Source organism: Hymenobacter fodinae, assembly GCF_004745825.1.
In the GTDB taxonomy this organism is placed as follows: Bacteria; Bacteroidota; Bacteroidia; order Cytophagales; family Hymenobacteraceae; genus Hymenobacter; species Hymenobacter fodinae.
Window position 1 is genome coordinate 1 of sequence record NZ_SRLA01000004.1, and the last position, 115,343, is coordinate 115,343.

At 53.9% G+C, this 115,343-nt stretch carries 100 protein-coding genes and 1 tRNA gene (1 of these 101 running past the window's edge); 49 read left to right on the forward strand and 52 right to left on the reverse strand.

The features are described 5' to 3' along the window. Nucleotides 1-502: 502 nt before the first annotated feature. The 10 genes from EU556_RS17800 to rpmH all read right to left on the reverse strand — a co-directional run bounded on the left by EU556_RS17800 (nucleotide 503) and on the right by rpmH (nucleotide 9,860). On the reverse strand, nucleotides 503-1,900 hold the full coding sequence (locus EU556_RS17800; RefSeq protein ID WP_135435499.1) for a serine hydrolase: 1,398 nt from the start codon (nucleotides 1,898-1,900) through the stop codon (nucleotides 503-505). A gap of 42 nt (nucleotides 1,901-1,942) precedes the next feature. Further along, complete coding sequence (locus EU556_RS17805) at nucleotides 1,943-3,226, reverse strand: hypothetical protein (RefSeq protein ID WP_135435500.1); 1,284 nt, start codon at nucleotides 3,224-3,226, stop codon at nucleotides 1,943-1,945. Nucleotides 3,227-3,294: 68 nt separating this feature from the next. Continuing rightward, nucleotides 3,295-4,125 (reverse strand): ion transporter, encoded by an 831-nt coding sequence (locus tag EU556_RS17810; RefSeq protein ID WP_135435501.1) that lies wholly within the window; start codon nucleotides 4,123-4,125, stop codon nucleotides 3,295-3,297. An 18-nt stretch (nucleotides 4,126-4,143) separates the two neighbouring features. Further along, nucleotides 4,144-5,481, reverse strand: coding sequence for an APC family permease (locus EU556_RS17815; RefSeq protein WP_135435502.1), 1,338 nt, complete (start codon nucleotides 5,479-5,481; stop codon nucleotides 4,144-4,146). A 95-nt stretch (nucleotides 5,482-5,576) separates the two neighbouring features. Further along, on the reverse strand, nucleotides 5,577-6,089 hold the full coding sequence (locus EU556_RS17820; RefSeq protein ID WP_135435503.1) for a DUF2480 family protein: 513 nt from the start codon (nucleotides 6,087-6,089) through the stop codon (nucleotides 5,577-5,579). Between the two features lie 74 nt (nucleotides 6,090-6,163). Then, on the reverse strand, nucleotides 6,164-6,862 hold the full coding sequence (gene tsaB, locus EU556_RS17825; protein ID WP_135435504.1) for a tRNA (adenosine(37)-N6)-threonylcarbamoyltransferase complex dimerization subunit type 1 TsaB: 699 nt from the start codon (nucleotides 6,860-6,862) through the stop codon (nucleotides 6,164-6,166). A 31-nt stretch (nucleotides 6,863-6,893) separates the two neighbouring features. Beyond that, complete coding sequence (locus EU556_RS17830) at nucleotides 6,894-7,433, reverse strand: hypothetical protein (RefSeq protein WP_135435505.1); 540 nt, start codon at nucleotides 7,431-7,433, stop codon at nucleotides 6,894-6,896. A 75-nt stretch (nucleotides 7,434-7,508) separates the two neighbouring features. Beyond that, nucleotides 7,509-9,218, reverse strand: a complete 1,710-nt coding sequence (locus EU556_RS17835) for a S41 family peptidase (protein ID WP_135435506.1) — start codon at nucleotides 9,216-9,218, stop codon at nucleotides 7,509-7,511. A gap of 23 nt (nucleotides 9,219-9,241) precedes the next feature. Continuing rightward, nucleotides 9,242-9,667, reverse strand: a complete 426-nt coding sequence (locus tag EU556_RS17840; protein WP_135435507.1) for a ribonuclease P protein component — start codon at nucleotides 9,665-9,667, stop codon at nucleotides 9,242-9,244. A 34-nt stretch (nucleotides 9,668-9,701) separates the two neighbouring features. Then, nucleotides 9,702-9,860 (reverse strand): 50S ribosomal protein L34, encoded by a 159-nt coding sequence (gene rpmH / locus EU556_RS17845; RefSeq protein WP_045689549.1) that lies wholly within the window; start codon nucleotides 9,858-9,860, stop codon nucleotides 9,702-9,704. Between the two features lie 231 nt (nucleotides 9,861-10,091). On the opposite strand from rpmH, the gene EU556_RS17850 reads away from it, so the two are divergent. Then, on the forward strand, nucleotides 10,092-11,825 hold the full coding sequence (locus EU556_RS17850; RefSeq protein ID WP_135435508.1) for a M61 family metallopeptidase: 1,734 nt from the start codon (nucleotides 10,092-10,094) through the stop codon (nucleotides 11,823-11,825). A 238-nt stretch (nucleotides 11,826-12,063) separates the two neighbouring features. Further along, on the forward strand, nucleotides 12,064-12,768 hold the full coding sequence (locus tag EU556_RS17855) for a hypothetical protein (protein WP_135435509.1): 705 nt from the start codon (nucleotides 12,064-12,066) through the stop codon (nucleotides 12,766-12,768). Between the two features lie 66 nt (nucleotides 12,769-12,834). Here the strand turns inward: EU556_RS17855 and EU556_RS17860 are convergent, their stop codons facing one another. The 3 genes from EU556_RS17860 to EU556_RS17870 form a co-directional block, all read right to left on the reverse strand. Next, on the reverse strand, nucleotides 12,835-13,110 hold the full coding sequence (locus tag EU556_RS17860) for a hypothetical protein (RefSeq protein WP_135435510.1): 276 nt from the start codon (nucleotides 13,108-13,110) through the stop codon (nucleotides 12,835-12,837). A gap of 135 nt (nucleotides 13,111-13,245) precedes the next feature. Then, nucleotides 13,246-14,181, reverse strand: coding sequence for a PfkB family carbohydrate kinase (locus tag EU556_RS17865; protein ID WP_135435511.1), 936 nt, complete (start codon nucleotides 14,179-14,181; stop codon nucleotides 13,246-13,248). Between the two features lie 155 nt (nucleotides 14,182-14,336). Further along, nucleotides 14,337-14,412, reverse strand: a tRNA-His gene (locus tag EU556_RS17870). Nucleotides 14,413-14,700: 288 nt separating this feature from the next. On the opposite strand from EU556_RS17870, the gene EU556_RS17875 reads away from it, so the two are divergent. Then, a complete protein-coding gene (locus EU556_RS17875; RefSeq protein WP_135435512.1) occupies nucleotides 14,701-16,131 on the forward strand; it encodes a DEAD/DEAH box helicase in 1,431 nt (476 codons plus the stop codon). A gap of 162 nt (nucleotides 16,132-16,293) precedes the next feature. Here the strand turns inward: EU556_RS17875 and EU556_RS17880 are convergent, their stop codons facing one another. The 3 genes from EU556_RS17880 to EU556_RS17890 all read right to left on the reverse strand — a co-directional run bounded on the left by EU556_RS17880 (nucleotide 16,294) and on the right by EU556_RS17890 (nucleotide 18,586). Next, nucleotides 16,294-16,695, reverse strand: coding sequence for a hypothetical protein (locus EU556_RS17880; RefSeq protein ID WP_210116324.1), 402 nt, complete (start codon nucleotides 16,693-16,695; stop codon nucleotides 16,294-16,296). 251 nt (nucleotides 16,696-16,946) lie between these two features. Next, on the reverse strand, nucleotides 16,947-17,654 hold the full coding sequence (upp, locus tag EU556_RS17885; RefSeq protein ID WP_135435513.1) for a uracil phosphoribosyltransferase: 708 nt from the start codon (nucleotides 17,652-17,654) through the stop codon (nucleotides 16,947-16,949). Next, nucleotides 17,642-18,586 (reverse strand): GNAT family N-acetyltransferase, encoded by a 945-nt coding sequence (locus tag EU556_RS17890; protein ID WP_135435514.1) that lies wholly within the window; start codon nucleotides 18,584-18,586, stop codon nucleotides 17,642-17,644. The genes upp and EU556_RS17890 overlap by 13 nt, the downstream gene beginning before the upstream one ends. Before the next feature lie 154 nt (nucleotides 18,587-18,740). On the opposite strand from EU556_RS17890, the gene EU556_RS17895 reads away from it, so the two are divergent. The 8 genes from EU556_RS17895 to EU556_RS17930 all read left to right on the forward strand — a co-directional run bounded on the left by EU556_RS17895 (nucleotide 18,741) and on the right by EU556_RS17930 (nucleotide 27,469). Continuing rightward, nucleotides 18,741-20,606, forward strand: a complete 1,866-nt coding sequence (locus EU556_RS17895; protein ID WP_135435515.1) for a hypothetical protein — start codon at nucleotides 18,741-18,743, stop codon at nucleotides 20,604-20,606. 225 nt (nucleotides 20,607-20,831) lie between these two features. Beyond that, nucleotides 20,832-21,200 (forward strand): ADP-ribosylation/crystallin J1, encoded by a 369-nt coding sequence (locus EU556_RS17900; RefSeq protein WP_135435516.1) that lies wholly within the window; start codon nucleotides 20,832-20,834, stop codon nucleotides 21,198-21,200. Nucleotides 21,201-21,256: 56 nt separating this feature from the next. Then, nucleotides 21,257-23,104 carry an ABC transporter ATP-binding protein gene (locus EU556_RS17905; protein WP_135435517.1) on the forward strand — a complete coding sequence of 616 codons (1,848 nt, stop codon included), beginning with the start codon at nucleotides 21,257-21,259 and terminating at the stop codon, nucleotides 23,102-23,104. 117 nt (nucleotides 23,105-23,221) lie between these two features. Continuing rightward, on the forward strand, nucleotides 23,222-23,632 hold the full coding sequence (locus tag EU556_RS17910) for a hypothetical protein (RefSeq protein WP_135435518.1): 411 nt from the start codon (nucleotides 23,222-23,224) through the stop codon (nucleotides 23,630-23,632). Nucleotides 23,633-23,641: 9 nt separating this feature from the next. Continuing rightward, nucleotides 23,642-24,226 carry a D-sedoheptulose 7-phosphate isomerase gene (lpcA, locus tag EU556_RS17915; RefSeq protein WP_245327768.1) on the forward strand — a complete coding sequence of 195 codons (585 nt, stop codon included), beginning with the start codon at nucleotides 23,642-23,644 and terminating at the stop codon, nucleotides 24,224-24,226. Between the two features lie 174 nt (nucleotides 24,227-24,400). Continuing rightward, complete coding sequence (locus tag EU556_RS17920) at nucleotides 24,401-25,939, forward strand: YifB family Mg chelatase-like AAA ATPase (RefSeq protein WP_135435519.1); 1,539 nt, start codon at nucleotides 24,401-24,403, stop codon at nucleotides 25,937-25,939. A 315-nt stretch (nucleotides 25,940-26,254) separates the two neighbouring features. Continuing rightward, nucleotides 26,255-27,286, forward strand: a complete 1,032-nt coding sequence (locus EU556_RS17925) for a quinone-dependent dihydroorotate dehydrogenase (RefSeq protein ID WP_135435520.1) — start codon at nucleotides 26,255-26,257, stop codon at nucleotides 27,284-27,286. A 63-nt stretch (nucleotides 27,287-27,349) separates the two neighbouring features. Further along, complete coding sequence (locus EU556_RS17930; RefSeq protein WP_135435521.1) at nucleotides 27,350-27,469, forward strand: 30S ribosomal protein THX; 120 nt, start codon at nucleotides 27,350-27,352, stop codon at nucleotides 27,467-27,469. 63 nt (nucleotides 27,470-27,532) lie between these two features. Here EU556_RS17930 and EU556_RS17935 read toward each other — a convergent pair whose 3' ends face one another. Further along, nucleotides 27,533-28,171 carry a DUF2306 domain-containing protein gene (locus tag EU556_RS17935; protein WP_135435522.1) on the reverse strand — a complete coding sequence of 213 codons (639 nt, stop codon included), beginning with the start codon at nucleotides 28,169-28,171 and terminating at the stop codon, nucleotides 27,533-27,535. A gap of 142 nt (nucleotides 28,172-28,313) precedes the next feature. Then, complete coding sequence (locus EU556_RS17940; RefSeq protein ID WP_135435523.1) at nucleotides 28,314-29,432, reverse strand: acyloxyacyl hydrolase; 1,119 nt, start codon at nucleotides 29,430-29,432, stop codon at nucleotides 28,314-28,316. 271 nt (nucleotides 29,433-29,703) lie between these two features. On the opposite strand from EU556_RS17940, the gene EU556_RS17945 reads away from it, so the two are divergent. The 5 genes from EU556_RS17945 (at nucleotide 29,704) to EU556_RS17965 (ending at nucleotide 33,640) form a co-directional block, all read left to right on the forward strand. Beyond that, complete coding sequence (locus tag EU556_RS17945; protein ID WP_135435524.1) at nucleotides 29,704-30,447, forward strand: porin family protein; 744 nt, start codon at nucleotides 29,704-29,706, stop codon at nucleotides 30,445-30,447. A gap of 150 nt (nucleotides 30,448-30,597) precedes the next feature. Further along, a complete protein-coding gene (locus tag EU556_RS17950) occupies nucleotides 30,598-31,269 on the forward strand; it encodes a porin family protein (RefSeq protein ID WP_135435525.1) in 672 nt (223 codons plus the stop codon). Nucleotides 31,270-31,405: 136 nt separating this feature from the next. After that, complete coding sequence (locus EU556_RS17955) at nucleotides 31,406-32,107, forward strand: porin family protein (RefSeq protein ID WP_135435526.1); 702 nt, start codon at nucleotides 31,406-31,408, stop codon at nucleotides 32,105-32,107. A 142-nt stretch (nucleotides 32,108-32,249) separates the two neighbouring features. After that, nucleotides 32,250-32,948, forward strand: a complete 699-nt coding sequence (locus EU556_RS17960) for a hypothetical protein (protein ID WP_135435527.1) — start codon at nucleotides 32,250-32,252, stop codon at nucleotides 32,946-32,948. Nucleotides 32,949-33,046: 98 nt separating this feature from the next. Further along, nucleotides 33,047-33,640, forward strand: a complete 594-nt coding sequence (locus tag EU556_RS17965; RefSeq protein WP_135435528.1) for a porin family protein — start codon at nucleotides 33,047-33,049, stop codon at nucleotides 33,638-33,640. A gap of 75 nt (nucleotides 33,641-33,715) precedes the next feature. Here EU556_RS17965 and EU556_RS17970 read toward each other — a convergent pair whose 3' ends face one another. The 11 genes from EU556_RS17970 to EU556_RS18020 form a co-directional block, all read right to left on the reverse strand. Then, entirely contained in the window at nucleotides 33,716-35,077 is a 1,362-nt protein-coding gene (locus EU556_RS17970; RefSeq protein WP_135435529.1) for a dipeptidase, read from the reverse strand. A gap of 95 nt (nucleotides 35,078-35,172) precedes the next feature. Next, entirely contained in the window at nucleotides 35,173-35,682 is a 510-nt protein-coding gene (locus tag EU556_RS17975) for a hypothetical protein (protein ID WP_210116325.1), read from the reverse strand. An 82-nt stretch (nucleotides 35,683-35,764) separates the two neighbouring features. Then, nucleotides 35,765-36,406 carry a glycerol-3-phosphate 1-O-acyltransferase PlsY gene (plsY, locus tag EU556_RS17980; RefSeq protein ID WP_135435531.1) on the reverse strand — a complete coding sequence of 214 codons (642 nt, stop codon included), beginning with the start codon at nucleotides 36,404-36,406 and terminating at the stop codon, nucleotides 35,765-35,767. 411 nt (nucleotides 36,407-36,817) lie between these two features. Next, entirely contained in the window at nucleotides 36,818-41,974 is a 5,157-nt protein-coding gene (locus tag EU556_RS17985; RefSeq protein WP_135435532.1) for a hypothetical protein, read from the reverse strand. 226 nt (nucleotides 41,975-42,200) lie between these two features. After that, the gene (prmA, locus tag EU556_RS17990) at nucleotides 42,201-43,037 is read right to left on the reverse strand and encodes a 50S ribosomal protein L11 methyltransferase (protein ID WP_135435533.1); all 837 of its coding nucleotides are present in this window, start codon (nucleotides 43,035-43,037) and stop codon (nucleotides 42,201-42,203) included. A gap of 118 nt (nucleotides 43,038-43,155) precedes the next feature. Further along, nucleotides 43,156-43,533 carry a DUF6150 family protein gene (locus tag EU556_RS17995; protein WP_245327771.1) on the reverse strand — a complete coding sequence of 126 codons (378 nt, stop codon included), beginning with the start codon at nucleotides 43,531-43,533 and terminating at the stop codon, nucleotides 43,156-43,158. Between the two features lie 151 nt (nucleotides 43,534-43,684). Next, nucleotides 43,685-44,449 carry a triose-phosphate isomerase gene (tpiA, locus tag EU556_RS18000; RefSeq protein ID WP_135435534.1) on the reverse strand — a complete coding sequence of 255 codons (765 nt, stop codon included), beginning with the start codon at nucleotides 44,447-44,449 and terminating at the stop codon, nucleotides 43,685-43,687. A 111-nt stretch (nucleotides 44,450-44,560) separates the two neighbouring features. After that, the gene (locus tag EU556_RS18005) at nucleotides 44,561-45,376 is read right to left on the reverse strand and encodes a hypothetical protein (protein ID WP_135435535.1); all 816 of its coding nucleotides are present in this window, start codon (nucleotides 45,374-45,376) and stop codon (nucleotides 44,561-44,563) included. Between the two features lie 169 nt (nucleotides 45,377-45,545). Beyond that, on the reverse strand, nucleotides 45,546-46,199 hold the full coding sequence (locus EU556_RS18010; protein ID WP_135435536.1) for a response regulator: 654 nt from the start codon (nucleotides 46,197-46,199) through the stop codon (nucleotides 45,546-45,548). Between the two features lie 324 nt (nucleotides 46,200-46,523). Further along, nucleotides 46,524-48,299 (reverse strand): glycoside hydrolase family 9 protein, encoded by a 1,776-nt coding sequence (locus EU556_RS18015; RefSeq protein ID WP_135435537.1) that lies wholly within the window; start codon nucleotides 48,297-48,299, stop codon nucleotides 46,524-46,526. A 150-nt stretch (nucleotides 48,300-48,449) separates the two neighbouring features. Beyond that, the gene (locus EU556_RS18020; RefSeq protein ID WP_135435538.1) at nucleotides 48,450-49,526 is read right to left on the reverse strand and encodes a LacI family DNA-binding transcriptional regulator; all 1,077 of its coding nucleotides are present in this window, start codon (nucleotides 49,524-49,526) and stop codon (nucleotides 48,450-48,452) included. A 439-nt stretch (nucleotides 49,527-49,965) separates the two neighbouring features. Here EU556_RS18020 and EU556_RS18025 point away from each other — a divergent pair, with 439 nt between their 5' ends. From EU556_RS18025 to EU556_RS18040, 4 genes are all read left to right on the forward strand, one after another. Further along, nucleotides 49,966-52,593 (forward strand): beta-mannosidase, encoded by a 2,628-nt coding sequence (locus EU556_RS18025; RefSeq protein ID WP_135435539.1) that lies wholly within the window; start codon nucleotides 49,966-49,968, stop codon nucleotides 52,591-52,593. Between the two features lie 199 nt (nucleotides 52,594-52,792). Next, nucleotides 52,793-54,073, forward strand: a complete 1,281-nt coding sequence (locus EU556_RS18030; protein ID WP_135435540.1) for a sugar MFS transporter — start codon at nucleotides 52,793-52,795, stop codon at nucleotides 54,071-54,073. A 102-nt stretch (nucleotides 54,074-54,175) separates the two neighbouring features. Next, nucleotides 54,176-55,234: a LacI family DNA-binding transcriptional regulator gene (locus tag EU556_RS18035; protein ID WP_135435541.1), complete on the forward strand. Its 1,059-nt coding sequence runs from the start codon at nucleotides 54,176-54,178 to the stop codon at nucleotides 55,232-55,234. 80 nt (nucleotides 55,235-55,314) lie between these two features. After that, entirely contained in the window at nucleotides 55,315-55,818 is a 504-nt protein-coding gene (locus EU556_RS18040; protein WP_135435542.1) for a cupin domain-containing protein, read from the forward strand. 81 nt (nucleotides 55,819-55,899) lie between these two features. Here the strand turns inward: EU556_RS18040 and uvrA are convergent, their stop codons facing one another. Continuing rightward, nucleotides 55,900-58,737 carry an excinuclease ABC subunit UvrA gene (uvrA, locus tag EU556_RS18045; RefSeq protein WP_135435543.1) on the reverse strand — a complete coding sequence of 946 codons (2,838 nt, stop codon included), beginning with the start codon at nucleotides 58,735-58,737 and terminating at the stop codon, nucleotides 55,900-55,902. A gap of 194 nt (nucleotides 58,738-58,931) precedes the next feature. On the opposite strand from uvrA, the gene EU556_RS18050 reads away from it, so the two are divergent. Further along, nucleotides 58,932-59,870, forward strand: a complete 939-nt coding sequence (locus EU556_RS18050; RefSeq protein WP_135435544.1) for an ADP-ribosylglycohydrolase family protein — start codon at nucleotides 58,932-58,934, stop codon at nucleotides 59,868-59,870. Between the two features lie 19 nt (nucleotides 59,871-59,889). On the opposite strand, the gene EU556_RS18055 is transcribed toward EU556_RS18050, so the two are convergent. Then, on the reverse strand, nucleotides 59,890-60,588 hold the full coding sequence (locus tag EU556_RS18055) for an SGNH/GDSL hydrolase family protein (RefSeq protein ID WP_135435545.1): 699 nt from the start codon (nucleotides 60,586-60,588) through the stop codon (nucleotides 59,890-59,892). A 348-nt stretch (nucleotides 60,589-60,936) separates the two neighbouring features. Here EU556_RS18055 and EU556_RS18060 point away from each other — a divergent pair, with 348 nt between their 5' ends. Further along, a complete protein-coding gene (locus EU556_RS18060; protein WP_135435546.1) occupies nucleotides 60,937-62,436 on the forward strand; it encodes an alpha/beta hydrolase family protein in 1,500 nt (499 codons plus the stop codon). Between the two features lie 275 nt (nucleotides 62,437-62,711). Here EU556_RS18060 and EU556_RS18065 read toward each other — a convergent pair whose 3' ends face one another. Beyond that, entirely contained in the window at nucleotides 62,712-63,995 is a 1,284-nt protein-coding gene (locus EU556_RS18065; RefSeq protein ID WP_135435547.1) for an MFS transporter, read from the reverse strand. A 186-nt stretch (nucleotides 63,996-64,181) separates the two neighbouring features. Between EU556_RS18065 and EU556_RS18070 the strand changes: the two genes are divergently transcribed. From EU556_RS18070 to nth, 5 genes are all read left to right on the forward strand, one after another. Continuing rightward, nucleotides 64,182-64,610 carry a hypothetical protein gene (locus EU556_RS18070; RefSeq protein WP_135435548.1) on the forward strand — a complete coding sequence of 143 codons (429 nt, stop codon included), beginning with the start codon at nucleotides 64,182-64,184 and terminating at the stop codon, nucleotides 64,608-64,610. A 45-nt stretch (nucleotides 64,611-64,655) separates the two neighbouring features. Beyond that, the gene (locus EU556_RS18075) at nucleotides 64,656-65,237 is read left to right on the forward strand and encodes a DUF6799 domain-containing protein (protein WP_135435549.1); all 582 of its coding nucleotides are present in this window, start codon (nucleotides 64,656-64,658) and stop codon (nucleotides 65,235-65,237) included. Nucleotides 65,238-65,550: 313 nt separating this feature from the next. Continuing rightward, on the forward strand, nucleotides 65,551-66,186 hold the full coding sequence (locus EU556_RS18080; RefSeq protein WP_135435550.1) for an RNA polymerase sigma factor: 636 nt from the start codon (nucleotides 65,551-65,553) through the stop codon (nucleotides 66,184-66,186). After that, the gene (locus tag EU556_RS18085; RefSeq protein WP_135435551.1) at nucleotides 66,125-66,355 is read left to right on the forward strand and encodes an anti-sigma factor; all 231 of its coding nucleotides are present in this window, start codon (nucleotides 66,125-66,127) and stop codon (nucleotides 66,353-66,355) included. The genes EU556_RS18080 and EU556_RS18085 overlap by 62 nt, the downstream gene beginning before the upstream one ends. A gap of 129 nt (nucleotides 66,356-66,484) precedes the next feature. After that, a complete protein-coding gene (gene nth, locus EU556_RS18090; protein WP_135435552.1) occupies nucleotides 66,485-67,204 on the forward strand; it encodes an endonuclease III in 720 nt (239 codons plus the stop codon). 64 nt (nucleotides 67,205-67,268) lie between these two features. Here nth and EU556_RS18095 read toward each other — a convergent pair whose 3' ends face one another. Beyond that, nucleotides 67,269-68,468 carry a glycosyltransferase family 4 protein gene (locus EU556_RS18095; protein WP_135435553.1) on the reverse strand — a complete coding sequence of 400 codons (1,200 nt, stop codon included), beginning with the start codon at nucleotides 68,466-68,468 and terminating at the stop codon, nucleotides 67,269-67,271. A gap of 57 nt (nucleotides 68,469-68,525) precedes the next feature. Next, nucleotides 68,526-69,557 carry a gliding motility lipoprotein GldB gene (gldB, locus tag EU556_RS18100; RefSeq protein ID WP_449404970.1) on the reverse strand — a complete coding sequence of 344 codons (1,032 nt, stop codon included), beginning with the start codon at nucleotides 69,555-69,557 and terminating at the stop codon, nucleotides 68,526-68,528. 89 nt (nucleotides 69,558-69,646) lie between these two features. Between gldB and EU556_RS18105 the strand changes: the two genes are divergently transcribed. Continuing rightward, entirely contained in the window at nucleotides 69,647-70,318 is a 672-nt protein-coding gene (locus tag EU556_RS18105; RefSeq protein WP_135435555.1) for a porin family protein, read from the forward strand. A 197-nt stretch (nucleotides 70,319-70,515) separates the two neighbouring features. Here EU556_RS18105 and EU556_RS18110 read toward each other — a convergent pair whose 3' ends face one another. The 3 genes from EU556_RS18110 to EU556_RS18120 all read right to left on the reverse strand — a co-directional run bounded on the left by EU556_RS18110 (nucleotide 70,516) and on the right by EU556_RS18120 (nucleotide 73,822). Continuing rightward, a complete protein-coding gene (locus EU556_RS18110) occupies nucleotides 70,516-72,123 on the reverse strand; it encodes an Rne/Rng family ribonuclease (protein WP_135435556.1) in 1,608 nt (535 codons plus the stop codon). A gap of 416 nt (nucleotides 72,124-72,539) precedes the next feature. Then, nucleotides 72,540-73,436 carry a tetratricopeptide repeat protein gene (locus tag EU556_RS18115; RefSeq protein WP_167855629.1) on the reverse strand — a complete coding sequence of 299 codons (897 nt, stop codon included), beginning with the start codon at nucleotides 73,434-73,436 and terminating at the stop codon, nucleotides 72,540-72,542. 80 nt (nucleotides 73,437-73,516) lie between these two features. Continuing rightward, nucleotides 73,517-73,822 (reverse strand): HU family DNA-binding protein, encoded by a 306-nt coding sequence (locus tag EU556_RS18120; protein WP_088845445.1) that lies wholly within the window; start codon nucleotides 73,820-73,822, stop codon nucleotides 73,517-73,519. A gap of 198 nt (nucleotides 73,823-74,020) precedes the next feature. Between EU556_RS18120 and mutY the strand changes: the two genes are divergently transcribed. From mutY to EU556_RS18145, 5 genes are all read left to right on the forward strand, one after another. Then, nucleotides 74,021-75,112, forward strand: coding sequence for an A/G-specific adenine glycosylase (mutY, locus tag EU556_RS18125; RefSeq protein WP_135435558.1), 1,092 nt, complete (start codon nucleotides 74,021-74,023; stop codon nucleotides 75,110-75,112). 94 nt (nucleotides 75,113-75,206) lie between these two features. Then, nucleotides 75,207-75,638, forward strand: coding sequence for a single-stranded DNA-binding protein (locus EU556_RS18130; RefSeq protein WP_135435559.1), 432 nt, complete (start codon nucleotides 75,207-75,209; stop codon nucleotides 75,636-75,638). 190 nt (nucleotides 75,639-75,828) lie between these two features. Further along, a complete protein-coding gene (gene gldD, locus EU556_RS18135) occupies nucleotides 75,829-76,425 on the forward strand; it encodes a gliding motility lipoprotein GldD (protein ID WP_135435560.1) in 597 nt (198 codons plus the stop codon). An 88-nt stretch (nucleotides 76,426-76,513) separates the two neighbouring features. Continuing rightward, nucleotides 76,514-78,613, forward strand: coding sequence for an ATP-dependent DNA helicase RecG (recG, locus tag EU556_RS18140; RefSeq protein WP_135435561.1), 2,100 nt, complete (start codon nucleotides 76,514-76,516; stop codon nucleotides 78,611-78,613). 792 nt (nucleotides 78,614-79,405) lie between these two features. Continuing rightward, on the forward strand, nucleotides 79,406-80,857 hold the full coding sequence (locus EU556_RS18145) for a hypothetical protein (RefSeq protein ID WP_135435562.1): 1,452 nt from the start codon (nucleotides 79,406-79,408) through the stop codon (nucleotides 80,855-80,857). Nucleotides 80,858-80,954: 97 nt separating this feature from the next. Here EU556_RS18145 and EU556_RS18150 read toward each other — a convergent pair whose 3' ends face one another. From EU556_RS18150 to EU556_RS18175, 6 genes are all read right to left on the reverse strand, one after another. Further along, a complete protein-coding gene (locus EU556_RS18150; RefSeq protein ID WP_135435563.1) occupies nucleotides 80,955-82,379 on the reverse strand; it encodes a Glu/Leu/Phe/Val family dehydrogenase in 1,425 nt (474 codons plus the stop codon). A gap of 154 nt (nucleotides 82,380-82,533) precedes the next feature. Further along, nucleotides 82,534-84,321 carry an acyl-CoA dehydrogenase family protein gene (locus EU556_RS18155; RefSeq protein ID WP_135435564.1) on the reverse strand — a complete coding sequence of 596 codons (1,788 nt, stop codon included), beginning with the start codon at nucleotides 84,319-84,321 and terminating at the stop codon, nucleotides 82,534-82,536. A gap of 331 nt (nucleotides 84,322-84,652) precedes the next feature. Then, the gene (locus EU556_RS18160; RefSeq protein WP_135435565.1) at nucleotides 84,653-85,831 is read right to left on the reverse strand and encodes an acetyl-CoA C-acyltransferase; all 1,179 of its coding nucleotides are present in this window, start codon (nucleotides 85,829-85,831) and stop codon (nucleotides 84,653-84,655) included. A gap of 168 nt (nucleotides 85,832-85,999) precedes the next feature. Continuing rightward, nucleotides 86,000-88,408, reverse strand: coding sequence for a 3-hydroxyacyl-CoA dehydrogenase/enoyl-CoA hydratase family protein (locus EU556_RS18165; protein ID WP_135435566.1), 2,409 nt, complete (start codon nucleotides 88,406-88,408; stop codon nucleotides 86,000-86,002). Between the two features lie 146 nt (nucleotides 88,409-88,554). Next, the gene (locus EU556_RS18170; RefSeq protein ID WP_135435567.1) at nucleotides 88,555-89,031 is read right to left on the reverse strand and encodes a MarR family winged helix-turn-helix transcriptional regulator; all 477 of its coding nucleotides are present in this window, start codon (nucleotides 89,029-89,031) and stop codon (nucleotides 88,555-88,557) included. A gap of 137 nt (nucleotides 89,032-89,168) precedes the next feature. Then, nucleotides 89,169-90,950 (reverse strand): AMP-dependent synthetase/ligase, encoded by a 1,782-nt coding sequence (locus EU556_RS18175; protein WP_135435568.1) that lies wholly within the window; start codon nucleotides 90,948-90,950, stop codon nucleotides 89,169-89,171. Nucleotides 90,951-91,147: 197 nt separating this feature from the next. Between EU556_RS18175 and EU556_RS18180 the strand changes: the two genes are divergently transcribed. The 4 genes from EU556_RS18180 to EU556_RS18195 all read left to right on the forward strand — a co-directional run bounded on the left by EU556_RS18180 (nucleotide 91,148) and on the right by EU556_RS18195 (nucleotide 94,428). Further along, complete coding sequence (locus tag EU556_RS18180) at nucleotides 91,148-92,296, forward strand: formimidoylglutamase (RefSeq protein ID WP_135435569.1); 1,149 nt, start codon at nucleotides 91,148-91,150, stop codon at nucleotides 92,294-92,296. 57 nt (nucleotides 92,297-92,353) lie between these two features. Beyond that, nucleotides 92,354-92,617: a cytochrome b5 domain-containing protein gene (locus EU556_RS18185; protein ID WP_210116326.1), complete on the forward strand. Its 264-nt coding sequence runs from the start codon at nucleotides 92,354-92,356 to the stop codon at nucleotides 92,615-92,617. A gap of 71 nt (nucleotides 92,618-92,688) precedes the next feature. Then, a complete protein-coding gene (gene murQ, locus EU556_RS18190; protein ID WP_135435570.1) occupies nucleotides 92,689-93,495 on the forward strand; it encodes an N-acetylmuramic acid 6-phosphate etherase in 807 nt (268 codons plus the stop codon). A 366-nt stretch (nucleotides 93,496-93,861) separates the two neighbouring features. Next, nucleotides 93,862-94,428, forward strand: a complete 567-nt coding sequence (locus EU556_RS18195) for a hypothetical protein (RefSeq protein WP_135435571.1) — start codon at nucleotides 93,862-93,864, stop codon at nucleotides 94,426-94,428. Between the two features lie 79 nt (nucleotides 94,429-94,507). Here the strand turns inward: EU556_RS18195 and EU556_RS18200 are convergent, their stop codons facing one another. The 3 genes from EU556_RS18200 to era all read right to left on the reverse strand — a co-directional run bounded on the left by EU556_RS18200 (nucleotide 94,508) and on the right by era (nucleotide 97,549). Then, a complete protein-coding gene (locus EU556_RS18200) occupies nucleotides 94,508-94,777 on the reverse strand; it encodes a hypothetical protein (RefSeq protein WP_210116327.1) in 270 nt (89 codons plus the stop codon). A 211-nt stretch (nucleotides 94,778-94,988) separates the two neighbouring features. After that, nucleotides 94,989-96,311 (reverse strand): ribosome biogenesis GTPase Der, encoded by a 1,323-nt coding sequence (gene der / locus EU556_RS18205; RefSeq protein ID WP_135435572.1) that lies wholly within the window; start codon nucleotides 96,309-96,311, stop codon nucleotides 94,989-94,991. 338 nt (nucleotides 96,312-96,649) lie between these two features. Beyond that, nucleotides 96,650-97,549 (reverse strand): GTPase Era, encoded by a 900-nt coding sequence (gene era / locus EU556_RS18210; protein WP_135435573.1) that lies wholly within the window; start codon nucleotides 97,547-97,549, stop codon nucleotides 96,650-96,652. A gap of 233 nt (nucleotides 97,550-97,782) precedes the next feature. On the opposite strand from era, the gene hemH reads away from it, so the two are divergent. Further along, nucleotides 97,783-98,829 (forward strand): ferrochelatase, encoded by a 1,047-nt coding sequence (hemH, locus tag EU556_RS18215; protein ID WP_135435574.1) that lies wholly within the window; start codon nucleotides 97,783-97,785, stop codon nucleotides 98,827-98,829. Between the two features lie 48 nt (nucleotides 98,830-98,877). Here hemH and EU556_RS18220 read toward each other — a convergent pair whose 3' ends face one another. Further along, on the reverse strand, nucleotides 98,878-99,405 hold the full coding sequence (locus EU556_RS18220) for a PRC-barrel domain-containing protein (protein ID WP_135435575.1): 528 nt from the start codon (nucleotides 99,403-99,405) through the stop codon (nucleotides 98,878-98,880). A 28-nt stretch (nucleotides 99,406-99,433) separates the two neighbouring features. Continuing rightward, a complete protein-coding gene (locus tag EU556_RS18225; RefSeq protein ID WP_135435576.1) occupies nucleotides 99,434-100,084 on the reverse strand; it encodes a hypothetical protein in 651 nt (216 codons plus the stop codon). Nucleotides 100,085-100,273: 189 nt separating this feature from the next. On the opposite strand from EU556_RS18225, the gene EU556_RS18230 reads away from it, so the two are divergent. Both EU556_RS18230 and EU556_RS18235 read left to right on the forward strand, forming a co-directional pair. After that, entirely contained in the window at nucleotides 100,274-101,263 is a 990-nt protein-coding gene (locus tag EU556_RS18230) for a DUF2157 domain-containing protein (protein ID WP_135435577.1), read from the forward strand. Then, the gene (locus tag EU556_RS18235; RefSeq protein ID WP_135435578.1) at nucleotides 101,260-102,444 is read left to right on the forward strand and encodes a hypothetical protein; all 1,185 of its coding nucleotides are present in this window, start codon (nucleotides 101,260-101,262) and stop codon (nucleotides 102,442-102,444) included. The genes EU556_RS18230 and EU556_RS18235 overlap by 4 nt, the downstream gene beginning before the upstream one ends. Before the next feature lie 102 nt (nucleotides 102,445-102,546). On the opposite strand, the gene EU556_RS18240 is transcribed toward EU556_RS18235, so the two are convergent. After that, nucleotides 102,547-103,698 carry a cysteine desulfurase family protein gene (locus EU556_RS18240; protein WP_135435579.1) on the reverse strand — a complete coding sequence of 384 codons (1,152 nt, stop codon included), beginning with the start codon at nucleotides 103,696-103,698 and terminating at the stop codon, nucleotides 102,547-102,549. Nucleotides 103,699-103,877: 179 nt separating this feature from the next. Then, nucleotides 103,878-105,266 (reverse strand): phosphoglucosamine mutase, encoded by a 1,389-nt coding sequence (glmM, locus tag EU556_RS18245; protein WP_135435580.1) that lies wholly within the window; start codon nucleotides 105,264-105,266, stop codon nucleotides 103,878-103,880. A gap of 165 nt (nucleotides 105,267-105,431) precedes the next feature. Here glmM and mazG point away from each other — a divergent pair, with 165 nt between their 5' ends. From mazG to EU556_RS18290, 9 genes are all read left to right on the forward strand, one after another. Then, complete coding sequence (mazG, locus tag EU556_RS18250) at nucleotides 105,432-106,271, forward strand: nucleoside triphosphate pyrophosphohydrolase (RefSeq protein ID WP_135435581.1); 840 nt, start codon at nucleotides 105,432-105,434, stop codon at nucleotides 106,269-106,271. 284 nt (nucleotides 106,272-106,555) lie between these two features. Further along, nucleotides 106,556-107,422, forward strand: a complete 867-nt coding sequence (locus EU556_RS18255; RefSeq protein WP_210116333.1) for a MotA/TolQ/ExbB proton channel family protein — start codon at nucleotides 106,556-106,558, stop codon at nucleotides 107,420-107,422. A gap of 73 nt (nucleotides 107,423-107,495) precedes the next feature. Further along, nucleotides 107,496-108,122 carry an ExbD/TolR family protein gene (locus EU556_RS18260; RefSeq protein ID WP_135435583.1) on the forward strand — a complete coding sequence of 209 codons (627 nt, stop codon included), beginning with the start codon at nucleotides 107,496-107,498 and terminating at the stop codon, nucleotides 108,120-108,122. An 11-nt stretch (nucleotides 108,123-108,133) separates the two neighbouring features. Beyond that, complete coding sequence (locus EU556_RS18265; protein WP_135435584.1) at nucleotides 108,134-108,658, forward strand: ExbD/TolR family protein; 525 nt, start codon at nucleotides 108,134-108,136, stop codon at nucleotides 108,656-108,658. Further along, entirely contained in the window at nucleotides 108,655-109,488 is an 834-nt protein-coding gene (locus EU556_RS18270; RefSeq protein ID WP_245327781.1) for an energy transducer TonB, read from the forward strand. The genes EU556_RS18265 and EU556_RS18270 overlap by 4 nt, the downstream gene beginning before the upstream one ends. Before the next feature lie 215 nt (nucleotides 109,489-109,703). Further along, on the forward strand, nucleotides 109,704-110,534 hold the full coding sequence (locus EU556_RS18275) for an energy transducer TonB (RefSeq protein ID WP_135435585.1): 831 nt from the start codon (nucleotides 109,704-109,706) through the stop codon (nucleotides 110,532-110,534). Nucleotides 110,535-110,746: 212 nt separating this feature from the next. After that, nucleotides 110,747-111,001, forward strand: coding sequence for a hypothetical protein (locus tag EU556_RS18280; RefSeq protein ID WP_135435586.1), 255 nt, complete (start codon nucleotides 110,747-110,749; stop codon nucleotides 110,999-111,001). Beyond that, nucleotides 110,991-111,956 carry a PstS family phosphate ABC transporter substrate-binding protein gene (locus EU556_RS18285; protein WP_135435587.1) on the forward strand — a complete coding sequence of 322 codons (966 nt, stop codon included), beginning with the start codon at nucleotides 110,991-110,993 and terminating at the stop codon, nucleotides 111,954-111,956. The genes EU556_RS18280 and EU556_RS18285 overlap by 11 nt, the downstream gene beginning before the upstream one ends. Before the next feature lie 51 nt (nucleotides 111,957-112,007). Continuing rightward, complete coding sequence (locus tag EU556_RS18290; protein ID WP_135435588.1) at nucleotides 112,008-113,627, forward strand: tetratricopeptide repeat protein; 1,620 nt, start codon at nucleotides 112,008-112,010, stop codon at nucleotides 113,625-113,627. 79 nt (nucleotides 113,628-113,706) lie between these two features. Here EU556_RS18290 and EU556_RS18295 read toward each other — a convergent pair whose 3' ends face one another. Together EU556_RS18295 and EU556_RS18300 are read right to left on the reverse strand one after the other, a co-directional pair. Then, nucleotides 113,707-114,783 carry an RluA family pseudouridine synthase gene (locus tag EU556_RS18295; RefSeq protein WP_135435589.1) on the reverse strand — a complete coding sequence of 359 codons (1,077 nt, stop codon included), beginning with the start codon at nucleotides 114,781-114,783 and terminating at the stop codon, nucleotides 113,707-113,709. An 84-nt stretch (nucleotides 114,784-114,867) separates the two neighbouring features. Continuing rightward, nucleotides 114,868-115,343, reverse strand: partial view of an OmpH family outer membrane protein gene (locus tag EU556_RS18300; protein ID WP_245327783.1) — the 3' portion only. 154 nt of this gene lie beyond the right edge of the window; 476 of the gene's 630 nt are visible here — the last part of the coding sequence; its start codon lies beyond the right edge, outside the window; its stop codon occupies nucleotides 114,868-114,870.

Sequence of the window (115,343 nt, forward strand, 5' to 3'; positions counted from 1 at the left end):
GAAGCGGGCTGCAAAGATACTGCTTTGTTTTCTTCGTTTGCAACCCCGAAGACAAAAAACTTTTTCGCTTTCGGCGTTTCCCGCGCCCTAGGCCACTTTCTGGTCGGAAGCGGGGTGCAAAGGTAAGCAGCTTTTTCGAACTAGCAAGCGAGAAGCAAAAACTTTTTTTCTATCTCGGGTGCCTCGGCGCTTCCTCTTGAAGCGGGGTGCAAAGGTACGCAGAGCGTTTCTGCTTTTCCTAGTGCGCCGCGCAACTTTTTCTGCGCCCGGTTCGTAACCCGCCTCCGTTCGATTTGGGAGTGCAAAAGTCCGCCTTTCATTTCGCTTTTGCAAGCCTGCCCGAGAAAATTTTAAGCGCCGTAGAATGCGTCTAGCCCCCTCCTTCTCTCCGTAGGCTGTGGCATAACTACTTACGTAGGGAGGTTAGTTCACTGAGGAATGAAAAAACTTATCATTTCCCTCTGGTATCGTCAGCAAGTCGAGCTTCCACTTCCTTCTCCTGCTACTTTATCCCGTTATCTTGAAACCATTCGTCCAGCTTTGCGGGGTATGGGCGGATTCTTTTTGCTTCGTATTGCTGAATCTGCTGACCTAAGGCGGCGAGAAAGGGCAGGCCTACGGATTCGTATTCATACTTGCCATCATTGATAACCCCGTCTTTGTTGACATATAGTACTGCACTCAAGAGAAACTCCGTGTGCTGAGTAGAGTCGGCGAAGTAGGCTACATCGGCAAGATAGCCGTGCGACATCCCTACTATATTATATATATGTAGCCCTGACTGCGCTGTAGCTTTGGGGCTGCGTCCGTAATAGAGATACTTTTTATACGCATCAAAATAGCGTGCGGACTGATATAGGCTATACCCTGAGCCATGTGGAGTTTGGTACAAATAGTAGCGCAGAAAGGCGTAATCGAGGGGAGTTAGCTGAAAACGCTGGTTTGCGGGAGTTGCTTCTGGGAACAGAATAGCGCGAAGCATATCTGTTACATCTGCCAGAGGAAGGTAATTGGCCGTTGTGAAATCGTATGGCTGTTGGATGATGTGGCCTCCTGCTTGGTATGCTCTACCTTTTGTAATGTGGCCTAGTGGAGCAGATAGTGGTTGCCGGTTAACTACTGCTGGTTGCTGATAAACTACCTCTTTGGTTTGGGCACTGCGGAAACTAATGGGGTTGGTGTAGCGATTAGCGGCGGTATCGCAAGGGGCGAAACGCCGCACGATTCGCGCATTTGGATATCCAAGCTGCTTAAGCCGCTGATTAAGTGGACCCTGGCCTAGAAACTCGTAGAGCCGATTGTAGGCTTGGTTGTCGCTGACCAGCAGCATGCGCTTGATATAGTTGCCAACTGTGTTCACCTTGTCGGAGTCGGCTGATACTATATAAGGAGCGGCAGTTTGGCAGCTGTGGTCCGCCAGGGTGGCCATGGGAGTGCGCCGGTTGAGTCCCTGAACTTGAAGTTGGTTCAATTTCTCTAACGACAACGCGACCGTAGGTAGCTTAACCATACTGGCCGGATTGAAATACTGGCGAGCATCGAGCCGAAATTCATGCTGCACAAAGTGAGGCTGGCTTTGCGCATCACGGTTAATCTGGGTGTAGATAATTTGCAGTTCATACTCCTCGGCGCGCTGTACAACGGGCAGAAGGCGCGGGTCAGCACGCAGCAGACTATCGAGCAGGCGACTATTAGCAACCCGCACAGGAGCTTCTGGAAGTTGACTTGAGACGCTAATGGGCTGCTCACTGCGCGTGAGTGGCAGGCACAGCAGAAAGTAAAGCAGCCGTGTTGCGTAGGCCATACTGCAGTTGAATTCGCTTTGACTAATACTCAGAGAGGTTCTCTTCGTACGTTCCTCCCCTACTATAGCTGAAGATGTACCCATAAAAATAGCCACACCGAATGGTATGGCTATTCAAAAGACTGTTTGGCTACTGAATTATTCAGTTACTGGCTTTGTGCGCTGAGCTAGCAACAGGTTAGAGTCGGTTTGGCGCCAGTTGTAGCCAGTACCAAATGGAAGTGGCCTAGGCGGATGCGCAGAATCGGTGTAAGCCGCCGTGAGAGCTGGCTGATACTGCTTGGCGAATAAATTAATAGGACGCTTATACGTGCCGTAATAGGTGAACTTCCAGTTGGCAACGGGGAAATACTTCATCGCAATACCGGAATCATCTTGCAAAATGAAATTGCTGCGCTCTAATACCACGTTGCGCACTTTACTGAAGTAGCTTTTGTGCATGAGGTAAGTAGCTGACTTCACGTAAGTAGTCAATGGGCCTAGCGTGCGTACATATTTCAAGACCACTTCTTTAGTAACACCCAGCTTCCAGTCGCTGAGGTCGGCGGAGAAATAGACTACTGATTTTTCTAGGCCGTCCTTTGCCTTCAGCGTTAACTCAACGCCAGGCACAGTTTTCAAACCGGGTTTGCGAATAGTGGCAGTGTCCGCCTCCACCACCTGGCCATCAGCATTTAGCTGAATGTAGCGTACGGCGGTTACCTGATGGTCGGTGCGGGCCGCGAACAGCAGCAGCAGCGGAAGCACGCCATCGAGGGTTACTTCTTTTGCTGGCTTCACGCCCATTTGCTGTTTGCGTTTCGCAATCCAGGAGCTATCTGTTGTTTTACCGTTGAGGTCAACGGCCATATCGTTGGTGCGGAAGAAGCTGAAGTTGAGCACCGACCACAGAGAAGCTTTAAGTGCCGGAAACAGCTTCGGGTTTTGCAATGTGGTTTCCGACGGTAACGAGCCGACTGGTTCTAGCCCAATAAGAACGTAGCGGCTGCTACCAGGAAACATGGTAGTGGCATTGAGAAAGTCGGGGCCGCTGAAGGGGTAAAAAATAGTGGGGCTGGCTTTGCGCACGGAATCTAACTCTTGGGAAGCCCAGCGCTCAATTTTTACAGTACGGGTAGAGTCGTACTTAACCCAGCTTTTGTTGGCATCGGCGGAGAAAGCCTGCCAGGCGGGCTGTGCTGTTAGTGGCTGCAACTCACTTCCGGTGCTGACGGGCATCCCGGCCAAGAAAGAAGCCATGTCTTGCTCGGGGGTGACTTTTGGGGCCGGGGGCGTAACTGGTGCTGGTGGCCTAGCGGCAGAATCGGGAACTACAGCTGACTTAGCGGCGGCCTGTTCGACCTGCGTCTTAGGTTGATCGGAGCAAGCCGCTAGAGCAGCCAAGAAAACCGGCAATGCGAGCCGGACAGCGGGGAGGCGCATGAGTTGGAGGGAAAGTGCAGGGGCGAAAGTAAACAAACCTCCGTAGCTCCGCCATAGGCAGGCGGGCCCTACAACTTCTCACCACAGCGCCAGCAGTATTCAGCTTCGGGCTTATGATCGGTAGCCTGGCAGACGTGGCAAATAACCTGCTTATAGGTTGGTGAGGTACCTGATGGCGCAGCCATTTGGGCGGACACAATTCCGGTAGGAACGGCAATAATGGCGTACCCAAGTATCATAAGAATAGAAGCCAAGGTTCTGCCCAGCACGGTGACCGGAGAAATATCCCCGTAGCCCACGGTAGTCAGCGTTACGATGGCCCAGTATATACTTTGCGGGATGCTGGTGAAGCCGTTCTGCCCGCCCTCCACCACGTACATGAGCGTACCGATAATTATTACTAAGGTGAGCACGGCTGTCAGGAACACCATGATTTTGAAGCGGCTCGCTTTCAGGGCCCGCACAATGAACTCACCCTCGCCCACAAACTGGCCTAGCTTGAAAATACGGAATACCCGTAGCAGCCGTAGCGTTCGGATTACCAGTAAGTATTGGCTGCCGGCCAGCGCCAAACTAATTAGGGTAGGCACTACCGATAGAAAGTCGACGATACCTAGCAGACTCAGGGCGTACGTCAGCGGTCGACGCACAACAACCAAGCGGGCCACGTACTCTATCAGAAAAATAACTGTAAATACCCACTCCACCGCCCGGAGTATGGGGCCATAGACAGCGTTGATGCGTTGAACACTCTCCAGCATTACTGCTAGCACACTCAGCAGTATGGCCCACAACAGTATAATATCAAAGGCGCGGCCCGCGGGTGTATCCGACTCGAAGATGATGCTATAGGCCCGGAGGCGCCAGCCAGGAGTAGTGGGCTGAGGGCGAGCTTCCATGTAGATGCAGAAATAAACTCACGTACGGCCCAACTGCGCGAACCGATGCGCCGCCCACTGGCCTAGAAAATAAATAACTAGGCCTACCGCCAGTGTCAGCAAGCCGTAGCAGGTTTCGAGTGGCTTGTCATGGGCCAGAAACCAGAGCGTCCAGCCATTAAGCCCGAGGAATAGCAACGGCGTAATTGGATACCCCCACGTGCGGTAAGGCCGGAGTAATTCGGGGCGCTTAAACCGAAGCACAAACAGGCCTAGCACTGTTAGAAACGTAAATAAGCTCAGGATAAACCCGGCGTACACCAATACTGCCTCAAACGTGGCTGACACGACAAACAAGAGAGTGAGGGCTAGCTGAAGTAGCATAGCGCGCACCGGAATTCCTTGTTGACTCCTTTTGGCCAGTGGGCGCAAGGGTGCTAAGTCCTCCCCCATCACCTGCACAATGCGAGGTCCGGCGAAGATCATGGAGCTGATGGTAGAAACTAACAGCACGGCTATTACGCCGCCCATGAGCCGCCCTACTCCTATCCCGAATAAATTGGTAGCGGCCACAAAGCCCACTTCAACCTGACCAGCCAATTGAGAGATAGGGGTAGAATACAGAAATACAAAGTTGAGGCTAACGTACAGGCAAAGCACAATGGCCGTACCTATCAGCAGAATTCGGGGGAGGTTGCGCTGCGGGTCCCGCACTTCCCCAGTGAGGTATACTGCCGCGTTCCAGCCAGAATAAGCGTAGGACACATAAATTAAGGAAACGGCGAAGGCTGGGCTCAACACTTGGTGCCAATCGGAGGAAGAGTGTGGCAGAAAGACTAGTGACTGTGGAGTAGCCACTACCAAGCCTGCCCCGATGAAGGCTAGTAGCACCAGCACTTTTACAGACGTAATTACCACCTGCAAGCGGCTGCCCACCCGACGGCTCAGGGCGTGTACCAGCGTCAGGGCTACTACAACGCCGATGGATAAGGCCGTGGGCGATACGCTAGGCCACACACTTTGCGTGTACTTACCCAGCGCCATAGCGGCCAACGCGGTGGGAGCGGCAAACCCCACCGTAGCCGAAACCCACCCGGACAAAAAGCCCAGCACCGGATGATAGATCTGGGACAGGTAATGATACTCGCCCCCTGAGCGCGGCATGGCGGCGGCCAGCTCGCCGTAGCATAGGGCCCCGCAAAGCGCAATAACCCCGCCCACGGCCCATAACATGAGCAAGGCGAAGCCACTCTGGATGCCTAACACCTGAAACCCCAAACTGGTGAATACCCCCGTCCCAACCATACTAGCCACCACAATGGCAATACCTGTGAGGACACTGATTTTATAGGAGGCAACGGGGGTTTCTGATGGCATATGCGTAATAGTTTGGGTAAAGATGAATAAAAAAACACCCGTCGCCCTGTGCCAGAATGCAGGATGACGGGTGTTTGAGAAAAACGTACTTACCGCTAGGCCACTTTGGGTCGCTTATAAAGAGGTACCGTACTGCACGGCTCCCCGTACATCACACTGGCTGCCACTGGCAACAGTTTTTGCATGATAGCTACGTAGGCATATGTAGGCACCGGAATAGAGCCGCAGCCCTTCACCACCACTTTTGCGTCGCGGTATTCCTCCGCATCAATCTTGGAAATGGCTTCGTGGAATAGCTCCTGCTCTAGCGCTTCTAGGTTGCCGAACACGTAGCGGTGGGCATGTCCCTGCAGCTTGGTGGCTAGTAGCATATAGGCCCACGTGGGCACAATAGCGTCGGCGGAGCAGATGATGGCCACGTTCTTGCCATCGTACTGGCTCCAATCGTGCGTTTTAATAAACTCGCGGAAGTCTTTCTCACGCAGAATCAACCCGTGAAATAGGTTGTCTTTGATATCGTACACCACTCGCTCACCGGGATGCAGCAGCTCCTCTAGGTTGAGGGAAGTAAGCGCGCTTTGTGCTACGCGGTTGATGATTTCTTCCATGCTATAAGACCCACTGAGAGCGGGCAGCTTTTTTTAAATACTGAAGTAGAAACGCTAGGCCAGTACGGGCAGCCTTACCGAGCTTTAGGCGTGGTGGTATACACTTCCTTGAGGTAGAAAGGCTCGTAGTAGGCCACGTCCCGAAATTCCTCGCGCCGGTAGGCCTCCAGACCGAGAGTTCCTACCGCCACCGCGGAAGGCACTACCTCCGTTAAGAAACCGGCCTGCGCCGTGCTTGGGAGCAGCGACTGAAACTTCGCTGCCCCACTTCCGAAGAATAACAACCGATGGTGGGCCATTTGTTCGGACAACGTGTCGGCATCCAGCACGAGCGGCGTGGGAGCCACTATTTCTTCGCCCGTATGGGTGTACAGCGCCCCGTATACTTCCATTCGGCGAGCATCCAGCATGGGGCAGTATAGAAACTGTTCGGGCCAGGCAGTGCTAGCCGCTACTTGGTACGCTAAGCTTTGTAGGGTACTCACAGCCACCAACGGAATATCCAGCGCATAACACAAGCCCTTGCCCGCGGCAGCCCCAATGCGTAGGCCAGTATAAGACCCCGGACCATCCGACAACGCCACCGCCGCTACATCGGGTAAAGCATAGCCACTGTTTTCCAGCAGCTGGCTCACCAATACGCTCAAGTGAGAAGAGTGCGATTTCTCCAGCCGCAACTCCGACTGGCCTACGAGGCTACCATCGGCCACGCGGTGCAAGGCCACAGAACAAACGGGAGAAGAGGTTTCGAGGGAAAGCAGCAGCGTTGACATAAAGCAAAGGTACTGCTGCCACGCGGAAGCTTTACTTATCTTTTCCTAACCGATCTAAGGCCTGCCTTTGCCATTGATCTTCTTCCCAGAGGACATTTATGCGCGGTTGTATTACCCAGACGCCAATAGGCCAGCACAGAAAAAGCATGAATGTTCCAAAGTAAAATCCAAACTCTGGTTTACGCTGCTTTTCTATAGCTACAAGAGATACAGCGAGAAACCAAGGTGCATGAAGCATTGCGAAAAACACATAAATCAGTAATAGCCCTGCAAGTCCCTTTGCATGAATTGAGCGATCCTCAGTTAGAATAGCTAGCCCTCCAAAAAACACTATTATCAGTGCAATATTGATCGAGAACCATAGCAAACTATAGTCGACTTTAGGTGGCAAAAAACGAAATAATGCATTGCCTAATAAAGCAAACCAGAGAAAGTAGAAGAAATAGCCTATAGCGCCAATAATACCTGATAATTCGAGGTTCTCGTTAATTAAAATATTCGCCAGTACAATTGCTGATGAGCTGTATAGAAATACCTGCCAATGTTTTGCACGCAGTACTATATCATTCATTTCATAGAAATTAAATAAAACAGAAAAGCAGTCTCAATATGAGGCTGCTTTTCTGTTTTCCAATAACATAGGTCTTTACTTACCTCCTGCTGTGCTGCGCTTAGCTTCGGGGCGGGTCTTGGCTTCTACCGTACCGGGCTTTAGCAGGGCAGCATAACGCGCCTGGTCGTTAAGCACATTTAGGGCCATCAAAATGTTGGGGTCGTCATCGAAGGTGGCTTCTACACTGCCCTTCTGGAAGTAGTAGCGCGATACAATTTCCTGCTCCAACAACTCCTTAATTTCGGGCTTAAAGCGCATTAAGTCGTTGCTCTTGTTGGTGGACACCTTACGGCGCATGGCTTCCAGCTCCGTTTTCACATCGTCGTAGTGCTTCTCATCCTTCACCTTTTTCGTGAGGTCGGCTAAAGCTTTTTCTGCGTCGGTGCTGTAGTTGATATCCTTGTTTTTCAGGTAATCAACAAACTTCTGGTAATCGGCATCGGATAAAGAGAACTGGCGGGCGGGAACAATAGTAGCATGTTCGGCCCGGAAACGGGTGGCATAGTCAAACAGGTAGCTTTTTTGCAGCAGCACCCGCGTGATATCCGCAATTTCCCGGTCCTTCACCTCTACATCGGGCGCTACGCCGCCACCATCGTATACCGTACGGCCTGCCTGCGTTTTAAATGAAGTACGGAGGGAGTCTGGCACTTTACCCAGTGTACCATCATCGGCCCGGTGGCTGTAGTCGATTTCCTGAATGCAACGGCCGCTCGGAATGTAGTACTTGGCTGTGGTTACTTTCAACTGGGAGTTGTAGCTCAGCGGCCGCGTAGCCTGCACTAGGCCTTTACCAAACGTACGCTCTCCTATCAGTACGGCGCGGTCATAATCTTGCAACACCCCCGATACGATTTCAGACGCCGAAGCAGAGCGGTTGGATGTAATGACTACCATCGGGATTTGCGTATCCAAAGGCGCATCCAAGGCTTTGTAAGTCTTGTTCCAGTCGGTAACCTTGCCTTTAGTGCTCACAATATCGAGGCCCTTGTCCACGAATAAGTTGGCAATGTTCACCGACTCATTCAGTAGGCCACCAGGGTTGTCGCGGATATCGAAGACCAGCTTCTTGGCGCCTTGCTCCTTGAGCTTGGCTACAGCCAACCGAACTTCCTTACCCGCATCAACCGTAAAGCCCGACAGTTGAAAATACCCGATTTCCGGGGTCAGCATACCGTAATACGGCACATTTTCCACCTGAATCTTATCGCGGGTAATCACTATCTCAGCCGGAGCATCCTGCCCGTACCGCGTCACAAGCAACTTTACCTGCGAGTTAGCCTGACCTTTCAGCAGCTTGCTGATATCAGAATTGGTTTTCTTATCAACTGCCACGCCGTTGATGCTCAAAATCTCATCACCGGGCAGCAGTCCTGCTTTTTGAGCCGGATAGCCTTCGTAAGCCGCCTGCACCACCGTTTTGCCGTTGCGCTTTACCACTATTGCCCCAATGCCACCGTACTGGCCGGTCGTCATGGTACGGAAGTCCTCAATATCATCTTCCGGGATGTAGTTGGTGTAGGGGTCGAGCGACTTTAGCATCGCATCAATACCCGTTTTTACCATCTTCGCCGGCGGTATTTCGTCGACATAATACGTGTTCACCTCCCGGAACAGGGTGGCGAAAATGTCGAGGTTTTTAGCAATTTCGAAGTACCGCTCGTTCTCAGAAGCTGAGCGGAAAGATACGAGTAGGGCCGCGCCACCAAGTAGGGCAGCAGCAGCCAAGGATTTTTTACGCATAGACGGGGCAGCAGAGAACTATCCTACGAAGGAGACGCCATCCCGGATATTGGAGGGGCATCCAGCAGCAAACGCTCTAGCCCTGAAATTAATTTTTTTTCGACCAGGGTAAAAGGCTTTTTTTCCTTCCCGGTATAGATAATTGCTAACTGGCCTACCCGGTGCCCACCATCGGCTTCGAGCAGGCGGTATTTGTTGAGGCGGTAGGCCTCTCGCATGAGGCGCTTAAAGTAATTGCGGTCGACGGCGCGCTTGAAGTTGCGTTTGCTCACGCTCACCAACACCTGCGGCGGCGCCGTAGTGGGCGCGGGCGTAGGCAGCCATACCACCCGTAAGGGGTATAAACCAAAAGAAGAACCCCGACCGAAGAGCTCATCAATGAGCTTCTTGCGGCACAAGTGTTCTTCTTTCGGAAACGAATAGGAGCGCGCGCCCGGCGTAGGATTCATCGTCAGGAGCGGTGCGGCGGAGGCCGTCAGCGGCTTAGCGCTTATGACGACCTTCGTCGGATACGGTCAGGCGCTTGCGGCCCTTGGCACGACGACGGGCAATTACGCTGCGGCCGTTTGCGGTTTCCATGCGTGAGCGGAAACCGTGCTTGTTGCGGCGCTTGCGCTGCGAAGGCTGAAAAGTACGTTTCATGGTATGGTTAAGTGACTCAGTGACAGGTAAGGCCGGCAAAGGTAAGAGGATGAATCGGAAAAGACAACCGTTCCGCGTGGTTTTTCCAGTTCAGCTCCCAAAACCGCATTTAAGGTTGTAGGCGCAACTCTGCACTGGTTTCTGCCAATCCGCGTATGAAAAGCCCGACTTACCGTCCTGCAATTCGTAGCTTTACGTCAGGTTTACCGGCAGTTGCCGTTTCGCGCTTCCATGATCCATTATTACGCTTCCTTCGAGAACCCGCTTACCTTTTACCTGCAAATCCAAATGACCTTTGAAGTGGCCGCCGGAGCTACTGAGGCATTGGAACTGCAACTCCCGGCGTGGCGACCGGGGCGTTATGAGCTTCAAAATTTTGCTCAAAAGTTGCAGCATGTTGTCATTGAGGACGCAGCTTCGGGCGAACCGCTTGTTACGCGTAAAATCACGAAGGACCGGTGGCAAGTGACCAATGCGGCGGGCCATACCGTGCGGGTGCGCTACAATTTCTACGCCCACCAGATGGACGCGGGTGGCTCTTGGCTTGATGAAACGCAGCTCTACCTGAACCCCGTGCAGGCGCTGATGTACATTGAAGGTCGGCAGCAGGAAGCCTGCCAACTCACGCTGGATTTGCCGGAGGGCTGGCAATTATCCTGTGGTCTACCTCAAAGCGGACCTAACACGCTGCAGGCCCAGAACTTCGACCACCTCGCCGACTCACCCCTTATTGCCAGCCCTACTCTGCAGTACCGCAACTATGAGGTAGAGGGCATCCCGTTCTATATCTGGATTCAGGGTGAATGCCCCGTCGACTGGCCTAGGCTGGTGGCCGACTTCCGCGCTTTCTCGCAGGAGCAGCTTGCGCTATTTGGAGGCTTCCCGGCCAGCGACTATCATTTCCTGAACCAGATTCTGCCCTACAAGCACTACCACGGTGTGGAGCACCTCAACTCTACCGTTATTGTGCTAGGCCCGGCTGAGTTGTTGATGACGGAAGGCTTATATAAGGAGCTGCTGGGCGTGAGCTGCCACGAGCTATTCCATGCTTGGAATATCAAGAGTATTCGGCCCCTGGAAATGCAGCCCTATGATTATGCCCGAGAAAACTACTTCCGCACGTGCTTCATTGCGGAGGGCATCACCACCTACTACGGCGAGTATTTGCTGGCCCGTGCCGGTGTACGCACCACCGGGCAGTATTTCCAGGAACTTAACACTGTGTTGCGCAAGCACTACGATGACTATGGTCGTTACCACTTGTCAGTAGCTGATGCCAGCATGGATCTATGGCTGGATGGTTACAAGCCCGGCGTCCCCGACCGCAAGGTATCGGTGTATCATAAAGGCGCGCTAGTAGCACTACTCCTCGACTTGACCATTCGGCAGCTATCTAACCATAAGCGCAGCCTCGATGATGTGATGCGCCGCCTCTGGACGGAGTTTGGGCAAACCGGGGTGGGCTACACCGAGTATGACTACATCCGAATTGTAAAGGAAGTAGCGGGTCGCGACATGCAAGCCTACTTTGATAAGTTTATCTACGGCACGGCGGCGCTGGAAGAACCACTGAACCGGGTGCTAGGGTTTGTGGGCTGCCGCCTTCTGATGGAAGAAAACGCTTCGGCTTCAGAAGGTGTTTATGGCTTCAGGACGGTGGTAAAGAATGAGCGCACCGAAGTGACAGACATTTTGCCTGACGCCCCGGCCGCGTTGGCACTTACTGTTGATGACGAAATAGTGGCCGTGAACGGCCGCCGGGTAGCCATGAATTTGCATACTCTCCTCAGCGACGGAGCTACCCAGCATGAGGTGACCGTATTCCGGCAAAACCGTTTGCTCACGGTGCCTCTGGTGGCAGAACCCGGTCACCGGTTCTGGCAGAAGTTCACTGTTGAAAAACTATCGGTGGCTACTCCTGAACAGCAGGCCAGCTTCCGGCAGTGGCTGAAGCAAGATTTTTAAGTGGTAGAAAGAGTTTTCTCGTGTTTCATAACCCGGGGTTGCTCTTTCTACTCCTAGAAATTTTTTCCCACAGCTTAATTCCCACTATTCGATTTCTCTTTACGTACCGCCGTTTTCGTTGAAAACCGTCATGTTTCGGCTGCGCACCGTCGCGAAAGTTCTGCCCCTGGCTGTGATACTGCCGGCGTGCTCCATTAGGATGCAGCCGGCAGAGAAACAGCGGCCGGCAGTAACCCCTATGCCGCCGTTGCCCAAGTCGCCCAAGCCGCCCCGGATATACCGCCTCGATCACCTCGACACGATTGTGCAGGTACCGGGCCGGGTGCTGCGCATTTACCCCGCCGCTAGGCCAGTATACGAGAAGCTGGAGAGCCCCGCATGGCTAACGCCTAAGCCTACCTCGGCCGAGGAAGAAGAGGCTTTCCTGGATTTTACGGTGGAAGAAAAGCGCCGCCTAGCCCAGGCTGGCCCCCGTGTGCAACGCACTGGCCGGGCACTGCGGCTGCGCCCAACATCGGGCCCGGAGATAAAGCTTATTAACAACCCCGTAGAAAACGAGAACAATGTGGCCTACGAGTTTGTGGCTAGCCTCCCGGAAATAAAGCAGTGGCTTGTGTCGGTCCACCTGTACGAGGGGGGCTACTACATGCTGGTTGACCAACGTACTGGCCGCAAAACTCAACTCATGGCGCCGCCCGTCATCTCGCCCGATGGCCACCATTTTGTCTGCGGCAACTCCGATGTGCTGGCACGCTTCGAGCCGAGTGGCCTACAGCTTTGGTCGGCGGAGGGCACTAGCTTGCGTCTGCTTTGGGAACGGCAAACGGAATGGGGATGCACCAACCCGCGCTGGCTTGATAACAAGACCATCTTGTTTGAGCAGGATTTCTTCGATAAAGGGGATGTGGATACCCGCGTGGTCCGACTGAGTGTTATTCCATAGACTACTCTCATGTAAAAAGGCCCTTCCAACGAATTGGAAGGGCCTTTTTAATGGATAAAGCAAAAGCTATTTTTGGTTCTGCTGGCTTGGGTTTGGATTGTGGCGAGGCTTGTTTGCCTGCGTAGTCCGCTCCTTTTCACTGTCGCCACCACCGGGGGCGTTGTTTCTCGTGTGGTTGCCCGCTTCGTTGAGGCCGTTCTGGTTGTCGTTTTGTACTTGAGTACCGCCGGAGTTTCTGCGCGTATCAGGGTCTACCGATGGAGCATGCTGCAGGGCATCGGGACCCATTACAGAGTCGCTTTTTTGATTCGAAGCTGGATTCTCTTTTTTATGCTTAGACATGACAGTAGAGGCTAAAGGGTGAGGAATCTTGTCTCTTTTACCCCTTTAACTTCCAGAAGGTTGTTGAAAAGAAAACGCCCCTCTGCTTCTGGATAACCCAGAAGCAGAGGGGCGCACAGGCAGATAAAGCAGTGCTTAAGCGTTCTGCACAGCCGAAGCAGGTACTACGGCTACTAGGTCGGCGAACTGCTGCTCACGGGCCTCGATTTCCTCCTGGGTGAGGTTCAGCAGGCGCTCGGTGCCAAACTTCTCTACGCAGAAGGATGCCATAGCAGAACCGTGGATTACGGCGCGCTTCATGTTATCGAAGCTGATATCGTCGGTGGCGGCCAGGTAACCGATGAAACCTCCTGCGAAGGTGTCGCCGGCGCCGGTGGGGTCAAATACTTCTTCTAGGGGCAGGGCAGGCGCATAGAATACCTTGTTCTTGTGGAACAGCAAGGCACCGTGCTCCCCTTTTTTGATAATGAGATACTTCGGGCCCATGGCCTGAATGATTTTGGCAGCTTTCACCAGCGAATGCACGCCGGAAAGCTGACGGGCTTCTTCATCGTTGATGCTGAGTACGTCTACCATTTCAATAGTCGTCTTCAGATCTTCCAGCGCTACATCCATCCAGAAGTTCATCGTGTCCATCACAATGAGCTTAGGACGGTTTACTAGGCGCTGAATAACGAGGCGCTGGATCTGCGGGGTGAGGTTACCCAGCATCAGGTATTTGCAATCTTGGTACGAGTCGGGAATAACGGGGTCGAAATCGGCCAGCACGTTGAGTTCGGTAGCCAGCGTCTCGCGTGAGTTCAGGTCGTTGGAGTACTTACCCGACCAGAAGAACGACTTCTCGCCCTGCTTGATCTGCAGACCTTCGGTATCAACGCCATGCTCTTCCAACAGCAGAATATCCGATTGAGCAAAGTCGTCGCCTACTACGGCTACCACTTTCACCGGCTTCACGGAATAGCTGGCCGAAAGGCCAATGTAAGTAGCGGCACCACCAACAATCTTGTCGGTTTTGCCGAAAGGCGTTTCCAGGGCGTCAAAGGCCACAGTTCCGATAACAACCAGACTCATAGGTCAGAGGGGTAAAAGGTGATTCATGCAAGACACTTCTGCGCTGCAACACCACAACTATGCAAATCCTTCCGAAGAGACACGAAAAAGAGCCCGATGCGTGGGTGGCAGTTAAATAAAAAGGCCTCTACCGTGCAGCAGAGGCCTTTTTTGGTGGGTAAGTAATGGGGCTCGAACCCACGACCTTCGGAATCACAATCCGACGCTCTAACCAGCTGAGCTATACCTACCGTGTTGGGTATTGGAGCGACAAAAGTAGCCGGTAGCCGCTACTTTGCAAAAGAATGTGCGAGTTTTTTTAGAGTTAACTCGTAAACGCCTGTTAGTCTTCACCAAGCATTATGGGCAGCGTATAGATTGACCTGTGCTAGACCAGTGCAACTTTGGGCTAGGCCTGCCTGGGTATAGTGTCAGCTGCTCATGCCCGTTGCAGGCAGCTGCATACGCTTGTATTTAGTACGCAACCAAGTTTGCCGCCGGTATTCCCCGTACCTTTGCGCTTTGTAATACCCTTTTGTCATGTCAGATACGCCGCAGCCGCTCACGTTTGCCGATTTCAAGCTCAACAAGCAACTCCTTACGGCCGTAGCCGAGGCAGGCTTTGAGCGCCCCACCCCCGTGCAGGAGCAAACCATACCGCTGCTGCTGGCTGGCCACGACGTGCTAGGTATTGCCCAAACGGGTACGGGAAAAACCGCCGCCTTTGGTTTGCCCCTGCTGATGAAGGTAAAATATGCCCAGGGTACGCACCCACGTGCCCTCATTCTGGCCCCCACCCGGGAGCTGGCCATGCAGTTGGAAGCTCATCTGAAGAAGCTGGCTACCTACACCGACCTGCGCATTTTCGCCATCTACGGTGGCCTAGGACCTAAAACGCAAATTGAAACTATAGCCAAGGGCGTCGATATCCTGATTGCCACGCCTGGCCGCCTGATGGAGCTGTACCTCAAAGGCGACTTGGTGCTGAAGGAGCTGAAGACTTTGGTGATGGATGAAGCCGACAAGATGATGGACATGGGCTTCATGCCCCAGATCCGGCGCATTTTGGAGGTAATTCCGCGCAAGCGCCAGAACGTGCTGTTCTCGGCCACTATGCCCGATAAGGTGACCACGCTCAGCGAGGAGTTTCTGGAGTTTCCGGTGCGGATAGAGGTAACGCCCGCCGCTACCTCGGCCCAGAATGTGTCGCAGAGCCTGTATGAGGTACCCAACCTGGTCACTAAGATTAACCTACTGGAGTACCTGCTGCTCGATTGGGACACCTTTAGCCGGGTGATGATTTTCACGCGCACCAAGCAGCACGCCGAGAATGTATCAAACTTTCTGAAGCGCCGGGCCCACGGCGAGGTACGCACCATTCACGGCAATAAAGGCCAAAATGTGCGCATCAATGCTATGGAAGCATTTAAAGGCGGCGAGGTGCGGTTCTTGGTAACTACCGACGTAGCTGCTCGCGGCATCGATGTGCCCGAGGTTAGTCACGTTATCAACTTTGATGTGCCGCTAGTGTACGACGACTACGTGCACCGCATTGGGCGCACGGGACGGGCTCAGCACACGGGGGCGGCCATTACTTTCGCTAACGAGGCCGAAATGCACCATATGGAAAAGATTGCCGAGCTAATTCGGCAGGAGATTCCGCTGCTACCGCTGCCGCCCGAAGTACAGGTGGTGCCCACGCCCTTTGAGGAGCAGCAGAGCATGGACCGCGAAAAGGATGAGCGTCGCAAACGCGAAGACCCAACCTTTAAAGGGGCCTTCCACGAGCGGAAAGAGTGGATTAAGCCTGGCGTAACCATTGATAAGCGCACGGGTCGGGAGTTTGCCGTGGGTCCTAACCGTAGCCAGAAGGGCAACAAGGCCAACCCCTCAAAAGGCAAAGCCTCCTCCCCTTCTGCTAAAGCATTCCGCGCTGCTCAGGGCCGGGCCCGCAACCGCCGGAGCAAGTAGCAAAGCGCTAGGCCACTAACCGGGCAGCAAAAGGATACGCCACGGTAACGGCTCTTCTTGAAATAGAACTGAAAAGCCTTGACCTCCACACGTGAGGTCAGGGCTTTTATATTGTCGCTTTAGAGCAAGTTGAAAGTGGCCTAGCGGCTCGTTTCGCGAAGCTTACCGGTAATGGTCGAAGATGGGGAGGTGACTGAAGCGGATGGCCAGCATAGTGAGGGTACCACCCCATAGTACGGCACTCCAGAGCATGTGCAGCAGAATGCGCCAACGGGGCACGTGCAGCTGCGTGGCAATGACGGTACCACCAATGGGGCTGAACAGAATAGGCGTTAAAAAGGCAATACCCACAATGCCAAACCGCCGGTAAATACGCACAATAACGCGGCTTTTGCGGCTGAACAGTGGCTTGCCTTTTTGCTCACGCTTCCGACGCTGATGCAGCGCCCAGGCTCGGCCAACGCCGGAAATGATAACTACCGTGGTCATCATGCCGGTCACCGATAGTCCCCACACGAGCGCCATGGGCAAACCGGCGGCAATGCCCGCTACAGGTCCTGCCACAAATTTGAACATGCTGAGCAGGAAAACCGACGCGTATTTTAAAACTACTGGAACCACTGATGCGAACTGAAACTACTTAGTACTCTTGGAAATGCACACTGGCGAGAAAACGTTGCCTTCCTGACAACTACTGCTGGCACGGTGTGGTTGGGCCACATACGTTACCAATGTATTGCCTTTACCACAGGACGTACCAACCCCGCAAATACCTTACCCTTTCCGGGGTAACGCTCCTGCCAACCTTGGGTGGCCTAGAGCTTGCTGCCGTATGCCAAGTCGCCGGCGTCACCAAGACCCGGCACGATGTAGGCCTGCTCATTGAGGTGGTCATCAATGGCGGCTACCCATAGGTTGGCCTCAGGTATTTCGCGGGTTACGTACTCTACACCTTGGGGGCTGGCAATAACGGCGGCAATGTGCACCTGCCGAGGCGTACCGAAGCGTAGCATGGCGCGGTAAGTTTGCACCAACGATTTGCCCGAGGCCAGCATGGGGTCGGCCAGAATCAGTACCCGCTCATCCAGGTTAGGGGCCGATAGGTAGTCGACTTGTACTTGCACTTGGGCAGTGCCCTCAATGCGGTAAGCGGCCGCAAACGCCGAGGGCGACTGATCGAAGTAGTTCAGGAAGCCTTGGTGAAACGGCAGGCCGGCCCGCAGTACGGTGGCCAGCACCGGGAAGTCGTGCAGGTGCTTGCTGCTGGACTCGCCGAGTGGGGTGCGCACAGTTTTGTCGGTATAGCTCAGCTGGGAGCTGATGCGGTAGGCCATGATTTCGCCGAGGCGCTGCAGGTTACGGCGAAAACGCAATGAATCTTGCTGCACGGTCACGTCGCGCAGTTCGGCCAGAAAATGATTGGCAATGGATGGTTCAGCGCACACAACGTGGACGCGGCTGGCCGCAGACGCAGCATCCGCAGCAGCTAGAGAGTCGGGGGAGGTAGGCTTCAGCGCATCCATGAGAGATACCAGGGTCGTTGAGAAGTGAAGGATAGGGCCACGTAGGGTACGGGCGTGGCCCCGAAATTGGCGAAAAAACGAGCAATAGACGGTATCATGCCGCCCTCAAAATCCAGAATAAGGTGAGGCGTACCCGCGTGACGCCGTATTTGGTGGTCGAGCAGCAGCAGCGGAGCACCAGCTTTCTTGCCATCCACCGAAGCCGCGGCAAACAGATAAATCAATCGGGTGCGATACTGCACAAATAGCGCTCCGGCCAGCAACTCCTGCGTTTGCGGGTGGCGTACTTCCACTAGTTCTAGGAGGTGACGGGCCTGCAGCTCAGCTGCCAACTGGCCTAGCACGCGGTAGTGGCGCGCTTTCAGGCCGGCGGCTGTGCCCTTGGTTGCTCTAAACAATGCCAGTAAAGGCGCTACATCCTGCGTTTGCCTAACTCGCAACGGAGCAGCAGCTACCTCATGTAGACGCAGCCGCCGCTGGTAGTCGGCCGCGTAGCCCTGCCGCAGTGCATCATAGGCCACTGCTAATGGCAGATGATAGGTGGTACGTTGCTGCACCTGCAGAGCAAGCTCATCGTCTATATCCAGCAGCTTATTTGCGTCGTTGAGTTGCGTGTAGAAGCGGGGGTACTGCTGAATAAGAGTTGTATCTCTCACCTTACCCTTCACTTCAGCGGCCCCTATAAAGCCCAATTGCTGCGTAAACGGCGGCTGATAAACTTCTTGCTGCCACAGCTTGTGCTTGACGGGCAGCGGCCACAGGCCTAGGTAGTGGCCCGTGGCTTCATCTACCTCCACCACAGCATCCCAGCGGCCCGCGGTGGCTTGCAACCACCACGAATGCGCGTAGGGCACCACTTCCTGAGCCGAAGCCACGCAGGCATCCCAGGCAGCAAGGTCAATTTCGTGGTGGCGGAGCAGGCGCGTGGGCATAGCTCAAAGGTAAGCGGCGGGCCGGTTGCCGCGGTTTGCTAGGCCACTGGCAGACGATTTTTCCTGCTCATTCGTTGGGTCCTCATTCCACTCTTGCCGATACTGCGTAGGTTTGCCGACCCGCTCGTCGGTTTCGGCGTAATGGGCTCTGCTTATGAGAAAATCCTACCTCCTTTATCTGGGTCTGACGAGCCTGCTGGCGGTGCCCGCCGTGGCCCAAGATACCCCCACCACCCGCCCCACCGACGGCCAGGGCAACTGGCTCACCTACGACAAGCCGCCCCAAGAACCGACCCCCGAGAAGTCGGCGGCCCGAAATGTGGGCGCTAGCAAACCAGCCAAGACTACCATGGGCACTACCTACGTGCCCCTCGACGCGGATATTTACCGCCTGATTGATCGGTACGCCATTCAATACGGCTCCGATTCGTTGGCCGACCCGCACACCTCTGTGCGCCCCTATACCCGGGCGGCTGTAGCCCGCCTAGCCGAACGTATTCTGCAAGATTCTTCGGCGGGGTTGTCGCGGCAGGACCGCTTCAATGTGCGCTATTTGCTGCGCGACAACTGGCACGATGCCCGGCAGGATTCGGCTATCAATCTGCGGCCCGAGCCCATTCTTAAGCATTTCTACCAGCGTCGCTCCGATCTGTACAGCCTGGAGCTACCCGATTTTTCGTTGCGTGTAAATCCGGTGCTAGGCCTCAGCTTGGGCAACAACGATGGCACCAAAAACTACACCTTCCTGAACACCCGCGGGGTGCAGGTAGAAGGCACTATTGATGGCCGCCTGGGCTTTTACACGTTCCTGACCGATAACCAGATGGCCGTACCGCTGTACGTGCAGCAGCGTATTGAGCGCGACGGTAGCAACGGTCAGGAATCGAGCGTGGTGCCGCACGAGGCCTACTGGAAACCCTTCAAGGACGTACCGGGCCAATACGACTTTCTCTCGGCCCGCGGCTACCTGACTTATGCGGCCAGCCGCCACGTTAGCTTACAATTTGGCCACGACCGCAACCAGATCGGGAACGGCTACCGTAGCCTGATTCTGTCGGATTATGCGGCGCCCTACCTGTTTCTGAAGGCCCAGACCCGCATCTGGAAGTTTCATTACCAGAACCTGTTCGCGCAACTCACTGCCAACAAGGCCAACGCTGATACCGTGTACCAGAAGAAGTACATGGCGCTGCACCACCTCAGCATTGACATCTTGCCCAACCTCAACGTGGGGGTGTTTGAGTCGGAGATATTTGGGCGCAGCAAGGGGCAGTTTGAGCTACAGTACCTGAACCCCATTATCTTCTACCGGGCCGTGGAGCAAGGCATTGGCTCAGCAGATAACGCGCTGCTGGGCCTCGACTTTAAGTGGAACATTAAGCGCCGCCTGCAGCTTTACGGGCAACTGGTGCTGGATGAATTTGTGCTCAGTCAAATCAGGGCTGGCAACGGCTGGTGGGCCAACAAGCAAGGCTTCCAGCTGGGGGGCAAGTACATCAACGTGGCGGGCATCAAGAACTTCGATATCCAGGGCGAGTTCAACTACATCCGCCCTTACATGTACCAGCACCTCGACAAGTTCCGCGACTATCAGCATTATCAGCAGCCGCTGGCTCACCCAATGGGCGCCAACCTGTGGGAGCTAGTTGGTATTGCGAGCTACCAGCCCATTCCGCGCCTGAATGTGGTAGCCAAGGGCTTCTACAGCAAACAGGGACTCGACCCAGTCGGCCAGAACTACGGCTCTAACGTGCTGCTCCCCTATACCAACCGCCCCCTCGATGCCAACGGCCAGCCCCGCGAATATGGGTTTGTGGTGGGCAGCGGCCCTACCTCCTACCTCTTCCACGGCGACTTCACGGCCAGCTACCAAGCCGCCCACAATCTGTTCCTGGATGGCAAGCTCGTTGTTCGCCACCGCACCCTCGACCAGCCCGTGCCTTTCTTCACGGCAGGCACTACGGCGCTGGCAACCGTAGCGCTACGCTGGAACATTGCCCAGCGCTTACACGAGTTCTAGTAGTTTAGTGATGAAGGGATGAGGTGACGAGGTAGTAAAGTACCAAGCACGTCATCCTGAGTAAAGCGAAGGATCTTACCGCGCAAGAACGACTGGCCTAGCGCCTCGTCCTTCCGTGGGAAGATCCTTCTTGCATTAGGACAAAGCGATTCTAATCCTAGGCCAGTCTACTTGTATCTCCTCATTACCTTATCACCCCATCACCTTCTCACTTAACTAAAAAGAATGCGGCACGAACCTTCAGCTCTGCTTTTATACTGGCCGGTTGAACAGCAAGAGATGGACCTGATTGCGGCTTCGGGCTGGCTGGCGTTTCCGGAGCGGCGACCCGAGTGGCCTAGCTTTTGCCCGACCCTTCGGGAGGAATACGCAGCGCGGTTGGTACATCAGTCGGGCCAGTCGGAAGCCGTGGCCTACGTGCTGCGCTTCGCCGTTGATGCGGAGTACGCCGCCTGCTTCCCGATGCGCACCACAGTGGGCGGGCTAGAGCAGGAGGCGCTTTGCGTGCCTGAGGAAGAATTGGCCGATTTCAATCAGCAGCTCATTGGCCAGATTGAGATTGTGGCCATGCTGGAAGGCCGCCTAGGCCACTAGGCACTGGCCTAGGCAGAGCCGGTGCCGCCCGGAATGCGCTACCTTTGCCGCTTCCGATGAAGACCTACCTCCGCATTCTGCAATACGCGCGGCCCTGGGCCGCTTTTCTGCCGCAGTACCTACTGTACACGGTGCTGGGTACATTCTTTGGCCTAGCCAATTTTACCCTCATTATTCCTTTGCTAAAGGTCTTATTTGATAAGACCGACAAAGTGCCTCTACAGGCTCCGGATCATATCCCACCTTTCCAGTTTAGCCTTGATTGGATTCGGGACACCTTCAATTACTTCTTTGCTGATGTATTAGTGTCGCAGGGTAAGCTAGGCGCGCTAGGCTTCGTGTGCGCCATTGTGGTAGTGTCAGTCCTACTAAGCAACGTGTTTCGCTACCTCAGCCTACGCTTGCTAGCCAAAGTGCGAGCCCGCGTTATCAGTAATCTGCGCCGCGACTTATATCACCGCATCATTGGGCTGCAGCTGAGCTTTTTTAGCAATGAACGGAAGGGTGACCTTATGTCGCGCTTTACGAGCGACGTGCAGGAAGTAGAAACGTCCGTGGTAAATACTTTGACGGCCGTTATTCAGGAGCCGTTTAAGATTGTTGCCTTCTTTGCTCTCCTCTTCTATATATCCGTGCCACTTACACTGTTCACACTCATTCTTCTGCCTCTCTCGGGTGGTATTATTGCCAGTGTAGCTAAGCGCCTGCGTACCCAGGCTAAGCAGAGCCAAAGCACCCTGGGCACCATGCTCTCGGTGATTGATGAAACACTAGGCGGTGTGCGGGTAATTAAGGCCTTTAATGCCCAAGACTACATCAAGGGCAAGTTCGAGGATCAGAACAACCAGTACGCCCGCACTTCCCGCGCCATCGACAACACCCGCGACTTGGCCTCCCCGTTCTCGGAATTTGCCGGCGTTTCGGTGGTGGCTGGCCTGCTGTACTTTGGTGGCACTCTCATCCTGGGTGGGCAATCGGACTTGAATGGCGAGACGTTTATTGGCTACGTCATTCTGTTTTCGCAGGTACTTACGCCGGCCAAGGCCTTGTCATCGTCGTTTGGCAACATTCAGCGGGGCCTAGTGGCCGGTGAGCGGGTGCTGAGTATTATCGATACTGAGCCAGTTATCCGCGATAAGCCCAAGGCACAGGTGCTGCCACCCTTTGAGCAGCAGATTGAACTTCGCAACCTGCAATTTGCCTACGGCGATACGCCGGTGTTGCAAGACATCAACCTCACTATTAAGAAGGGCAGAACCGTGGCGCTAGTGGGCCCTAGCGGCGGCGGCAAAAGCACCCTTGCCGACCTATTGCCGCGTTTCTACGACCCCACGGGCGGCCAGATGCTCATCGACGGCCACGATGTGCGCGACTGCACCATTCACTCCGTACGCGACCAAATGGGCATCGTGACTCAGGAAAGCATCCTGTTCAATGATACTATCTTCAACAACATTCGCTTCAACACTCAGGCTACCGAATCGGAGGTGATAGAGGCGGCCCGCATTGCCAATGCCCACGACTTTATAACGGCTACTCCGGAAGGGTACCAGACCATGATTGGCGACCGGGGCTCCCGGCTCTCAGGGGGTCAGCGCCAGCGCCTAAGCATTGCCCGGGCTATTTTGCGGAACCCCCCCATCCTTATTCTAGATGAGGCTACCTCCGCTCTTGATACAGAAAGCGAAAAGCTGGTGCAGGAAGCCCTAACGCGCCTCATGCAGAACCGCACTTCTCTGGTAATTGCGCACCGCCTGAGCACTGTGCAGCACGCCGATGAGATTGTGGTGCTGCAGCACGGCCGCATTGTAGAGCGCGGCACCCACGAGGAACTCATCCGCCATGAGGGTGGCCTATATAAGCGCCTCAGCCTGATGCAGACTACCAACGCCGCCTTGGTGTAGCATGGCCAAGCGCCACCACCGACGAGCTCAGAAGCAGTAGTAAAACGCTATATTTAGTCCGCCAACTACGCTTCTGCGTACTATAGCCTTGTTTTCCTTCCTTAGTCTCTGAAATCCATGCTTGCTATTAAACGTCTGGTTACAATTCTTGTGATGGTGTTTCTGCTGCTGGGCTTGCTGATACTGCTCAGCCCGGCCGTTCGGAACTCCTTCGCAAACATGGCCGGCACGCCCGAGTCGCTGTTTTTCACCTTGTTTATTGTGGCGGTGGTTCTGCTAGGCCTCCAGCTCATCACGGAAAATCTCGATAGTGTTTTGCTGCGCCGTGAAGTCACCGTCCGCGAAAGCAAAATCAACGAGTTGAAAGCCCGCCTCTACGATCAGCAGATGGAGCAGCAGCGCCTTGCAGATCGGGTGCCCGGCACTGGTACCCGCACCGGTACTACCACCATCCCCGACGGGTACGTGGCACCCACTACGCCCCCGTCGTCTACCCCCTACGACCCCTCGGGCCAGCCCCTGACCTAACTTTTCCTCGTGTCTGAACTGCTTACCAACGTAATCCAGGCTGAGCTGACGGAAGCCCGCGCCGTCCTCGACCACTTTCTGCAGAACCCCGCTAACCTGCAGGCCATTGAGCAAGCGGCCCGCCTGATGGCCGATTCGCTGAACAGCAACGGCAAAATCCTCACCTGTGGCAACGGCGGCAGCCTTTGCGATGCCCAACATTTTGCCGAAGAACTATCGGGCCGTTACCGGCAGAACCGGCGCGCCCTAGCCGCTATTGCCCTCACTGAAGCCTCTCACATGAGCTGCGTAGCCAATGATTTTGGCTACGACTACGTATTTAGCCGTTTTGTGGAAGCCCTAGGCCGGCCGGGCGACGTGCTACTTGCCATTAGTACCAGTGGCAACTCCCCAAACATTCTGAATGCCGCCGAGGCTGCTAAAGCAGCTGGTATGAAAGTAGTCAGCCTCACAGGCAAGGATGGAGGCAAGCTTGCGGGCCTCAGCGACGTAGAAATACGAGTGCCCCACCCCGGCTACGCTGACCGCATTCAGGAAGTACATATTAAAGCTATTCACATCATGATCCTGCTCATTGAGCAGTTAGTAAAGTAAACGTTACCAGTTCCATTAATAGGGCTCAACGGTAAGCAAGGCACACTCATCGAGCGTAGTCTATGCTTTATCGATGAGCCCTATTATTTTGCCTAGTGCAGCCTAGTTTTACCGATTGACTGGAAAATTCACCCCGGTTATTCTCTATTGTTGTCTGCTTATTGCTGTTGATGTATGCTTACTAAAACCTTCGGCTCTGCCGTACAAGGGGTTAATGCTTATACTATTACAATCGAAGTAGTTGTATCACAAGGAACAGGCTTTTTTGTAGTCGGCCTTCCAGATAATGCCATCAAAGAAAGTCAGCAGCGCGTGGAAGCGGCTCTTAAATTCCGCAACTACCGCATGCCCCGCACCAAAGTGGTGGTGAATATGGCCCCGGCCGATATCCGGAAGGAAGGCTCTTCGTACGACCTGCCCATTGCGCTAGGTATCCTGCACGCATCGCAGCAGCTTAATACGGAGTTGCTGAGCGAATATGTGGTGATGGGTGAATTGGCGCTGGACGGCGCGTTACGTCCAATTCGCGGGGTGCTGCCCATTGCCATACAGGCCCGCAAAGAAGGCTTCAAAGGACTAATCCTGCCTAAGGAAAATGCGCAGGAGGCGGCCATTGTGAATAACCTTGATGTGATTCCGGTGGAGACCATGCAGGAGGCCGTTGACTTTCTGGAGGGTCGCCAAACGATAGAGCCGGTGCTGGTTGATACGCGGAATGTGTTTCAGCACACGGCCAACCAGTACGCGGCTGATTTTGCCGACGTGCAGGGCCAGGAGAACATCAAGCGCGCGCTTGAAATAGCGGCCGCGGGTGGTCATAACGTGATTATGATCGGCCCTCCTGGCGCTGGCAAAACTATGCTAGCGAAGCGCTTGCCCAGCATTTTGCCGCCCCTGAACATGCAGGAAGCTCTAGAAACCACAAAAATTCATTCGGTGGCGGGCAAGCTGGGCGCGAACAGTTCTCTGCTGAACAACCGCCCCTTCCGCAGCCCTCACCATACTATTTCTGATGTAGCGCTGGTAGGTGGCGGCGGCAACCCACAACCGGGTGAAATCTCGCTGGCCCACAACGGCGTGCTGTTTTTGGATGAGCTGCCCGAGTTTAAGCGCACCGTACTAGAAGTTATGCGTCAGCCCCTAGAAGAGCGGCGGGTGACGATTTCGCGGGCCAAGCTCAGCATTGATTTTCCGGCCAACTTCATGCTCATCGCCAGCATGAACCCCTGCCCCTGCGGCTATTATAACCACCCAGAGAAAGAATGCGTGTGCGGCCCCGGCGTGGTGCAGCGCTACCTCAACAAGGTAAGTGGCCCGTTGCTTGACCGTATTGACCTGCACGTGGAAGTAACTCCCGTCACCTTTGATCAGATGACGGAAACGCGGCGCGCAGAACACAGCCAAGATATTCAGCAGCGCGTTGAGAAGGCCCGGCAGCAGCAGGCCGCGCGGTTTCGGGAGTTTGCGGATATTCACTCGAATGCCATGATGCCGTCGCAAATGGTGAAGGACATTTGCCGGATAGATCAGGCAGGACTGTCTTTACTTAAAACCGCAATGGAACGCCTAGGCCTCTCGGCACGCGCCTACGACCGGATTTTGAAAGTAGCCCGCACCATTGCTGACCTTGCCGGCGCTGAGGAAATCCGCATTGAACATCTAGCCGAAGCCATTCAGTACCGCAGCCTAGACCGCGAAGGCTGGGCTGGGTAACCGAAGTGGCATGGCCAACAAGTAGAGTGCCCGCAGTGGCCTAGCGTAGTGCTAGGCTACCAGTTTGAGCAGCGCAGTTGCTTCCGCCAAGATATTGGTACGTGCTCCAAACCCATAAACACGGTTGTATGCCAGGGCTCTTGCTTCTGCTGAGTCAAGGGCTTCATTGTGGGTAAGGTCTTAGAAGCTGGCTTTACGAGGCCGTTGAACTGCCAGGCGCTGAGCTAGTGCGCTGGGGCGCATCCTCTTAATCCGTTGAGTTACTTATGTAGTAAACTCACCACTTCACAATTTCACCCTTAGCTTTGCAGAGCTATGTATAAAGCTCTGCTGAAACCCCTGTTCTTCCAGCTTGATGCCGAACGGGCTCACCACTTGGTGTTTGACAACTTGAAGCGGGCCCACCAGCTGCCGGGCACAGCGGCCCTGCTGCGGGGCTTGTACGACTTCCGCCATCCGGCCCTAGAGCGAGAAGTATTTGGCCTTACGTTTCGCAACCCGGTAGGCCTAGCAGCGGGCTTCGACAAGAACGCCGTGCTCACCGACGAGTTAGCCGCCCTTGGGTTTGGGTTTGTGGAAATTGGAACGGTTACGCCGCGGCCCCAGCCCGGCAACCCGACACCCCGCTTGTTCCGCTTGCCTCAAGATGAGGCCCTGGTAAACCGCATGGGTTTCAACAATGAGGGGGCCGCCGCTGCCGCCAACCGCCTGCGCCAGCGCCGCTCCGATATACTTATTGGGGGCAACATTGGGAAGAACAAAGACACCCCCAATGAGCAAGCAGCTGCAGATTACGTGGCCTGTGTAGAAGCGCTCCACGAAGTAGTAGACTACTTTGTAGTGAATGTTTCTTCGCCCAATACGCCCAATCTGCGGCAGCTGCAGGAGCGCGAGCCTCTTATACAGTTGCTGCAACAGGTACAGGAACGCAACCAAGCATTGCCGCGCCCTAGGCCACTGCTGCTCAAAATTGCCCCCGACCTTACGGACGGACAACTCGACGACATCTTGCTAATTGCTCGCGAAACTCAGCTGAGTGGCCTAGTAGCAACCAACACAACCATCAGCCGCGACGATTTGCAGACGCCAGCTGGGCAGGTAGCCGCATTAGGCGCGGGTGGGGTAAGTGGGCGCCCTTTGCGCCGCCGCGCTACCGAGGTAATCCGGTATTTGCACCGCAACAGCCAAGGCCAATTACCTATTATCGGGGTGGGTGGTATCAACTCGGCCCAAGATGCGCAGGAGAAATTAGCTGCCGGTGCCTCCTTACTGCAGCTGTACACTGGCTTTATTTACGAAGGACCAAGCTTGGTAAAGCGAATCAACCAAGCCCTGGTATCAGCTTAACAAAACCACTCGCTTGCCGTAGCTTAGTTGACAGTCAGTTTCACCTTTAATCAACTACTAGTTATGGGCAAAGGAGACATCAAGACCCAAAAAGGCAAACGCACGAACGGCAGCTATGGAGTGCACCGCAAAAAACGGCGCGCGGCCAAGACCACACCCCCTAAACCAGCTGACAAAAAATAAAGCAACTGCCCCGAGCTACCACTAGTCTCGGGGCAGTTGCTTATATGAGTATGCACTACTGGCCTAGGCAGCCAAGGGTCGGTAGCGGCGCTGCATCCAGATTAGCACGGGCACGAACACCAACGTAGGCCACAAAAAGTTGAGTGGAAAGGGGATAAACTTGAGGCTGGTTACGGAGAAGGCCGAAACCGCCGCAATGTAAGAGCCCACAAAGCCTGAAATGTGGTTGCGCAGCCACTGTCCGGCGGGCCAAGGCCCAGGAAGCAAATAGCTCCGTACCTGTCGAATGGTTGTCATTAGACCAATGGCACCAAACACGAGAGGCACCGGGTTGAAGGGTCGGCTGAATAGCCCGTAGGCCAGTGTACCCGCAAAAAGCAGCAGGCCTAGCGTTACCACGCCCCAATCATACGGCTGCGCCTGCTGGTCTAGGCCCATGCGCTTGTGGTACAACGAGCGGTAGCCAAACTGCGCCAGGTATAAACTGAAAATGCCCGTTAATAGCAGAAAGGTAAGGCCGTTGAGGCTGGCGGAAACTATAGCCGTAGTACCCGCCACCAGCATTGCCCAGAAGAATATGCGCCCCCAGAACCGATGGGCCGAGCCTCCCTTCCGGACAGCCAGAGCCAAGGGAGCTACAAAAAAGCCAGTGAAGCCAGCCACAATGTGCAGCCAGCGGTTTAGGTGCAGGAAGGTTTCCATGGCGTGCTGAGGGTTGAGAGCCTCGTTTTATTAAGAAGTTGCCTCAATATTGCCCCGGCCATGCTGGCTTCAAATTGTCTGTCTCCCAACCAGCAAGAACACTGACCCAACCTTCTATTTCGCCTACCAAATCGTTCGCGCGTTACAGCCGCACGCCCAATCGGCACTCTATTATATCGGCAGAACCGCGGTGCACTTTCAGGTCGATGCTGCCGAACAGCCGCTCCGTAAACCGATACTTCAACCCCAGCCGCTCATAATAGAATTTGTTGGACTTGTACGGATTGTACAGGTAAAACCCCAACTGCGACACAAACGCCAGCCGCCCGAACAAGAGCTCATGCCCAACGTAGGCGCCCGCCTTTTTCACGTCGGGTAGGTTTTCGGTCGTACGGGCGGTGTCGCGGAGCTCGGCGCGCAAACTACGGTCGTAGAAGCCCTCTAGGCCTATGACTAAGTTGCTCTTGCGGTTCACACGGCGACCTGCGGCAATGGTGACGGAGTTGGCCCAGTACTTATTGCGGTCGGTTTCGTTGCGCTGCTTTAAGCCGGCTGTGCCGCTTATTTCCACAAAGTTGCGGCCCAAGTCGGGCGGCGTGAGGGCCGATTCTCCGATGGGCAATGGCGAGAAAGGGCGTTGCTGGTGGTAGTTGAGCCCTAGCAGTACCGTAGGCAGATTAATCCCGAAGTTGGGCTTGGTGGTAGCGCCGTTGGAATAATGATTAAGCCCAACCCCCAATAACAGGCCTAGATGTTCCGACACAGCCACATCGTATTCCAGCCTCGTCTGAATGGTGGCATTCAAGCGGGAGCTGACGATAGTGTTCTTATGATTGGTTTCCTGATCGTAGCGAATAGGAAAGAACCCGACACCTGTACCAATGCGGAAGTTGAGCTCTTGGCGCTGGGTGCGCACAAACGACTTGTTTATATACACCGTAGCAGCGTACGATTTGCCTAGTACCGGATTGTGATAGTCATAGTACACGAAGGCCGCGCCTACTTTCGGATAGCGGTACCAGGCATGCCAGGGTGCCGAGCCATTGGTTTGGCGCTGCAGGTTGAGTTCTACGCCGGTAGGGTGTGAAACGGCTAGGTGCTTGACAGCAGGAGTATGCGCCAGAATAAAGCTACCCTGCGCGTAGGCCCCTAGTACCAGAGGGCCCGCGGGTGGCCCTGGCTTAAGGCGTTGCTTCTGGGCATAGCCTACGCTACTAGCTGCTAGTAGGCCAGCTAGTAGCAGTACAAGTCGGATCGTCATAGAAAGCAAAGGGCAAGCGGGTCAAAATTAGCGAAATCGGCCCGATGGAAAAGTGAAAGCCACTGTTTCACTACCCATTGATAAAGTACTATTACTGTTGAGATTGTCTAAAAAGGATGATATAGAATAGATATTTATTAATAATAAAAACCTGACTCAGCCGCAACCCTGGCCTACTGCTTTACGGTATGACACCCTGTGAACCACGAAGAACGTGGCTGCATCGGTCCGTGAAGTGGTCTTTGTTGGTGTTTTTCCCCATCCCCATCCCATGAAAAAAATTGCAGCTCTCACCCTAGCATTAGCTTCGGCTGCCTCTCTAGCCCACGCTCAGGATGCTGGCGGGTTTCGCATTGGCGTAAAAGCTGGTGCCACCTACTCCAATATCTCTGGCAGCAATGTTAGCCAGATTACGGGCCCTAATTATAGCACTGACTTAGGCGACTACAAATTGGGCTACAACGCTGGGGTTTCGCTCTCCATTCCGCTGAGCAGCGACGGTTTCTTCTCGTTTGCTCCTGAGCTGCTGTACAACCGCAAAGGCTACGAAATCAAATCGGAGCAGAAGATGAACCTGCCAGCCGGCGTTTCCAAGGTTGAGTCGGAACAGCAGCGCGTGTTGCACTACCTCGATGTGCCCCTGCTGGCTAAAATCAACGCTGGTGGCCTGTTCTTCGAGCTGGGCCCGCAGGTAAGCTACCTGTTCGGTTCAAAGAATAAGCAACAAACCACCACTAAGTACACCAACGGCGACAAGGACAAGGTGGAGAACAACAGTGGTTTCCTGGACTACACCGGGGTAAGCCGCGACGACGCGTACAAGTCTGACTTGGCGCAGTTCGACATCAGTGGTGTGGCTGGTCTCGGCTACATGACCGAGGGTGGCCTGAGCTTGGGCCTGCGTTATGCTCGTGGCTTCAACTCCCTCATCGATACCAAAGACACCGACAACGAGCCTAAAGCGTTCAACAACGCCTTCACGCTGCAAGTAGGCTACCTGATTCCTACCAAGTAGATGCTAGGTTTTAGATAAAAGAATAGAGCTGCTCCCTTGCCGGGAGCAGCTCTATTCTTTTATAGAACCACGCGAATATTCGGCTGTTATCGTTAAGCATACTCACGCACAGTACCTGATCCAATCCTTCCACACTTCATTACTTACCTCATGAAAAAATCGGCTTTTGTAGCTGGCGCGCTACTAGCAGTTACTACGCTTGCGTCCTCCGCAGTGCATGCTCAGGGAGTCCGTTTGGGCTTAAAGGGCGGAGCTAACCTGTCTAACCTCTCCGGCGACCTCACTGATGAGGACCGCTTTGAAAACAAGTTTGGCTTTCACGGCGGGCTGATGCTCAATGTGGGCCTAATTGACGACGGCTTCCTCTCCCTGCAGCCGGAGGTGCTGTTCTCCCAGAAAGGCTTTAAATACGCAGACAGCCAGTTCAATATTGGTGGCAACACCATTAAGTACGAAGGCGACAGAACCTATAATTACATTGATGTACCGGTGCTGCTGAAAATCAACGCCGGTGGGTTCTTCGTGGAAGCGGGGCCGCAGTACAGCTACCTGCTCAAGGTGAAGGATGACTCCAAAGTTTCTATCAACGGCAATACGGCCACGCAACGGAGCGGCACCAGCAACCTAGACAACGTAAACCGCAACGAAATTGGGTATGCCGCCGGGCTGGGCTTTCAGTCGGACGCTGGCTTGCTGCTAGGCCTCCGCTACAACGGCTCCTTCACCGATTTTGGCAAGGACGGGTACCAGGATAATGACGTGCGCAATGCCCGCAACTCCGTCTTCCAACTCTCTGTAGGTTACCTACTTCCGGGCAAATAAGCTTGCTCTGATTTTTCACAAAAGGCCCCTCTTTATCACGGGAGGGGCCTTTTGCATTATAAGCGGCAGGGCAGTTGGCACACTTTTCGTTTAAGGTGGTTCGTGCACATTTTCTACCTCTAACCTCTGTTGCACCATGAACCACAAACTCCTCTCTATTGCTGCCTTGCTCACTGTAGCTGCAGCTTCTTCCGCTCAAGCTCAAGGCGTACGCCTGGGCCTGCGTGCCGGTACTAACTACGCTAACCTGGCCGGCAACATCAAAAACGAGAACACTTACAACAACAAGTTCGGCTTTCTCGGCGGTGTAATGCTGAACGCTGACGTTACCGGCGACGGGTTCTTCTCCATTCAGCCCGAGGTATTGTACTCGCAGAAAGGCTTTGAGAACAAACCTACGGAATACACCAACACTATTCTGGGAGTTGGCTATACCGAGAAGCGCGAGGGCAAGGTAAACTACAACTACCTTGATGTACCCGTGCTGCTGAAGATAAACGCCGGTGGGTTTATCGTAGAAGCCGGCCCTCAGTACTCCTACTTGCTGAGCGCCAACGACGAAACCAAAATCACGCGGACGCGCCAGCCCAACGGCACGCCTAGCGTAACCGAGGCGCAGGACAAGAAGGACGTGAGCGGCTTCAAACGGAGTGAGCTGGGCTACGTGGCCGGCGTAGGTTACCAAGCCGATAACGGCCTCAGCCTGAACCTGCGCTACACTGGCGCCTTCAGCGACTTTGTGAAGAGCGACAATGGCACGTATTTCAACGGCGACCTAGCCAACGCCCGTCACTCGGCGGTGCAGCTCTCCTTAGGCTATCTGATTCCGAGCAAGTAACGCTGCTAGGCCACTTCATTACTTAGCCGCCCGGCTCCTGCCTTAGGAGTCGGGCGGTTTTTTTGTTATAGGCAGAGAATGCTACTGACAATACCGTAATCTTGCAGCCATATTATTGTTGTGCTCTGAATACCCTGTATTAATGCGTTTACTATCTGGTGTGCTTCTGGTGGGCACCATATTGCTATCTATTCCTAGCCATGCTCAGCGTATACTTCTCGGTCTGAAGGGCGGAGCAGCCATTGCCAATGGTATCGGAACCGATGCGAAGAACAGCTCTCTGCGTTTTGGGGGACAAGGTGGCGCCCTTCTGCGCGTTAAGCTTACTGAGCAGCTTGCCATTCAGGGCGAGGGCCTTTACGTACAACGCGGCGACAATGGCACCCTCTACGGTCGTACTATTGGTCACCGCCTCGACTACATTAGCGCACTATTGCTGTTGCAGTACCACTTCGCCGACATTTTTGTGGAAGCAGGGCCGCAGCTGAACTGGCTGCGAACGGCCACCCCCAACATTGTGTCTGCCCAGGCTATTAACACCCTTACTTTCCAAGACCAGGACCGAAGCTTTGTAGTGGGTTTTGGCTACCAAGACACTACCGGCGTTACAGTAGGTTGGCGCTACATAGGCGGCCTCAGCAATGTGTTTAACCCCAGCCCTATCAGCGGCAGCCGACAGTTGCAGTTGCGCAACAGCACAGTGGAGTTTTACCTAGGCTATTTATTTGAGCCGCGGCAGATTATCCGGTTCATTACTAGCCCGGTCAGGTTGGTCAAGAGCATTGGTAGCAGAAAATCCAAAGCCGCTCGCCAGCCTGCTAACCAAGAGAAAACGAAGTAATAGTCCTGCACAAGCTCAGGCTTGTGCGCTGTAGCCGCCGGCAAACGAGGTATTTCGGCGTAGTTTCGTGGCCGTATTACGCGTTTTTGATTACCTCCATGAAGAAAGTATTTCTTTCCGCACTCTTGCTGACTGGCCTAGCCGGGGCGGCGCAGGCACAAAGTAATGTATCGTTAGGGCTGAAGGCGGGAGGCTCCCTCTCCTCCTTCTCAGGCGAGCAAGCTTCCAACCACAAAAGCATCGTGGGCTTTCATGCCGGTGCCTTCGCCAATATTGGGTTTACCCGTTTGTTCGCGTTTCAGCCGGAAATTATGTACTCGCGCAAAGGAGCCAAATTTCCCCCATTCAACTTCACCACCCACCTCGACTACATAGACGTGCCGCTAGTGTTCCACATCAATGTTGAGGGACTGTTTTTTGAGGCGGGTCCGCAAGTAGGCTTCCTGGTTTCGGCTAAGAACAAGGCCGGCAATGCAAGCACCGATGTAAAACCGGCCTACAATACCGTGGATGCTGGCTACGTAGCGGGTTTGGGTTACCAACGTAAGACTGGCCTAGGCGTGGGCCTGCGCTACAACGGAGGCATTACCAACGTTGAAAAGTCGTTTAACACGGGCGGAACTACCGTGCAGAACAATATTCGCAACAACGTTTTCCAGTTGTATCTGACTTACTCGCTCAACGCTCGTTAACTAAAATTAGAGGCATGAAAAAAGGCTCGTCTGCTAGCAGACGAGCCTTTTTTCATGCCTCTAGGCCACTACTTCTTACTTTGCCGCAGCTGCGTAGTTGCGGTAGAAGTGCGGTATAGTCTCGATGCCTTTCAGGAAGTTGAATACGCCGTAGTGCTCGTTGGGCGAGTGGATGGCGTCGGAATCCAGGCCGAAGCCGAGTAGCACGGAATCGAGGCCTAGCTCGGTTTTGAACATAGCTACAATCGGGATGGAACCACCGCCGCGCGTGGGGATGGGGCGTTTGCCGAAGGTGGTTTCCATGGCATCAGCGGCAGCTTTGTAGGCCACTGAATCGGTGGGCGTTACTACGGGTTCACCGCCGTGGTGGGGCCGCACTACTACAGTTACGCCGCTGGGCGCAATGCTCTCAAAATGCTTCTGGAAGATTTCCGTGATTTCGTCGGAGGTCTGGTGGGGCACCAGGCGCATCGAGATTTTAGCAAATGCCTTGGAGGCAATAACCGTTTTGGCGCCCTCGCCGGTGTAGCCACCCCAAATGCCGTTTACGTCCAGCGTGGGCCGGATGCCAATGCGCTCCACGGTGGTGTAACCTGCTTCGCCGTAGGTGTCGGGTAGGCCAATGCTTTGCTTGAATTCGTCGTCGGAGTGGGGCACGCGGTTTAGCTCGGCGCGCTCCTCCTCGCTTAGCACGGCTACCTTGTCGTAGAAGGCCGGGATGGTGATGTGGTTGTTTTCGTCGTGCAGGCTGGCAATCATCTTGCAGAGCACGTTGATAGGGTTAGCCACTGCACCGCCGTAGAGGCCAGAGTGCAGGTCGCGGTTGGGGCCGGTAACTTCTACTTCGTGGTAGCTCAGGCCGCGGAGGCCTACCTCAATGCTGGGCTGGTCGTTGGAGAGGATGCCAGTGTCGGAAATCAGAATAACATCGGCCTTGAGCTTCTCCTTGTTTTCGCGCACGAAGATGGCCAAGTTGTTCGAGCCGATTTCTTCCTCGCCCTCAATCATCACCTTCACGTTGCAGGGCACGCCGCCGTCCTGGTTCATCACTTCCAGGGCCTTCACGTGCATATACACTTGGCCTTTGTCGTCGCAGGCGCCACGGGCGTAGATTTTGCCGTCCTTGATAACGGGCTCGAACGGGCCGGAAGTCCACAGCTCATAGGGGTCAGCGGGCTGCACGTCATAGTGGCCATATACGAGCACCGTAGGCAGCGCGGGGTCGACTATTTTCTCGCCGTACACGATGGGGTTGCCGGCCGTGGGGCACAGCTCTACTTTCTCTAGGCCTACTTCCTCGAAGCGGGCTTTCAGGTACTCAGCGGCACGCAGTACGTCGCCATGAAACTTAGGATCAGCCGAAACCGATGGGATGCGGAGCCAGTCCATCAGTTCACTTAAAAAACGCTCTTGGTTCTGTTCGAGGTAAGAAGCCATGCGGCGGTGGGGTTAGTTGGAAATGCGAGGGTAAAGGTAGCAGGACAGGCCTAGAGTAGTGCGTGAGCTAGCATCTGAACTATACCTTTCTATTCTTATTCCTGCAACGGCTTCCAGTCGTTTTTTGTAAAGAATACATTGCCGAAGTGAGACGATTTGAACACTAAATAGAAGTGTCCTTTTTGCCGATACACCGTAGGGTTAGAAGCAAGAATGTGATGAGTGGGTTGCTTCATCCTCACAACTAGCCGGTGCGAGTTATAAGGTTTAACAGTGGAAATTGCGCCGAAATATGTGTTGAGAATAGAATCACCTTCCATTTGATAGAAGGTAATTCGATCATCGTTCGTGATTTCAAAGCGAAAATGATTGTACTGCCAATCGGCTTGCTTCCCAGGAAACTTAGTTCGATCAATTACATACTGGCCATAATAATTATCTTTCTCCAACTCGCTTTTCGGCGTGAATAGATGGATTAACCAAGCTAGGCCTATCAACCCAAACACAACGCCCCACAAACCAGCCAGTGCTTTAAGAAAGATTGGTTTGTCTGTGGCAATTGCTAGCCAAAATAGAATGCCTGTCCCTGGTAGCAGGACAAGCATGAAAAAAAGATTGAAGCCAAACCCCATACGCATTATACTACACTAGGCACCTAATCTGCAGTCTAGTAAGAATACCAAGTGGCTACTTCTTATCCCACGGCATGGGTACGCGACTTTCGGTGCCGGCGCGCAGGCGCCCGATGTTAGCGCGGTGAGTATACACGAGTAGCACGGCCAGCACGAAGCCAAACCACACCAGCAGCTGGTTCTGTGGCCGGAACTGAGGCAGCAACTGCAACAGGGCAAACGTCACGCCGGCCGTCATGCTGCTCAAGGATACGTAGCGCGAAATCAACAGCGTGACGATGAACACCAGAATGCAGACGCCCACCGTGGCGGGGGCAATGGCCAGCATCATCCCCAGCACAGTAGCCACGCCTTTGCCGCCCCGGAAGCCAGCGTAAATCGGGTAGATGTGGCCTAGCACGGCCAGCACTCCGCAGGCGATTTGGTAATACAGCAGCTGCTCCGGTAGAATGGCGCCTTGGTTCAGCATCACCGAAGCTAGCGAGGTAGCGGCCCACCCTTTCAGCACGTCAATGGCCATAACGAAGGAGCCTGGCTTTTTGCCCAGCACCCGGAAGGTATTGGTAGCGCCTGAGTTACCCGAGCCATGCTCCCGAATGTCAATCCCGAAAAACAAACGGCCCACCCATAAGGCGGTAGGGATGGAGCCAATGAGGTAGGCGGCCACTAAAAGGCCTAGAACGAGGGGGAGATTCATGCGGGAACGTGGGTAGAGGTCGAGCTATGGGGTAAAGATACGGTTCTGGGGCAGCGGTGTTAGTCGGAATAGCCACTAGGCCTATTGATTGTTCTTTGGGCGCTCCTACTTCGTCCTATTCTACACATACCCCTCAAGCAGGAGGAATCTTCTCACGCCAGGAAGACTGGCCTAGCCTGCGTCATAGCTTAGGCTGCTTGGGCAGTAAGCCAAAAGACTGTCCTGCTGCACATGTCGAAGTATTGTCCCAGTGAGCTGCATTATCATTTCGACGCAGCAGTAGAGCTACTTCCACTGGGCAGACGCCAGATGAAGCATGACCACACTTTTTGCTCACTTTCCACGCTGGCTAGGCCACTAACAGCAAACCGCCCCGCCAGAAGCTCTGGCGGGGCGGTTTGCTGTTAGTGGTTATTCTTCGCCGAAGGGGTCGTTGGCGTCTTTTTTCTTTTTCTTCTTCGACTCCTTCTTGGGCTCTTCGGTAGGAGCATCAGCAGCCGGAGCCGTTTCTACTACCTCATCCTTTTTCTTCTTTTTCTTACCCGTGTCGGCGGGGTCTGCTTCTACAGGGGCAGTGGCCTCTACGGGCTCGTCCTTTTTCTTTTTCTTCTTGCTGGTTTCCTCAGCTGGGGCGGCACCAGCATCCGACTGCATGGCTTCCTCTACGGGGTCGAGCTTCTTCTTTTTCTTCTTCGAGTTGCCCTCCATGTTGTCGAAGTTGCCGGTGCTCACGGGCTGGGTGGTGTTCACCTTGCGCTTGCCCGACTCCTTCAGGTAGTCTTTGCGGAAGTGGTTGAGGAAAGTCTGCACCTCCTGGTCGTCGCCGAGGAAGAAGCCGTACTGGGTAGCTGTGTTGTAGTCACCCTTGGCTTTCAGACCAATGATTTCATCGAAGGAGCCGTGCTGAGCTTTGGCCAGCAGCACATTGTTGGAATACTTGAGATAGTACCAGGTCTGAGGTTCAGCCTCCAGGTACAGCTCTACGGCGTCGCCGGTGCTTTCCTTCTTGATTTCAATGTAACCGTCTATCAGAGCGTTGATGTCCTTTTTGCCCACACTCACTAGGCCTATCTTACCCACCGAGTACCAAGCCCGCATTTTATCGTTCCAGCGCAGGTTCACCTGGTTCAGGACCACCGTGTGCAGGAACTTCGGCGACAACTTCTGCAGCGGCGTGTACCCGCCTTTGCGTGTGCTGTAGTCCTGCACCGCCTTGTTGCCGATAAACTCCGCCATTTTGTACAGCTGCGCCTGAGAACCAGTCAGCGCCTCAGGTAAGCCCTTGGCATTGGTAGCCAGGTCGTTGCCCATGGCTTCTACGGCCTTTTCTGGCAGTACAATGTCGAAAGCCATGAACGTGTCAAGGTCGTAGAGCGCGCTATCGGGTTTGGCCTGGCCTAGGCCCGCGGCCGTTAGGGTGTAATCTTTGTTGGAGTTGATCAGGTTAAGCTTACCGCGGAAATTCATGACCCCGGTAGAGTCGTTCAGCGTTAGCACTGAGCCCTCGTAGATGTCGGGGCTATTGATGTCGTGCTGGCTGATACCGTACACGCGCTTCTTCTGGTCGTAGCTGAGCGTGCCGTCTACCTGGAATACGTTCTGGTCCGTTACGCCGGGCTTAGGAGCCACAAACAGGGGGTATACCTTACCCGCGTTTTCCGACAGAAAAAGGCCCGACAGCATGGGCGTCCCGTCTTCTGTTTTTGGCTCATTGAGCTTGATCCGAATGCCCTTGGGGTCAATACTGTCCTGCACGGCAAACCACTCTGAGGCGCTAGCATTCTTCACAAATTCCAGCTTAGCCTGGCCATCAAACGTGAAGCCGCGCTTCTGAGAATTCATCTTCACGGCCCCGCGGTACGCAATGCGGGGCGCCAAGTGAAACTTATCAGTGGCCGCAATAGTGGCCACGGCCGTAGTGGGCAGCGAAGTAGGCACGTCCTCCGTTTCGTTTCCACGTTTCAACAGCGCCTTGCCTAGCTTACCGCCTTTCGGGCCGCGCGCGGCCAGGGCGGCAGAATCGGCTTTGAAGTTGGTGAACTTAATAGCAAACGAATCGGCGGAGGCGTTCTTGTAGTTATACAGCGCGTTACCTGTGAAAGAGGTGCGCGAGTCAATCTTGATTTCACCCTTATACAAGGCGTGGTACTTGTGCAGCGTATCCAGCACAATACCGGCATTCTGGAAGCTACGCATTTCGGCGTTTGGCAGCACATACACCCGGCTCGAGTCAGGCATAATCCAGGCGTCAGCGGAGGCAATGTGAGGCACTCCACCCGCTACCAGCCGGTAGCGGCTCAGGTCGTACTTACCCGTGGCAGCCTGAAATTTCAGGCCGCGCTGCTCGGGCTTGGTGCTGTAGAAGTAAGAACGCGACGAGTCGGCCCCAGCTTCTACACTGAGCTGCACAATCTTCTTTTTGAAGTCCCACTTACCGCCCGAAAGCGTAGTGCGGTACTGCGAATACGGCAGCTCAATGCTAGACTTGTTATCGCCCGCCTCACGCGCAAATTGCGTGTTACCGGCTTTCAAGTCATAGGTGAAGCCTACGTTGTTAGCCGTAAGAGCCGGCTTGTTCACTTCCGCCGACTTTACACTCAAGGTGGCGTTTTTACCCGTGTAACGAGTCGGTTTGAAGACAAAGCCTGCCGAGCGAATAAAGGACTGCGGACCATCCATACCACCGTCACCATAAAGACCGCCAGGCGTATAGGTCAGGGTACCTTTAAATGCGTAGGTGGCGTCGTACATTTTCAGCCCTTGCCCCTGCTGGCTGCTCAGGTACATAGAGTCTTGCTTCACGGCCCACTTCATCTGGTAGCCGGGCTGTAGCGTTACCTTGGCAAACTCGGTGCCGCTCAGTGGCCCCGGCAGAATTGTGCCCGACTTACCCACTGTTACCACGGAGTCTTTGTAGAAGATAAACTGGTCGCTGGCAAAGTCGCCGGTCAGGTATTTAATATTACCGATGCCCTGCAGACCCCGGTTACTCATAGTCACCTTGTTGAATAAGCGCCCCTTGTTGCCGTAGAGCGGGAAGCCTTCCTTCGGCACATCGTAGGTAAAGCCCAGAGACCCATCTTCCTGCAGAGAAAGCTTTGTCTTGAAGTCGGGCATGATGCCACCTGACACAAACGTACCCTTGAACCCCACGGCTCCGCGGTTCTTGTTATTGAGGGAATCGAGTTTGAAGGGCGGAATGTCGAAGTACATCGTGGTATCGTAAGCACCACCCAATACTTCCGGCTTGTCGAAGAATACGTACGCTCCGGTGCTGGCATCAAACGACGGATACGCCCCCAATTTCTTACGGCCCGATTTGTTGTTGGGCGCGTTGATGTAGAGCTTACCCGAGGAGGTTTTCTTCTTATTGGTGAGGGTAAAGTCGGTGTCTTTGCGGGCTTTCATCACGGAGCCCTTCGAGCCTTTGCCCTTCACAATGATGGAGTCAATCTTCACCAGATCAATGAAGAAGCCGTCATAATCAAACTTAAACTCCTTGCCTTTGAAGATAAAGGCCGAGGCTACTACGGTACCATTGAACAGTACCCCACGGTTCTTCTGAATGCGAATAACGCTGGAGTCGGGCTTCACGAACACCGTTACGGAGTCGTCGGAGAAGTTGAAGCGGTCGACGCCGCGCACTAGCAGGTCGTTGGTAGCCAAGTTCAGCGTAGCATTCTTGCCCGAGGGCGACAACGACTTAATGGCAATGTGGTCGTAATCTTTTTTGCCCCGCGAGGAGTTCACGTAGTGCGTCGCCTTCGGGAGCAGCACTACCTGATCAGTCTGAGGATACCACTTCACGTACCCATCGCGCGCCAGGCCCGACATGGCCGAGCGCAAGTTATCGGGGCTAATCTTTAGGGCCGTCACCATATCCTGGATTGAAAACAGGCGGGTGTTTCCGTGGCTCTGGCTGTAGCCCACTACCATTTGCAAGGGGTGCATCTTATTGATGGCCTTGATCTGCTGGTAGCGGGTGTTGGTGTAGAATTCTTTCGATTCGAAGTTGGCGGTAACCTGGTTTTTGGCCGTTAGGATGGAGAAGTCGATGTTGGACGTGCGGAGCGGCCACGTGAGCAGCTCCGTCGTGATTTCCATCTGGTGGTAAGAGTCGTAGTAAGGCGTGTTCTTGTACATGCCCTCTTCGCGGGTAAGCTGTAGCACCTGCGGCCCTTTCGCGTACTTCAGCCGCACGCCAGGGTGCGTCAGCGAGTCTTGCTTGTCTTGGTAAATAGTAACTGCCGCCCGCTGGCTGCTGATAATGGAGTCGCCGAGCACGTAGGAAAGTGAGGACGCCTTGAACTTGGGCTTGCCATCAACTTCCACAATGATGCGCGACAAGGCTCCATCTAGCGAGGCCGACATAGCTCGGTTGCCGGCCAGCGTAAAGCCCCCGTAGTAGCGAATGTTTTCGCCGATGTTCTTCACCCGGGCATCATTGGTGTTGGAGATGAAGCGAGGGTAGCCAGTGTCGGCAGTTGGGGTTTTGCGCTTCAGGCTGCGGTAGGCCAGCCAGCCCTTCACTGGTGCTTCCAGCACGGCCGGATACGTGAGCGTAGCGGGCTGGGCTGTAAACTCTGCCTTAGTAATATCGAAGTTATAATTGGTCAGGTCGGCCGTAACGGGGTTGTTATTGATCTGCCAGCCGTACTGGCCGCCGTAACCCACAAACCGGTTTTGCGTGGTTATGGCCCCGCTGGTTTTGTGGATGATAATGGAGTCGCCAGCCGCCGCCATAAACAAGTCGGCATCCTTCAGAATCAGGACGGGCCCGCGGGTGGTGGGCGCCATGTACGTATCGTAGGTGGGCGCTAGGCCAGGCGTAGCAGCCGTACCGGCATCATCGGAGCCCCACATATCGTTGGAGTCCCACCCATCAGCGGCTTTCTTCTTTGCGGGCGTTTTGGTATTGAGGGGCTTGGTTACCACGGCCGCCGAGGCGGGAGCGGCTGGCGCTACCGGGGGCGCCATGGAGGGCATATCCGTTTCGTTGTAGGCGTAGCTGAACGTGCCGCCATCTACCCGCAGCCGGTTATAGCGCGAGCGGTAGAGGTACTTGGTTTGTAGAAATTGAGCCGAGTTCAGCAGAAACTTTTCCACCTCGGGCACTTGCTCCCGGGCCAGTGCTTTCCCTACTACGTTCAGATACTCGGTCATCTGGGCGTCGGAGAAGTTCTGCACCTGGGCACCCGCCGTAATCGACGTGAAGAACGCCTCGAAGTGTGGCTTGGCCTTAAACTTGCGCGCCAGCATTTGCTGCGACAACGCCACAATGTAGGCCTGTTGAGTGGCCGTGAGGCGGTTGCTGGCCCATACCTCCTGCAGACGAGCCGCCGCCGCCTTGCCTGAGGCCACATTAGCGGTAGCCATCATCGACTGCACATCCACCATAAACTGCTGAGGGTCACTGCTCAGCTTACCCGTAAACCGGGGCAAAGCAGGAGCCGCCGGAGCCACTCCTGCAGGTTGTTTAGAAGGTTGGGGTTTGGTCTGCTGCGCCCACGCCGGAGCACTTAATCCCAGCAGCAGCGCGCATACCCACTTAAAAGTAAAATGCTTCATACTAAGTCCGTCAGCGCCTAATTAATCGCCTACAATTTCGACAAAACGCGGCACTTTCCGCCATCTTGCCCCCTATCCCTCCAACAATCATACCTCACCTGAATTTTATACTATTTCAGGAGAGCATTTCGGCAACTACTCAATAAATTAAAAGGCTGCCTCCTCAGAGACAGCCTTTTAACTCAAGCAATACTATATATATTTCCCACAGTGCTGCCAGCGCTTTTTAGACTGGCTGGCGGAACACGGCTGAAACCCAGTGGTTCTGGGTGCGGTGGCTCTCGTACTGGAAGCCCGCCTTTTCCGCTGCTTCCTGAATAAGCGGAAGGTCCTCTTCGTAGAATCCGGAGAACAAGATGGGGCCGCCGGGCTTGAGGTAGCGGGCATACGCTGGCATATCCTCTAGCAGCACATTGCGGTTGATGTTGGCTAGTATAATATCGAAGGGCTCCTCCCCTTCCAAAGCAGTTACATCACCGAGGCGGGCTTCTACTTTGTCCTGCACGTTGTTTTCGGCGGCGTTGTCGGCGGCATTTTCTGCGGTCCAGGGCTCTACGTCCACGGCCAGCACGTAGTCGGCGCCCAGGTGCACGGCCATCACGGCCAAAATGCCGGTGCCGCAACCCATGTCGAGCACGCGCTTGCCTTGGTGGTCGATGTTGAGCTGATTGGTAATCATCAGGGCCGTGGTATCGTGGTGGCCGGTGCCGAAGGACATGCGCGGCATAATCACGATTTCGTAGGCCAGGTCTGGGCGCGCTTCGTGGAAGGGTGCCCGCACCGATACCTTATCGGCAATTACCAAGGGCTGGAAATTCTTTTCCCACTCGGCGTTCCAGTTCTGGCGCGTGATAATGCGGTGCGTGTAGCCTACTTCACCCAACCCTTCGTAGCGGCTCATGATTTCAGCTACGTGGTCGTGGTTAAATACGTCTTCGGTGGTGTAGGCGCAAAAGCCTTCGTCGTTATCTTCGAAGGTATCGAAGCCGAGTTCAGCCATTTCAGCTACCAGAATATCAGATAGCTCGCGAGGAGCTTTTACGGTTACTTCTACAAAGTCCATATAAGAGCAGCAATGTGGTATCGAGGGAAATGAAAATGCCGCCCAATAGCTATGGACGGCAATTACAGTGCAAAAGTACAAGTTTGGTGTACACAACCCGGCCTAGGCCACTCTCCAATTACTGCTTCCGGCAGCCAGCGTAAGAGCGAGACTTGGTAAACTGAATGCTGAAGTCGGCGAGATTGCGGTTGTCGGTAACAAACAAGGAGTAATCGGCGAAGTTGGGCGAGTCGGTGAGGTACCACAGGCCTACCTTGTCGGCGAAGAGCTTACTAGTTTCCTTGAAGACCATCAGGTCGGCAAAGTCAGCTTCGGGCTCCATGTACACCGAGCCAAAGCAGCGGCTCTGCCGGCGCGGGTCGGTTTCGAGATACACCGTACCAAACACGCGGCACGGATCCACGGAGCTTAGCGAAGTAGCCGCCAATGGCATGCGCGGCGCCGGCTGAAACGGATTCAGGGCCAGCAGGCCGGCAAGAAGTAAGGTAGTTAGCATAGGTAGTCGGTAGGCCTCTGCTCCGGACAATTATCTGGCCGAAATAAGTTCGCTTACGCCCTAGGCCAGTCTATCATTTCATATGCCGCGCGAAATCTGAGGCAGTTATCAGAAGGCAACATCAGACTCCGCACGGCATCCGAAATAACGCTTAGAACGACTTGATAATGTCGGTGAAGTCGCGGGATTTGAGCGAGGCGCCACCGATGAGGCCACCGTCTACGTCGGGCTGGCTGAACAGCTCGCGGGCGTTTTGGGCATTGGCCGAGCCGCCGTACAGGATAGTGGTGTTCTGGGCCGCCTCGGCGTCATAAGCGCGGGCAATTTGCTCCCGGATGAAGGCGTGCACCTCTTGGGCCTGCGCGCTGGTAGCGGTTTTGCCGGTCCCGATGGCCCAAATTGGCTCGTAGGCCACTACTACCTGATCGAACTCCTCGTTGGAGAGGTGAAACAGGCCGTCTTTCAGCTGCTTACTGATAAAGTCGAAGGTCTCATCGGCCTCGCGGGTTTCCAGCGACTCACCCACGCAGAAGATGGGCTTCAGGCCGGCGGCCAGGGCCGCTTTCAACTTCTGGCTCAGCAGCTCATCATCCTCACGGAAATACTGGCGGCGCTCGGAGTGGCCTAGAATCACGTATTCTACCCCTACCGACTGCAGCATGCGGGCCGATACCTCACCGGTGTAGGCGCCGCTTTCTTTCTGGTGGCAGTTTTGAGCACCCAAGTGAATGAGGCCGTCCTGGGGCAGGTGCTTGCCGATGGTGGTCAGGAACGGGAAGGGCGGGCACACCACTACCTCCACGTTGGAGCCAGTTACTTCGTCCTGCACCATGTTCACGATTTCGGAAATTAGCGCTTGGCCATCCTGGAGAGTGGTATTCATCTTCCAGTTACCGGCCACAATATTCTTACGCATAGCGGAAAGGGTTGAGGTTGGGAGTTGGCGCGCAAGTTAGAACAATGCGCAGTGAGTCGTCAGGATTGCGACCCGAAGAATCAGTATTCGACAAGACGCCGCCTTAGCTTGTTACGAATGAGACGCTACCCGTCTCCTGCTGCCCCACCACGACAGGCCTAGGCCTAGTACCGCAACCATACTAGCGGCGGCCAACGCCATTTGGGCTAATACCTCCGTGTCGGGGTCGGGGCGGCGGGCTACGTAGATACCCAGGAGCCCCCAGGCTACGGCGGCGGGGTAAGCCAGCTCCGTAAAGCGGCGCGTGACATTCAGGGCCAGCCCCGCCGTAATGCCCACCAGCACAATTGCCAACTGCAGGGTCACGTCTTCATCGGGCTGCCATGTGGTACCCAGTGCCACGGTTACATTCACGACGGTAGCCAGCGAAATCCAGCCCAGGTACAGACCAAACGGAATGCTGCTGTACCACGGCGACTCGGCGCGGCGCACCAGCTGGCGGGCCCGGCCATACACCACCGCCAGGCAGGCCAAAATACCCAGCATCGTCAGCATACTAGGTACCAACAGTTCATAGGCAAACACTACCAACCAGAGCCCCGTGAGTAAGTTGGCCCACACCAACGGCCGCGCTACGGCATCGGGGAGCGGGTTACGCCGCTGGGCGGGCAGGAGTTGCCACACCGCATACAGCAGCAAGCTCAGAAAAATCAGCCCCCAAATGCTGAAGGCATACCCTGCCGGAGTGAGCAGCGTGGGGTATTTATATGACACCTGTCCGTTGGTTTGCCCATTAAAGGGAAAGCGTTGCGACACGTAATTGATAGCAATGTTGCCAACAATAGCGGCAGCGGCTCCCCAGCGCCAAGCCCTACTAGTAGATGGGGCCGTGAGCGTGTCGAAAGCAGGTGTGAGTGGAGCAGACATAGGTAATGACAGCAGGTAGACGACCGCAAGTACGCACAGAAGCCACTACTACGGCTAGTATTCGCCCGAGGTAGTGACTTCCGTCTGGTAATTAAATGGAGCCGCCTAGGCCACTGCTTCGTAGTGGCCTAGAGCTACAACTACGGCAGAACCACCCGGCAGCAGGGCATCAGGCAATAAGCCCATGGCTAACGGCGTAACGCATGAGCGCCGCAGTGTTTTTTACCTGAGTTTTCTCGATAATATTCTGCCGATGGGTTTCAATGGTGCGCTTGCTGGTGAAGAGCTTCTCCGCTATTTCGGCATTGGTAAAGCCCTCTGCCAGCAGTTGCAGCACCTCTTTCTCCCGATCGGTCAGGTCGCCGGGGCGGCGCTTGGTGCCAGGAAGTACATCGGCTCCGGGGCGCTTCACGAGTTGCTGCAGCAGGTTCATGCCCATATCGGTGCACATGAAGGGCCGCCCGGCCGCCACCATCCGGATGGCATACAGAAATTCTGAGCTCTCGGCGTTTTTCATCACGTAGCCGGCTGCTCCAGCCTGCATCATCCGGTACACATCTTTCTCATTGCCCAACATCGACAGCACCAGCACCCGCACCTGCGGAAACTGCGCTTGCAGCAAGGGCATAGTAGCAAAGCCATCCAGCACGGGCATGGCCACGTCCATCAGCACCACGTCAGTAGGCGTGTTGGCCAAGAGCTCTAGCAGGCTCTGGCCGTTGTCAGTTTGCCCTACTACTTCAATATCGGGCTCATGAGCAACTAACGCCTGAATGCCATTCCGCACAATAGGATGGTCATCCACCAGAAGCACACGGATCATATTCGCAACACACTTAGTTCATTCTTCCTTGGCACCACCAAGCTTTGCTTTTCAGCACAGAGGGCGGCACCAAGGTAGTACGTAACCACGGTTATTTTTATGAGGGTGGGAGGTTGAGCTGGTTAGAGCAAAAGCTCCACGCCGTTTATATAGACAACCTTTCCGCAGGAAAGTTTTACTATTCGGCCACCACAGGCCTGAGAAGCAACTATTTGCTCCAGGCCACTCCGTTATAACTGGTGTTTCCAGACGTCACAACTTTTTTATGTTATGTCATAGTACAGTTCGGCCGGCCTCGCCTGGAATATGGCTGGTTATCTAGCATTACTTCGCAAATCCAGCATCGTTCTGCAGGGCTTCCATGGCTACGGTTAGATACACGAGCGGCGCGTTCCAGTTAATGGCTACTTCGTTGGAAGCGTAGGAGCAGACCTCGTCCGTGTAGGCGCGCTCAGCATCCGAAAACAAGTATTGGCAGCCGTCTTGCCGGCCAGGGTTGGGGCCGCCCACCAGAAACCCGGGCAGGGGCTCCGCAATACCGTCGGCTTCGGAAAGGCGGTGGTGCGGGTGCTGGGGGGCCTTACTTCCGAACCCCGTGACGAAGCAGTAGCCCGTAGCATTGCGCCCCAGCAAATAGTCAAGGTTGGCGAGGGCGCACTGTAGGTACTGCTTGTCGCCGCTAAGGCGGTAGGCCTGGATGAGGGCCACCCCCTGGTTGGCGGCCGTGGCGTTGCTGCCCCAAACAAAATTGGCGGCACTCTTGGTCATAGCCGTTTGGTAGGGCTGCTGCTCGTAGCCGGCCCTTAGCTCGTCGGCCAGCGCCAGTATGTGTTTGCGCACCGTAGGCCACTGCGCTTGGGCTGCCGCTGGTAATTGGCTCCTGAACCGGGCCAGCGTATAGTACCCCAGGGCCTGTACTTGGTTCCAGGAAGGCAACTTGGCAGACTCAGCCAACGCCGGCTGCAGCACCTGATAGTACTGGGGTTGGCTGGTGGTCACGTAAAGCTCAGCGGCGGCCCACACCCACTCGTCGTGCAGGTCTTGGTCGCCGTATTCACCGGTGCTGATGTCGGGGTCGACCTGCTTATTAATGTCAGCTTGGCGGTAGAGCACTTGAGGATGTGCTTGCGCCCACTGCCAGGCGCGCACCGAGGCTTGCAGACAGGAGTCGGCTAGGCCGGGCAACTGGCGAGGAAACTGTTTCAGAATACGGCTGGCCTGGGCCGTAATGGCGGCAAAGTCTAGCGCGGCGGCCGTACTTTTCTGCACTACATACCGTGGTTTAGTGGTCAGCGCGGGCATCTCCATGCCATCGAAGGCAGCGTTGGTGAGTTTGTGGTACACGCCTCCGTCGGTGGGGTCTTGCATGGCCAGCATCCAGCGTAGGTTCCACAAGGTTTCATCCACCACATCGGGCAGACGGTTGCTACTCTCCGGCACCTCTTCCCGAAACGTGCGGCAATACGTCGGAAAGTCTTCGTAGAGCGAAAACAACGTGCCCATGGTAATGCCCGAATTCACGACGTATTTGTTGTAGTCGCCGGCATCGTACCAGCCGCGGGGCGCTGATACAAGCGTGCCGGTAGGCCGCTGGGCCGTGGCGGCGGAAGCATGCACCAGCACCTGTGTATCGGGGTGGCCTAGCGGTCGGCTCCAGCGGCCGGCGTACAGGGCGGGCAGTGCCGTAGATACGCGTTGGTAATAATAGCTTTTGAGAGCCGCACGGGCTACTCCTTCGTGCACCCGCCGCTGAATCTGGAAAGGATATGATACCCGCCCACCGGCATCGCGCAGCACGTAGGTACCCGGAGTGGTAAACGCCGAAAAGTCAGCCAGTCTCACGTCTTCTCCCGTTCCGGGGTTGTGCTGCTTCGCACCGACCGTGCCCGTGAACAACGCCCGCTCCGAGCCGGGAGCCGTGAGAGTGAACGTGCCTGGCTTCGCGCCCACTAAGGCAGCTATTTTGGGTGCTTTAGGATAAAACCCAAGCTGGTTAAGCCGAATACTATCAGTGGCTTGCTGAGCCAAGAGCGGCGGAGTGCACAGGCCTAGGAAGAGCCCGCCCAGTATAAGCGGTAATCGAAATTGGTGAGGTAGCATATACAGGGGAAGTAGATTGGGAAAAGATAAGTGAAGCGCAATAAAAAAGTCGCCCTGGCAGCAGAGCGACTTTTTTATTGCGTGAGTATTTAAGGGCATCGTATACCGTTACGGCGCCGGCCTTGCTAGGCCAGTGGGGCAGGGTGAGCCCTATTTTGCGGCTTTCTTACGAGTGGCGGGCACGGGCTCCGGCTGCCGGATCGATGATTTTCGCACAATAAGTGCGGTGGGCAGTACGATGCTGTGGTTGTTAGCAATTGCTTGGTCGCTGGGCTGCTGCAGTTGTTCCAGCAGAATATCAATCACATTCTTGGCAATACTCTCTACTGGCTGGGCAATTACGGTAATGGCGGGCGTGTACAGCCGAAACAGGTCGTGGTCGTCGTAGGAAATGACGGCCAGATCCTGCGGAATCCGCAGCTGCAAGCGGGAAATGGCTTCCAGCCCGTAAATGCTCAGGTAGTTGGTAGAGAAGATAATAGCGTCGCAAGCGCGGTTATCCTTAATAAAGTCCTGGATGTCGGCAATAAGGTGCTCAGAGTCTTTGGAGGCGGCCACTCGCTTTACCAGGGGCAGCAGTTGCTGTTCTTCCAGCGCCCGTACATACCCATTCAGGCGGGCCTCCATCTGAGTTTGGGTAGAGTCCGTCGTTACGAAGGCAATGTTTCTGAATCCCTGCTCCAGCAAGTGCTGGGTGGCCGTGTAAGTACCCTGGGCACCATCTACCACAATGTAGTTTGTGGGCAGCTTCGGCAAAAAACGGTCGAAGAGAACCGTGGGGGTTTGCTCCCGCAGAATAGTGCTTACCTCCTCTTCAATTCCTTCGGAAGGCACAATGATAAAGCCATCGACGTGCCGCTCCCGAAACATACTGATCAGCTCCTTGCTCTTGGTGGGGTCGTTGTCGGTGCTGCAATAAATAATGCGGTAGCCGCGCTCAAACGCCTGCTTTTCAATCAGCCAGGCCACCGTAGCAAAAAACGGGTTGGAGATATCTTCTACTACCAGCCCAATTACGTGCGTTTTGCCCGTGCGCAAGCTTTTAGCCAGATGATTAGGCTTGTAGCCCACTTCCTGCACGTACTTCAGCACCCGCTCCGCCACCGCATCACTAATACGGCTCTGCTTCGCTTTCCCGTTCAACACCAGTGATACCGTTGCAATGGATACTTCCAAATGATTGGCTATATCGTTGATCAACGTCCGTTTTTTCACTTTGCTGCTCATGCGAGGGGGGTGTAGGTGCTTACCTCTCAAAGGTAGGATAAACTCCTCTTACCCCCTTTGTTAGTGGCCTAGCTACACCAGCGCTACGTAGGCGCCCGTGGCTGCTGAGGCCTTTTTTACTAGTGCTGTTCATAGTACGACTGTGCATCAGCATTTTATTCCATATTTTCCAGCATCTTACCTTTCCTCGACAGGTACTGGGCTTCCATAACTTGACTCTGTTTCTAGCTGCCTCACGCATCCATGGGCCCTTTCGGTATCGCCTTAAACTACAGGGTGACTTTACTTTTTTGTCGCTTTGCTAAAACCTTTTACCGTTCAAATAACGAATTTCTTACTTTAGAGGCGACCACTGGGCGAGTGTAGCCCCATAGGAATACTGTTCTTGCCTCACTACTAATTTGCTCACCTCTTTTCCATAGCGCCTTACCTCCCACCCATGCAATTGCCTTTCTCTCTGCGCCGCGTCTTCGGGAGCTTACTTATTGTGTTTTGGGCTACTGTACAGGTTGTGGCACAGCCAGCTACTAGCCAGGGTAAAACCACTACCCCGCTCACCACTGGTTGGCGCTTCAAGCAGGTAGGCCAAGGCAACTGGGCGCCTGCTACCGTGCCTGGCTGCGTGCATACAGATCTGCTGGCTACCAAACAGATTGAGGACCCGCTGTACCGTAACAATGAGCTGAAGCAGCAGTGGATTAGTAAAACCGATTGGGAGTACGAAACTACCTTCACAGTGCCCGCTGCCACGCTGCAGCGTACCAACCTGGAGCTGGTATTCAAAGGCCTCGACACCTACGCCGACGTTACACTCAACGGGGTGGCCATTCTTCATACCGATAATATGTTCCGGGAGTGGCGCGCCAATGTGAAGTCTCGGCTCACCACCGGCGAGAACCGCCTGCACATCCGGTTCCGCTCCCCACTGAATGAGGTAGCTGGCCTACCGGCCAAGTACGGCTACAACCTTTACGCCGGCAACGATGAGCAATCTATGGGCTTTGTAGGCGAGACTGGCCCCGTGCTGAGCCCCTACACCCGCAAAGCTCCGTACCAATACGGCTGGGACTGGGGACCACGCTTCGTGACGTCGGGCATTTGGCAGCCGGTGCAGCTAGAAGCCTGGGACGCGGCTAAGCTCACGGACTTACACGTAGTACAGCGCCATATCAGCCAGCAATCAGCCCAGCTAGGCCTAGAGGTAGAGTACGAGGCCACTGCATCAGCAGCCAAGCAGCAGGCCACGCTGGTTATTGAAACCACGGGCCCTAACGGTCAGGCCGTAGGCCCCCGCGTAGAGCAGCAGGTTACGCTACAGCCCAACCGCCACACGCTCACGGCCGAGCTACAGCTACCGAACCCGCAACTCTGGTACCCCGCGGGCTACGGCCCTCAGGCGCTGTACTCCTTCCGGGCACAACTACTGCAAAACGGCCGCCCCCTAGATGAGGCCACCACACGCACAGGCCTCCGAACCATACAACTGCGCCGCGAGCGTGACCAGTATGGCAAGTCGTTTGAGTTTGTGGTCAATGGCATTCCTATCTTCATTAAAGGGGTAAACTGGATTCCGGCCGATATTTTCCCCAATCGGGTAACCCCGACTCGGTACCGCCAGCTGCTACAAGCGGCCAAAGACTGCAACATGAACATGCTGCGGGTGTGGGGCGGCGGCATCTATGAAAACCAGTACTTCTATGATACCTGCGACGAGCTAGGCCTATTGGTGTGGCAGGACTTTATGTTTGCCTGTTCCTTCTACCCCGGCAACCAGGAGTTTATGGATAATGTGCGCGCCGAGGCCACCTATCAAGTGAGGCGCCTGCGCAACCACCCAGGCCTAGCTATTTGGGTAGGCAATAATGAAAACGAAATAGCCTGGCAGCAGTGGGGCATTCCGGAGAAAATGGGCTCGCACAAGCTGGAAGTGTGGAGCAACTACCTTAAGCTCTACCGCGACCTACTCCCGACGGTGCTCCAAGAACAAGACCCCAGCCGCCCCTACATGTCGTCGAGCCCCTCGGCGGAGTTTGAGGATATGGCCGGCTCCCAAACCAACGGCGACATGCACTACTGGGACGTGTGGGGTGGCACCGCCCCCATTTCCGACTACGAAAAGCAGGTGCCTCGCTTTATGAGCGAGTATGGCTTCCAGTCTTTTCCGGAGCTGAAATCGGTGAAGCAATTTACCACCGAAGCCGATTGGGATATTTTATCGCCGGTGATGAAGCAGCACCAGCGCAGCGCGGCCGGCAACCCGCGCCTGATCGAGTATTTGCGCCGCGACTATAAAGAGCCGAAGAACTTTGAGTCGTTTCTGTACGTGAGTCAGGTACTGCAGGCCCAGGCCATCAAGCTGGCAGCAGAGCACCTGCGCCGTAGTCGCCCGCGCACCATGGGCTCCATGTACTGGCAGCTGAATGATTGCTGGGGGGTAGCCTCGTGGTCATCTATCGATTACTACGGCCGCTGGAAGGCGCTGCAGTACTACGCAAAACGCTTTTATGCCTCAGTGCTGGTGAGCCTCCACGAAGAGGACAACAACGTGCGCTTCTACGTGGTGTCAGACCGTACAACCGCTACGCCGGGCCAGTTACAAGTTCACCTGCAGGATTTTACTGGGCGCACCCTATTCAGCCAGAGTCAGACGCTGCAGATCGAGCCGCTCACCAGCAGAGCCTACCTCGATATTCCGCGGACCAAACTATTAGGCAAGCACGACCCGAAGCAGGTGGTGCTAAGCTGCGAACTACGCACCAATGGAGAGGTAGTCAGCAGCAACACCCACTACTTCGTATCGCCCAAGGACCTGAAGCTACCCCAAAGCAAAGTGCAAGCCGACTGGCAGCAGACCACCGACAGTACTTTTCAGGTTACCCTCCAGAGTAAGAACCTAGCCCGCGCAGTGATGCTTACTCTCCCCGAGGCTGAGGGCTTCTTCACGGATAACTACTTCGACTTGCTCCCCAACCAAAAGAAGACGCTCACCTTCCGCACTACCACGCTCCTGCCGCTAGCAGAGCTACGACGCCAATTGGTGGTGCGCACATTAGTTGATGCTTTTTAACCACGATATGCAAGATGGTACTACCTAACTTCCCTGCCTCTAAGAGCTCCTAGATCTATTTATAGCCTAGCTGGCTGGCTGCGCAAAACCACAATTGATGAGGGGGTACAGTTGCCTCTCTTGGCGCCTAGGCCACTCGTCCGTGTACCCCTAAGCTTTACTTTCTTTCCAAACTTCCCACCAACCCATTCCTTTCCTCATGGCCGCACCCTCCCCTACGTTGTCTCCTGTTACGGCTGCCAACACCGGCACCGACGCACCACCGCGCTACACCACGGCGCTGAGCGCCGTCACTACATTGTTTTTTCTGTGGGGCTTTATCACCTGCCTCAACGACATTCTGATTCCTTACCTAAAGGCCATTTTTCAGCTTAGCTACACGCAAGCCAACCTGATAAACCTGTGCTTTTTTGGGGCCTACTTTCTAGTAAGTATTCCGGCGGGCAAGTTGGTAACTCGTGTGGGCTACAAGCGGGGCATGCTGATTGGCTTTGCCCTGGCAGCCGTTGGCGCGTATCTGTTTTACCCGGCGGCCTCAGCACGAGTGTATGGGCTGTTTCTCGGGGCGCTGTTCGTGTTGGCTTCCGGTATTACTATTCTGCAGGTAGCTGCCAATCCGTACGTGTCCATTCTCGGTCCGGCCCGCTCAGCTCCGGCCCGCCTTACGCTCACGCAGGCCTTCAACTCGCTCGGCACTACACTTGCTCCGTTGCTGGGTAGCGCCCTTATTCTAAGTCGGCTGCCCAAGCTCAATACGGCCGCCAACTCAGCGGCCATTGATGTAACCGCGGTGCAAACGCCCTACCTCATCATTGGCACGGCGCTGCTGCTCATCAGCTTGCTGCTCAGCCAGATCAACCTACCCCAAATTATACCGCCCACTGATGAGGCAGACACCACCGCTTCCGACTCGACGCGGGCTTGGAATTACCGCCACTTGGTGCTGGGCGTGGTGGGCATTTTTGCCTACGTAGGCGCAGAGGTAGCCATTGGCTCCCACATTGTAAACTACCTGGCCCTCCCCGATGTCCTAGGCCTAGACCCCGAAGCGGCGGGCAAGCGCGTGACGTTCTACTGGGGTGCAGCCATGGTGGGCCGTTTCATGGGTGCGTATCTGCTCAACAAGGTGTCGCCGGCTAAGCTATTGGCGTTTAACGCGGTGTTCGCCGTGGCGCTCATTCTTCTCTCGATTAACACGGCAGGAGAAGTGGCCATGTACAGTTTGCTGGCGGTAGGCTTGATGAACTCGATTATGTGGCCGGTTATTTTCCCGCTGGCGCTGGCAGGCCTAGGCCGTCACACGGCCGAGGGCTCCGGATTGTTGTGTACGGCCGTAGTAGGTGGCGCTATTATTCCCTTGCTCTTCGGCTTCATTGCCGACCACAGTGGCCTCCGCCTGGCGCTATTGCTGCCAGCAGTATGCTACCTGTACATTATGTGGTATGGCCTACGGGGTAGCCGCCGTGCGGCAGTGGCCTAGACGATATATCTGCCGAGTTATGGGAAATTAATTAGTCCCTTTTGCGTACAGTGCTGTTCTTTGGCACTGGCGGCTTACGCCTTTCCCCTAACGCCCTGACTCATGTCTTCCAGAAAGCAGCAAATCTCTCTTCGGGACTTAGCCAACCACCTCAACCTCTCTACCTCTACCGTTTCACGAGCCCTAGCCGACCACCGCGACATCAGCGAGGCCACCAAAGACCGGGTGCGCCAAATGGCCAAGGAACTAAACTACCGGCCCAACCAACTAGCAGCGGCGTTGCGCAAGGGCCATAGCAAAACGCTGGGCGTGATTGTGCCCCACATCAAAGGGTACTTTTTTCCGGCCGTGATGAACGGGATAGAAAAGGTAGCTACCCGGGAGGGCTTCAATGTGCTGCTGTGCCAGTCAAATGAAGACCTAGCCCGCGAAAAGCGCAACATTGAGGCCCTACTGGCCGCCCAGGTAGAAGGCATTTTGGTTTCGGTATCGGCCACCACTCAAACCGATTTGCAGCACTTCGAGCAAGTGCGTCAGCAGGGTGTACCCCTCGTGTTTTTCGACCGCGTGCCGGAGCTAGATCAAAGCATGGCCGTTATCCTCGATGACTTCCAGGGTGCCTACCAAGCCGTACGTCACCTCATTGAGCAAGGCTGCACACGCATTGCCCACTTAGCCGGTCCGCAACACCTGAATACTAGCCGCAACCGCTTTCTCGGGTTTAAAGCCGCCTTGGAGGCGCACGGCCTGCCTTACAACGAGGAAGAGCAAGTGTACTCTTTACCGGCCCTAACCCACGAGGCCGGCCGCTTGGGCATGCAGCACCTGCTGGCCCTCGATCCGCCCCTGGATGGCGTATTTGCCGCCTATGCCATCCCCTCCGTAGGGGCCCTGGAGGTACTGCGCGAAAAGGGCATTCGGGTACCGCAAGACATTGCCTTTGCCTGCTTCAGCAATGAACCCTTTACTACCATGACTCAGCCTCAGATGACGGTAGTAGACCAACGAGCCGAACAAATGGGTGAGACGGCCGTGCGCCTTTTCCTGCAACTGCTCAAACGTGGCCCCTCCTACGTACCGCCTCACCTCATTCTGAAGCCCGAGCTCATCATCCGCGACTCGTCCCTGCACCTTTCGCAGGAGCCACGCCAGCCGCGCTAGTCACCTACTCTGTTTCTCTCAAGTGGTCTAGGCCACTTGGGGTGTGCCTACTTCTTCTCTCATTCCTTTACTACCCTTTTATGAGTTCTGACTTGTCTAAGCAGGAGCTATTCCAACAAACCGAGCAACGCCTGCGCCAGCAAGGCTTTGGCATTATGGTGCAGGACCAAACACGCCCGTGGGGCGGTTTTTTCGTGCTCGATGAAGACCAGGCCCAGGAGTTTGCCAATACCTATTTTGATGGCTTATCGGTAGAAAACCTGCGCATTTCGGGCAAGCTGAGCCCAAAGGTGTTGCTAGTAGCGCCTCACCAGCGCTTGTCGTGGCAGTACCATCATCGTCGGGCCGAAATCTGGCGCGTCGTGAGCGGTACTGTGGGCGTTGTTACCAGCCCCACCGATGAGGAAGGCGAACTAAAAACCTACGGTCCCGGCGAACAGATTGTGCTGCAACAGGGCGAGCGGCACCGCCTGATAGGCCTAGATGGCTGGGGTACCATTGCCGAAATCTGGCAGCACACCGACGCTCAGCACCCTTCCGACGAAGAAGACATTGTGCGCGTGCAGGACGACTTCGGCCGCTAGTATTCTTCAGACAAAATCAACCAAAAAGGGTGGCCTACGTATGTAGGCCACCCTTTTCCATTTTACACCAGCCTAGACCAGTTACAGCTTTTCAGCTAGGAACCGCGCCGTATGATTGGTGTCCTTCAGCTTAACCATTTCCTCGGGCGTACCCTCAAACAGCAGATGACCGCCATTGATACCACCTTCTGGGCCGAGGTCAATAACCCAGTCGGCGCACTTGATGATGTCCATGTTATGCTCAATGATGAGCACAGAGTTGCCTTGCTCCACTAGCGCATTTAGGGCCGTCATCAGCTTGTTGATGTCGTGGAAGTGCAGGCCAGTGCTGGGCTCGTCAAAGATGAACAGGATTTTGTCATTCTGTAAAGTGTTGCCTTTAGTCAGGAAGGAAGCCAGCTTCACACGCTGGGCCTCACCACCCGACAGTGTATTGGCCGACTGGCCTAGCCGGATGTAGCCTAGGCCTACGTCGTCGAGGGGCTTGAGGCGCTCAGCAATTTTGGGCTGGTCTTTGAAGAACTCGATGCTGTCTTCAATGGTCATTTCCAGCACCTCGTTGATGCTCTTGTCCTGGTATTTCACGTCCAGGATATCCTGCTTGAACTTGCGGCCCTCACAGGCTTCGCAAGTCAGGTAGATATCGGCCATGAACTGCATCTCGATTTTCACTTGGCCTTCGCCTTGGCACACCTCACAGCGGCCACCTTCAATGTTAAAGCTGAAGTGTGAGGGTTTGAAGCCGCGCGCCTTGGCCAGCTGCTGATCGGCAAACAAGCTCCGGATGGCGTCGTAGGCCTTCACGTAGGTGACAGGGTTAGAGCGGCTGCTCTTGCCAATGGGGTTTTGATCGACAAACTCCACGTGCGTCACCTGCCCGTTTACACCCGTGAGACGGTCGAACTTACCGGTGGCCTCACCGGCACCGCCGCCTAGTTGCTTCAGCAAGGCGGGCGCCAGAATCCGCCGAATCAGTGTGGACTTGCCCGAGCCCGACACGCCCGTTACCACCGTCATCACGTTCAGCGGAAACTTCACCGATACGTTTTTGAGATTGTTTTCGCGGGCGCCGGTTAGCTCCAGTGCGTTGCGCCAGGGGCGACGCGTTTTAGGCACGGCTACCTCCATCTTGCCGCTCAAGTACTGGCCGGTATAGGTGGCTTTGTCCCGCAGAATTTCCTCGTAGGTACCCTGAAACATGAGCGTACCGCCGCCACTGCCAGCCTCGGGGCCGATGTCAATGATCTGGTCAGCTTCCTCCATCACTTTCTCCTCGTGCTCCACTACAATCACGGTGTTGCCGAGCTGTTGCAAAGAGCGCAGCACCCCAATCAGCTGCTCGGCATCTTTGGGGTGTAGGCCTATGCTGGGCTCATCGAGAATGTACATGGAACCCACCAGCGCCGAACCCAGCGACGTAGCCAACGAAATCCGCTGGCTTTCTCCGCCCGACAGTGTGCTACTCAGGCGGTTCAAGGTCAAGTAGCCCAGGCCTACGCGGTTCAGGTATTCCAGGCGGTTCGTGACCTCCGTTACCAAGCGCTCGGCCACTTTCGCTTCGTGCTCGGGCAGCTCTAGGTTCTGAAAAAACTCGAGGGCTCGGCTCACCGGCAGCAGCACCAGATCGGTAATGCTCTGGCCCTGAATTTTAACGTACTGGGCGTCTTTGCGCAGGCGCGTACCGCGGCAATCGGGGCAGGTAGTGCGGCCCCGGTACCGGCTTTGCAGCACACGGTACTGGATTTTGTGGGTCTGGGTAGCTACCCACTTAAAGTAGGCATCAAGACCTTCAAAATACTTGTTGCCCTTCCAAAGCAGAGTGCGCTCGGCCTCACTCAGTTCATTGTAGGGCCGGTGAATGGGAAAATCGAAGCGGATACCGTTTTTGAGCAAGGGCTTCAGCCATTCGCTCTGCTTATCGGTGCGCCATGGAGCAATGGCTCCTTCATACACCGTCATGGTTTTATCCGGAATTACTAGGTCCTCGTCAATGCCCAGCACCGAGCCGAACCCTTCGCAGGTCTGGCAGGCTCCGTATGGGTTATTGAAAGAAAAGAAATTGACGCTAGGTTCCTCAAACACTTCGCCGTCTAGCTCAAAGCGGTCGGAGAAGGTGCGGGTTTCCTCATCCATCTTCACCAGGCAAGTGCCATGACCCTCGAAGAAGGCAGTCTGCACCGAGTCGGAAAGGCGGAACATCAGGTCCTCGTCGCCGGGCTGAATCACGGCGCGGTCAATCATGATGTATACTTCTCCCTGCACTTCGGGCTGACCTTCGGCAATTAGCTCCTCAATGAAAGCCGTTTCGCCGTTTAGCACCACGCGGCTGTAGCCTTTCTGTAGTAGCAAATCCAGCTCCTTGCTCATGGGGCGGCCCTCCTCACTAGGCAGCAGCGGCGAGAGCAGCATCACTCGGGTGCCTTCGGGCAGATGCATAAGGTAATCTACCACGTCGGCCACGTTATCCTTGCGCACCTGCTCGCCACTGATGGGGGAATACGTGCGGCCTACGCGGGCAAAGAGCAGCTTGAGATAGTCGTAAATCTCGGTGCTGGTGCCAACAGTGGAGCGGTTGTTCTTGATGCTGACTTTCTGCTCAATGGCAATAGCCGGCGAAATACCCCGGATGTAGTCGACGTCGGGCTTATCCATGCGGCCTAGAAACTGGCGGGCGTAGCTGCTGAGGCTCTCCACGTACATCCGCTGCCCTTCAGCATACAACGTGTCAAAGGCCAGCGACGACTTGCCCGAGCCCGAGAGGCCCGTTACGACAATAAACTTATTGCGGGGCAGCGCTACACTCAGGTTCTTGAGGTTGTGAACCCGAGCATTTTTTATCAGAATAAACTCGCGCGGGTCGAGCTGATCAATGGGGTCAGCCGCGGGGGCGGCTACTTGCAGAACGGAGTTGTCGGCCATAGGTCGGTAAACAACAACGGCTGGGGGTTTGGTTTCCGCCGTGGTAGTTTGGTTTAGACGAAGGTACGGCTGCCACGCCTGGGTTGGTTACCCGATATTCGGAGTGCAGCACTGGCCTAGAGGCTTCAGCATTGCCGTTAGCCCTCCTGCTAACACTATTAACCTAATTTGCTGCTGCTTGCTTTCTTCGATATATGGCTCTTATCCACCTTACAGCGCAGCAGCGGTTTGAGGCGTGCTTGATGACAGGCGCTATCGGTGATGCCTGGGGCAGCAGCTTTGAAAACGTTTCCCAGGCCACCGACTCCAACACCTTTTACTTGGGTGGGAAGCCACCCCTACCCCAGCGGTGGGCTATTACTGACGATACACAATTAACCTTAGCTACTTGTGAAGTACTGGCTGCTAGTCAGTTTGAGCCGGCACTGCTCATGCAGAAGTTTGTGGAATACTATCGACAACAGAAGCTGGTAGGCCTAGGGGCTAGCACGTTAAAGGCTATTCAGGATACGGAAGCAGGTATTCACTGGACGCAAACCGGCCGGCGGGGGCAGTACGCGGCGGGTAACGGGGCCGCAATGCGTATAGCGCCCTTCGCCTTTTACGCTGCCACTACCAAGCACACCATTTACGATGCCTGCCGCATTACCCATCAGAACGAAGATGCCTATGCCAGTGCCTTAGCGGTTTTCTTTGCTATACGGGCGGCCATAACTCAAACCTGGACCGGGCACAACAATCTCATTCAGCTACTTCTGCCCAACCTACCCGATACCAACCTCAAAGACCGACTGCTGGATATAGATAGCTATTCAGAGGATAGCTCCATTGCTGAAATAGCCCAGCTTGGCAACAATGGTTATGCTGTAAACTCCGTACCGTTCGCCATTTTTTGCGCGACAAAAATTCTCCGCTTAGGATTGAAAGAGTTGCTACGGCAAGTCATTGCCACTGGTGGCGACACAGATACCAATGCCTCCATCGTAGGCCAGATTGCGGGCTCCTTACTTGGGCCGACGGGCTTACTTGGGCCGACGGGTATACCAGCAGAGTTGCTCCAGAAGTTAAAGCTTCTGCCAGAGTACAGTTGGATCAGAAGTGTTATCGATAAGGATCGGGACTCAGTTCAGTAGCGGAGCCTGTTTGCCTCCCCTACTTCTTTAGCTTCTTTCTCACCACCCGCGTCCACACGTTGTAGCCGGCGGGCGTCATGTGCAAGCTGTCTGACACGTAGAACTGTGGCTGGGGCTTACCGTTGGAACCTAGCAACGGCGTGGCTGTATCTAGGTAGGTCAGTCGTTTAGGATGAGCCGCAATGTACTCCCGAATTAGGCGGTTAGCCTCCTGCACTTTTGGATAGAGCCCCCAACGCGAAGGACTTGGCTTGATGGCTAGGAACACCAGGGGCACCTTAGGCAGCTTGGCCCGCATTAGACTGTCGAAGGTCAGGAACGACCGGTATATCTCCTGCGGGGTAGCCCCGGCCCCGATATCGTTGTCGCCCTCGTAGAGCAGTACTTGGCGTGGGTTGTAGGCCACTACCAGCCGGTCGAAGAAGTGAATAGCATCAGGAAAGCGGGAGCCGCCGAAGCCGCGGTTCAGGACAGGCCGCCCGGCAAAATCCTGACTCAAAGACTCCCACTTCCGAATGGAGGAGCTGCCGTAGAACAGAACAGGCCTAGTTGGCGGAGGGCTCATGCTGTCTTGCCGGGCAAATGCCCGCAGCTCACTCGTCCACTGCTCGGGGTTAATGGGAGGCACCTTGGAGGTTTGGGCCAAACCCGGTACGCTGAGCAGAGACAGGCCTACAAGTAGACCTGCGTAGTGAGAACGGAAGAAAGTACCAAGCATGAGTAGTTTGTTTAGGTTCAGTAAGCAGCCACTAGGCCAGTCAACGCAAAAGTAGCGTCTACGGGAAATGGTGCGGGCAGTATAAAATCCGGTATGCGGCCAATCTACAATCGAGTTTGCGCATGGCCGCAGGCACAATCAACCCCTTAATAGCTGTATAGTGATATACAAGTTGCCAAAACCAGCGGCCATACTCCTAGCCACAAAGAATTTTTACCGCTTTTTGCAGCGCCTGGGCGGTTACGTGAGGCTTACCAAAACCTTAACTAGCAACTCTGCGTCAGGTTTGGTATTTTCCGTTCTTACTGTGCGTACAAACGGTAAAATACCATTCTTGAGTTTAACTTTATGAAGAAAGCTCTACCCGCGCTTGCCCTTCTTTTGCTCACTTGTTGGCTACCTTTTTTTGCGCTGGCTGGCGACACGCCTACTCCCGTGCTCAATGGTAAATGGAAGGGTCCGCTTAAGGTTCCGGGTGGTACCCTCGATCTTATTATCACCTTGGTGCCGCTATCTAATGGCACCTATTACGCCGCCCTCGACGCTCCGCAGCAGCGCATCAGCCGGATGCCGGCTGAAGTAGAGCTTAAGGGTACTGACCTCACCATCCGGATTGAGCAGGCAGGCAGCCGCTTCGTGGGCAAGGTGAAGGACGGTGGTGCCCAGTTTACCGGTACTTGGACGCAGCCAGGCCTCACCGTACCGCTGGTGCTTACCCGCGCAGTGGCCGCAGCGGCTCCGCTTGCCAAGGGCGGCAAAATGCGACTCACTCCTCCCTACCGCGAGGAGGAAGTTGTATTCACCAATGCCGATGCCAAGATTCGGCTCTCGGGCACGCTTACTATTCCGGCTGGCCCTGGTCCGTTCCCAGCCGTAGCCCTCCTCTCCGATTCTGGCCCGCAAGACCGCGACGCGGAGCAGTACGATTACCGCATGTTTGGGATTCTGGCCGACCACCTCACCCGGCGTGGTATTGCGGTTCTTCGTTTCGATGACCGTGGGGTAGGCAAGTCGCAAGGCAATTACCTCACGGCTACCACCATTGATCTGATGGGTGATGCTCAGGCGGCCATGACGTTTTTGCGGGCGCGCAACCTTATCAACCCCCAGCAGATTGGCCTTATTGGGCACGGTGAGGGAGCTAACGTAGCCCTACTAGCCGCTGCGCAGCCTGGACCGGCCAAACCCGCTTTTGTGGTCTCGTTGGCGGGCTATGGACTTACTGGGCGTAATGTTTTGGTACGTCAGCAGCTCGAGATTCTGCGGCTTATTGGCGCCAACCCCGCTCAGGTGAAAGCGGCGCTGGAGTTTCATGAGCGCGTAATCGACATTGTACGTCAGACCCCTAACGACAATCAGGCGCGTGGTAAAGTGGCCGCAAATCTGCGCCTCAACAATACCGACCTGGATCCACAAATGGCCCGGGCACGAGCCGCCCAGCTTACCTCTCCCTGGTCACGCTACTTCCTCGACTTTGACCCTAGTCAAAAACTTCCGGACGTGACGTGCCCCGTGCTGGCACTTAATGGCACCGCCGATCTGCAAGTAGATCCAGAGCATAACTTACCCATTCTGAAGAAAGGCCTGAAGAGCGCCAAGGTTAAATCGGATAGACTTGCCGGTGTAAACCACTGGTTCCAGCCCGATACCAAAGACTGGCCCCTGGTGAATGGCGTACAACAGCCCACATTCTCCCCTAAGGCATTGGACACCGTTCGGGAGTGGATCTTCGATAATACTACTCGTCCCGCTCCTATGCCTATCACAAACAGCGTGGATGCCTCGTCGAAGGGAAAGAAAGAGAAGACGAGCAAGAAGCTTGACAAGGCCGTACAAGCCAGCCGCTAGGCTACTCATTTGCTCCAAACACACAGGGGCCGCAGCTTAGCTGTGGCCCCTGTGTGTTTATTGTTGGCAGCCGTTAGTATGACCTACATGAAATGACCTAGTGTAGTCTTCTCCTGCCGACACCACTATAGCTGCTTTCCTCTACCTTGAGTAGTCTTGCCAACCAAAGCTTGGTTTTTTGCAGGAATCTGTTAACAACTGTGGGCTTATCCACATAGTTATCCACATTCTCTAAAATATGTCCTACTGAATGTGGTGTTTGTTACTCCCTAGCCTTACGCCTTTACCGGTTGCGGGGTCATGTCAAGCTTACGCAGCTTGTCAGCTTTCATTGCCGTAATGGCCACTACCAGCATTGTCATAGCGCCGCCAAATATTACGGAAGGTACCACACCTAGCAGCTTAGCCGCCGCCCCCGACTCAAACGAGCCGATTTCATTGGATGAGCCAATGAAGATATTGTTCACCGCCGAAACGCGTCCTTTCATATGCTCGGGTGTGAACGTGTGCAACAATGTAGAGCGCACAATAACGGATACGGAGTCAAACACCCCCGTTAGGAAGAGCAGGAACAAGGAAAGCCAGAAATTAGTGGATAAGGCGAAGCAAATGGTTGCCAGCCCGAACCCGGCTACGGCCCACAGCAGTTTGCGCCCCGCGTGGCGGCGGAGCGGAAAGTAGGTCAGGAAAGCTGCCATGAGTACCGAGCCCACGGCCGGAGCAGCCTCCAGGTGGCCTAGACCGGACGCACCCACTTTCAAGATATTCACGGCAAACACCGGCAGCAGTGCTACGGCTCCCCCGAACAGTACGGCAAACAAATCAAGGGAAAGCGCTGCCAGCACCAGTTGGTTGTTCCAGATAAAGCGTAGGCCACTCAGCACACTATCCTGCAGGCCTAGCCGCTCACCTACCAACTCCGGCAGAGGTCTAGAAGCAATAGTCAGGAATTGCACCAGCGCCACTGCCAGCAAGCTAGTAGCTACGAGGTATGAGTTGCCCACATTAAGGTGCGCAATGAGGTAGCCGCCCAGCGCTGGCCCTAGCACGGCCGCCGCTTGGTAGGTTGTGCTGTTCCAGGTAATAGCATTGGTCAGCTTGTCACGGTTGGGCAGCAATTGAGGCATGAAGGAAAAAAGTGCCGGCCCCAGAAATCCGCGGGCAATGCCACTCACAAAAATTACGCTGTAGAGTGGCAGCGTAAACCAAGCGCCTTTTGCCAATAATGGCAAACCCAGTGGTGAAGCGAAAAATGCCAATGCGGCCGCACACAGCAAGAGCACGCCTACCGTTACCACAATAATATTCTTTCGGCGCACCGAGTCGGCTACGTGACCCGCGTACAGCGATACGGCAATGCTCGGAATGGCTTCCGTGAGACCGATGAGCCCTAGGGCTAGCGGATCGTTGGTGAGCTTGAATATTTGCCAGCTTACAACGAGCCCTTGAATGCGGGTGGCTACTGTGAGCAGGATACGGGCCGAAATTAGGCGACGAAAGTCAGGAATCCGCAGGGCGGCGTACGGGTCGTGGCGCAAGGCCGAATCAGGATCAGACATAGCAAGTTGCCGGAGTAGCGCGGCTGGGGCAAAGGTAACCCCAAACCCTGGGCCGGAAGCTGAACCACAGCATTTTCACGAGTTGTTGGGCTAGGCCAGTCGGTAGTCGCGAGTAGGCCATTCTAAAGCCAACGCCGTATAAACGGAGGTGTTTACTGCCTTCCTGAGGTTCTACTTGCCCTGCCGATGTCCGATTACGCCCTGTCCTCCGCTCCCGACTCAGTTGAGCTGCTTTACCGCCCCGATCTGCAAATTCTGACGGCGCGTTGGATGCACCCTGTTGCGGCTCCTGAACTCGTGCGAGGCTACGAGGCTACCTTACACAAAGCAAAGCAGCACCGGGCCCGCTATTGGCTGCTTGATGTGCGCGACCGCGGCCCTGCTTCTGAAGACGACACGGAATGGGTACTTGCTGAATTTTTACCGCGTCTTCATCAGCAGTTAGGCGGCCGGGTGTACGTCTGCTTTCTGCTGGCAGCCTCCCAGCTAAGTGCAGCCGAGCAGGAAGAAGGTGCTCCACTCGTCGCGAATGAGCAATACCACGTACGCTTGTTCACGGCCGAGACACCCGCTTTAGCGTGGCTTAGTCGTCGGCAAGATTACGAAACTGCTTAAGTACACGTACCTCTTTCTTCTGGCTCCCACACCTCTCTACTGATCATGTCTGGTTTTTCTCTCCTTCCGCGCTTACTCCTTTGCGGCAGCCTGATGCTGGGTGCCGCCACTGTTAATCATACCCAGGCTCAGAGTAGCACCACTGCTCCTACCGTTGATTTGAAAGATGGTGCCTACCGCCGCAATGGCTTGGTAATGCGGCTGCAAGCAGGGCAGGCAAGTCGGCTATCTGCTCCCATGCAGTTCGAGAACGGCCTCACCCTCCGCCCCGATGGCATCATGGTCAGTAAAGATGGCACCCGCCAACTGCTAGGAGAAGGTAAGGCCCTCAACATGCAAGGCCAGATCGTAAACCTGCGCGACGATATGAAGACTGCCGCTGCCATTGAGCGCCACGATCAGCAGGTAACCGGGGCCACTCCCACGGTTGTTGCTATGCCCACCCCTAACCAAACGGTAGGCCCAGAGGTGGTATCGGAATTGCGCCGTACAGAGGAGCGCCTAGCCACGCTACACCAGTTAACTATGCTCGTGGACGAGCGGACTTCCAGCACAGGCAGCACTCCGGCGCAAAAGCAAGCTTTAGAAAGCCGAATCCAAGAACTACAAGCAAAGCTGAAGCCCTAATGCTAGCTCAATTCAGGAAGTAGCATAGCCCGCCTTGGCGGGCTTTTTGCTTTTCAGACTTTTTTTGGATAGGCTAAGAAATAAGATTTGGTGTTTTTGAAACACATAATAAAGCATTCAAAATATTTAATTCTTTGGTTTTCAATTATTAAAAATATTTTTTCTAGAACCAGCTTACCCATTGTGTTTGGCTTGCCAGTTTTCTACATTTGATTTTGGCAAGCGCCCTTCATTTCTCCTTCATCCAGAGTCACCACACCGCAACTGCATTCTATGGCCTAAAGCTCTACGCCCCTAAATTCTCGTAGCCTTTATGGAAACCATGCAGCCGAGCGACTCTGCTCTGATAACACGTTACATTGCTGGGCAGGAAGAAGCCTTTGCTCTCCTGCTTGAGCGTCACAAATCCCGGGTGTTTACTACTATCATGCTCATCGTGCGCGATGAGGATGTAGCCGAAGACCTATTACAGGATACCTTTATTAAGGCTATCCACACTATGAAGAGTGGGCGATATAATGAGGAAGGAAAATTTTCTTCCTGGATCTGCCGTATTGCGCATAATTTAGCTATTGACTTCTTCCGGAGGGAAAAACGCAGTCCTTTGTTAAATCTGGACACAACAAGTCATGCCTTTAATTCGTTGTCGTTGGCAGAAGAGGGTGCCGAAGCTATTCTCACGCGGGAGGAAACTCACGCGCGGCTTCGGGAGCTGATTCAGGAGCTGCCCACGGCGCAGAAAGAAGTCCTGATCATGCGTCATTACGGCGACATGAGCTTTCAGGAAATAGCCGACGCGACGGGGGTGAGCATTAATACTGCGTTAGGGCGTATGCGCTACGCGCTCATCAACCTGCGGAAGAAGATGGCCGCACAACCCGTTTTCTATGATCAAAACCTTACCCCACGAGAAACTGCTCCGGTACGTATACAACGAATTGCCGGCTGATCAGCAACTAGAAGTAGAACAGTCGTTGCAGCACGACCCGGAATTGGCTGCTACCTGTGCCGATATGTTGCTGGCGCAACGCTTACTCAACGGAGTGCAACGCACTCCTAGCAAAAAAACGACTGATTCTATTCTGCAGTACTCCCGCACCTTCCTGAACGCGGGGTAAGAGAACAGGGGAAGTAAATTTCATCCTGCGATGCATAGCCTAGCAACTCTTACGAGTGCTACCGGGTATGCGTCGCAGGATGACGCGTTTTTAGCCTTTCTTTGCGGCTTCCTTTGTCCTGCCTGCCTTATGCGCAAACCTGAGCGGTTCCGACACTTCCTTGAGTATTTCACTACCCACTTTCCGGAGCCGGAAACTGAGCTGATTTACTCGAACCCTTATGAGCTTATCGTGGCCGTGGTACTTAGTGCCCAGTGCACCGATAAACGCGTGAACCAAGTGATGCCGGCCCTACTGGAACAGTTTCCCACGCCCGAGCATCTGGCTGCTGCCACCCCTGAGGAGGTATTTCCTTTCATCCGGAGCGTCTCTTATCCGAACAATAAAGCCAAGCACCTTGCGGGTTTGGGTCGCTTATTGGTCTCAGAATTTGGCGGTGAAGTACCCAGCACCATTGAAGAGTTGCAGCGCCTACCTGGTGTAGGCCGCAAAACGGCCAACGTGGTAGTATCGGTTATCTACAACCAGCCCGCTATGGCCGTGGACACGCACGTGTTCCGGGTTTCGCACCGGCTAGGCCTAGTGTCACGCACGGCTACTACACCGCTAGCAGTGGAGAAGGAATTGGTACGGTATATCCCAGAGGTACTTATTCCGAAGGCTCACCACTGGCTTATTTTACACGGGCGCTACATCTGCGTGGCTCGCAACCCGAAGTGCGGGATTTGCCCTCTTAAAAGTTGGTGTAAGTACTACGCCGATGTAGTAGTAAAAGAAGCCCCAGCTCCTAAAAAGGGCCTTTTAAAGGGAATAGACCCATCATCACTCTCACCTGAAAGCACAACATAGTTTATAACTGGTTATAGGGAGTATAAAATCTATAAGCAGTGCTTAAGCGTAGCGAGCAACCGGTTTAGCGAGCTGCTTGCTCTAAAACTTGCTGCATGTCAGCCGCTAATTGTTTTCTATCGAAGACATCGTAGGCCACTCGTATACCCGCTTCACCAGCTGCTTGGCGCAGTCTTTCGTTCTGCAGTACAGTTGCTACCTGGTGTAATAGGGCCGCGGCGTCACCCGCTGGTGAGTACCAACCGCAATGACGTTCTTCCACCAGTTTTTTCGTCCAGCCCGTGTTTGTGACGATGACCGGCGTACCCACTGATAGGCTATCATAGAATTTCGCTGGGGAGTTGCTATCCAGCACGGGCAGGCCTAGAAATGATACTATTGATACATCTGCCAGTCGGAACCACGTAAACACGTTGTGCCGGGGCTGGGGCGGCACCACCCGAATGGCCGGGCAGCGGGCTGCTGCCTCTCGCAGACGCGGTTCATCAAATCCGTGGCCCATAAACAGCCAAACTACATCTGGCAGGTGGGGCGCTAGCTGTTCGGCAGCCGCAATGAGCGTAGGTATATCATTAGCCCGCCCGAACGTGCCCGCGTAAAGCACTACGCGGTGGCCTAGCAAGCCATACTCAGCTCGTAGTGCATCGGTAGCCTGTGGAGTGGCTAAGGCCGCCAACTCAAGGTCGGTGCCGTTCCAGATAGTGCTGACTTTGTGGGCAGGCAGGCCTAGACCACGCACGTAACTGGTCATGTCGGGCGATAATGTTACCGTATGCTGTGCTGAACTATACAGCCCCTTCTCCATAGCAAACAAGCGCCGTTGGGCGAGCTTATTTGGCACTGCCCCCATAGCAATAGGAAATGAGGGCCACAGATCCTGAACTTCAAACACCCACGGTACTCCCCGCCACTGTGCTACCCTCGCCGCAGCCCACGCGGCCGTAAGGGGTGTACTAATGCCCCAGATAACATCAGGCTTCTCTATTTTCAGGCCTTCTCGTAAGGCATACGCCGCGTACTGCCCGAAGGACAGCACACGCCGGGCCACCCCCATCCGGTTTTCGTAGGCCACCTCTGCAGCGCGCATTTCTACCCCTTCCGGCAGCCAGGGGTATTGGTGCGTCAGGCGTTGCGCTTCCCAGGTGCGCGTAGTAATCAGCGTAACGCGGTGGGTACGGGCAATGTGCTGCAGCAGCGAGTAGTGCCGACTGGTTGCGGGACAGTCGGGATTGGTGTGATACTGGCTGAAGACAGCAATGTGCACGAGCGATGCAGTTAACCCAAAACCAAAACTTGCGGCATAAAGCGGGCTTTAAGTGGCCTAGCGTTCTGCTCGGCGTGGCTTCGGCCGGTACTTCGATTCGTTGAGGATGCGCTGGGCGTTTTGCTCGGCCATTAATTGCTTCAGCGTCACGGTGGGGTGCTCGGCCATGTACTTGCGCACAATCTGCCAGCCTACCCAGGCCCCTACCCTACCGGGGCAGGTTTTGTCAATCTCGGGGATATTGGGCCGCTCCCCCACGTATTTCTGAATGGTGAAGGGCGCCGTGTTGTACAGCAGATTTTTCTCAATGAAGTGCGCCCAAATCTTGCCTTCGTTGAATGCCACTCCGGCCATTTCTTTATCAGTATAGCCAATTAGTAATGAATCGGGCGTGCAGGGCAGCACCTTTTCAGCGAAATACAACGATTTGCCAAACTGCACCATTTCGCCCAGCATAGTCTGGTTGGTGAGTTGCTTCTGGTTGTATTTGCTACTGATAGCCAGCGCTACTGTAGGCACTACGTAGGGTTTAGTGTAGCGACGCAGAATATACCCTGGCACGTTAGGCCGGTAAGCTGCTTTCGGCCCCACGAAGAAGTCGGTGCTAATTACCAGCAGACTGTCATTCACGAATAAGTCTTGGCTCAACCCGCTCACGAATGTCTTCACAGGTGGCACCCGGAAGTCGGGGAAATAAAAGCGAATGTGCTGAAACAAGGGTTTCAGGTCGGACGCTAATGCTCCCGTATCCCGAAACGTACTGTCGGCTTGGCGACCTAGTTTCTGCAATCCGGGGTTAGTGGCCAAGCGGGCCAACGTTGTGCTAAGCACTCCGGCGGGGTACTGACTGCTTTGCAGAAATTGCCGGGCAAAGAGGCCATTTTGCGCAATAAACTTATTCGCATCGGCGGGCGTCTTGATCTGGAAAAACGGTTTCTCCAGCCGCTCAATCTGCAGAGGCACATCAATTTTGGCTACCTCCGGGTCTATTTCGCACTTCTCCGTTTTGGAGGTGCAATTAGGCAGAGCCAGCATCGTTAAACTCAGGACGGCCGCCAGCCAGGGACGTATACGGGCAGGAATGTGCATCGCGCTTCTATCTTTACGGCGAAATTAGCCAAAACGAAACGGCGGAAGGCTGTCTTTCGTGTTTTGCTCATCGTACTTCTGCATTTGATATGAAAAAAGCACTGCTCGCCCTCTTTTGCATCGGCGCTTCGGCCGGGGCCGCATCGGCGCAAGTTGAAATAGGCCTGAAGGTTTCTCCATCCATTACCAGCTTCCGCACTGATTCGCCGGCCCAGTACGGCTTCCAAAAGGATGGCAGCAAAGTGGGCTTTGGTGGCGGCTTGGTAGTCGATTACTTCTTCGGTCAGAACTACGCCTTTAGCACGGGCATCCAACTCACGGGCAAGGGTGGCAAATTTCTGTTCCTTGACCCAACTACGGGCCGCCGCGTGGAGCAGAAGATAGGTATTCAGTACCTAGAGCTGCCCGTTACCATGAAGCTCTTCACCAACGATATTGCCACCGACACAAAACTGTACTTCCAGTTGGGCGGCACCCTAGGCGGCGCCATTGCCGCTAAAATTGACGGCAACAAGCGCTACACCGACCCCGCCACCGGCCGGGAGACCAAAGCCACCGACCACGTCATCATCCCTGATGCAGGCGTTCTGCTAGGCTTTGGCACGGAATACCAAGTAGGCCAGAGCACGAAGGTGTTTGCCGGCGTGAGCTACCACCGTGGCCTCGTTAACATTGAGAAGTACTACGACAAGCAGCGCAATTTCTCGGAAGTTGTTCTCAAAAACAGTGAATTTGCGCTAGATCTGGGTATTAAGTTCTAAGCCACTACACAGCTGTTATCCTGAGCAGTAAGAGGAATCTGAGTCACCCTCTAGGCCACTATCTAAATTTCTCACTACGTTCTGAGTGACAAATCAATGTTTCTAGGCCACTCAGGCTTCTAACAAAAAGCCCGCGTTGCTCTCAGCAGCGCGGGCTTTTCTTCTATCAGGAGGAGTTTTCTCGCAGAAAAAATCCGTCAGTCAATTATTTCAATTTCCCGGTCCTGCAACCGGCTCATGGCCGCCGCGGCTGAGTGCAGCTCGATTTCCTCGCCTTGCTCATCCTCGATGCGGTAATCTGTGAGGCCCAGACTGGTGTCTTTCATCACTTTTACCCACTTATAATACTTCAAATACCATTTCATCTGTCTGCTTACCAAGCCTTTGGTGTAGTAAGCGTGCAGGAATGGATGCACATTGAGCGTAATGCCCGACTGATTCTGGGTGATCAGCAGGTCCTCAATGCTGTTTTCGATTTCGTCGGTCACCAGGATAGACGCCGAAATCTTACCCGTGCCGCCGCAGGTGGGGCAAACCTCACCGGTCACGATGTTTTCGACAGGCCGTACGCGCTGTCGGGTAATCTGAAGCAGGCCAAATTTGGTGATGGGTAGAATTGTGAAGCGCGCCTTGTCGTGCTTCATGATGTCGCGCACGGCATCTTCTACCTTCTTGCGGCTTTCCGCCGACTTCATATCAATGAAATCGACGACGATAATGCCGCCCATATCGCGCAGCCGAAGCTGGCGGGCTACTTCTCGAGCGGCCGCGAGGTTCACGTGCAGGGCTGTGGCCTCTTGGTCGCCTTCTTGGTTGCTTTTGTTACCGGAGTTCACGTCGATGACGTGGAGGGCTTCTGTATGCTCAATGACGAGGTAGCCGCCACCGGGCACCGTAACGGTTTTGCCAAACAGGGTTTTGAGTTGCTTCTCAATTCCTAGGCTTTCAAACACCTTTACTTTGCCGGTATGTAGCTTCAACAGGCCGAGCTTGTCGGGCGCAATCTGCTGCAGGTAACTCCGCATTTCCTCGTACATAGGAGCCGCATCCACCGTGATGGCGTCAAACGACTCGTTGAGCATGTCGCGCAACATGGAGCTTGTACGCCCCAGCTCGCCCAGTACCTTGTCGTTCGGCTTGGCCGTGCGCAGGGTCTGGAAGAGCTTGTCCCACTTCTCCACCATGTTCTGCATATCCCGGTCGAGCTCAGCCACCTCGCGGCCCTCGGCCACGGTGCGGATGATTACGCCAAAATTGTCGGGCTTAATAGAAGCAATGAGCCGCTTCAGCCGCTCCCGCTCCGATTTGCTAACAATCTTCTTGGATACGCTAATGGTATTGGAAAAAGGCACCAGTACCAGATACCGACCCGCCATGGAAATATCCGTGGATAGGCGCGGTCCTTTGGTAGAAATAGGCTCCTTTACAATCTGAACCAGCATCTGCTGGCCCTTTTTAAGCGTGTTGTCGATTTTACCTACTTTGTCAAGCGTCCCGTCAAACTGGAAAGTTTTCAGGGGCCCAACGGGTATTTTCTGCGATTGAACGCCTTTTACCCACTTCGTTAGGGAAGGATAGTTCTCCCCCAGGTCGCCGTAGTGTAGAAAGGCATCTTTTTGGTACCCAATGTCAATGAACGCGGCGTTCAGACCGGGCATAACTTTCTTGACCGTGCCCAGGAAAATGTCACCAACTGAGTAAGCGGTGTCGTTGCGGTCGAAATGATATTCGATGAGCCGCTTGTCCTGTAGCAGGGCAATCCGTTCTCCGTCCTGAGTAGAATTAATGATTAATTCGTTACTCAATGGATTAAGCGGTTAGAGCAGTATCTGGCAAGCATGGCCTAGCCGTTATGGCTTCCCCCGAAACCCGCAAAGGGAAGCCAGCGCATAAGGCGCCGGCTTCCCTTTCGAGCCACGGGGAAAGCGAACATCTGGCCACTCTCTGGATACTAAGTGAGAGATAGAAGAGTGCTTTTATAAACTAGAAAAGCACCAACGAGCAAACCCCGGAAGGATTACTTCTTCTTGTGACGGTTCTTGCGCAGACGCTTCTTCCGCTTGTGAGTGGCAATCTTATGACGCTTTCTCTTTTTACCGCAAGGCATGATGTTGTGAGTTAAATGAGTGAATTGATTTGATTTCTTTTTTGCTAGATGCTAGTTGCTGATTGTTGAGAGTTAGTTTTACTAACAACCAACAAACGGCAGCAAGCACCTATTTTACTGCAGCTTTTGGAGTTGCTCATCCACTGATGCGGCTAGGCCCGGATCGGTGCTGAGACTCTTGGCTTTCTGGAAGGCCTGACGGGCTCCCGCTTTCGCGCCAGTTTGGGCTAACGCGACGCCAAGATAAAACTGTCCGTTGACGTTTTCAGGATTTACTTTAGTTAGCTCTTGAAAACGTTCAACCGCTTTGTCGAACTGATTGCTCTGAATTGCCAGTAAACCAAGGTTATACAAGACCTTTTCGTTGCGCGGATCCACAGCTAGCACTTCGCGTAGCAGCGTAATACCTTGCACCGGGTTAGCACTAGCCATCAGCGCCATACCCAGATTGATCTTAGCGTCAAGGTTGTCGGGGTTGTTCTTAAGCACTCGCCCGTACAACTCTTGACACTTGGCACCTAGCATTTTCTGCCGCTCCTCAGTAGTAGCGAAGCTATAGGCTTCGAAATACTGATCGGCGGCTCGCTTCCAAGCTTGTTCACCTGGCCGGGTCAGAGCTACCTGCTCTAAGTAGTAGCCGGCACTGTCAAAACGCTCAATGCCTTTGTACTTGTCGGCCAGTTCAGTTGCCAGCCGTAGCTTGGCTCCTAATTCAGCTTCCACATTGTACTTGGCCAGCAGCGTATTGATTTCTTGACGCTTGGCCGGAGCTACCGTCATGTGCGGCTGCTCAGCGGTAGCCCCTTCGGGCTTACCCATCATATCCACAGAAGTAGTAGATGGAGCGGCCGCCCCATTGTCGCGGTTAGCAGTACGAGCGGCGTCCTGAGCAAGTTCACCTTTTCCTGCTTTAGGCTTCACAATCACCTTGGGCAGCAAAAACAAACCGGCCACCAGGGCCACCGCCAAGGCGAGAAGTATTAGTTGATGCTTAGAGGAGTTACGCGCCATGAGCAGGGAAAAACGCAGACCGCCGGGCCTCCGGAAAAGGACGCCCGGCGGCACTGCCGACATCGAATAATAAAAGCGGATTAGGCGTTAGCCAGCGCTTTGATTTTCTTGCTGTTCTTGATCTTGCCGATGAAAGTCTTGGAGGGCTTAAAGCTCGGGATGAAGTGCTCGTCGATGATAATCGACGTGTTTTTCGAGATGTTGCGGGCTACTTTCTTCGCGCGTTTTTTGTTAACGAAGCTGCCAAAGCCGCGCACATAGATGTTGTTGCCATCGGCCATCGAATCCTTCACAACTTTGAAGAAGGCTTCTACGGTAGCCGAAACGTCTGCTTTCTCAATGCCGGTTTTGTCAGCAATTTCGGCGATTACTTCTGCTTTAGTCACGCTGGTAAGTGTACTAGGGAGGTGAAAAAAAATGTGCTTGGCAAATGTTGCCTCCTCAAAACGTAAGCACTTGCCCGGTAAGGCGTTGCTTATGTTTTGAGGGGCACAAAGGTAACCCCCTTTTTTGGTTTTACAACAGATTTCCTAGCATTCACTACTGCTTCCTAGGTTGCATCCAACTATTTCTTTCTCAAAGCCTTGAGTTCAATTCTTTCTACTTCCTCTCATCCCTGGTTTGCGCAACGTTTATTGGACTGGTACCCGCGTCACCGCCGCGACTTGCCCTGGCGCAACACTCGCGACCCCTATGCTATCTGGCTTTCAGAGGTCATTCTGCAGCAAACTCGTGTAAAACAGGGCCTACCCTATTACCTGGATTTCATTACCTCATATCCTACCGTGCAAGACTTAGCGGCTGCCCCGCAAGATGAGGTATTGCGGCACTGGCAAGGCTTAGGCTACTATTCTCGGGCCCGAAACATGCATCACACGGCGCAGCAGGTTGCGGGTGAGTACAATGGTCAATTTCCGGGCTCTTATACCGAATTACTGAAACTACGCGGCGTAGGCCAGTACACCGCCGCTGCCATTGCCTCCTTCGCCTATGATGAGAAAGTGGCGGTGCTCGATGGCAACGTGTTTCGGGTTCTGGCCCGCGTGTTTGGCGTTACGCAAGATATTGCTGCGCCAGCCAGCCGCAGAACTTTTCAACAGCTCGCCGATACGCTTATACCGGCCGACCAGCCCGCCGAATTCAATCAGGCTATTATGGAGTTTGGTGCCATTCAGTGCACGCCCGCCAAGCCCGACTGCCTGTTTTGCCCCCTCCAGACGGAGTGCTATGCTTTTCAGCATGGCATGGTGCAGGAGCTTCCTATTAAGAGTAAGGCTAAAGCTGCTCGCACCCGCTACTTCCATTACTTGGTGCTGCGCCATAACGACACATTATACATGCGTAAGCGTGGCCCTAAGGATATCTGGGAAGGACTGTATGACTTTGCGCTACAAGAAACCGACTCGGCGGAGCTGCCGGCGGCATTCATAGTGGATACGGTAGAGGGCTTAGGTGGCAACGTAGCCACCAACCAGGTAGAAGAGCCCACCACTGCCATGCGGCATATCTTAAGTCATCAGAAAGTAGAGGCTCGCTTTCACCATATATGGTTGTCGGAGCCTTTGACGCCAGAGGCCGCCGTGGCAGCTGGGTTAGTGGCCTACAGCGCTCATGAGATTGAGCGGTTGCCTAAGCCCATCATCATATCTAATTTTGTTAGCAATATCAGATTTTAATTTGCCAATTATATTGGAATTAAGATGCGTGTTTTGTATTTTTATAGCTGACAATTATCTCCCTTTTCTCATCTGACAGCTAATTATTTACATCATGGCAAGCGTCAACAAAGTCATTCTCATAGGCCACTTAGGTAAAGACCCTGAGGTTCGTCATCTGGAAGGTGGCAACTCGGTGGCAAACTTTACCATGGCCACCAACGAGTATTACAAAGACAAGCAAGGCAACCGCGTAGAACGCACCGAGTGGCACAACATTGCTGCCTGGCGCAACCTAGCGGAGCTGGCAGAAAAGTACCTGTGTAAGGGTCACCAAGTGTATGTGGAGGGTCGCATCCGAACTCGTCAGTACCAGGACAAGGACAACCAGACCCGCTACATCACGGAAATCATTGCGGAGGAAATTACTATGCTGGGCAATGGCCGGGCAGTTGGGGAATCTCAGCCAGCTACTACCGCTGCTGCCCCTACTGAAGAGCCTACCACTTTTCGGCAGGAACCAGAGCTAAATCAATTACCGTTTTAGGGGCCTAGTGTCTTGCCTTCCTTTAGCCCCGGCCTAGTGCCGGGGCTTTTTGCGTATTAGAAACAATATCTACCACACTAGGCCAGTTGGGTTGGCTTTGTACAAGAAGTGTCAACACCTAGCCCAGCGGCGTTATACTGCTTCGCGCTGCAAGTGTGCTACCTTTGAGTATTCATCTGATTTGCTTGGCATGGCCGATTTTCGAATTCTGCGCGGATGGGGCGCTGTACTCACACTGCTAGGCCTAGCAGCGAGTTGCACCTCGGCTCCTGACTTTACGCCCAAGCCGAAAGGCTATAATCGTATTGATTTACCCCCGCACGCCTACCAACAGCTGGCGCCCGGCCACCCGTACACCTTCCAGTATTCGCGCTATGCTAAAATCCTGCGGGACTCCTCTTATCTGGCGCAGCCGCATTGGATTAACGTGTACTATCCCCAGTTGCACGCTAATGTGCAGATTACATATGCTGACCTGCAGCGCAATAAGCAGCTTAGCAACAAACTATTAGAGGACGCCCGCAAGCTTACCAGCAAGCACCAGATTAAGGCTACGGCTATTGATGAAAGCGTGCTGAAAACCCCTAACGGCATGCGGGTAGCAGTGTTTGAGTTGCAGGGCGATGTACCCAGCCAGTTTCAGTTTTACACCACCGATAGCACTAAGAACTTCTTCCGCGGCGCCCTTTACTTCCGAACCGCTACCGCCAACGACTCCCTAGCGCCAGTCATTGATTACGTGAAGAAAGACATCGTGCAGCTGCTTAACACGCTAAAATATCGGTAAAAGAGCCTGAGCCGTGTATTTCAGGTGGCCTAGAACCTTGACTTTTCAACCGTTAGCTGCCAAGTGGCCTACAGCTTGCTGCTGATTCATGAGTAACTTCTTTCAAACCAAACTTGAGTATCTGCGCGGAGTAGGATTGCAGCGGGCCCAGCTCTTGCAGAAAGAGCTAGGCATCTTCACCTACGGCGACCTAATTCAGCGGTATCCTTTCCGCTACCTCGACCGCACTCAGTTTTATAATATCTGCGACCTGCACGACGATTTGCCCTACGTACAGGTAAAGGGTATCTTGCGCAACCGCGAAGTAGTGGGCGAAGGCCCCAAAAAGCGCATGGTAGCCAAGCTCACCGATGCTAGCGGCGAGCTGGACTTGGTGTGGTTTAAAGGCGTGAACTACCTGGAAAAGATTATCAAAAATCACCAGGAGTACATCGTGTTTGGCAAACCCACGATGTTCAACAGCCGCCCGCAAATGGCGCACCCAGAACTGGAGGAAGTAACGGAGGCCAAAGCCGGCCAGAGCTACCTGCAGCCAGTATACAACACCACCGAGAAGCTCAAGAACTACCACCGCGTCGATAGCAAGGCTATTGGCCGGATGGTTTCGGACCTGCTCAAAATTGCCCTTCCCCACGTACACGAAAACCTCTCGCAGGATCTGATTCGGCAGTATGGGCTCATGGATAAGGCCATGGCCTACCAGCAGATCCATTTTCCACAGAGTACGGAGCTACTGCAAGCGGCCCGGTTCCGGTTGAAGTTCGAGGAATTATTCTATGTGCAGCTAAAGCTGCTGCGCCAGAAAACCCAGCGTAAGGTGGAGCTGGCGGGCCAGGTCTTTAAAGAGGTGCCTTCTTTAGTACACTTCTACAAGAACGTAATGCCCTTCGACCTCACCGGGGCCCAGAAGCGGGTTATCCACGATATCTATAAAGACTTCTGCTCGGGTAAGCAGATGAACCGGCTGCTACAGGGCGACGTGGGCTCGGGTAAAACCATTGTGGCCTTTATCAGCATGCTCATGGCCGCCGACAACGGCGCGCAAAGCTGCCTGATGGCGCCCACCGAGATTCTGGCCGATCAGCACTATGTAGGCCTCAAGCAGTACGCCGATATGCTAGGCCTCCGCATTGGCAAGCTTACGGGCAGCACCCGTACCGCTGAGCGGCGTGTGCTGCACGAGCAACTGCGCTCAGGTGAAATGCACATGCTGGTAGGGACTCACGCCTTGCTCGAAGATGTAGTGCAATTTCGTAACCTGGGCCTCACCATTATGGATGAGCAGCACCGCTTTGGGGTAGCGCAGCGTTCCAAACTGTGGCAGAAGAATCCGCACGTAATACCGCATGTACTCGTAATGACGGCTACGCCCATTCCGCGTACCCTGGCCATGACGCTCTATGGCGACTTGGATGTGTCGGTGATTGATGAGCTGCCGGCGGGCCGCAAGCCTATTGTCACGGTGCACCGCTTCGATGCCAACCGGCTCAAGGTGTTCCAATTCTTGCGCGACCAGATCAACGTAGGCCGGCAGGTGTACATAGTATACCCACTCATTGAGGAAAGCGAGGCCATGGCCGACTACAAAGACCTCATGGATGGTTACGAAAGTGTGGCTCGTGCTTTCCCGGAGTTTCAAATCAGCATTGTGCACGGGCGCATGACGGCCGCCGAGAAAGATGCCGAGATGCAGCGCTTCGTGAAGAAGGAAACCCAGATTATGGTGGCTACCACGGTAATCGAGGTAGGCGTGAACGTGCCTAATGCTTCGGTAATGGTAATTGAAAGCACCGAGCGGTTCGGCCTTTCCCAGCTGCACCAGCTGCGTGGCCGAGTAGGCCGGGGTGCTGAGCAGAGCTATTGTATTCTAATGTCGGGCTACAAGCTCAGCAAAGACTCTCGCACCCGCATTGAAACGATGGTGCGCACCAATAACGGTTTTGAAATTGCTGATATTGACTTGAAGCTGCGCGGCCCCGGTGACCTGATGGGCACTCAACAAAGCGGTGTACTAGATCTGTTGATTGCTGACCTAGCTAAGGACGGGCGCATCCTCACAGAATCGAGGGCTGCGGCTCAGGCCTTACTCAATGAAGACCCTGGCCTAGCACGCCCGGAAAACCAGCCTATTCGTCGGCACATTGAGAGTCTGCCGGCTACGGCCGTCAACTGGAGCCGCATCAGTTGAGCCTAAGCCAGTTGTTTCCTTGAGTTTTCCACCTTATGCCTTATTCATACGAACGGCTTGCCGAGGAAATATCCTTGGCAAGCCGTTAGCATTCAGAGAAAGTTGGGCACAAAAAAGGCGACTCTTATAAGTCGCCTGCCGAAAACTACTTCAATGTAAGGGTGGTGGCACTCGATGTATGCCACAGATTTCGGTTGGTTTCAGACACTGCTGTTTTTGGTACCGACTGCCCAATGAAGTACGAAGCACTGCGAACGGGGGCTTGCAAAGCCGAGCGAGCTGACTTGGCAGCAGTATCCACAAGTACGCTTGACTCCTTGGTAAGCTTACCAATAACGACGAGAGAAACGAGTAGAAAAAGGCGTAGTAAAGATTTCATAGCATTCGTGCGGACAGTAAGTGGGCTATGCGCAAGCAATTTTGAGGCCAGTTAGGCCGGTGAAGATGAAATAGGCTGGTGATTCTGGAACTTTTAATCCTTACCTCTCACTTAAGTGCCGGCGCAAGAAGAAGCGTATTGTTAGGCCTAATTAAAATATCCAAAAACCAGGATATACAATCAAACCACAATATTCTACCATATAGGCAAGCACTCAAACATTTTCTCTTGCAAAGGAACGGTATTTACATCAGTAAATGACCTCTTTAGCGTTAAGAAAGAGTGAAGAATTCTCTCGAAAGGCCGACCGCCCTGCAAGATCGACGGCATATACGGAGTCCCGCAGAAGTTGGATACCTTTGGAGAGTACATTTTCCATATTTTTTTCTTGTTTCTCCTAACTGACTATAGCTGTGCGTTTTTCTTCTGCTGTACCTGCCGGTATTTTACTGCTAGGCCTGCTTGGGAGCCCAGTAATGGGACTTGCCCAGAAAGTAAAGTCTGCTCCGTTTAGCTATGTACCGGAGCAATCTGATGATCGGTACAACCAGCGCGTACTTCGTAAAACCCTGCCCTTACCCGCCGGAGGCTTCGTAATTTTGGCACATAAAGCCGCTACCGAATATGCGGTGGAACGCTACGATACCGACCTAAAACGGACTTGGAGTACGGCGCTATCACTTACCGCCGACCAAGCCATCGATGCTTTTACCATCTCCGGTAGCCAAGCCACGGTTATCGTGCATCAGAAGAGCGGAGCGTCGCAAACTCTCTCGGCGCTTACCCTCGACTTAGCATCCGGACAAAAGTCGCCGCAGAAAAAGCTGCTGGAAACGGCGGCCCGCGACCGGCGCCCCGGAGTTACTTTTTCTCCTGATGGCACCAAACTGGTTGCTTGGCGCTACCTCACCCGCGACGTTCAGATTCGTGCTATAAGCGCCTCAGTATTCGATGAGAAGCTGACAAAGCTCAAGGACCGCACCTACGATTTTCACGACCAAGGCGGCTTTTTCTCCACCACTATTCATGTTGGTAACGATGGCACCCAATATGTGACCCTTGTGGCCGATGACATGAAGAAACTTTCGGTGCGCCGTTACCTCAATAGCTCACCCGATATCAAGGTAATGTCGGTGGCAGTAGGCGGCACCTTCGGGGGCAAAGTGGTGAACGTCTTTGACTCGCGGTTTTCGCTGCAGGCAGACAACACCTTATACGCAGCGGCCATTTGCAACGAGCGAGAAACTGGGTTGTATCATAGCCTAAAGCTGGTGAAGTTTGACTTTAGTGGCGACGGCGACATGAAGTTTGCGCCAGAGTTTAAGTTTACCCCAGAGTACCTGACTGCCGCCAATAAAGCCAGCAACGCCAGCGCCAAGCGCTTGGAAGACATTTACCTGACCGATCTGCTCCTGACCGACGAGAAACAGTTGGTAGTCGTAGCCGAAAAGAAGTACGAAGAAGGGGGCGAAGAGTCGCCGGGCCACACCCGTGAGCTGCACTTGTTTGGGTATAACGAATACCAGGCTCCCACGTGGCATAGCATTATTGCCAAAGACCAAGTAGCCCCAGCGGCTGAAGGCTTTAGCAGCATTGGGTATCGTGCGGCTGTCTTTGGGCAAGATGTGCAGTTTGTAACCTGGGAGAAAATCAAGAATAAGTCAGACCTCTATTTACGCCGGGTCAATGCCCAGACGGGTGTAGTACAGGAGCCCAAAGCTCTGGGTTTAAACGTAGCAGCCGACCAAAATCCCTCCTACGTGAAAGATTTCACGGCTTGGCTCGACCCCAAAACCATCATTGGAGTAAGCCGGCCCAGCAAAAAATCGGCGGCGCTAATGCTCAATAAAATTGTGGTGAAGTAGGCTTCCTAGGCCACTCTTCTGCCTTCTGGAATTAAAGAAAAAGGCCGCTCCTAGACAGGAAGCGGCCTTTTTTTATAGGACATAAATTGATACTGGCCTATGGGAAGATACCCAATGACTGGTAGCTTACGCCAATCTTCTCGATGGCGGTGTAGAAGGCTGCAGTACGCAAGTCGGTAATACCTTCCACCTCATCTAGCACCTTCCTAATGGACTGGTATGCGGTAATCATAGTGTCCTCTAGGCCAGAGCGGACCAGGTCAATTTCGTCGGCGCCGTGCACTATTTGCTGGCGTTCTTCGGGCGTGATGGTTTTGCCGGTGGTCCGTTCAATGGTGGCTACGAGGCGGCGCATTGCACCTTCCTCAGCTCGCTTACCCATCCGACCAAAACGAACATTGGAAAGGTTTTTCAACCATTCAAAGTACGATACCGTCACGCCGCCGGCATTCAGGTATAGGTCAGGCAGAATGATGATGCCCTTTTCCAGCAAAATCTTTTCGGCCGCCTGCGTGGTAGGGCCGTTGGCACCCTCCGCAATGATTTTGGCTTTTATTCTAGCTGCGTTGCCTTCATGAATCTGGTTTTCCAGAGCCGCTGGTATCAGCACGTCACACTCATATTCTAGCAAGTCCAACGATTCGGCTACGTCTTTCGCGCCAGGGAAACCAAGGATAGAGCCCGTTTCTTGACGGTGCTTGAATACGGCCTCCACATCTAGGCCACTGTCGCTGTAGATGCCGCCTTCACGCTCCGCAATGCCGGTAATTATCCCCCCATCTTGCTGGCAGAAATGCGCGGCGTAGTAGCCTACGTTGCCTAAACCCTGCACGATGATACGTTTGCCAGCTACTCCGCTTGTTAAGCCTACTTTTTTCAGGATGGGCTCATCCAGCAGCAGCTCACGCAAACCGTAAAATACGCCTAGGCCAGTTGCTTCGGTCCTGCCCCGGATACCGCCCTGCCCTACCGGCTTGCCGGTCACGCAGCCTAGGGCACTGGTATCACCATACTTAAAGGTCATATAGGTATCGGCAATCCAAGCCATTTCGCGGCCGCCAGTACCATAGTCGGGCGCCGGTACATCCATACCGGGACCAATGAGGTTCTTCTTGATCAGTTCCGTGGCGTAGCGGCGCGTTACGCGCTCTAGCACGTGTACGGGGGTAGTACGGGGATTAATTTTAACTCCTCCCTTTGCTCCACCGAACGGTACATCAACGAGGGCGCACTTAAAGGTCATAAGTGTGGCCAGCGCCATTACTTCCTCCTCATCTACATACACACTGTAGCGGATACCGCCCTTGCTGGGCAGTTTGTGGTGGCTGTGCTGCACCCGAATGCCTTCGAATACCTGCACGTGGCCATCTATCTCTACCGGGAAGTTAACCTTATAAATGCTGTTGCATGCCCGTATTTGGGCAATGATGCCGGGGTCTAGCTTCGAGAAACTCGCTGCATGGTCGTAAAACCGCAGCACGCTTTCATAAAAGTCTTTACCCTGTACCTGTTCGTTAGCCATGTAGGTATGGAGATGAAGGTGGGAGTATCTTTCTGCAAACGCATAGCCCGGCAATCCGTTGCGCCGAAAAACAACAAAGCCGCTCCTGCAAGAGGAACGGCTTTGTGTGTTAAAGTACCTAGGATACTCTATCTGATCTAGCTAAGCCGATAACTTAGTAAGCGTACTCGTTAGCGGCAATCAGCACGTCAGCAATGCGACGACGAGCATCTTTGGCATTGTAGAGGTCGGCTTTGGTGAAGCGCTTCAGGCCCATAGCCAACAGACGCTGCTCATCACCTTCGGTCATGGAGGCAATGGCATCTTTGCCAAACTTGTTTACCTGATCTACCGTGTCGGCGAGGTATACGCGAGCAATATCAATCTGCGTAGACAGAGCTTCTTCGCCTTTAGTGCCAACTTCTTTCTCCACGCGCAGTAGGGTGCTTTCTGCGGTGTACACCTTGATTGCCATGTCGGCAATGTTCATCAGTACTTCCTGCTCTTTAGCGAGCGAGTTCATGTACTTCTGCACAGCCGTGCCAGCTACCATCAGAATGGCCTTCTTCAGCTTCTGAATGGTTTTCTTCTCAGCAGCGAACAAGCCAGTTTCTTCTTCCAGGTTGAAGTCCGGAATAGCCATCAGTTCCTGCTGTACCGCCTGGGCGGGGCCCATCAAATCCAGCTCGCCTTTCATGGCCTTCTTCAGGATCATGTCGACGGCCAACATACGGTTGATTTCGTTGGTGCCTTCGAAGATGCGGTTAATGCGCGAGTCACGGTACGCACGGTCCATGGGGTAGTCGGCCGAGAAGCCGTAGCCACCATACACCTGCACACCCTCGTCTACCACGTAGTCGAGTACTTCCGAACCTTCTACTTTCAGGATGGCGCACTCCACGGCAAACTCGCGGGCAGCACCCAGCAGGGCCTCGTTGTGGCTCTGGCCTTTAGCCAGCAGCTCTTGCTCCATGCGGGCAATGTCCATACCGGCGCGGTAGATGGCCGATTCTACAGCGTAGATACGCACAGCCTGCTGGGCCAACTTGTGCTTGATAGCCCCGAACTTGGCAATGGGCAGCTTAAACTGTACCCGCTCGTTGGCATATTTGATGCTCAGCGTAGAAGCCATTTTAGTAGCACCCAAGCAAGCAGCAGCCAGCTTGATACGGCCGATGTTCAGGATGTTGAAGGCAATGAGGTGGCCTTTGCCAATTTCACCGAGTACCGCCGACTTCGGCACCTTCACATCAGAGAGGAACACCTGACGGGTAGAAGAACCCTTGATGCCCATCTTGTGCTCCTCGTTGCCGAGGCTCAAACCGGGCGTGTTGCGCTCCACAATGAAGCCAGTAAACTTATCGCCGTCAACCTGGGCAAACACGATGAATACGTCGGCGAAACCACCGTTCGTAATCCACATCTTTTGGCCATTTAGCACGTAGTGCTCACCGTCTTCGGTCGGAATGGCTTTGGTTTTAGCACCCAGCGCATCAGAGCCCGAGCCGGGCTCGGTGAGGCAGTAGGCACCCATCAGCTCACCGCTGGTCAGGCCGGGCAGGTACTTGGCCTTTTGCTCTTCATTACCGAAGTACAGAATGGGCAGCATGGCGATACCCGTGTGGGCCGCAAAAGCCACCGGGAACGAGTGGCCACCGCCCACGCCTTCGGTCACGCGGAGAGAGGTAGTGAAGTCCATGTCTAGGCCACCGTACTGCTCCGGAATGCTTACCCCAAATAGGCCTAGCTGACCTGCTTTCTCCATCAAGCCACGCATCAGGCCTTCTTCGTGGTTATCGAGGCGCTCCAGCAGGGGCTGTACTTCCTTCTCCACGAAGTCCAGAGCCGTCTGGTGCATCATGTTCTGCTCCTCCGAAAAATCGGCGGGAGTAAATACGTCCTGAGCGTCGGTTTCTTTGATGATGAACTCGCCGCCTTTCACAAGCTTATTGGTTACTTCCATGACCGGGTGAGATGTAGGGGGTTGGAAAATCGATGTCAATTTGAAAGAGAAGATGCTCGGCATACCTACTATTAGGCCGCCACAAGCCCCCTCTGTATGGGATACCGAAAGATAACAAATTATGTTATGCTTGCCGAGTACTTTTCGAAAAAGAAACCCCGCAGACCGGGGTTTCTAATCTTTAGAAGCAGAACAGCTTACGTAAGTATCTGGTTCTGAAAATGGAGCATATCCGGCGGTCGGTGTCGTGGGTCAAGTGAGTTTTCCGGTGAAAAACGCTGCCACGTTTTCCGAGCGACGCACGCCACCGACGACCGGATATGCTGCCGGCTTACTTCAGCAATTCGTAGATACCAGCTACGCCCTGGCCACCACCTACGCAGGCGGTTACCATACCGTACTTCTGGCCCCGCTCGCGCAGCTCGTGGAAGAGCTGGATGCTGAGCTTGGCACCCGAACAGCCGAGCGGGTGGCCTAGCGCGATGGCGCCGCCGTTCACGTTCAGCTTGCTCTCGTCAATGTCCAGTTCGCGAGTAATGGCAATCGACTGCGATGCGAAGGCCTCGTTCAGCTCAATCAGGTCGATGTCCTGGAGCTTCATCCCAGCCTGCTTCAGCGCCTTCGGAATAGCCTTGATGGGGCCCATACCCATAATGCGCGGGTCGATACCTTCGGTGGCGTAGGTAATCATGCGGGCAATGGGCTCTAGGTTCAGCTCCTTCACCATGCGCTCTGACATTACCAGCACGAAAGCTGCCCCGTCAGAAGTCTGGGAAGAGTTACCAGCGGTTACCGAGCCATTAGCGGCAAATACCGGCTTCAGCTTGGCCAGCGCTTCCAGGGAAGTATCGGCCCGGGGGCCTTCGTCGGTATCTACTACGTAGGAGCGGGTTTTCTTCTTGCCAGTAGCTTGGTCGAGGTAGGTTTCCTCTACCGTGATGGGCACAATCTGCGACTTAAACTTGCCTTCCTGAATAGCCTTGATGGCCTTCTGATGCGAGTTGTAAGCAAACTGGTCTTGGTCTTCGCGCGACACTTTATAGTCTTGCGCTACGGCTTCGGCGGTCAGGCCCATGCCGAGGTAGTAGTCGGGGTGTTGCTGGGCCAGTTTGTAGTTCGGCACCGTTTTCCAGCCTACCGTGGGCACCATGCTCATACTTTCGGTGCCACCGGCCACGATGCAGTCGGCCATGCCGGCCGTGATTTTGCTGGCAGCCATGGCAATGGTTTCCACGCCAGAGCCGCAATAGCGGTTCACGATGAGGCCCGATACGTTCATGGGCAAAGCCAGCAGCGAAATCAGGCGGCCCATCTGTAGGCCTTGCTCCGCTTCCGGCACTGCGTTACCGACCATCACGTCATCGATGCGCGTGGGGTCGAGGGCGGGCACAGAGGCCACCAAGTGCTTAATGATGTCGGCGGCGAGGTCATCGGGGCGGGTGAAGCGGAAACCGCCGCGGGTGGCTTTGCCAACGGCCGTGCGGTAACCAGCTACGATATATGCATTCATTGTAGTGTGTCTTGAAGAAAGTAGTGGGATTAGAGCTAGTCTAGCTTAGTTCCTCTTGGGGTTAGGATAGTTACTTAACTAGAACAACGCTACCAATAGCTTTCGTTCTAGGCCAGTCAACCACCCCTAACCCCTCCTCATCTGAGGAGGGGAACTAGATTTTTAGCTCTAGTTTCTCAAGGGTTTACCAGTGGTCAAGATGCTTTGGATGCGCTCTAGCGTTTTCCGCTCGCCGGTGAGGCTGAGGAAAGCTTCGCGCTCCAGATCCAGCAGGTACTGCTCCGATACTTCGGTGGGGCTGCTTAGGTCGCCGCCGCACATGATGTAGGCCAGTTTGTTGGCAATCTTCACGTCGTGGTCGGAGATGTAGCGGCCTTCCTTCATGGCATGCACGCCAGTCAGGAACATGCCCAAGGCGCCTTTGCCTTGCACCTTAATGTTGGTTTTCTGCACCGGCATCGTGTAGCCATCTTCGGCCAGTTCAATGGCAGCGGCTTTAGCTTGCGCGATAACGCGGTTGCTATTCACCACTACCTCGTCGCCGCGGTGCAGGAAGCCTAGGTCGAATGCTTCAGCAGCGGAAGTAGAGACTTTGGCAGTGCTGATGGTCATGAAGGTGTTGCGGAGTAGGTTGTACTCGGGCTCACCTTCCTCGTACTTGGCTGCGGTGCGCAAGGTCATTTCCTTGGTGCCGCCGCCGCCAGGAATCAGGCCTACACCAAATTCCACGAGGCCCATGTAGGTTTCGGCACCCGCTACCACCCGGTCGCAGTGTAGGTTCAGCTCGCAGCCGCCGCCCAGAGCGAGGCCGTGCGGAGCACCTACCACCGGAATACTGCTGTAGCGCATGCGCATCATGGCCTGCTGGAACTGGGCAATCATCAGGTTCAGCTCGTCGTACTCCTGATCCAGCGCGAACATGTACACTAGGCCTAGGTTGGCACCAGCGGAGAAGTTCGGTCCATCATTACCCACAACTAGGCCGCGGAAGTCCTTTTCGGCCAGCTCCACGCCTTTCATCAAACCCTGAATTACGTCGGAGCCCAGCGCGTTCATCTTGCTGTGGAACTCTACGTTCAGGATACCGTCGCCCAGGTCTAGCACCGAAGCGCCAGCATTTTTCCACAGCACTTTGCCTGTAGCGCGCAGGTTATCGAGGATAATGAAGTTCTCAACGCCCGGAATGGCTTTGTAGGCTTTACTCTCGATGTCGTAGAACTGCTTCACGCCCTGCTCGCTCACCTTGTAGAAGGTAGCGTTGCCGGCGGCCAGCATTTCTTGTACCCAGGGAGCAACCGTCTTGCCTTCGGCTTGTGCCAGCTCTAGCCCTTTCTGAACGCCTAGGGCATCCCAGGTTTCAAACGGCCCCATCTCCCAACCAAAGCCAGCGCGCAGGGCGTCGTCAATCTTGTAAAGAGAATCGGTGATTTCTGGAATCCGGTTGCTCACGTAGGCAAAGAGGCCTGCGAAGGTCTTGCGGTAGAAGTCAGCGGCTTTGTCTTTGCCGGCTACCAGCACCTTAAAGCGGTCGGATAGCTTCTCAATAGGCTTGGTGGTTTCCAGCGTAGCAAACTTCACCTTGGCGCTGGGCTTGTACTCCAGGGTATTCAGGTCTAGGGCCTGAATTTCCGACTTGCCGCCTTCGCCACGTACTTTCTTGTAGAAGCCCTGGCCGGTTTTATCACCCAGCCATTTGTTCTCAGCCATCTTCTTTATGAAGTCCGGCAGTTGGAACACGGCCTTGGCTTCGTCGTTGGGCAGATTCTGGGCCAGGCCATTGGCTACGTTAATCATCGTATCCAGACCTACCACATCCGAAGTGCGGAAGGTGGCCGACTTAGCGTGACCGATAACCGGGCCGGTGAGCTTGTCTACTTCTTCTACTGACAAGCCTAGCTGGCTCATCACCTGCACCACATCCATAATGGCGAAAACGCCCACGCGGTTGGCAATGAAAGCGGGAGTGTCTTTGGCGAGTACGGTGGTTTTGCCCAGGTACAGGTCGCCGTAGTGCATCAGGAAATCCACTACCGCCTGGTCCGTATCCGGGGTCGGGATGATTTCGAGCAGCTTCAGGTAGCGCGGCGGGTTGAAGAAGTGGGTGCCGCAGAAGTATTTCTTAAAGTCGTCGGAGCGGCCTTCCGTCATCATATGAATCGGGATGCCGCTGGTGTTGCTGGTGATGAGCGTGCCAGGCTTGCGGTATTGCTCCACACGCTCAAACAGGCTCTTTTTAATATCAAGGCGCTCCACTACCACCTCAATCGTCCAGTCGCAGGTGGCAATGTCCTTGAGGTTGTCGTCGAAGTTGCCGGTCTTGATGCGGCTGGCTTCCGACTTACGGTAGAGCGGCGAGGGGTTAGCGGCTACGGCTGCCTGCAGGGAGCTGTTTACAATGCGGTTTTTCACCGCCGGGTTGTCCAGCGTCAGGCCTTTGGCTTCTTCGGCGGGCAGCAGCTCCTTGGGCGCGATGTCGAGCAGCAACACCTGCACACCGATGTTGGCGAAGTGGCACGCAATGCGCGAGCCCATCACACCGGAACCCAGTACGGCTACTTTTTTGATGGTACGATTCATTCTTGGGGAGGAATGAGTGGGTGAGAAATGAAAGAATCAGAAAGGAATACCGGCAAGTAAACTACTCGTCATGCCGACTTTATAACTACTGAAAAGCTCCTATACAGGAGCAAGTTCAAGGCAGTAAAAAGCCCCGAGTTACTGGCTTAGGCCGGCGACTCGGAGCGCAGGGGTTTCGGTTTGAAGTCGTCGTAGAGGGTCTTACCCTCAATCATACCCGTAATCTGAGCTACCACTTTAAAGAACACGTTGAGCTCGTTCTGGGGAATTTTCTCCCGCACCTTCAGATTGAAATGGCGCACCGTCTGCCGGGAAATTTCCTTGCCACGCAGACCTTCCTCAGTCAAGAAAATGCGCACCGAGCGTTTGTCTTGGGCATCGGCCTGTTTGTAGATTAGGCCTTTCTCCTCCATGCTGCGTAGAATGCGGGTCAGGGAACGAGTTTCTAGGCCTAGCAGAGGCGCTATCTTGGTAGCGGGTGTACCATTTTCTTGGTCGATGTTCAGCAGCACGAAGCCAATGCTCGTGGTGATGTCGTGCTTGGCAGCTTGCGTATTGTACATGCGCGAAATAGCGTGCCAGGCAACTTTAATGTTATAATCGACGGTTTCTTCGGGTGTCATGGGTGAGGGGAGCAAGTCCGGTAAACATACAGAAATATGTTATGCTTGCATACTAAGTTACGCAAAAAAAGTTTGGCCTACCTGATCATACTTTCTTCTGATCAGGTAGGCCATATCTCATTTATATCCTCACAGGGTTAACGGTGTGCCTCCTGATGATACAAGCTCTCGATAATGTCTTTGTTATTGGCCGTAATGACCTTCCGCTTCACCTTCATGGTTGGGGTCATTTCGCCACTTTCTACAGTCCAAAGCTTGGGTAGCAACACTACCTTCTTAACCTGCTCCCACTGCGCAAAACCGTTGTTGTACTTGTGCACGAGGTCTTGGTACATCTTTACCACCTTCTCGTTCTTCACAAGCTCCTCGTTTGAGCCATTGCAATCTACCCCGTTGCGCTTACACCAGCCTTTGAGGTCGTCGAAGGAAGGAATAACGAGGGCAGAGGGGAATTTTTGGCCGTCGCCGACTACCATGCACTGCTCTACCAACGGCGACTCCTTGAGTTTGCCTTCAATTACCTGAGGGGCAATGTACTTACCACCCGAGGTTTTAAACATCTCCTTCTTGCGGTCGGTAATTTTAAGGAACCGGCCTTCCACGATCTCGCCAATGTCGCCGGTATGGAACCAGCCCTCCGCGTCGAACTCCTTGGCCGTCAGCTCAGGCTGGTTGTAGTAGCCTTTCATCACCGACTCCGATTTGGTCAGAATCTCGCCATCGGGCGCAATCTTTACCTCCGTATTATCGATGATGGGGCCTACGGTGCCAATCATGTTGTTTTCGCGCTCGTAGCCACCTACCGCAATTACCGGGGAAGTTTCGGTGAGGCCATAGCCTTCCATTACCGGAATGCCCGCTGACCAAAACACCCGGGCCAAACGTGGCTGCAGAGCCCCACCGCCACTCACAATGCAACGCAGGTTGCCGCCCAAGGCCTCACGCCACTTATTGAAGATGAGTTTGTTAGCCAGCGCCAGTTGCGTGTTGTAGAAGAAGCCGTGGTCTTTCTGGTTGTCGTACTTCAGCCCTAGGTTGAGGGCCCAGAAGAAGAGCTGCTTCTTCACTCCTTCTAGCTCATGGCCCTTGGCTACAATCTTATCATATACCTTCTCCAATAGCCGCGGCACGGTGGTAAAGATTTCGGGCTTCACTTCGCGCAGGTTGTCGGCAATGGTCTCCATGCTCTCGGCGTAGTAGATGCTCACGCCGTTGATGAGGTAGATATGGGTGACCATCCGCTCGAAGATGTGGCAAAGCGGCAGAAAGCTCAGGGCCTTATCGTTCTGGGTAACGGGCACAAACCGCTGGGCATTCCGACAGTTGCTAAGAATATTGTTGTGCGTCAGCATGACGCCCTTGGGCTGGCCAGTTGTGCCCGAGGTATAGATGAGCGTCAGCAAATCATCAGGCTGCACGGCAGCTTTCAGAGGCTCCAAGTCGGCGGGGTTGCCTTGCTTGCCCAGCTCCAGCAGTTCTGAAAAATGCCGCGCTCCTTCCACCTTATCGAACGTAAAGACATTCTCCTGCGGAATATTTAGCCCCTGGGTGGCTTCGCGCACTTTATCCAGTAGCTTCTTGTCCGATACAAACACTGCTTTCACGCCGGCATCGGAGAAAATGTATTTGTAGTCCTCAACCGTAATGCTAGGGTACATGGGCACACTGGTAGCACCTAGCTGGGCAATGCCAAAATCCGCAAACATCCACTCGGGGCGGTTCATGGAGATGATGGCTACTTTATCATCTTTGCCCACTCCCAGGCTACGTAGGCCTAGGCTAACCTGATTAACTTTTTCCACGGCCTCATTGGTGCTGATGGGCTTGTAGTGCCCGTCAACCTTAGCAGCAAAGCAGTCGGGCTTATTGTATTTCTGCTGCAGGTTAGGCAGAATATCGAACGTACGGCGGATGTCCATGCGGAGAGCGGGCAGTAGGGTGGGTTGGCAATTAGAGACGGTAAGCTGGTCCCTGATTCACTTGCTTGACAAGCCGAACAGGAACCGCTGCTTAAATAACTACTTTTTTACGGTAAAGATCCTATCAGTATCCGAAACCCCATAGGCCTATGCCTGCCTTTACGTAGCTTTGTACACGTCCGCACCTTCCGCGCCCGATGAATCTGGCCATCTTTTTTGATCCGCTCCGCGAAGAGCTGATTTCTGCTTCGTCTTCTTCCACTACGCTGGCTACGTACGTTTCCGCCTTTCTGGATACGTTTCCGGACTGGCGGGCGGCTGATTTGGCCCTCATTGGTCTTGATGAGTGGCGGGGTAGCGCCGCGGGCGCGCCAGCAGACCACGGTGCCAATGCAATTCGCAACCATTTCTACCAGCTTCAGAAAGGAGCCGGCTCGGTTCGGCTGGTTGATTTAGGCAACCTGCGCCCCGGGCTTACCCTAGAGGATACGTACCACCGGTTGCGCGAAATTATTGCGGCCTTACTGGAGCACAACACGGTGCCAATTCTGCTGGGTGGGTCGCACGACTTAGATTACGGGCAGTTCCTGGCCTACGAAACGCTGGATCGCGCCGTGAGCTTTGCCACCGTGGATGCGCGCGTAGACATGGCCGAACAGGATGGCTCATGTGCCGAGCGAAGCCACTTGCGCCGCATGCTCATGCATGAGCCCAGCTTTCTGTTCAACTTCGCGCAGCTAGCCCACCAGCAGTACTTGGTAGCGCCCGATGTGCTAGCAGCTCTGGAAAAACTTCACTTTGAAACCCTGCGCGTAGGCCAGGTCCGCGACGATATCCGCCAGGCGGAGCCGCTGCTGCGCCAAGCTGACTTTGTCAGCTTCGATGTGGCTGCGTTGCGCTGGAACGATGCACCAGGCTATTACCCACCTAACCCATTCGGCCTGACGAACGAGGAAGCGGCCAAGCTTGCCTGGTACGCTGGGCATAACGACCAACTTAGCTCCTTTGGTCTCTACGGCTACCGTCCCGACCACGACCATCATGGTCTAGCGGCTATGGCCCTAGCCACGATGCTCTGGTACTTTGTGGAAGGTTATTATCACCGTCGGGGCGAAACCGATTTTCAGAGTAAACGCTTTATCCGCTACGCCGTGGGCCTGCCGGGCACGCCAGCTAAGCTGGTTTTCTATAAAGGAAAGCGTACTGAAAAGTGGTGGTTAGAAGTAGAGAGCCTCGCCGATAGTGACATCAAACGTATTGTTCCCTGCAGCTACCAAGATTACCTACGGGCAGCCCAGGGCGACCTACCTAACCGCTGGATTCTGACGCAGGCCTTATTGGGCTAGCTGGCTATTGCAACCAGTTGACAGCCCCTTTGCTGCGTCGGGTCTAGGCCTGTTCTTATGAGTAATACATTGTCTGCGGCTTCCCCCGCCCTGCCTGAATACAGTCGTGCCCAGCTTGCCTTGCGCAACGGCCAAGACCGCGACGAGGTGTGGGTGGCCTACCAAGGGCTGATTTACGACGTCAGCCGCTCCCGCCTCTGGAAGCGAGGCAACCACTATGAACACTGGGCCGGGCAAGACCTGACCAAGGAGCTCGACCAGGACGCTCCGCACACACCGCACGTCTTCGATAAGTTTACCGTTATCGGTCGACTTGTCTAATCCGCATTCCTCGCGCTAAGTATTCTCCCTCCCAACTGCACAGTTGCTTTATCCCATCTCCCTTTCCCGCCATGAGCACCACCGAAACTCCGTCCCTTTTCAACAACCTCGAAACGTTTTCCACCCAGGAAATTTTAGCGGGCATTAATAGCGTAGATCAAACTGTACCCCAGGCGGTAGCTAAAGCTCTGCCGCAAATTGAGGCCTTGGTTGAAGCCACTGTAGCTCGGCTAGGCAAGGGCGGCCGCCTCTTCTACATTGGCGCCGGCACCAGTGGCCGCTTGGGTATCCTTGATGCTTCTGAGTGCCCGCCCACCTTTGGGGTACCGCACGGAGTGGTGGTAGGACTGATTGCGGGCGGCGACACCGCTATCCGCAAAGCTGTAGAAAATGCTGAAGACGACGCGGCTCAAGCCTGGCAAGATCTACTGGCCTACAACATTACTGAGCAGGATATTGTGGTGGGCATTGCTGCGTCGGGCCGCACGCCCTACGTGATAGGTGGCCTAGAGCAAGCCCGCCAGCGCGGTATTGCTACGGGTTGTATCGTGTGCAACGCAGGCTCGGCTGTGGCTGCCGTGGCCGAGTTTCCGGTGGAAGTGGTGACAGGGCCTGAGTTTGTGACGGGCAGTACTCGTATGAAAGCCGGCACCGCCCAAAAACTGGTGCTCAACATGCTTACCACCGCCACGTTTATTCGGCTGGGCCGCGTAAAAGGTAACAAGATGATAGACATGCAGCTCTCCAACGCTAAGCTGGTTGACCGCGGTGAGCGAATGCTGATGGACGAACTGCACATCTCACAACCCGAGGCGGCGGAGCTACTACGCCAGCATGGCTCTGTACGGGCGGCACTGGAGGGACATAACGGTAGGTAAAATACTATATTATCCGTGTGGGAGAACCTACGTCTTCGCGTTTGTTGGTTGGTAGTGCTGCAGTTCATAGCATTGATTCTAACAAGTGCTAATGATGGCATGACTAGTATGATAGGCGGAGGCGTTCTTCTATTGCCCACAACCGGCCTGTTATTGGTTATTGGGCTTACCTCTATCAAGCGTGGCTATTGGATAACTGCTGCTTTTGCGATGCTGATGGCTTTTCCGGGCTTCTTCGGAATAGTGCTCGGGTTTATCAGCGTGCTGAGTTAGGATTTTGCGAACAGACAAAGGGCGTTCGGCGTTAGGTATGGCGTGAGCCTTATGCTGCTCTCGTGATCCTCATTTTCCTCTCAGCCTGCGCATATGCATACTATTGAGCCACACTACGCTTGGATGGAGCAGTATTCGGCCTCTGAAGACCCCCGCTCTCCCCTTTTTGAAGCTGAAAATAGCCTTGATAGCTATGTCAATACTATCTACGGCTATTACATCCATCCGCAGTGGGACAGCCTTGACTCCGACACGCTATTCCTGAAAATTCTCTTTGTCGACTACGACTTAGGCATTGCCATCATCGAGTTTATCGGGGAATGGAACGACGCCATTGAGAATGATATCATGCACCTGAAGCGCAACATCATTGATATGATGACGCACGAAGGCATCCGTAAATTCATCCTTATTGGAGAAAACGTCTTTAACTTCCACGGCTCCGAAGATGACTACTACGAGGAATGGTTTGAGGATGTGGAAGACGGCTGGATTGCAGGCGTAAACTTTCAAGAGCACGTGATCCGCGAAATGCGCCAGTACAACCTCGACAGCTATATCAATTTTGGAGGCCAACTTGATGACCTTCCCTGGCGGACTTATGCGCCGCGCAAGCTATTTACGGTGGTCGATGGCTTGTTGCAGCGCCGGCTGGGCTAGGCCACTATTTTGACACTACATCATAAAAAAGGCCTCCCGTTGCCGGGAGGCCTTTTTTTGCGTCTGAGACGCGCTCAAATTACTGAGCAGGGGTAGTAGCGGGAGCCGTGGCAGGAGCAGTAGTCGAAGCAGGAGCGTCGGTAGCGTCAGCAGCATTCTCCATAGCGTCAGCCTTAGCGTCAGCCGAGTCACGAACGGCGTCAGCCTTCTCTTCCATAGCGTCAGCCTTAGCTTCGCCAGCAGCTTCTACATTCTCAGCACCTTGCTCAGCAGTATCTTCTTTCTTGCTGTCGCAAGAAGCAAAAGAGAACGAAGCGGCAGCCAGGGCGAGGAACAGTACTTTTTTCATGATGAGGGTTGGTTGAAAATGGTATGTCTGATTAAAACGACTTCACTGTAATCAGGAGAGAGTACCAGTGAAATTCGGGTGTTTATACTCCACTGTAGAAAAGGTAACCCGACAGTAGAAAAACTTTTTTCAACCACTTCTTTACGCAAAAAAGTGGCCTAGCGCCTCCACAAAGAGGATACTAGGCCACTGCACATGTAGCTCGCAGAAATTATTTCTTCCGGAAGATGATACCGATAGGGGTACCCTCAAACCCGAAGTTCTCCCGCAGGCGGTTCTCCAGGTAGCGCGTGTAGCTTTCCTTCACATACTGCGGCAGGTTGCAGAAGAAGGCAAACACTGGGTTGTGTGTAGGCAGTTGAGTTACATACTTAATGCGCACCATTTTGCCCTTCGTGATGGGTGGCGGATACTTCTCAATTTCGCGCAGCATCACCTCGTTCAGCTCCGAAGTAGGCACTTTCTTGCGCTTGTTGCTATACACTTCAATGGCCGTTTCAATGGCCTTGTGCACGCGCTGCTTGGTAAGTACCGAGGTGAAAATGATGGGCGGGTAGTTGATAGGCGCAATCTTCTCGCGGATCTTCTCCTCGAACTCCTTGGCCGTATTCGTTTCCTTATTCTCAATTAGGTCCCACTTGTTCACCAGAATCACAATACCCTTCCGGTTTTTGTCGGCTAGGCCTATGATGTTCACGTCCTGGGCCTCAATACCGCGGGTGGCATCGAGCATCACAATGCACACGTCGGACTCTTCCAGCGCCCGGATAGAGCGCAGCACAGAATAAAACTCTACGTCTTCGTGCACCTTGGTTTTGCGGCGCAGTCCGGCCGTATCGACCAAGATAAACTCGTTGCCAAAAGCATTATAACGCGCCTGAATAGAGTCGCGGGTGGTGCCGGCAATGTCCGTTACAATGCTGCGGTCGGTGCCCAACAGCAGATTCACGAACGACGACTTGCCCACGTTGGGGCGGCCTACCACGGCAATTTTAGGAATACCAGCGTCGGGTTCTTCCTCCCCTATTTCCTCGAAATGGCTGATAACGGCATCCAGTAGGTCGCCGGTACCGGAACCGCTCTGGCTGCTAATCGGGAAGATTTCGCCGTTGCCAATACCCAGGGTATAAAACTCGCCAGCGGCGTGGGCGCGGGCATTGGTATCGGCCTTGTTGGCTACAATATAGATAGGCTTTTTGCCCTGGTAGCGGCGCAGTACGTTGGCAAATTCCTCGTCGAGGTGATGTACGCCCGCGTCTACGTCAACCATGAACAGTACTACGTCGGCCTCGTCAATAGCCAGCTTCACCTGCTTATTGATTTCACCCTCGAAGATATCGTCGGAGTTGTGTACGTACCCACCCGTGTCGATTACGGTGTAGTAGGTACCGGTCCACTCGCCGTAGCCGTAGTGCCGGTCGCGCGTTACGCCCGACTCGTTGTCCATGATGGCCTTACGCTGGCCTACGAGACGGTTGAACAGGGTAGACTTGCCCACGTTGGGGCGGCCTACAATGGCAATAGTATTTTTCATGCGTCTGACTCCAGCCGCCGGCCCGACCATATTCGGCAGTGCCCGGAGTAGTTAAGTGAATGTGAGGTCGGATTAAACTTTTTAAAATCGTTGCCAAGCAACCGCCACCAGATATAGGCCTAGCAGAATGGCAAAGACGCGTTCATAAACTGCCGAGGGATACGCTGTTGACGAGACTGGCGAGATGATGCAGGCATCGTTTCTCGTTCAGGTTTGTGCTGCTGATAGTCAGTCTGTGCCTGACTCCATAAGACAATGCCGATGACAAAAACTACTATTGCAATAAGTAGCACTAGCCAACCAGGCATATCCTCCGGGACCATACCCTTTCTTCTTGGCTATTGGTTGTAGCCGAAACGGCTTAGCGCTTTAGGGTCGGTGCGCCAGTTTTCGTTGACTTTCACGTGGATTTCGAGAAAGACTTTCTTCTGGAAGAACTTCTCCATTTCCTCGCGGGCCCAGGTGCCTACTTTCTTGAGTGCGGCACCTTGCTGCCCGATAATGATGCCCTTCTGGCTGGCCCGCTCGACATAAATAACCGAGCGCATCCGGATGATATCGTCGTCTTCTTTGAACTCCTCAATCTCTACCTCGCAGCTGTAGGGTACTTCCTTCTTGTAGAGCTTGAAGATTTTCTCCCGAATCATCTCGGCGGCAAAGAACCGCTCCGGCTTATCGGTTAGCTCGTCCTTAGGGTAGTACGGCGGATGCACCGGCAGATAACCCAGAATCAGATCCAGCAGTTCACCGGTCCCGAACTTCTCTAGGGCCGAAATAGGCAGCACGCGGGCGGCGTTGGGTAAATGCTCGCGCCAGTACTCTACCTTGGCCTCTACCTCGGCTTGGTCAGCTTGGTCAATTTTATTCACCAGCAGCAGAATGGGCGTATCTACCATTTTGCGCAGGCGCTCTACTACCGGCTCTTCGTCGTGCTTTTCGTAAATGTCCGTCACGAACAGAATCACGTCGGCATCTTCCAGCGACGAGTACACGAACGACATCATGGCGTTGTGCAGCTCATATTTGGGCTGAATGATGCCGGGCGTGTCAGAGTAAACAAGCTGAAAATCGTCGCCGTTCAGAATGCCCAGGATGCGGTGGCGCGTGGTCTGGGCCTTGCTGGTGACAATGCTGAGCCGCTCGCCCATCAGGGCATTCATCAGCGTAGACTTGCCCACGTTGGGCTTGCCGATAATGCTCACAAAGCCAGCGCGGTGCGGAGTTGGTTCGGTATTCACTTCAGAATCTGAAAATTGGCCTGCAAAGGTACGACTTTCTGGCGGCTAGGCCACCCACCCTCTTAAACATAGGCACTGGGAAAATTGTCTGTACCACAAACTGCAAGATGACATAAGTCAGGTTTCAGTTTGTGATTCGTTGGCGAACTTTGCGGTTCGTAAAGCAGCTTATTTGGCTGCTGTCACGTTTCCCATGACTCGCCCCCGTACAACTCACGGCGTTATAGTATTCTATGCCCACCACCCCTTCTTCTACTAAAGGCCGCATCGGCGTCCTGCTCGTGAACCTCGGTACGCCCGATTCGCCCCAGACCGGCGACGTGCGCCGCTACCTCAACGAATTCCTGACGGATGCCCGCGTGATTGACATGCCCGCCGCCGTACGTTACCCGCTATTTCGGGGCCTAGTGGTACCATTGCGTGCGCCAAAATCGGCCAAAGTCTACCAGCAGCTCTGGACGGAACGTGGTTCCCCCCTACTCTTTCATGGCCTAGACTTGCAAAAGCTGGTGCAGGATACTTTGGGCAAGGATTACCTAGTGGCCTTTGGCATGCGGTATCAAAAGCCTAGCATTGAAAGCGCCTTAGAGCAACTGCGCGAGGCCGCAGTGGACCGCATCATTGTGCTGCCCTTATTTCCGCAGTACGCTGCGGCCAGCACGGGCTCGGTGCAAGAGAAAGTGATGGAAATAGTGAGCAAGTGGTGGGTAGTACCCAGCATCAGCTTCATCAGCACCTTCGTGGATGTGCCGGGCTTCACGGGTACGTTTGCCACGCTGGGCAAGGAAGAAATGGCCAAGCACCACTACGACCATGTAGTGTTCAGTTACCACGGCATTCCGGAGCGCCATGTACTAAAGGGCAGCCACAAGGGCTACTGCAAGCTGGGTAACTGCTGCAACAGCTACAACAAGAACAACCGCTATTGCTACCGGGCACAGTGCTTCGAAACGTCGCGCCTGCTGGGGGCCGCCCTAGGCCTCTCCCCCGACCAGTACACTACTGCGTTTCAGAGCCGCCTGCAAAGTCGCCTCCGCGACCCATGGCTGCAGCCCTATACCGATGAAGTGCTCAAGGAATTCCCGGCCAAGGGCATCAAAAACGTACTCGCCTTCTCCCCTGCCTTCGTAGCCGACTGTCTCGAAACGACCATTGAAGTGGGTGAAGAGTTTAAGGAGATGTTTGAAGAAGCCGGCGGAGAGCATTGGCAATTGGTTCCTTCGCTTAACTCGCACCCCCAGTGGGTAGAGACTGTAGCCGATATGATTCGGCAGAACTAAGTATTATCTGCAAAAAGGGCCGCTACATCATTGTAGCGGCCCTTTTTGTTACTCATTCAGTTGCTGGTCGCGCCGCCGAAAGGTATCCACGCCGTCGGGCCGCCGGTTATGATAGAAGCTCTGCTCGCTGTAGCCAGGCTGATCGTAAAAGTGCTGAACCGGCGCGGCCGGCAAGGGCAAGTTTAACGCGCGTAACATTGCCTCCTCATACGCACGGCTTATCTGAATTTCCGTGTAAGGTGGGTATTGGAGCACCGATTCGCTGGTGAGAGAAGGCACAAACACACTATCACTTTCTTCATCTATGGCTGCTACACCAATAGGCAGTAAAATGTGTCGGTCGTACTTGCTGATATTCAAGTCAGATGAGAGCTCGATATCCAGATAGCGGACCTTCAGTGATTCAACTTCCACAATGAGTTCGTGCACGTCGCCAAAGGCCTTACCGTCACCACCGCGCACCGTCCAGCCGCGCACGTCGGGGTTACCGTCGGCTACTTCAAACTCAGATAAATCGCGGAGGCGCCGTAAGTGCATGCCTTCGCCGGAAGGAATTGGATCGGGTGTGGTTTCCATGGGTACGGATGCGTAATAAGAATTCTGCCTAGCGGGCAGGCTGACTGATAACCTTAACGATGTCGGCGGACCGGCTCAAGAAGGCTTGCACTTGCTGCTGCTCCTGAGGTGTAGTAGTTCGGCCAGAAAGTGCGTTGGCTTGGCTTACGAGTTCGTTGGCGTCATTCTCTAGCGCTGGGTAGCCTTTTTGCTGAATGGCCTTGATGAGGTTGGCAGCGGCCACATACCCTGGGCGTAGACTAGTGCCTGCTTCCTGCAAACGACTAGTAGCACTGGTCAGGTCATCGCGCTTTTCACTTACGGTGGCATCACGCAAATCGTCGCGGTCGGCCAAGGGGCGCAAGGTGGCCATCAGCACTTCTAGGCCACGTCGGCCATAGGTGGGCACCGTCGCATCAGACGCGGCAAAGGCAGCCAGCTCATCAGGCGAGCCTCCTGGTTCTTCCGTAGCCATTTCAGCTACGGCGGGGTCGTTGGTAGGCCTAGGGGCCGTTTCAGCTCCGGTGGTAGAATCGGGAGCAGGCTCGGCAACAGGGGCGGCGGGTACTGCGGGCACAGGCTGGTCACTATCGGCCCTGAATACATAGTACCCGACGGCTGCCAAGCCTAGCAGTACCAGCAGAACAAGTAGCCAGGGGCTGGGAGAAGACTTTTTCCGTTGAATATTAATGTCGGCCATAGAAGCAGGTAAAGAGTAGTTGGACAGTCATACGGATGCCGCCCCGAATACGATACGCCTACCAGCCTACGCGTTGGTTGACCATTAGGCGAATCCCCGGAGTAGGTGTGCCACAAACTAGTATGTTTGGCCTTGCAGAACCAGCCTGCTCTACTTTACTGCTTATTCTTCTTATTTAGCCCGTGTCCAATGGTTTCAGATCAACTCCTCGATGAGCTGCGCCACCGTGGCTTACTCTCAGCACATCATACCGAGGCTATTCGGCAGGATGAGCGCAGCCGGCCGTTTTCCCTGCATTATGAGTTGCGAGCAGCCCTATACCTAGGCATTACGCTGCTTACGGGTGGCCTAGGCGTTCTGCTCTACCAACATCTGGATGACATTGGGCACGGCGTAGTTGTGCTAAGCATGGCAGTGCTGATGCTGACAGGCTTTGGCTATGCCGCCCGGCATCGGCAGCCGTTTACGTGGGAGCAAGTCACAACAAGCAGCTTCGTGCCCGACTACGCGCTGCTGCTCGGCTGCTTGTTATTTCTGGCGCTTGAAACCTACCTACAAGTACAGTACAATCTGTTTGGCAATCGGTATGGGTTAGCCACTGTGCTGCCGGCCGTTCTGTTTTTCTTACTGGCCTACCGCTTCGACCACCGAGGCGTGCTGGCCATGGCTATTACTGCACTGGCCTCGTGGGTGGGCGTAAGCGTGGCGCCACTTTCGGCTTTCACTGACAATAACTTTCTGTATTACGGTCTCGGCGGGGCGGCCGTGGGTTTGGGCCTGCTGCTGACTGCTGTGGGGTTTGAGGCGGAGATTAACCGGCATAAGCCGCACTTTGCTTTCACTTACATCTCGCTGGGCGCCAATCTGGCCCTGCTGGCGGCTACAAGCGCTTTGTTTACTTTTTATCCACAACCGTTCCTCCCGAAGGTGTTGGTTGTCCCGCTGCTAGTGGTGCTCAGTGGTAGCCTAGTATGGTACGCCCGTCGCACGAAGTCCTATTTGTTTCTGCTCATGGGGGTTCTGTATGGCTATATCACGGTCACGTATCTTCTTTTCAGGGTGCTAGATGGAGTTCATGGAGAAATAGGGGCTACGATTGTTATGCTCTACTTCACGCTGTCGGCGGTGGGAGTGGTAGTGTTGTTTGTGCACGGCAAGAAATTCCTGAACCGCTCATGAACCTGAAAGCCTACAACCCTGCCTGGGCCCAACACGAGGCCATGCATGCTGCTACCGCCCGCTGGTTTCGCCGCGGCTTGCTTACCAGCGAACAGCAACAAGCTATTCAAACTGCATACCCGCTTGATTTCTATCGGCCCGGCCTGTTTCTGCGCATTGGCCTGTTCATCTTTGCCTACATCGGGGCATCGGGGATGGTAGGCCTGCTGGCTGTGATTACCAGCTTCGACCACTTGGAGTCCTTGGCCTTTATTGCCGCTATTGGTACTTGGCTGGCGCTGGAGTTTTTCATCCGAAGTTCGCGTTTGTATCACGCCGGCGCCGATAATGCACTGCTCTACATGGCCTTGGGTTGGGCAGCATTGTGGCTGACCGCCGTGTTAGATGACGTACTTCCGTCTATTTCTTCATCGTCGTTACTTAGCAGCATTCAGACCACCTTACTACTAGGGCCCTTGTTTCTGCTAGGCCTACTGGCCACCATTCGCTTCGCCGATAGAGTAGTAGCCTTTGCCACCTATTGTTTGCTGCTCTTACTGATTACTATCTGGTTGCTCCAACTACCCTTCGGCAGGCTAGTGCTCCCCTTTATACTTATGGCCGTTTCGGCGGGCGCCTACCAGCTGGTGGCTCTGCTCAGCAAGCGCCCTGATTATACATACTACCAGCGGTGCTTGGTGGTGCTCAAAGTTCTCTCCCTGAGCAGCCTGTATTTAGCAGGCAACTACTACGTAGTCCGGGAGGGCAATGCCGTGCTTGGCGGCGACTATCTATCCGCTCAAATTCCCTCTGCTCCGGTCTTTTATCTACTCACGGCACTTGTTCCGCTACTATACATCAGAGTTGGCCTTCGGCACCCAAGTCGGGTGTGGTTGCTGACTGGCCTAGCGGCCGCGGCCTTCTCACTATTTACGCTGCGCCACTACCGGGCAGTGCTCCCAACCGAAATAGCAGCCGTACTTTTTGGCCTTCTCTTAATACTTCTGGCTGTGTGGGCCGCCCGCTATCTACGGCCAACTCGCCATGGCCTCACCTCCCTTGCCCAAGATGAGCAACCTCCTCTTTTCAATCTGGAGTCATTGATTGTAGCTGAAACGGCCGTGGTGCCCACGGCTCCCGAGCCCACCTTCCAATTTGGAGGAGGGCATTCGGGCGGTGCCGGCGCCGATGGAACATATTAACATGCTAGGCCACTATAGCAACCTGGCCAAACGAACTAGGCCTATGTAAAAAAGCCCGCTTCCATACAGGAACGGGCTTTTTCGGTAAATGACTTTGAAAACCTAGATTTTCTGAGGTTGCTTCCGGTACATCTTGGCCAGCTGCTCTACGGCGTAATCTACTTCTTCCGCTGTGTTGTATTTGCTCATGGAGAAGCGGATGGCTCCCCGGTTCTGATCGGCGCCTAGCGCATTCAGCACGTGCGACCCTGCATTGGCTCCGCTGGTACAGGCTGATCCGCCCGAAACAGACACCCGATTGATGTCGAGGTTGAACAACAGCATCTCGTTCATATCAGAGGGAGGCAAGCTCACGTTCAGCACGGTGTACAAGCTTTCATCCGCCACCGCCGAGGTACCATTGAAGTCAACCCCATCAATCTCGGTCCGGAGCTTTTGAATAAAACGGTCTTTAAGCCCCTGGATGTGCTGCTGATGCTCTGCCATGCCACGGGAAGCAATTTCCAGGGCTTTTGCTAGGCCTACAATGCCGTACACATTTTCAGTGCCGGCTCGTTGGTTGCGCTCCTGCGAGCCACCATGGATAAGAGAATCTACCAGCACACCCGACCGGCGGTACAGGAAGCCCACGCCTTTCGGTCCGTGGAATTTGTGCGCTGAGCCTACCAGAAAATCTGTTTTTATTTTCTGCACATCCAACTGGTAGTGCCCCATAGTCTGCACCGTATCCGTATGGAATACCGCGTTGTGCTGTTGGCAGATTTCCCCAATTGCCTGAATGTCGTTGAGGTTGCCAATTTCATTATTCGCGTGCATCAGGCTCACATAGGTACGCCCCTGGTGGTTGCGCAGTAGCTCATCCAGATGTTCAAGATCAAGCCGACCCTGGTCATCGTGGCGCACATAGCTCAGTTGAATATCACCGGCTTTCTCCAGCGCTTGCAGCGTGTGCAACACGGCATGATGCTCCAGCGGCGAGGTTATTGCGTGCCGTAAACCCAACGTCCGCACGCTGCCAAAAGCAGCGTAATTATCGGCTTCCGTACCGCAAGAAGTAAACACAATCTCCGCTGGCGCTGCGTTGATCAGGTGCGCAATAGTTTTACGTGCATTCTCAATTGCTGCCCGCACCTGTCGCCCGTGCCCATGAATACTGCTGGGGTTTCCAAAGTGGTCACGCATAAATGGCAGCATGGCGTCCAGCACCTCTGGGTCAAGAGGAGTCGTGGCGGCATTATCGAAATACACAGTCATGAGCAAAACGGCTAAACAGAAAGGAATAGGCGAAAAACGATACAAAAATAAAGGATTCCGGCGGGGTAGCCGGAATCCTTTATTTCAATGAGTGCCCGTGAGCAGTCGAATATCTTGCAAAAGGCGCAACGACAGACCGCAATTAGTAGGCACTCAGCCTAGAATGCTGGGCTTTAGCCCTATTGGTTGATAATTTCCTTTATATCACCAATAATTTTGTTGGCCAGATGGTCAGCCGTAGCGTTAGAGTCTGATTCTGCATAAATGCGAATGATAGGCTCCGTATTCGACTTACGCAGATGCACCCACTCCTTATCAAACTCAATTTTCACCCCATCAATTGTATTGATAGGCTGCTTGGCGTAGCGTTTCAGCATTTGCACCAGCACCTCATCGGTATTGATTTCCGGCGTGAGTTCGATTTTATTTTTAGAGATGAAGTAGTTGGGGTACGATGCCCGCAGGCGCGTCATGGTAAGGCCCGTATTAGCGAGGTGACTCAAAAACAGGGCAATACCTACCAATGAGTCGCGGCCGTAGTGCAGCTCGGGGTAAATGATACCACCATTACCCTCACCGCCAATTACAGCGGAGGTTTCCTTCATTTTGTTGACCACGTTCACTTCGCCTACGGCCGCCGCAGCATAGCTTCCGCCATGCTTTTCGGTCACATCGCGCAGGGCCCGAGTGCTGCTCAGGTTACTTACGGTGTTGCCACCGCCATTCTGCTGCAACACGTAATCAGATACCGCTACTAGCGTGTATTCCTCGCCGAACATGGTTCCGTCTTCGTTCACCAGTGCTAGACGGTCAACATCAGGGTCCACCACAATTCCAACGTCAAACCCACCTTTGGCCAGAATGCGCGAAATATCGCGCAGATTCTCGGGGAGTGGTTCAGGGTTATGCGCGAAGTCACCGGTAGGCTCGCAGTATAGCTTCTCAATCACCTCAACGCCCAGCGCTTCCAGCAGCATAGGCACTGCAAAGCCGCCCGTAGAATTTACTGCATCTACTACCACCCGGAAGTTACGGGCCTTAATAGCCTCCTTGTTCACTAAGGGCAACTGCAGGATAGCCTCAATATGCTGCTGCAGGAATGTCTCGTCGGTGGTGTAGTGGCCTAGCTTGGTAACGGGGGCAAAGTCAAATGCTTCTGAGTCGCCTAGTGCCAACACTAGCTTGCCATCCTCATCCGAAATAAACTCCCCCTTGCTGTTGAGTAGCTTGAGCGCGTTCCACTGCTTAGGATTATGAGATGCCGTCAGAATAATTCCACCACCAGCTTGCTTAGCCGGAACTGCCATTTCCACCGTAGGGGTGGTACTCAGGCCCAGATCGATAACATTAATCCCTAGCCCTTGCAACGTGGCCGACACCAGACGGCTGACCATATCGCCAGACAAACGGGCGTCTCGGCCGATAACGATAGTATTATTATTGGTTTGGTTGAGAACCCACGTGCCAAATGCAGCCGCGTATTTCACCACGTCAATCGGCGTTAAGCCTTCACCAGCTGCACCACCTATGGTTCCTCGGATGCCCGAAATTGATTTTATTAAAGCCACAGTTTTGAGTCTATTTTGAATTGCGCAAAAGTAGACAATACCCCCTGCTTTCCCTACGAAAGTTGCGCTAGGCCAGTCTGCTTACGCGTGATATTGCCCACGTATGTATGCCCGAAGACTTTAAAAGGATTTAGCACACGCCGTATAAACTGTATATTTGACATAATGGAATATAATACTGCCGATCGGCGCCCGGAACAGTTAGCCGCCTTTAGTCGCCTCCTTGATGTGCTTGACCGCTTGCGGGCAGAGTGCCCCTGGGACCGGAAACAGACCCTGCAAAGCCTACGCCACCTCACAATTGAAGAAACGTACGAGCTTGGTGATGCTATTCTGCGCAACGACCTACCAGACTTAAAAAAGGAGTTGGGCGACGTCATGCTGCATCTCACCTTTTACGCCAAAATTGCCAGCGAGCAGGGCGCATTCGATATTGCGGACGTCCTTAACGCACAGTGCGAAAAGCTTATTTTTCGGCATCCACACATCTATGGCAACGCACAGGCAGAAACAGAAGACGACGTTAAACGTAACTGGGAACAACTCAAACTACAGGAAAAAGGTAACACCTCTGTACTAGGTGGCGTACCTGTGTCGTTACCGGCTTTAGTGAAGGCCATGCGCATTCAGGAAAAAGCCCGTGGCGCTGGCTTCGACTGGGAAAAACCTGAGCAAGTATGGGCAAAGGTACAGGAGGAGCTCGGCGAATTCGCCGAAGAGTACGCTCAAAAAGACCCTGCTACCGTTAATCAGGAGCAAGCCAGTGCTGAATTTGGCGACTTGCTTTTCTCTCTAATCAACTTTGCTCGTCACGCAGGTATTAACCCGGAAGAAGCGCTTGAGCAGACCAACCGTAAGTTTATTCAACGGTTTCAATACCTTGAAAATGAAGCAAATCGTGATGGACACCTACTCAAGGATCTTACCCTTGCGCAGATGGATCGTTACTGGGAACAAGCTAAAAAGCTCCCCCCTAATTCATCGGAGAATACCGCAATAAAATAGCCTTTTTTTGGGCTGCGAAGCGTTTAAAAGCTTCTAAAGCCATTTTTCATTTGGCGGCACACATGTTTTTACTTAGGTTTGCCAAGGCTAGCCCTACTTTTGGAACAGGCCCCGCACACGAGCAGACCCATGTTTTTTAAGACCATTTTTGGTCGAGCGTGAGGGTGAGCGGGGCTTCTCTGTCTGTAGGCTTGTCAGACCAATTGTTCACTTTTTTTACAGTCAACTTCAACCTTTCACCAACAACCCACTAATTCTCCGGAACAATGGAACAAAAGAATGCCATGAACAAGCCCGCGGCTCGGCCCGCCGCTGCTGCTGCGCCGCAAGGTGAAGCCAAGGGTGGTGGTTCGTCCCTATTTGCCGTACTCGCCATCATTTTGGCTTTTGTAGTAAGCGTAATTGTTTTCGTTTTCGTCCTCGGTGACGGCAGCCACTTCCAAGGTGGTAACCACGAAAACAACCCTCTGCCCGGCGACTACTTCGGTGTAGTTTACAAAGGTGGTCCCGTAGTACCCGTACTGATTACCATGTTCCTGTGCGTAATCATCTTCTCTATCGAGCGTGCTCTGACTCTGGGCCGTGCTAAAGGCAGCAAGAGCATCGAGTCGTTCGTTCGCACTATCCGTCAGAAACTGAACGTGAACGATATCACGGGTGCTATTGCCGCCTGCGATCAGCAAAAAGGTTCGGTTGCTAACGTAGTAAAAGCTGGTCTGGTAAAATACCAGGAGATGGCTCGTGAGCGTCACATGGAGAAAGACCAGAAAGTTCTGGCTATCCAAAAGGAAATCGAAGAGTCGACGGCTTTGGAACTGCCAATGCTGGAGAAAAACCTGGTTATCATCTCAACCCTAGCTTCTATCGCTACGCTGGTAGGTCTGATTGGTACGGTACTAGGTATGATCAAGGCCTTCTCGGCACTTGCTCAAGGTGGCGCTCCTGACGCAGTAGGTCTGGCTAACGGTATTTCGGAAGCTCTTATCAACACCGCTCTGGGTATCAGCACCTCGGCTCTGGCTATCGTAGCTTACAACTTCTTCACTAGCAAGATTGACGAGCTGACCTATAGCATTGACGAAGCTGGCTTCAGCATCATCCAGACCTTCTCGGCCCAGCACGGCGCGACTGAGCACAACACAACTGTGTAATTACTTAGTGCAGTAGTGCACTAATACATAGGTTCATTCGTTTCCGAAAGTAAGCCATCTAACTACACCAGCAATGCCCAAAGTAAAGCCTCATAGAACCTCACCATCGTTGGACATGACTCCGATGGTAGACTTGGCCTTTTTGCTGGTGACTTTCTTCATGCTCACCACGAAATTTGCCCCGGAAGAGGCAGTTGTGGTGGACACCCCTTCCTCTACCTCAGAACTGCGTTTGCCTGAATCTCACGTAATCACGATTGCCGTAGATAAAGACAAGCGCGTGTTCTTTGGAATGGACGACGACGAAATCAAGGCTGATTTGCTTAAGCAGGTTGGAGCTAAGTACGGGGTAAGCTTTACCGCCGCTCAGGTTCAAGCCTTTAGAGGCGTTGCTTCCAGCTTTGGCACTCCCATCGAAAAGCTGCCCGCTCTCCTTAACTTGGATAGCGAACAGCGTAAGTCTTATAAGCAAGAAGGCATTCCTTCTGATTCGCTTAATAATCAACTTATCGAGTGGATTGTGACCGCGCAGTCGCTTAGTCGTAAACAGTTCAGTAAGCCCGCTTACATTGCTATCAAAGGCGATGGTGACGCGGACGTACCGACAGTGAAGAAAGTCATCAGCCTGATGCAGGACAAGAACATTAACCGGTTCAACCTAATTACCGACCTCGAAACCAAACCGGTGGCCGGTAAGTAATCCGCACAGACATGGCAGAAATCCAACAACAAGCCTCCGGAGGCGGAAAAGGCGGCAAGAAGCGGGCTAAGAAAATGTCGACTAAAATCGACATGACACCTATGGTGGACTTGGCCTTCCTGCTCCTGACCTTTTTCATGCTCACCACAACGTTCAGCAAGCCCACCGTCATGCAGGTAACCATGCCGGTAAAGGAAAAGGATAATAAGGATCCTACGGTACTAAAAGCCTCGGATGCCTTCACTGTCCTGCTAGGCGAGAACAACAAGATCTATTATTACGAAGGGCTTCTAGATGCTACCACGAAGCCTGAACTGAAGTTGAGCAGCTACGATGCCAACGGTATCCGTAAAACGCTACTAGACCGTCGGCGTGTTAACCCCGGCACTGTAGTGCTGATCAAACCAGACGACAAGTCGAAGTATAAAAACATGGTCGACATCCTTGACGAAATGAACATCACTGACCAGAAGAAATATGCGTTGGTGCCCATTTCTAAAGCAGATGAAGACCTGATTAAATCATCTGGATTATGATGGACAACACACAGTTGGCCAAAGCTTCCCTCGACGATATCGTCTTCGAGGGTCGCAATAAGGCCTATGGAGCCTACGTAATCCGGCGCGTGTATGGTAAGCACGTTACCAGAGCCGTACTTCTTGCCGTTGCTTTTTTCGCTATTATGATTGCGTTCCCTCTCGTGGCTCGCATGATGAAAAAGGAAGAAGTGGTGAAAGATGACGCGATGCTGAAGGTGAACGAGCTGATGGAAGCACCGCCGCTGGATGCTACGAAGCCACCACCACCGCCGCCGCCGCCGCCAGACGCGCCGCCACCACCACCGCCAAAGCTCTCTACTGTTAAGTTCACTCCTCCCGTTGTAAAGAAGGACGAGGAAGTGAAGAAAGTAGAAGAGATTCCAGATCAGGAAGATCTGAAAGAGAAAACGGTGGCTACTGAGACTGTGAAGGGCAACACCGACAACCCAGCTGACTTGGCTGGTTTGGAACCTGGTGAAGGCACGAAAGCGGTAGAAGAAGTAGTTGAAAGCAAACCTTACACCTACGTAGAGCAAATGCCGGTTTTCCCCGGCGGCACGGAAGCTTTGCTGGCTTACATCGGTAAGAACATCAAGTATCCAGCCATGGCACTACGCAACCAGGTTGAAGGTCGCGTGTTTATCAAGTTCGTAGTAGGTGCCGATGGCTCTGTTACTAATGCTGAAGTTCAGAAGGGTATTGGTGCAGGTTGCGACGAAGAATCGCTCCGTGTTATCAAAAACCTCCCGAAGTTCACGCCAGGTAAACAGAATGGTCGTGCTGTACCAGTTTACTACACTGTTCCAGTAACGTTTGCTATCAAGTAAACTTTGGCTTAGGGCCAAAAACCAAATTATCCCCGGATCATGTTCACGCATGGTTCGGGGATTTTTTATTGCATAAAAAATATATAGTCGGCTCGCATACTATACAATCAAGAAGATGCGTTCAATAGTTGAAAGCCAGCGGATAGCGAGTAGATTATAGTGAGTTATGGCTTGAATGTTAGCATATCACATCGTTCATTTTTATCCATATAGCCATGACTAACACCTCGCAAACCCCAATTATCTCTTTCGACGACATTGTCTTTGAAGGACGCAACAAAGCTTATGGCGCTTATGTATTGCGCCGGATTTATGGCCGCCACGTTTATACCGCTGTATTGCTAGCTACTGCACTTACAACACTTCTGATTGCATTCCCCATTCTGGTTCAGCGGCTGTGGCCTAGTAAAGTAGTAGTACCAGGACTACTTGATTTGCCTAAGCCAGTCATTGAGTTCGAACAGGTCAAGCTTCCGACTGATGTAGTCACTCCTCCCCCAGCAGCGGCGCAGCCAAAAACTGTAACGGTACGGCCACCGGCAGAGACTGCACCAACAGTAGTTCGGGATGAGTTGGCAAAGCCCGCTAATGATAAACCAGAAAATACCGTTGACATTGAAGGACCCGTTGCCGTAGGCCCGGTAGCCACTGATGGAACAGGCCTAGGTGAAATTGTAGGGCCCGGAAATGGCAAAGACACGACGGGTAAGCCTACTGCGCCGGCAGAGATGACGCCGTTCGTTCACGTAGAGGAAATGCCAGATTTTGTGGGCGGGCAGGCTGCCCTTGCTAAATACTTGCAGCGGCATCTCAAGTATCCTTCTTCTGCTTTGCGCTCTAGCATCTCCGGAAAGGTATTCGTAGCCTTCACAGTTAACTCCGACGGGACTATCAAAGATGTGGAGATTTTGAAAGGACTCGGCTACGGTACTGATGAAGAAGCCACTCGGGTTATTAGCTCAATGCCAGCTTGGAAACCTGGCCGCCAGAATAACAGAGCAGTTCCTGTGCGCTACACATTGCCTATTACCTTCCGTTATGAGTAGGCCCAGCAATTAGTTGTGCTTACAGCTATTGCTATAGGTCTTCTTACAAGTTGAACAGCTCTAGCGGCATGAATTCATTGAAATTCATGCCGCTAGAGCTGTTTTAGTGACAATATTTTAATCTAGGCCACGTTTGGGTTAGCTCATAATCGAACAAATAAGAGGTTTAATTATGTTTGTTGAATATCATCTTTTTTACCTTGTCTTCTCTTATGCTTGACCTCACACCAACCGAAGAGCGTTTAGGCACTAGTTCCAAGCAGCGCTTTACCCATTACTTTATGCTGGTTATGGCCCTCATTTATATGGGCTTAGGTATATTTCTTTGGACTGAGGCTGCTAGTGTTCTCACTATATCAACTGGCAAACGCCAATTGCTAGGGGCAGTCTTTGTGATTTACGGAATCATTAGATTTGTTCGCACCTACCAACAACACTTTAAAAAACGCGACACAGATGCACGCTAATCTTCGAGTAGCCAGTGCCATATTAGCCTTAGGTGGGCTCTTGTCTAGCTGCAATGGGGGCGGCTCTTCAGCTACTTCTTCTGCAGCCGTCACCGACACGCCTACTAGCGGCTCCATTCGCGTTGGAGTAGATGAAACGTTTGAGCCTATTCTGAAGTCTCAGGTAGATACTTTTCAGAAACTATACCCAGGTGCTCATATACAAGCTGTGTACAAGCCAGAGCAGCAAGTCATCCAGTCCTTTTTGGCTGACAGCGCCCGCTTAGCTATTGTATCGCGTGACTTGACAGCCCAAGAAAAGGGTGTGTTAGAACGGCTTCAGCTTTCACCTCGTACCATCCGAATTGGAGTAGATGGAGTAGCTATTATTGTTCATCCGAGCAATCCTGATTCGCTGCTGACCTTGCCTCAGTTAAAGAGCATTTTTACCGGGCAGCAGCAACAATGGGCACAAGTGGATAGCAAAAACAAGCTGGGGCCTATCACCATTGTGTTTGACAATAACAATTCAAGCACCGCGCGCTTTGTTCAGGACTCAGTTACCAGAGGCACAGCGTTGACCAAATCGGCTTTTGCTTCCAAATCGAACCCTGCGCTGATAGATTACGTTGCTACTCATCCAAACGCTATTGGTGTAATTGGCGTCAACTGGATTAGTGACCGGGATGACGCTTCAGTACAGAAATTTTTGAAGCGAGTACGCGTTGTGGGTGTAAGCCCCAAAGCTACCGGTTCAACTCCTGATGACTACGTACAGCCTTATCAGGCCTATTTAGCTCAGAAGACGTATCCGCTACGTCGGGAGCTGTACGTTATCAGCCGGGAGGCACGCGCAGGACTTGGCACCGGTTTTGCCTCTTTCGTAGCTGGTAACAAAGGTCAACTCATTATGCTTAAGTCGGGCTTAATGCCTGCTACTGGTCAAGTGAGGCTCATCGAAGTAAAGTCTAAGTAGCCTTTTAACCTCCTTCCTTTCTACACGCTTTTTAACTAACCCCTCTTGCTCATGAACTTCAAGCCCTGGAAGCTAACGCTCCTCGCTGCCTTGTCTGTTTCCGGCTCTGCCGCTCTCGCTCAGAATACCTCAAGTGTCCAAAAGGCTATTGATTTAGAGCGTTATGGCGAAGCTCGTGCCGCACTGCTCAAGCAAGGTGGCTCTACTGAGTCGAATTTTGAATTAGGCCGTCTTTACCAATTCCGCGACATGCCTGATTCGGCGGCTTATTATTTCAACCGCATTCCGCTAAACCAGAAAGATCCGGTTTCGCTGGTAGCTGCTGGTCGTGCTGCCTTGGCACAAGGCAAAACTGCTGAAGCTGAAATTCAGTTTGACAACGCAGTGAAGGCCTCCAAAGGCAAGGACGCGAAGGTGTACACGATGATTGCGCAGGCTTATGCTGAGTCTGACGTAAAGGATGTAACGAAAGCGCTGACCTACGTTGATGCTGCTCAGAAGCTAAACAAGGGCAAAGATGATCCGGCTCTGATGATTGCCCGTGGCGACATCTACCTCAAGACGGATCAGGGTGGCGGCGAAGCTATGAACAGCTACGAGCGCGCCACGATGGCTGACCCCAACAACGTAAAGGCGTACGTGCGTAAAGGCCAGCTGAACATGCGGGCCCGGACGTATAACGAAGCTAAAACTAACCTCGACAAGGCAATCAGCATAGATCCTAACTATGCTCCTGCCTACAATGCTCTGGCCGAGACCTATTATTTCGCCGGGCGTTATGACGATGCTTTGGCTCAATTCCAGAAATATTCGTCGCTGGCTGAAAAGTCGTCGAACACTGACGCGAAGTACGCTTCGTTCTTGTACCTGACGAAAAAGTATCCGGAGGCACTTGCTGAAGTAGACAAAGTTCTGGCTAAAAACCCGAACGATCTGACGATGAACCGTCTGAAAGCTTACTCGTTGTACGAGACTGGCAAGAACGACGAGGCATTAGCCGCTATGCAGAAATACATGCAGCTTGCCAGCACCAACAACAAAGTGATTACCGAAGACAACGTGTACTACGGTAAGATGCTGATCAAAGGTGGCAAAACGGCTGAGGGTGCTTCTATTATTAAGAAGGCAATTGATGCTGACCCAAAGAAAGCTGCTGAATTGCAAAACGAGCTTGCTCAGGCCTACATTGCAGCCAAGGATTACCCGAACGCTATTTCTACCTACCGGGCTCGTATGAAGGCCACGAATGGTGGTGAACTGACCGACAAGGTATACTTGGCCCGCGCTTACGAACTCAACAACCAGTACGCCCAGGCGGATAGCTTGTATGGTGTAGTTCTCACGGAGCGCCCCACCTACGTACCAGGCTACCAGATGCGGGCTCGTGCTAATGCTAACCTAGATAAAGACTCAAAGCAAGGCTTGGCTAAGCCATACTACGAGAAGTATATCGAAGTAGCATCGGGTGCTGACGCAGCTAAATACAAGACTGGTCTAATTGAGGCTAACAAGTACTTGGCTTCTTATTATCTCTTCACCAAGAATGATAAGTCTGCTTCGCTTCCCTATTGGCAGCAAGTACTTGCTTTAGATCCAGCTGACCAGCAAGCTAAAACAGCTGTAGGCGAAATCAACAAGCCGGCTACTAAAGCTCCAGTAAAGCGTAAGTAATTCGCTTCAACACATAAAAAAAGCCCCGCCACTCTTTGTGGCGGGGCTTTTTTGTAGTATAGGTGGCCTAGAGCAGTTCCTATTGCTCTGCTGCATATGGCTCCCACGCTGCTAGCAAAGCTTCAAAATCTGACGGCAACTCAGCCTCAAAATGTAACTGCTGATGCGTAGTAGGGTGCACAAAGCCCAAGGATTTAGCATGTAGCGCTTGCCGGGGCATCAGTTCCAGTGCTTTGTCAACAAATGCCTTATATGCCCCTGTCCGTTGACCATACACCACCTTATCACCGCCGTACGTAGCATCGCCAAATAGTGGGTGACCAATATGCTTCATGTGTGCTCTGATCTGATGAGTACGCCCGGTTTCGAGGTTGCACTGCAGAAGCGCCACCTTCCCGTACGACCGTAGTACTTTGTAATGCGTTACAGCGTGTTTGCCCTGCTCCCCGTCAGGATACACTGCTTGTACCTTCCGGTCCTTCAGGCTGCGCCCAATATGCCCTCTAACAGTTCCAGTTGAATCTTTAGGCACGCCCCACACCAACGCTAAATAGGTTCGCTCGATAGTATGGTAGAAGAATTGTTGGGATAGATGCGTCATGGCCCACTCCGTTTTCCCGATAACGAGCAGCCCGGAGGTGTCTTTATCAATACGATGCACTAGGCCAGGCCGAATTTCCCCATTCCGTCCCGTTGGCAGATTCTGCAGATGGTAGGCCAGCCCGTTTACCAATGTACCCTGCCAATTGCCGAAAGCCGGATGCACTACCAGGCCCGCAGGCTTGTTAACGATCAGTAGCTCGTCATCTTCATAGCGGATATCAAGCTGCATAGGCTCGGGCACTACCTTAAACTCCCGCGGCGGCTCAGGTAGCGTAATGGTTATTACATCAAGGGGCTTAACTCGGTAGTTCGACTTTACTACTCGATCGTTTACCTGGACTGCTTCGGCTCGGATAGCATTCTGAATACGGTTGCGAGACGTGTTAGCCAGACGATTCAGCAGAAACTTATCTAAGCGCAATAGTTCTTGCCCCTTGTCGGCCCGAATGCGATGATGCTCATATAGTTCATCCCCACCCTCCCCTTCTTCCTCGAGGTCAGGGTTTGTAAATGCGTTCTGGTAATCTTCTAACTCGTCAGGGCCCGATATCATGGTACGCAGGTAAGCTGTAGGGTTTCTATAAACACAAACAGCCGAGGCCTAGGCCCCGGCTGTTTGTGTTTCAGGCATACGTGCCTATTTCTTGGTTTTAGTCTTGGTCTTGCTTGGTGCTGCTGGAGTTGCAGCCGTAGAGGCAGCAGGAGCAGTTACTTTAGGAGCGGCCTGTGCCGCCCCCGGCGTGATGCCCATCTTCTTCAGGATGAGGTCGGATACGTCACCATCTTTAGGACCGTGCAACAGGACTGGGCTAGCGCCATCGGAGTTCAGAATGTACGTATAGCCATTCTCCTCTGCTACGGCATCAATGTTTTTCTGCAGCTTATCCAGAGCAGGCTTTAGCAAGGCTTGCTGCTTCTGCTGCAGAGAATTCTCAGCGTTCTGCTGAAACTCCTGAATTGATTGCTGCATGTTCTGTAGTTCGCGCTCCTTATCGGTGCGTACTACATCGGTCATGGTGGCGGCACCCTTCTGGTAAGCCTCTCCTTTCGTGCGGAACTCAGTAGCCTTAGCATCAAGCTGGTTTTTCAGCTGGGTGCTATAGTCTTTCAATT

Bases quoted from the DNA above. Each gene is read 5' to 3' on its own strand.
- EU556_RS17930 (WP_135435521.1), top strand. From the start codon at position 27,350: ATGGGCAAAGGAGACATCAAGACCCAAAAAGGCAAACGCACGAACGGC.
- EU556_RS18235 (WP_135435578.1), top strand. From the start codon at position 101,260: ATGAACCTGAAAGCCTACAACCCTGCCTGGGCCCAACACGAGGCCATG.
- EU556_RS17965 (WP_135435528.1), top strand. From the start codon at position 33,047: ATGAAGAAAGTATTTCTTTCCGCACTCTTGCTGACTGGCCTAGCCGGG.
- EU556_RS17910 (WP_135435518.1), top strand. From the start codon at position 23,222: ATGCTTGCTATTAAACGTCTGGTTACAATTCTTGTGATGGTGTTTCTG.
- EU556_RS18050 (WP_135435544.1), top strand. From the start codon at position 58,932: ATGGCTCTTATCCACCTTACAGCGCAGCAGCGGTTTGAGGCGTGCTTG.
- plsY (WP_135435531.1), bottom strand. From the start codon at position 36,406: ATGAATCTCCCCCTCGTTCTAGGCCTTTTAGTGGCCGCCTACCTCATT.
- EU556_RS17855 (WP_135435509.1), top strand. From the start codon at position 12,064: ATGCCGCCGTTGCCCAAGTCGCCCAAGCCGCCCCGGATATACCGCCTC.
- mazG (WP_135435581.1), top strand. From the start codon at position 105,432: ATGGAATATAATACTGCCGATCGGCGCCCGGAACAGTTAGCCGCCTTT.
- EU556_RS18170 (WP_135435567.1), bottom strand. From the start codon at position 89,031: ATGACACCCGAAGAAACCGTCGATTATAACATTAAAGTTGCCTGGCAC.
- EU556_RS18275 (WP_135435585.1), top strand. From the start codon at position 109,704: ATGACTAACACCTCGCAAACCCCAATTATCTCTTTCGACGACATTGTC.
- gldB (WP_449404970.1), bottom strand. From the start codon at position 69,557: ATGCACATTCCTGCCCGTATACGTCCCTGGCTGGCGGCCGTCCTGAGT.
- EU556_RS18105 (WP_135435555.1), top strand. From the start codon at position 69,647: ATGAAAAAAGCACTGCTCGCCCTCTTTTGCATCGGCGCTTCGGCCGGG.
- EU556_RS18070 (WP_135435548.1), top strand. From the start codon at position 64,182: ATGTCCGATTACGCCCTGTCCTCCGCTCCCGACTCAGTTGAGCTGCTT.
- EU556_RS17950 (WP_135435525.1), top strand. From the start codon at position 30,598: ATGAAAAAATCGGCTTTTGTAGCTGGCGCGCTACTAGCAGTTACTACG.
- EU556_RS18185 (WP_210116326.1), top strand. From the start codon at position 92,354: ATGAGTAATACATTGTCTGCGGCTTCCCCCGCCCTGCCTGAATACAGT.
- EU556_RS18065 (WP_135435547.1), bottom strand. From the start codon at position 63,995: ATGTCTGATCCTGATTCGGCCTTGCGCCACGACCCGTACGCCGCCCTG.
- EU556_RS17935 (WP_135435522.1), bottom strand. From the start codon at position 28,171: ATGGAAACCTTCCTGCACCTAAACCGCTGGCTGCACATTGTGGCTGGC.
- gldD (WP_135435560.1), top strand. From the start codon at position 75,829: ATGGCCGATTTTCGAATTCTGCGCGGATGGGGCGCTGTACTCACACTG.
- EU556_RS17970 (WP_135435529.1), bottom strand. From the start codon at position 35,077: ATGGCTTCTTACCTCGAACAGAACCAAGAGCGTTTTTTAAGTGAACTG.
- EU556_RS17805 (WP_135435500.1), bottom strand. From the start codon at position 3,226: ATGCGCCTCCCCGCTGTCCGGCTCGCATTGCCGGTTTTCTTGGCTGCT.
- EU556_RS18085 (WP_135435551.1), top strand. From the start codon at position 66,125: ATGATCAAAACCTTACCCCACGAGAAACTGCTCCGGTACGTATACAAC.
- tpiA (WP_135435534.1), bottom strand. From the start codon at position 44,449: ATGCGTAAGAATATTGTGGCCGGTAACTGGAAGATGAATACCACTCTC.
- EU556_RS17905 (WP_135435517.1), top strand. From the start codon at position 21,257: ATGAAGACCTACCTCCGCATTCTGCAATACGCGCGGCCCTGGGCCGCT.
- EU556_RS17925 (WP_135435520.1), top strand. From the start codon at position 26,255: ATGTATAAAGCTCTGCTGAAACCCCTGTTCTTCCAGCTTGATGCCGAA.
- EU556_RS18030 (WP_135435540.1), top strand. From the start codon at position 52,793: ATGGCCGCACCCTCCCCTACGTTGTCTCCTGTTACGGCTGCCAACACC.
- EU556_RS17835 (WP_135435506.1), bottom strand. From the start codon at position 9,218: ATGCGTAAAAAATCCTTGGCTGCTGCTGCCCTACTTGGTGGCGCGGCC.
- EU556_RS18165 (WP_135435566.1), bottom strand. From the start codon at position 88,408: ATGAATCGTACCATCAAAAAAGTAGCCGTACTGGGTTCCGGTGTGATG.
- EU556_RS17940 (WP_135435523.1), bottom strand. From the start codon at position 29,432: ATGACGATCCGACTTGTACTGCTACTAGCTGGCCTACTAGCAGCTAGT.
- nth (WP_135435552.1), top strand. From the start codon at position 66,485: ATGCGCAAACCTGAGCGGTTCCGACACTTCCTTGAGTATTTCACTACC.
- EU556_RS17815 (WP_135435502.1), bottom strand. From the start codon at position 5,481: ATGCCATCAGAAACCCCCGTTGCCTCCTATAAAATCAGTGTCCTCACA.
- EU556_RS18255 (WP_210116333.1), top strand. From the start codon at position 106,556: ATGAACAAGCCCGCGGCTCGGCCCGCCGCTGCTGCTGCGCCGCAAGGT.
- EU556_RS18265 (WP_135435584.1), top strand. From the start codon at position 108,134: ATGGCAGAAATCCAACAACAAGCCTCCGGAGGCGGAAAAGGCGGCAAG.
- EU556_RS18075 (WP_135435549.1), top strand. From the start codon at position 64,656: ATGTCTGGTTTTTCTCTCCTTCCGCGCTTACTCCTTTGCGGCAGCCTG.
- EU556_RS17985 (WP_135435532.1), bottom strand. From the start codon at position 41,974: ATGAAGCATTTTACTTTTAAGTGGGTATGCGCGCTGCTGCTGGGATTA.
- EU556_RS18280 (WP_135435586.1), top strand. From the start codon at position 110,747: ATGCTTGACCTCACACCAACCGAAGAGCGTTTAGGCACTAGTTCCAAG.
- EU556_RS18005 (WP_135435535.1), bottom strand. From the start codon at position 45,376: ATGTCTGCTCCACTCACACCTGCTTTCGACACGCTCACGGCCCCATCT.
- EU556_RS18015 (WP_135435537.1), bottom strand. From the start codon at position 48,299: ATGCTACCTCACCAATTTCGATTACCGCTTATACTGGGCGGGCTCTTC.
- EU556_RS17850 (WP_135435508.1), top strand. From the start codon at position 10,092: ATGATCCATTATTACGCTTCCTTCGAGAACCCGCTTACCTTTTACCTG.
- murQ (WP_135435570.1), top strand. From the start codon at position 92,689: ATGAGCACCACCGAAACTCCGTCCCTTTTCAACAACCTCGAAACGTTT.
- EU556_RS18130 (WP_135435559.1), top strand. From the start codon at position 75,207: ATGGCAAGCGTCAACAAAGTCATTCTCATAGGCCACTTAGGTAAAGAC.
- upp (WP_135435513.1), bottom strand. From the start codon at position 17,654: ATGGATGCGCTGAAGCCTACCTCCCCCGACTCTCTAGCTGCTGCGGAT.
- EU556_RS18290 (WP_135435588.1), top strand. From the start codon at position 112,008: ATGAACTTCAAGCCCTGGAAGCTAACGCTCCTCGCTGCCTTGTCTGTT.
- EU556_RS18220 (WP_135435575.1), bottom strand. From the start codon at position 99,405: ATGGAAACCACACCCGATCCAATTCCTTCCGGCGAAGGCATGCACTTA.
- EU556_RS17860 (WP_135435510.1), bottom strand. From the start codon at position 13,110: ATGTCTAAGCATAAAAAAGAGAATCCAGCTTCGAATCAAAAAAGCGAC.
- EU556_RS18080 (WP_135435550.1), top strand. From the start codon at position 65,551: ATGGAAACCATGCAGCCGAGCGACTCTGCTCTGATAACACGTTACATT.
- EU556_RS17830 (WP_135435505.1), bottom strand. From the start codon at position 7,433: ATGAATGATATAGTACTGCGTGCAAAACATTGGCAGGTATTTCTATAC.
- EU556_RS18020 (WP_135435538.1), bottom strand. From the start codon at position 49,526: ATGAGCAGCAAAGTGAAAAAACGGACGTTGATCAACGATATAGCCAAT.
- rpmH (WP_045689549.1), bottom strand. From the start codon at position 9,860: ATGAAACGTACTTTTCAGCCTTCGCAGCGCAAGCGCCGCAACAAGCAC.
- EU556_RS17955 (WP_135435526.1), top strand. From the start codon at position 31,406: ATGAACCACAAACTCCTCTCTATTGCTGCCTTGCTCACTGTAGCTGCA.
- EU556_RS17920 (WP_135435519.1), top strand. From the start codon at position 24,401: ATGCTTACTAAAACCTTCGGCTCTGCCGTACAAGGGGTTAATGCTTAT.
- EU556_RS17945 (WP_135435524.1), top strand. From the start codon at position 29,704: ATGAAAAAAATTGCAGCTCTCACCCTAGCATTAGCTTCGGCTGCCTCT.
- EU556_RS18035 (WP_135435541.1), top strand. From the start codon at position 54,176: ATGTCTTCCAGAAAGCAGCAAATCTCTCTTCGGGACTTAGCCAACCAC.
- EU556_RS18200 (WP_210116327.1), bottom strand. From the start codon at position 94,777: ATGAAAAAAGTACTGTTCCTCGCCCTGGCTGCCGCTTCGTTCTCTTTT.
- der (WP_135435572.1), bottom strand. From the start codon at position 96,311: ATGAAAAATACTATTGCCATTGTAGGCCGCCCCAACGTGGGCAAGTCT.
- EU556_RS18055 (WP_135435545.1), bottom strand. From the start codon at position 60,588: ATGCTTGGTACTTTCTTCCGTTCTCACTACGCAGGTCTACTTGTAGGC.
- EU556_RS18295 (WP_135435589.1), bottom strand. From the start codon at position 114,783: ATGATATCGGGCCCTGACGAGTTAGAAGATTACCAGAACGCATTTACA.
- tsaB (WP_135435504.1), bottom strand. From the start codon at position 6,862: ATGTCAACGCTGCTGCTTTCCCTCGAAACCTCTTCTCCCGTTTGTTCT.
- EU556_RS18060 (WP_135435546.1), top strand. From the start codon at position 60,937: ATGAAGAAAGCTCTACCCGCGCTTGCCCTTCTTTTGCTCACTTGTTGG.
- EU556_RS18010 (WP_135435536.1), bottom strand. From the start codon at position 46,199: ATGATCCGTGTGCTTCTGGTGGATGACCATCCTATTGTGCGGAATGGC.
- EU556_RS18260 (WP_135435583.1), top strand. From the start codon at position 107,496: ATGCCCAAAGTAAAGCCTCATAGAACCTCACCATCGTTGGACATGACT.
- EU556_RS18115 (WP_167855629.1), bottom strand. From the start codon at position 73,436: ATGGCGCGTAACTCCTCTAAGCATCAACTAATACTTCTCGCCTTGGCG.
- EU556_RS18270 (WP_245327781.1), top strand. From the start codon at position 108,655: ATGATGGACAACACACAGTTGGCCAAAGCTTCCCTCGACGATATCGTC.
- EU556_RS18155 (WP_135435564.1), bottom strand. From the start codon at position 84,321: ATGGAAGTAACCAATAAGCTTGTGAAAGGCGGCGAGTTCATCATCAAA.
- EU556_RS18160 (WP_135435565.1), bottom strand. From the start codon at position 85,831: ATGAATGCATATATCGTAGCTGGTTACCGCACGGCCGTTGGCAAAGCC.
- prmA (WP_135435533.1), bottom strand. From the start codon at position 43,037: ATGGACTTTGTAGAAGTAACCGTAAAAGCTCCTCGCGAGCTATCTGAT.
- EU556_RS17960 (WP_135435527.1), top strand. From the start codon at position 32,250: ATGCGTTTACTATCTGGTGTGCTTCTGGTGGGCACCATATTGCTATCT.
- EU556_RS17975 (WP_210116325.1), bottom strand. From the start codon at position 35,682: ATGCTTGTCCTGCTACCAGGGACAGGCATTCTATTTTGGCTAGCAATT.
- EU556_RS17900 (WP_135435516.1), top strand. From the start codon at position 20,832: ATGCGGCACGAACCTTCAGCTCTGCTTTTATACTGGCCGGTTGAACAG.
- recG (WP_135435561.1), top strand. From the start codon at position 76,514: ATGAGTAACTTCTTTCAAACCAAACTTGAGTATCTGCGCGGAGTAGGA.
- EU556_RS17895 (WP_135435515.1), top strand. From the start codon at position 18,741: ATGAGAAAATCCTACCTCCTTTATCTGGGTCTGACGAGCCTGCTGGCG.
- EU556_RS17865 (WP_135435511.1), bottom strand. From the start codon at position 14,181: ATGAGTCTGGTTGTTATCGGAACTGTGGCCTTTGACGCCCTGGAAACG.
- EU556_RS18195 (WP_135435571.1), top strand. From the start codon at position 93,862: ATGCATACTATTGAGCCACACTACGCTTGGATGGAGCAGTATTCGGCC.
- EU556_RS18225 (WP_135435576.1), bottom strand. From the start codon at position 100,084: ATGGCCGACATTAATATTCAACGGAAAAAGTCTTCTCCCAGCCCCTGG.
- EU556_RS18230 (WP_135435577.1), top strand. From the start codon at position 100,274: ATGGTTTCAGATCAACTCCTCGATGAGCTGCGCCACCGTGGCTTACTC.
- EU556_RS17810 (WP_135435501.1), bottom strand. From the start codon at position 4,125: ATGGAAGCTCGCCCTCAGCCCACTACTCCTGGCTGGCGCCTCCGGGCC.
- EU556_RS17875 (WP_135435512.1), top strand. From the start codon at position 14,701: ATGTCAGATACGCCGCAGCCGCTCACGTTTGCCGATTTCAAGCTCAAC.
- uvrA (WP_135435543.1), bottom strand. From the start codon at position 58,737: ATGGCCGACAACTCCGTTCTGCAAGTAGCCGCCCCCGCGGCTGACCCC.
- EU556_RS17820 (WP_135435503.1), bottom strand. From the start codon at position 6,089: ATGGAAGAAATCATCAACCGCGTAGCACAAAGCGCGCTTACTTCCCTC.
- EU556_RS18040 (WP_135435542.1), top strand. From the start codon at position 55,315: ATGAGTTCTGACTTGTCTAAGCAGGAGCTATTCCAACAAACCGAGCAA.
- EU556_RS18240 (WP_135435579.1), bottom strand. From the start codon at position 103,698: ATGACTGTGTATTTCGATAATGCCGCCACGACTCCTCTTGACCCAGAG.
- EU556_RS17995 (WP_245327771.1), bottom strand. From the start codon at position 43,533: ATGCTAACTACCTTACTTCTTGCCGGCCTGCTGGCCCTGAATCCGTTT.
- hemH (WP_135435574.1), top strand. From the start codon at position 97,783: ATGCCCACCACCCCTTCTTCTACTAAAGGCCGCATCGGCGTCCTGCTC.
- EU556_RS18285 (WP_135435587.1), top strand. From the start codon at position 110,991: ATGCACGCTAATCTTCGAGTAGCCAGTGCCATATTAGCCTTAGGTGGG.
- EU556_RS17840 (WP_135435507.1), bottom strand. From the start codon at position 9,667: ATGAATCCTACGCCGGGCGCGCGCTCCTATTCGTTTCCGAAAGAAGAA.
- EU556_RS18025 (WP_135435539.1), top strand. From the start codon at position 49,966: ATGCAATTGCCTTTCTCTCTGCGCCGCGTCTTCGGGAGCTTACTTATT.
- EU556_RS18150 (WP_135435563.1), bottom strand. From the start codon at position 82,379: ATGGCTAACGAACAGGTACAGGGTAAAGACTTTTATGAAAGCGTGCTG.
- EU556_RS17890 (WP_135435514.1), bottom strand. From the start codon at position 18,586: ATGCCCACGCGCCTGCTCCGCCACCACGAAATTGACCTTGCTGCCTGG.
- EU556_RS18180 (WP_135435569.1), top strand. From the start codon at position 91,148: ATGAATCTGGCCATCTTTTTTGATCCGCTCCGCGAAGAGCTGATTTCT.
- EU556_RS18175 (WP_135435568.1), bottom strand. From the start codon at position 90,950: ATGGACATCCGCCGTACGTTCGATATTCTGCCTAACCTGCAGCAGAAA.